Source organism: Clostridium sp. AF23-6LB, from assembly GCF_003461085.1.
Classification (GTDB): Bacteria; Bacillota; Clostridia; order Lachnospirales; family Lachnospiraceae; genus Coprococcus; species Coprococcus ammoniilyticus.
This window is the reverse complement of the sequence record NZ_QTWK01000002.1, coordinates 1,300-116,642: the sequence shown is the minus strand read 5'-3', so window position 1 is coordinate 116,642 and position 115,343 is coordinate 1,300. Positions and strand designations below refer to the sequence as shown.

Sequence of the window (115,343 nt, the reverse complement as noted above, 5' to 3'; positions counted from 1 at the left end):
GAAAACGCGGATGCCGCCGGTTTTCAAAATAGTCGAAAGGTTTATTTTGAAGCACATGAAGATAGTATTTTATATAAAACAGGTGTTGAAAATGGCGATGCAGCAGGTCTATCTGCCGATGCTCTACAAACGGTATGCCGGAAAGCCGGTCGAAAAGGGGCTGGTAATTTTTGCCGATGCACATCATGAGGATCTACCTTTTTCCATGAGAAAAATGTATGAAACACTGCAGGGAGATCCAGAGTATAAGAATGAAACGTGGGTCACTGATTTTGGAAAGATGGGATATGGCAGCCTGTTAAAATGGTTGAAGCAGTTTATGAAACGGTATGCGGCCGCCGAATATGTGTTTATCTGTGATAATTTCCTTCCGGTTTCTGCCTGCACAAAACGTCCGGAGACGAAGGTTGTGCAGCTCTGGCATTCCGGAGGACTGCTTAAGAAAAGCGGATATGATACGACGGAGGATATTCCGAAGATGTATAAAGGCGGTTCGGTTTACAAAAACTATGATCTGCTGACCGTCAGTGCACTATGCTGTGTGCCGGTATTTACAAAGACGATGCGGCTTGCACCGGGTGTTGTACAGGCAACCGGGATCAGCCGTTCAGACTGTTATTATGATGAAGCGTGGAATCAGGCAAACTGTGAGGAATTCTACCGGAAATATCCAGATGCAAAAGGGAAAAAAGTCATCCTGTGGGCTCCGACATTTCGTGGAAATGCAGCTATGCCGACGCTCTGTGGAATGGAAGAAATACAGAGAGCCATGAAAGAAACCTCAGACCGGTATTACTGGGTGATCAAGCTGCATCCGCATCTGGAAGAAAAGGGAATGAAGTCGAACTGCGATCTGCCATCCGAGAAAATATTTGCAGTTGCAGATCTGCTGATCACGGATTATTCGTCGGTATTATTTGACTATATGGTATATGAGAAGCCGTTTTTATTCTTTGCACCGGATTTTGATTCCTTTGACCATGCCAGAGGATTCTATGTTCCATATGATTCTTTCCCATGCCAGATCGTATCCGATGGAACGAAGCTGGTGGCTGCGATAGACCGGGAATTCACACAGAATCGGACAGATGAGATCCGGGAATGCCTGAAATACCATATGCAAATGTGTGATGGACAGGCAACGGAGCGGATTTTGGAGGTTGTGAAAAACCTATAGTTGAATTTTTTGTGAATACGTTATAATATTAATATATCTATGCAGAATGGGATAAGTATATACAGGAACATTCTGTGAGGGGATTGCCAGACGGCAGTCCGGTTTCATGAAAATAATTAGAGAAAAAAGGAGAAAACAGTAGATGAATATAGCAATTATTTTTGCAGGTGGAAGCGGAGTAAGAATGGGAGCAGGTGTCCCAAAACAGTTTCTTGAGATCAATGGAAAGCCAATTCTGATCCATACATTACAGTTATTCCAGTATCATGATCAGATCGATGCGATCTATATTTCTGTTCTGAAGGATTATATTCCTTATGTAGAGGATCTTGCAAATGAATATCACCTTACAAAGGTAAAGCATGTATTAGCAGGTGGAGCAACTTCACAGGATTCTATTTACAACGCACTTAAGATGGCAGAGTCAGAGTGTCCGGAGGATTCTATCGTGCTGATCCATGATGGCGTTCGTCCATATGTATCTTATGATGTTATTGCAAACAATATTGCAACCGTTAAGAAATATGGAAATGCGATCACATCAACAGCCTGCTATGAAACGATTATGATCAGTGAGGATGGTATCGAGATCGATTCCGTGCCACCAAGAAAGGATACTTATTCTGCACAGGCTCCACAGTCCTTCTATCTGAAGGATATCATTGCAGCACATGATGTTGTCCGCGCTACACCAACCGGTTATGAAGGAATGGTAGATGCATGTACGATCATCAGAAGCCAGAATATCGTTGCACATATCGTAGAAGGCAACAGAGGAAATATCAAGGTAACAACACCGGAGGATGTATACATGTTCCGTGCGTTATTGCAGTATAAGGAAAATGAGCAGGCATTTGGTCTTGGAATTACAAACAAGATTGATACCAGAATGAGTCAGTATAAGAAAGACAATGAGAAATAGATCATAGACTCACATACAAATATGAATAAAGACAGGGCATTTTTCAGGATGCCCGGAAAGGATTATCTCCATGAATGATAACAGACATACAGACACCAGACATGAAATATATTTACAGATGCCGCTTTATGTGATCGCATTATTTGTACTTTGTGATATCTGGATGCTGACGGTCAGTGTTGTTGCAGGAATTGTAGGGATCATATTTACTGCAGTGTACTCGGTTGTGGTGATAGTCCTTTATATTTCTTCCAGAGTGTCCAGTGAAGCCGCATATGCAAATCGTGCAATGGAAAATGGGCGGGTTCAGAAAGATCTGATCCGTGAGTTCCCGATTCCATATGCGATACTGGATAAGACAGGCAGGCTCGCATGGGTGAATGATGAATTTGCTCATATTACGAACACCAGCAAGCGGAAGCTGATGCGTCTGACTGCGATGCAGGTATTTGAGGGACTGCCCCATGAGATGATACCGGGTGAGTGTGATGAGCCGGTACATGCGGATATTGAATACGATGGAAAAGAGTACAGGGTTGAGATTAAGAATATCCGGGTAAATCCGGATGGACCGGTAGACAGTGTCCAGGAACAGGAGACCTCAGAACATGAGGAGGAAATGGAGAATCTGCCGGTTACAGAGGACCAGCCACAGGAGAAGAAAACGATCAAACGGAAAAAACATACAGGAGTTACAAACTTCACCGCTATGTATCTGTTTGATATGACAGAACGGAATAAACTGGCAAAAGAGAATGAAGAGCAGAAGCTGGTGACCGGTCTGATCTACATTGATAATTACGATGAGATATTTGATGACCTGGAAGAGGTAAGACATTCTCTGCTGGTTGCTCTCGTCGATCGAAAGATCAATAAATATATGGCAAACGTAGATGCCATTGTACGTTCCTTTGAGAAGGACAAGTACATGTTTGTCATGCCGAAAAAATATCTTCCACAGCTTCAGGAGAATAAGTTTGCGCTGCTGGATGAAGTAAAAGCAATCAATATCGGAAATGATCTTCCATTGACGCTTTCAATCAGTCTGGGCACGGAATATAAGAGCTTTATAGAAGATTTTGAAGCTGCCCGTTCTGCAATGGAACTTGCACTTGGACGAGGTGGTGATCAGGTTGTATTAAAGTCGAATGACAAGATCACTTATTACGGCGGACGTAGTCAGGGTACTGAGAAATCAACCAGAGTAAAAGCCCGTGTTAAGACCCTGGCATTCAAGGAATTACTGGAAACAAAAGAAAAAGTTATCATTATGGCGCACAAGAATCCCGATATGGATGCATTTGGATCGGCGATCGGTGTATACCGGATGGTAAATTCCATGAATAAGGAGGCACATATCGTAATCAATGAAGTGTCCTCTGCCATCAGTCCGATCTATGGTAATTTTACTGCCAACAGTATGTATGGGGATGATATGATCATCAACAATGAGCAGGCGATCGAGATGATCAATGCTGATACCATGCTGGTTGTTGTGGATGTCAATAATCCAAGTCTGACGGAATGTGAGGAGCTGATCTCCTATGCAAAGACGGTAGTTGTATTCGACCATCACAGACAGACCAAGGATGTCATTGCTAATGCAACCCTTTCTTATGTAGAACCATTCGCATCATCTGCATGTGAAATGATCGCAGAGATGTTGCAGTACATGGATGAAAAAATTAAGCTGCGTCCGTCCGAGGCGGATGCTATGTATGCCGGGATCCTGATCGATACGGATAATTTCCTGACAAAGACAGGCGTGCGTACCTTTGAAGCGGCCGCATATTTAAGAAGAAGCGGTGCGGATGTTATGCGTGTCCGTAAGATGTTCCGGAGTGATATTGATTCTTACAGACAGAAGGCAGATGGTGTCAGAAATGCCGAGATGGTTCTCGGAATGTTTGCGGTATCTGTATTTGAACCGAAAGAAGGTCCGGAGTCACCGATCGTATTGACAGCGAAGGTGGCAAACGAGATGTTAAATATAGCAGGCGTGCGTGCCTCCTTTGTCATTGCACAGCTTGGAGATGATGTTAAGATATCAGCCCGGTCGATCGATGATGTAAATGTACAGATCATCATGGAACGTATGGGTGGCGGTGGCCATGCGAATATTGCAGCCGCACAGTTTACGAATACAACAAAGGAAGAAGTAAAGGAACAGCTTGTCAATTTACTTGAGGAGATGTACAAGGAAGGAGATATTTAATATGAAGGTTATCTTACTGGAAGATGTAAAGAGTCTCGGAAAAAAAGGAGAGCTGGTAAATGTCAGTGACGGTCATGCCAGAAATTATATCATCCCGAGAAAGCTGGGACTTGAGGCAACACCTAAGAACCTGAATGATTATAAGTTAAAGAAAGCGCATGAAGAAAAGGTTGCAGCAGAGAATCTTGCAGCAGCAAAGGCGCTGGCAGCAGAGCTTGAAAAGGCATCTGTAGCCGTCGGTATCAAGGTAGGAGAAGGCGGAAGGGCATTTGGTTCTGTATCCTCCAAGGAGATCTCAGATGCGATCAAGAGCCAGTTGCATTATGATATTGATAAAAAGAAAATCGTGCTGAAGGATGCGATCAAAGCAATGGGAACATTTACTGTTAAGATCAAGCTGCATCCACAGGTACAGGCAGAGCTAACAGTAAAGGTAGAAGAGGCTGACTAATGGAAGACGCATTTATCAGGAAGAAACAACCATATAACCTGGATGCAGAACAGTCAGTTATCGGTTCTATGATCATGGATCGTGATGCGATCGTAGACGTATCGGATATACTTACGAAGGAAGACTTTTACAGTGCACAGAATGCGATTCTGTATGAGAACATGATCGAGCTGTTCAAGGAAGGAATGGCGGTCGATCTGATCACGTTGAATAACCGGCTCCGGGAGAAGAATATTCCGGAAGATGTGGCGGGTATGAGTTATATTGCAGATATCATAGCCGCAGTGCCAACCTCGGCAAATGCCAAGTATTATGCGAAGATCGTAGCAGATAAAGCGGTGCTTCGCCGTATGATCAAGATGTGTGAGGATGTTGAAAAGGACTGTTATCTGGATACGGATGACGTGGATGGTCTGCTTGAGACAGCAGAGAGTGGGATCTACAAGATCGTACAGCAGAGAAACGGTGCAAATGATTTTGCGTCGATCGATTCGATCGTATTAGATGTTATCGATCAGATCGAGGCAGCATCCAGACAGAACACCAGAGTTACCGGTGTGCCGACCGGGTTTATCGATCTGGATAATATGCTGACAGGTCTGCATGGATCGGAACTGATCCTAGTAGCGGCTCGTCCTGCTATGGGTAAAACTGCATTTGTCTTAAATATCGCACATCATGTAGCTGTAAAGAAGCGTATTCCGGTTGCAATATTCAGTTTGGAAATGTCGAAGGAACAGTTGGTAACACGTATGATCGCGCTGGATTCACTTGTTAATTCACAGAAGATCCAGACGGGACAGCTTGTAGATGATGAATGGGATAAGATCATGGAGAGTACAGAGGTTATTGCTGATGCTCCGATCTTTGTTGATGATAATTCTGCGATCACGGTAGCCGACCTGCGTTCCAAATGCAGAAAATTAAAACAGAACAACGACCTGGGTCTTATCATCATCGACTATTTGCAGTTGATGAGCACGAACAAGCATGTAGAGTCCAGACAGCAGTTTATTTCTGATACATCGCGAGCATTAAAGGTGCTTGCAAGGGAACTGAATGTTCCGGTTATTACCCTGTCACAGTTGAACCGTGCAGTTGACTCCAGACCGGATCATAAGCCGGTGCTTGCCGATCTGCGTGAATCCGGTGCAATCGAGCAGGATGCCGATGTTGTTATGTTCATCTATCGTGATGATTATTACAATCCGGATACCGAGAAAAAAGGTATCGCTGAGATCATCATCGCAAAACAGAGAAAAGGTGCGACAGGTTCCGTTGATCTTGTATGGATGCAGGATTACACGAAGTTTGCAAATAAAGAGCACCCGCAGATGTAACGGATCAGAAAAAAGATATTAATACGGAATGTATAAATATAAATCGAGAAAGAAAGTCCGAATAAATCGGAAGATCAGAGGAGAAAATTAAAATGGTAGTAGAACCAAGAGTAAAGGATTATATCTGTACCACCGCTCATCCGGTTGGTTGTGCAGAAAATGTAAAGAATCAGATCAAGTATGTAAAGGCACAGCCAAAGGTTGAGGGACCAAAGAAGGTACTTGTGATCGGAGCATCGACCGGATATGGACTCGCTTCCAGAATCGCAGTTGCATTTGGCTATGATGCAGATACACTTGGTGTTATGTTCGAGAAGGAATCCAATGGAAGAAGAACAGCGACTGCAGGCTTCTATAATACAAGAGCATTTGAAGAAGAAGCAAAGAAGGATGGGCTGTATGCAAAATCCATCAACGGAGATGCATTCTCACTGGAGATCAAACAACAGGTAATTGATACGATCAAGGCAGATCTTGGAACTGTCGATATGGTTATTTACAGCCTTGCAGCACCAAGACGTGTAACGCCGGATGGACATAAGTATTCTTCTGTACTTAAGACTGTAGGTGAGGAGTATTCCAATAAGACTTTAGTTCTGAAGGACAATACAGTAACAATGGCACATATCCCGGCAGCAACCGAGGAAGAAATCGAGAACACCATCAAGGTTATGGGTGGTGAGGACTGGATCGACTGGATGCAGGCATTATCAGATGCAGGTGTTCTGGCAGAGCATGTGACAACTGTTGCATATTCTTATATCGGACCAAAGATCACATTCCCAATCTATGCGGAAGGTTCGATCGGTATGGCAAAGAAGGATCTGTACAGATCAAGTGATATCATCAATGAGAAGTTTGCAAATGTTACATCTTATATTGCAATCAACAAGGCACTTGTAACACAGTCCAGTGCAGCAATTCCTGTTGTTCCGTTATACATCACGCTGTTATATAAGCAGATGAAGGCAAAGGGTGTTCATGAGGGCTGTATCGAGCAGATGGCAAGACTTTTCCTTGATAAGATGGCTGGAGAAGCAGAGACAGACGAGAATGGATTTATTCGTATGGATGACTGGGAAATGGCAGATGACATTCAGGAAGCAGTTGCAAAGAACTGGGATGCGGTTACCAGCGAAAATGTAAAAGAGCTTGCAGATATCGATGGATACTGGGATGAGTTCTACAATATGTTCGGATTTAAGATCGATGGTGTAGATTACAGTGCAGATGTAGATATTATGTAAGGAAACAATTGTGACAACAGACGGGTTCATCGGAAGGTGGATCCGTTTTTTACTTTATTCACAAAATATGTTTTGTAAAAAAGCGTTCCGGTCAGGTGTGAAAATCACAAGGGTTTGGGCAAGGGTTTGGTTTTTATGTCTGAAAGGTTTGCTATACAAAAACAGGAATAAATAATATAATCTATAAGCGTCAGGGTTATGGGGGTATGTATGAAACAAATGAATAACGAGATAATTTATCCACGATCGGAAGAAGAAGTGTTGCTGATTTTAGCGACAGCAAAAAAAGAAGGCCATCTGCTAGAGATTATTTTTGATGAGTTTGTGAAGAAACCATTTTCCATGCCGGTACTTTGGGGGTGCCGGGCATATTTCTACGGGCTGAAAAAAGAAGAGCTGTCAGCACATCCGGTTCTGTTTACTCATCTTGCATTGCTATCTGCTATGGATGGGGACTTGAGTCAGGCAAAAGCATATGTACAGTTTATGGGGAAGACACCGCGGCTGGTGAAAATGGATACATATGATATGATGGATATTTGTCGTATCAAAACAGAACTTGTCATGCCATATATAAGTGATGCAATGTTTTTTCGGATCGTAAACTTTCTAATTGAAGAAGAACTGGTGCCTGTGATGGGTCTTACGCTTTCAGCATGCAGACCAAGTATACTGAATGGTTTTCGCGACTTTACAAGATATGGCAAATATCTGAAAAAAAGCAAGGACGAGATAACAGAAGCCGCATGCCGATTATATGGTGGAAGTGTTGGACAGAAAGTGTATGAGATCATGCTGGCAGAGTGGTATTATCAGAACAATAATTGTTTTGAGGCACTGATTCTTGTGACCGGAACGATTCCGTTGATCGAGCAGGAGAAGGATATGCGTTGTCTGTTTGTGGCACTTGCACTTCAGATGAAGATCCTTTTGGTAAATGGACAGACAAAAGCTGCACGTCCTTTGGTGGAAAAGATTCGGAAACGGATACAGATTACGGGGTGGGATGAATTAACTTCAAGTCTGAATGCGATCGAATGTCTTGGTGCCTGTTATGATGGGCGACTACAGGATGTAGAGCGTTGGTTAGATGATATAGCACCGGATGAGAATAAGGGCATCTTCATGATGGATATGTATGCATGGATGGTTAAGGTGCGATGTTATATACAGACAGGCAAATATATGGCTGCCTATGTATTGACACACCAGCTTATTGCATTGTTGATTCCGGGCAGACGTTATATGGATTTGTGTGAATGCTATATGTTGTCAGCTATCATATATTATAAGATGAAGAATATGGAAGGCATGTGTGAGGAGCTTTCCAAGGCCATTGTGCTTGCAAAAAGGTGCGGTTATATCAGACTGCTTGCGGACACAGGCAATTGTATGGTACAAATGCTGGTAATTTATCAGAAAGAATATGAAGAAGATTCCTTCATAAGTGAGATTAAGGAACTTGCATATTCGGTCGGTACTTATTTCCCTGATTATTTAAAATCTCCATATGAATATTATGAACCTCTGACTCAGATGGAAGAAAAAGTCTTTCGTTTGATGGCACAGGGCTTAAGTAATGATGATATTGCACGACAACTGGGCAAAAAGACGGGAACTGTGAAGTTCCATAGCTGTAATATCTTTCGTAAGCTGCAGGTTCCGACGCGTCAGGAGGCAGTCGAACGCGGTCGGGAGATTGGTCTGTTATAAAACAGACGCTTTAATATATAAGAGCATTTGGCTCTTTTATATAGAAAAATAAAAAGGAGGAAATAAGATTGAAACAGAAAATTAAATTTGTGAAGCGTTTCATGTCAGTGGTAGTGGCTGCAGTTATGGTGTTTGCAACGGTTGCAGGTATCGGTAACTTTTTTCCGAATATAAAGTCGGAAGCGGCGACACGTCAGACGCTGTATATCTGTGATATTAAATCCGGTGGATTTAGTGCCAATTATGCAGGATATACAAGACTGTCTAGTGATGGAAATGCGGGAAATGTAAACAGGGGATGTGGTAAAGGTTCAGATGAATACATCTGGGTAAAGACGACCACAGATCCGGCACAGGCATATACAAGGATATGGTCTGTATGGCAGAATAATTCAGGTACTTCAAGCAGTCTTGACGGATATAGCGTTGAGAGAAAGACGGGTGACCTGAATGATGGTGTAGGTTCAAAATCCGGTTATATCTACATCTATGCAACAAAGGACAGGAATGCTGGAGATCCAATCTCATCACTTGGTATCTGGAATGACACTGATAAAAAGCTGCAGTATGCCGGAGGAAATTCAGGAAGCAGTCTTAAAAGCCAGAATGCAGAGAGGGTCGAGAATGTTGACAGCAACTGGAACAAGATTGATGGAGATCTCAATAAAAATGCCGGAGGTGCATATATTTATCTTTATTGTAAGAGAGCACCTTATGTGATTCCGAATGATATAAGGATTACTTTTGATGGTGAATATCATAGAGGATATGTAGAGTCAAAGACATCCGGTGTATCGATCTCATATGATAATACCGGTATGTATCAGGTAGGAAGTAATACTACAAAATATGCGGTGTCAAAATCCGGTATGGAGACAGCGTATGGTACATTTACAAATACGATCACTGATCCATATGGCTATGACAAATATACGAAGCTGGAGGAAGGACTCTGGCTTGGAGTAAAGAGCACAGCGGAAACAGCAACAAAAGATGACTATTCTTATTCGGAGACGGATGGACTTACGATCAAATCTGATAAGGAGATGATCCTGTTCGGAACAAAATCCGGTAAGGTTATGAAGGGTCAGATCAAGGCAGCAGGGGATATTGATGTGAATCTTGCGATCCGTAGTCTGACGATCACACGGAATACTCAGGGGGCAGCGATCACAGTAAATCCGGCAGAGGGTAAGACCGTGACGATCACTGCTTACGGAACAAACAATCTGACATCATCGGGAGCTTATGCAGCGATCCAGAAGAATGGAAGCGGTAAGCTGGTACTGACTTCTACGACGAAAGGTACTATAAATGCAACTGCCGGTAACAATGCGACATATGGAGCAGCCGGTATCGGTGGTGGTACAGACAAAACCTTAAAGGTTGTTTCAAATATTGAGATAAATGGAAATGTAATTATAAAAGCAAGGGGATCACAGCCATCAAATGAAAGCTATGCAGCATATGGAGCAGCCGGTATCGGTTCTCAGTACAATATGCCGGTTGATGGCATCCGGATCTCAGAAAATGCAGACGTAACAGCAATTGGTGCAAACGGAGCAGCCGGTATCGGTTCCGGTGCAAATGCTGATGCTGCCAATATCGAGATTGCAGGCGGAATCGTAAATGCAACAGCGGGAAGTGGAACGATCGGTTCTAAAAATATTGGCGGAGCCGGTATTGGTTCCGGTGCTTACATAAATGATGAAGCAAAGCTTGCTTCCGGTATTACCATTTCAGGAGGAACTGTAATAGCGACCGGTGGAGACGGCGGAGCCGGTATCGGTTCCGGATCTGATGTAGAAGCAACAGAGATTAAGGTAACAGGCGGTGTTGTAAAAAAAGCAACAGGCGGCACAGATGCAGCTGGTGTTGGCTCGGGAGCAAATGCAAAGGTATCATATATTATGATATCAGGTGGAACTGTAACAGCAGTTGGTGGAGCAAATGGAGCCGGTATCGGTTCCGGTCTGGCAGGTGCAGTCTCCGATATTTACATTTCAGGAAATGTAGCTGTAACGGTAACAGCAGGAACAGACGGAGCCGGTATCGGTTCCGGTAAGAATGCATCCGTTGATAATATCAATATTTATTTAGAGTATGCAGGAAATCTGACTGTCGATGGTACAGAAAACGGAGCCGGTATTGGTTCCGGAGCAACAGATACTGTATCAGAGGCAACAAATATTAATATTTCAAATACAGGTTTTATTAGTATCAGAGCAAGAGGAAATGGAGCCGGTATCGGAGCCGGTCTGAATTCAGAGACAAGGGATATTAATATTATCGGCGAGGTCGTTGAGACAAAAGGAAAGCTTATAGTTATTGCTGCAAATGGTCCGGCAATTGGTGCTTATGCAGGAGATGTTAAGAACGTAAATGTCTTAACAGATGCAACAGTCAACCTTAGTGCTGAAAATGGTATTGCAGTAGGAGCACTGAATGGCTCATCTGCTTCTGATATTACAATTATCGGTGATAATATCTGTGGAGCAAAGGCAGAGGATGTTCCTGTTCTGGGAACTGTTTCTAATTCTGTTCTGTTCGTAGGAAAGACATATGAGGTTTATGGAACAGCAACCATTCGCAAGAGTACACATATTAAAGCAGGAACAACATTAGAATTACCGTCATCATCCAAGTTGATCATTCCTAAGGACGTTGAACTTGTAGTTGATCCACAGCATGATGATGTACTTCCGGGTGCACTTGTCTGGGCAGCTGACAGTGATGCACAGTTGATCATCAATGGTACTTTAACAGTTAAGGGAACAATGGCGATGGATTCCGAATATGGTATCATTGTATTGAATGGTTCTCTTAATCTGGAAGAAAATGCTAATATTTATGGTAAGTTCTTTATGAATGGTAAATATACCGGAAATGGTGTTATCACAAAGGGAAAGAATCAGACTCCGGAGGAAGGGGAGATTGCAGTATACCTTGAACTGGATATTGATGATGGTGTAACCTACAATGCAAAGGGAAATCTTGCAGAGAACCAGTTGATCATTGATGAGTCCAGCCTGGAGGATACTACTACCGGTACATATGCAATTAATAACATTGTTGCACATGACGGATTCCAGATCACAGATATCCTGTTGGATGGCAAGTCCATTATAAATGACAGCAGTTATGTTACAAAGAATCAGGAAACAGGAGAGTACAATGTAGTATTATCGGTATCTGAATATCGTGGTGAGACGATAAAATTTGCAGTTAAAGCAAAATCAACCGTAGAATCGATCAGCATCGAACGTTTCCCAAATAAGACAGCATTTGCCAAAGGGGCAGAGTTTGATCTGAATGGTCTGAAGGTAGTAAAGACATATAAGAATAAGAAGACTGCACCGGTTGATATTGATAAAGAGCTGAAGGTTACAGGCTATGATATGAACAGCGTTTCTGCACAGACGGTAACACTTCAGTATATTGCAGATGACAGATACAGTGATGATATTACAGCATCCTATGAGATAACTGTATTTGATTTTGCAGGCTTAAATCAGGCAAAGACCACACTTACTGCGGGCGGCGAATCATTTGTTGCTACAGATGTAGATAATGAGGAGCATGTTGTTAAGTTTGCATTAGGTAAGAATGTCGGTGATATCTCAGCACTGAAGGATAAGATCCGTCTTCAGGTACAGGGATTTACCAATACAGTTGGTCAGATCGATTTTGTATCAAGTGAGGTAGTCGGACAGAATGCGGTTGAGGCAACATATGTAGCAGATATATATGTAGATAAAGCAAAAACAGTAGTGATCCAGTATACAATAGTGATCACACAGCCAACCTTATACTATGATCTTGCAGAGGCAGCAGTAGCAGTAAATGGCGAATATACCTATGATGGAACGCAGCAGACACCGGATAAGGAAAATATCGAAGTTACAATCAATGGCGCAGTTGTTCCGGACGATCAGTATACGGTAGAGTATGGTGAGAATGTGAATGCCGGTACCGGTAGACTTACGATCAAGGGTGATGGTATTCATACTACAAACAGTAAGGAAGCAACATTTACAATTGCAAAAGCGAAGCTTACGGATATCGATGCACTTGTAAGATCAAATGAATTTACAGTTCAGAATGATGTAAAGCATGAGCTTCAGATAGAATTTGGCGAGATCGAAGGCCTTGCAGCAGATGAATATACTGTATCTTATAAGAAGATATCCGATCAGTCAAATATCGTGGCAAATGTATCAAACGGAGTTATCACGACTGCTTATGATACATCCTATTCAAAGGCAGGAACAGCAGAAATCGCTGTTAATGTAACAATTAAGGATAGTGCAGTAAACTACTATGCAGATTCTGAATTATCACATTCCATAAATGTTACATTAACAAAGTATGTAAAGGGAACCAGTATTACGATCACTTCCGATTCTGATGATTTTGCGTGGGATGCATCAGCCGGTGAATATAAGGTGACGCTTTATAAGGGCGAGAAGATCTGGATCGATGCCAAACTTAACGATGGATCAACAGATGTTATTGATTATAAGGTTGCAGAAGGCGACGAAGAGATAGCTGCTTGTGATGGAATTACCATTTCTGCGTTAGGCAAGGGATCGGCCATTATCACTGCAAGTACAGGTAAGGGTGCTACAACAAAGAGGATTGCAGTAACGGTTCTTCCAACTACCAGACTTGAATTAACCGGTACGGAGACTTATGAGAAGGTATTTGGCGATAGCGCATTTACACTGGATGTGGCTTTGAAGGATGCAGCGCTTGAATCCAAGCTCTCTGCATTACGGTATGTTTCGGCTGATCCGGAGGTTGCTGCTGTAGATGAGACTGGTAAAGTTACTATAACGGGATGCGGTGAGACTACAATTACAGTAACATCCTATACAGAAGAAAGAGCATATACATCTGACGAATATGTAGTAATAATCAAGGTTAAAGCACCACATACGAAACATATCAAAGATAATGGAACAAGAGTTGAGCCAACCTGTGAGAAGAATGGTTCGATCACCTATAGATGCACCGAGTGTAATGAGGTTATGGCCACCGAAGAGCTGAAGGCAACCGGACATACATGGGATAAAGGAAAGGTTACAACACAGCCAACTACAAAGACAGAGGGTGTAAAGACATATACCTGCAGTGTCTGCAAAAAGACAAGAACAGAGCCAATCGCAAAACTTCAGGAACCGACACCGGTGAAGCCAACACCGGAAAAACCAATAGTAAAACCGCTCAAGAAGGGGGATGTGGTTTCTGATGACAGTAAAGCTGCAAAGGTTCAGGTTATAAGCACATCCAAGAAAACAGTTGCATATAAAGCACCTGTAAATAAAAAGGCTAAGACTGTCAGCATTCCGGCAACCGTGAAGATCAGAGGTAAGAAATACAAAGTAACACAGATCTCAGAGGGTGCTTTCAAGAATAATAAGAAGGTAACAAAGGTTACAATCGGAAGCAATGTTAGTAAGATTTCCAAGAATGCTTTCAATGGAGCAATAAAACTTAAAACCGTTACTATGGGACAGAACGTAACGGAGATCGGAGCATATGCATTTAAGGGCTGCAAAGTTCTTACCGGTATTACGCTTCCGGCGAAGACAACGAAGATCGGAGATCAGGCATTTAGCGGATGTAAGAAGCTGAAGACAATTACAATTAAGTCTTCAAAGATTACATCAAAGAAGCTTTCTAAAAATGCATTTAAGGGCATCACAAAGGTTACTACGATTAAAGTACCAAAGAAGAAGGTTTCCTCTTATCAGAAGCTGTTTAAGAGCAAAGGCTTATCTTCCAAGGTCAAGGTAACAAAATAAAAAATATATAATAACAAGAGTGGGGGCGCCGTTTGTGGTAGGAATATCACAGACGGCGTTTTCGTTTTATCTGGACAGTATGAGTCAAGGTGAAAAAAATTTTTAAAAAAATTTGAAAACTTTAAAACCTTTTTCCATTTGCCCCTGTCTTATATAGTAGAAGGCAGGAAAATATAATATTTCTCTTGCATCTGTAAATATTTGTTGTAATAAAAAAATGAAAAGGAGAAGAAAAATGATGAAAAACAAGAGTTTATGGAAAGGGTTAATTGTAATGCTGGCAGCAGCATTCGTAATGTTAGTGATGCCAGTGCAGAAGGCATTTGCAGCAGGAACAACAGAGGGACCAAAACTGAAATGGGGCAGTTCGTATAGTGGCAGTACAGAGACCAGTAAATGTTATAAATATGCATTTTCTTTGAAACAATCCGGAAATGTCACCTTTGTATTTCAGGTATCGGATGCTGGATATGCATTTACCAGTATGGGTAAAATAACAGTTTTGGACGAAACAGGAAAAGAAGTATACAAGATTTATAATGTGGGAGATTGTAGTTTATCGCTGGATTTGCTGGCAGGTAATTATACATTAAGAATAGGCATGGAAGGTGGTATGGATGGTTGTAATTTTACATTTACACCATCATTTAAGCCATCTAAGGAAACGAAGTCCGAGCATGCAATGGCAAAGAATAATGAGATGGGAACAGCAACCTCTTATAAGATTGGTAAATCTGTAAAAGGACAGTTAGCGTTGAATGATGATATAGATATTTATAAGATGAGAGTAACAAAAAGTCAGTATCTGAATCTGACGGTATCTAGTAAGCTCCGTGAACTGAACATTAATTTGGTAAACACAAGTGGCAGTCGGAATGTTAGTATATCAGATATTGAAGCGGGACTTCATAAATACAGAGTATTTTTACCAAAGGGTACATATTATGTCAAGTTCAGAGGTGGTGTAAATTACGCAACGGACTATCATTATACAGGTAAGTATTCCTTTAGAACTTCTGTAACTGCAATACCAAAGCCAACTATTACTAAAACAAAACCGGATAATAAGTATAAGACGATGTATATACGGTGTAAGAAAAATTCATTGGCAAATGGCTATCAGTTCCAGATTGCAAGAGACAAAAAGTTTAAAAAGGGCAAAAAGACAAAGCAGGATGAATATACAGGAATGTATATGGTTGATTTGAAAAAAGGAACATATTATGTTCGTGTTCGTTCTTATGTGAAAATTGATAATTATGGTAGTACTCCGGATGAATATTATTATTCTTCTTGGAGTAAGGTTAAGACTGTTAAGATTAAATAATAATAAATACAACCCTACATAAATAAGTACAAAAACTGACATATGGATCATCATATTTTCGGAAGAAAAGATACCTGATCCTCATGTCAGTTTTTTGTTGCCTTTATTTTCTTCATCTTGCTATCCCCTGTGAACTACGTTACAATGAAATCTGGAGAGACGGTGAGACGTGGTAGAAAAGGAAGTGAGTATTATGTGTAATTTAAGTCAGGGTATCAAGGAAGAAAGTGAAGCTAAAGGTGAAGAGAAGGCAAGAACAGAGATTGTACTGAATATGCATAAGAAAGGCTATTCTTTGGATCAGATTGTTGAGATAACAAATCTGGATGTTAGTGCAGTAAAGGCTATAATAGGCTAAACAGAAAAAACGGATCTGACATATTTCTATTAAAAGTATACAAAAATGAAAAAACAGGCGTGTGGGAGGCTACAAATGATTTGCAAAACATGTGGGAATGATCTGCAGGGAAATGAATATAACTGTCCGTTCTGTGGGGCGGCAGTTGATTATACAGAGGCGGTGGAGCAGGCAAAAGCCGGAAGGGAAGAAGGCTTTTCCTATCTGTATGAGATGACATATCGGAATAAGCTGTATATTGCGATGAAATATATGAAGAATGAGGATGAAGCAATGGATGTTCTCCATGATTCCTATGTGAAAGCATTTGAGCGGCTTTCCGGTCTTCAGGATGCAAATTCATTTCCGGGATGGCTCAGTACCATTGTTGCAAATACCGCAAGGAATACATTGAGAGATCGCCATACAGTGAATTTTTCGGATATACAGAGAGAAGATCAGGATGGGGAGGCATTTGAATATTCGATTGCAGATGAGAACATGACAGCCCAGCCTGAGATGGCATGTACAACGAAAGAAACGCAGGAAATGGTACAGGAGCTGATCGGATCATTGTCTGATGAACAGAGAATGTGTGTGCTGATGTTTCATATTGAAGGATACAGCATAAAAGATATTGCGACAGTTCTTGGATGTTCAGAGAATACAGTAAAGTCCAGATTGAATTATGGACGTAAGAATATCAAGGCAAAGGCCGAGGAGCTTCAGAAGAAGGGCTACAAGCTGTACAGCTACACACCTATGGCACTTCTTACCTATCTGCTCATGGCAGAACGAGGAACTATGCTGGTAGCAGGAACCTTCGACAAGCTGGCGGGTGTTGGAAGTGTAGTCGGTGCCGGACTGATCCATGGTGGAGCAGCAGGTGCGTTATCTGCTGCCGGAAGTGCCGGAGCGACCGGGGCTGCCGGATCGGCAGTTGGAACAGGTGCAGCGGCGGGAGGAAAGACTGCGGCAGTCACAGCCGCAAAACAGACCTTTTTAAAGACAGTAGCCGGTAAGATCACGATGGCGGTAGCCGGAGTGGCAGTAGCAGGCGGAGCAGCCGGAGTAGCAATCTACAATCATAATAAGAATACCTGGCAGGATGCGTATACAGAAATAATAAAAGAATACAGACAGGAAATTGAGAATTATAGCTGGCAGACTTCACAAGTGAGGGAGAATGAACCGACGTTGGTAGGAGAATCCAGAGCGATTACTGTTGCTGATATTATGGGAGATGATACTCCTGAACTGATCTTTGCGGCACAGGATGAATCAGATCCGAATAAAGCTGATCTTCATATATATACATATATAGATAATGAAGCAATACAGGTCTATAGTGGAGAACTTGATACAAGGTCAGATGAGAATCGGGACAAATGGGGATCAGAAGGAACACCATATGTATTAGTTTGCACTAGAGAAGTTTCAGAAAATGGATGCCGGTTGTACATACTTTGCAGCGATGGACAGAGTGATGATACAGAGATTGGTGTCATAGATAAGATGATAGAATTCGATGTGGCTACTTCTCGTGGAGATAGCTTACAACCGATTGTCTGGACCTGTCATGCAGAACAGGTGGGGGATGAAGAAACAGCATTGCTTGCAGAACGGGACGGTATATCTGTGGCCTGGGAGGAATATCAGACAAAACGCGACGAAATATATCAAGAAGTGGATAGTGAGGTTCTGAAGAACATGGCGGCGACAGCTCCTTATGGCATATATGATCAGTTGGCAGATATTAACAGAGATTCGTCAGGAAATATAACGGCAGATCGAAATTTAGGAGGAGTAAGTGACGGATGTGAAATGTCCTATGCAGGTGCATTGAAATATTTTAAAGAGAGCAAATAATAAAAAATTATTAGCGTGCCTTTGGCTGTTTATGAGGATCAGTCAAAGGCATTTTATTTTATAAGAGAAAGTTCATTCTATAAAAAAACTCTCCGACTGAAAATACCGAATCTCTCCGATTGTATTTCCAAAAACTCTCCGATTATACTTAAAAAATGGTGTCTGAAAAAATTTTTAAAAAATATCAAAAAATATAAAACTTTTTTGCAACCTCTGTGTCATATAGGTGAAACGATACAGAGGTTGCATTTTTTATGGATGAATTTCCGGATAAAAAATGCTCCTCAGATAAAGAAAAGGAGAATAAAAAATGAAGAAAATGAAAAGAATCGAAATCGCACAGTACATCGCATTGGGAGCAACCTGTTTAACCGTTTTAGGATTTGTCCTTTCCGGTATTTTTGGTGGCAGGATCCCGATGTCTATGATGGGGTATGGAGTTATGGCAGGCATTGTTTCCTACTTCTTCGGAGGGTTTGGAACTGCGGTGAGAATGGCAGGCAAGATAGCAAAATGGGGCTGGCTCATCGTACCATTTCCATATGACATCGTTACAGGTATGGTATCCTTCTTCATCTCGATCATGGTCTTTATCGGATTGCCGATCATTCCGATCCGTAAGGCATACAAAGAGCAGATGATGGATGCTGAAACAGTTGAATAAAAAGAAGGTAGAAAGAGAGGATAGATTATTATGAGTAGAAAAATGAAACAGATCATGTTAGCAGTAATTTTAATGGTGATGATGTGTGCAGTAAGTCCTGCACGAAAGGTATCCGCAGAGGTGTTAAACAGTCCACAGCAGATCGTATGGGGTCAGAGTTACAGTGGTGAGTTGGAAGATGCACAGAATACATATGAGTATACATTTACGATGAAGAAATCCGGTACATTTTCTCTTGCGATTGTGATGGAGGGAATTGGAAAGACACATACCGGGCTTAATTATATAAAAGTCAGTGATATGTATGATAATGAGATCTATACAGCATCAGTCAAAGAAGGAAAAGGCAGCTATAAGGCAGAATTATTAGCAGGTGATTACAAATTATCTCTGTGTGCAGGATTCTATACAGGCTGCAAATTCACATTTACGGCATCTTATAAGGCATCCGGCGAGACACGTTCCGAGGCATGGCTGTCACAGAACGATGAGAAAACGATGGCATTTACCTATAAGGCAGGTACGACCTATAAAGGACAGTTTGCATTTAACGAGACAACAGATATCTATAAGATGAAGATGACAAAGAACCGGTACTTGAACATTCAGATCAACAGCAAGATCAAGGAAATGAATGTTGTGATCGAGAATACAAATGGCGACATTCACTATATTCAGACGGGTGTTACACCGGGAACCAGAAAATACACATTTTTCCTGCCAAAGGGAACCTACTACATCACGATGACCAAAGGCTGGCCATATAGTGTTGATCCAAATTATGCCGGAATGTATACATTTAAGACGACATTTACAGATGTTCCGAAGACCACTGTAAACAAGGTAAAGAATCTTTCATCCGGAAAGTTAAAGGTAACATGGAAGTGCAAGAGCAAGGCGACCGGATATCAGATCCAGATCGCAACGGATAAGAAATTCAAAAAGAATAAGAAAGTATATGATGCGCCATTTAAGAATTACAATAACTGTACATTCTGGGATCTGAAAAAGGGCAAGACTTATTATGTCCGTGTCCGTTCTTATGTAAAGGCAGGTTCCCGCGAGAAGAAATGTTACTCTGCATGGAGCAAATATAAGACTGTAAAGATAAAGAAATAGAATATAATGTTATCCTGATTTTGTGGTATGCTATAATAAAGCAAAAAATATCCAAAAACTTAAAACTTTTAACCCACCTGATCTGTCCAATAAACAGGAGGTGAGATATATGGATGTGTGGAAGGCAGTGTGCGCGTTTGTTGCATTGTTAAGAAAAGAACGAAAGGAGCTGCCGGATGATCCGGAACGCAAGAAAGAATTATTTGACCGGATCGAGCATGACAGGCAGTCCAGATAAATAAAGGTATAAAGAAAATATATAAATTACAGAAATAAGATAAAAAGCAGGAGGAGCAGGATAACATGAAGTGCAGAACATGTGGAAATGATTTACAGGGGAATGAATACAACTGTCCGTTTTGCGGAAGCTGTGTGGATTATACACAGGCAGTGGAGCAGGCGAAGGCAGGACGGGAAGAAGGCTTTACATTCTTATATGAGAACACATACAGGAATAAGCTATACATTGCAATGAAATATATGAAGAATGAACAGGATGCGATGGATGTCCTGCAGGATGCATATATAAAGGCATTTGCCAGATTAGATAGTTTGCAGGATGCAAATGCATTTCCGGGATGGATGAGTACGATCGTAGCACATACAGCGCTTAACGCACTTCAGAAGAAGCAGGCAGTTCTGTTTTCTGATCTGCAGAATGAAAATGATGAAGGGGATGTCTTCGAATACAATCTGGAAGATGAGAATATGAGCACACAGCCGGAAATGGCATGTACGGTACAGGAAACACAGGATATGGTGCATGAGCTGATCGATTCCTTGTCGGATGAACAGAGGGTCTGTGTGCTGATGTTCCATCTGGAGGGCTACAGCATCAGGGATATCGCGACCATATTGGGTTGTTCGGAGAATACCGTAAAGTCCAGGTTGAATTATGGACGTAAGAATATCAAGGCAAAGGCAGAGGAGCTTCAGAAGAAGGGCTACAAGCTTTACAGCTACACACCGATGTGTCTTCTTGTATATCTGCTTATGGCAGAACGTGGAAATATGATCGTTACGCATGTATTTGAGCAGATGGCAGGTCTTGGTGGAAATGTTGCAGCCGGCATCATTCATGGTGGTGCTATGCAGATGGCAGGCAATGTTACAGGCGGGGCTGCCCAGATAGCAGGAGGAACCGCCGGACAGATGACCGGAGGAGCATCCCAGATAGCAGGAGGAACTGCTGGACAAGTAGCCGGAGGAACAGCACAGACAGGAGCTGCCGGATCGGCTGCGGGGGCAGTAGAAGGTGGAAAGGCGGTTGCAGCTACAGTTGGCAAAACGGCATTTATCAAAACCGTAACAGGAAAGATCGTGATCGCGGTTGCTTCCGTTGCGTTGGTAGGAGGTGCGGTCGGAGCAGGATTTGCATATAAGTACTCCCAGGATAAGAAGAAAGATCAGAATGCGACAACAGAAGCCGCTTCGGAAGCAAATGATGATACTGTTACAACAGAAGTGACAGCGGAGACAGAGGCAACCACAGAGGTTACTACAGAAACTTCAACGGAGATAACTACAGAGGCAGCTATCGATGAAAGTCTTTATAAAGCAGCATACAAAGAGGTACTTGAATCCTATAAGACACAGATCGACAATTATTACTGGCAGTATGAGTATGATTATTCGACAAAGACAGCCAAGGAAGAACAGACTCCAATCACGTTTGCCGATGTGACAGGTGATGGTGTGCCGGAGATGATCCTGGTAAGATCAGAACAGAACGAAGCTTCAATTGCACAGATGGATATTTATAGCTTTGACGGAACAAAAGCAAAGAGAATCTTTGGAACGGATATGGAAGAATATGGTGGCTGGGATATAAATGCCGCTTCCGGAACCAGTTATTATCTGTTTACGACTAAGAAGGGAACCTTATATGCATATAGTGGGTTCGGAGATGAGAGTTATACAGACAGTTATATCAAATTCACGGTAGATGATTCCGGCATGCTTCAGAAGTCAACAACCTGGACAAGAAGGAAAGGTCCGAATGACGATTATTCAGCAACTGTTGTCACATGTCAAAAGAATGGTTCTGAGATCACAGAGGATAAGTATAATGCTCAGGTAGAGAAGCTGCAGAAGAATTTTGATACGTTATTAATGTACAATGGACAGGGCAAGGATAAAGCCAAGGAGGTTCTTGGTACGCTGGATGATACCGCTATGACTTATGATGAGGCTATGGAATATCTGGGAACGATCACACAAAAAGAAACAGATAAGGCGGACAAAAATCAGAGGGCTTCTAAAGACGGAAAAGAGATATCTGCCGGAAATGCAGGAGAAGTAAAGATGACATTACCGGAGGATCTCCCGGAAAGCTTTCTTATGTCAAGCGGAGTTGGTGCATGGGGCTCCAGTATGGATATCAAACCGGATGGAACCTTTACAGCTTCGTATCACGACAGTAATTATAGTGGCAGGGGAGTTTCCAGTGGATCCGGATCCTTTAAGAATATTACGCAGGTTGACAAATATACATATACCATGGAGCTGGATACTCTGAACTATGATGATGAGCTTGGCAAAGAAACAACAGATGACAATGGCTATACAACTACCTTCACAGAGCTGTATGGAATTGCCGGTGGTACTACCTTTACGGTGTATCTTCCGGGTGCACCGACAGCAGATATGCCGGATGGAATGAAGAACTGGCTGGGCTTTCATTATTACAATGTCCCGATACCGGATGCCCTTGACTGCTATGCCATTTATAATGTAGATAAGGAAAATGGATATTTCAGCACAGGGTTACAGTAAATAGATAAACCTTACTCTCTCCAGCGTTTCAAGAAAGGCGATAACACGTTTTAACATATCAGGAGCTTCTTCGGGGAACTGTTCTTCCATGATGGATACCAGATTGAATACCGTGTTGTCGCCATTTATATGAACCCATAAGGTACTGCCATATCGGTCAAGCCTGATATGGCTTTTCTTTGGTTTGTGAAAATATTTCTGGGCGATCTTGTGATAAAAACCGGTATGCGGCATCTCGATCACAATAATTCCATCGGGCGACTGTTCCCATGTATAATTCAGATTGATGCAGGGGATTTTGTCCATATAGTTTGCAGTATGGGAAAGAAAACCGGATTTTGATCTTTTTATAAAAAATTGCGAGAGGGTATCTTTACGATTATGGTTCTGTTTTGCAATGACATTTTGTATATTATATTTTTGCATGAGAAAATAAATCCTTTCCGGGTGAAGATATTAAAGTGTGTTATTGGATGATTGTTTATCCTTCGTTTTATGGATCATGTAGATCATACTGAAAAGCAGGGCAAGGAAGAACAGGCAGCCGCCCCATTTTCCAAGATGGAATCCCATAAGTCCCAGATTGATCCGATCACTTACGCCGAATACGGCAAGGACGGCAAGCAGGATTCCAACCAGCCCTTCACCTGCGATCATACCGGAGGAGAAAAGGATACCGTTATTACGGACGGTTTCGCGGGAACCCTCATCGGCCAAGCGGCGTTTCTCCACGAAAAGGCGGATCAGACCACCGATCATGATCGGAACTGTCAGGTAAATCGGAAGATACAGTCCGATGGCAAATGGCAGAACCGGGATACCTAAGATCTCGACAACGACAGCAATGCAAATGCCGACAATAACAAGTCCCCATGGAAGATTGCCATTCATAACACCTTCAACGACCATTTTCATAAGGGTTGCCTGCGGAGCAGGAAGCTCGGTAGAACCATATCCCCATGCTGCATTCAACAGATAGAGAACACCGCCGATCGCAAGACCGGATGCGATCGATCCGATCAGTTCGCCGATCTGTTGCAGATATGGTGTTGCACCGACGATATACCCCGTTTTCAGATCCTGCGAGGTGTCTCCTGCCATGGCTGCAATTATGCAGATAACAGTACCGATGCAGATGGCAGATGTCATACCCCGGTATCCTGCTATGCCGGCTTGCTTTAACAGGATCGTTGCAAATAGCAGGGTTGCGATCGCCATACCGGACACGGGGTTATTCGATGAGCCGACGACACCGACCATTCTTGCAGATACGGTTGCAAAGAAAAATCCGAAAATAATGATCAGAATGGATGTGACCGGATTGATCGGAATATTTGGAAAAGCACTCAGGCCAAATGCTACGATCAGGATACCGCCGATTGCATAAGGAAGCGGAATGTCTTTGGATGTTCGCGAATTTCCATCTGTATGTCCAAAGCCTTTCAGGGCTTTGGCAAATGTGGATGCGATCAGCGGAAATGATTTTAGCAGGCTGAAGATACCACCGGCTGCCACCGCGCCTGCGCCGATATACCGCACATAATTTCCCCATAACTGATCGACTGACAGTTCGCGGATCGGAACGGAAGCGGGGAACAGGATGTTGTCACCTCCAATAAGAACGAGCAAAGGCATGATAACAAACCATCCAAGCACAGCACCGCTTAACAGATATGAAGCAACTTTTGCACCACAAATATAGCCGACACCGACCAGCGCAGGGAGGACATCCATACCGAAGCCCGATCCTTTATAAGAGGAAATCGTCCATGTGATCTCACTTGGAAACAAATGCAGACCATCAGCGATAAATTTATAGACAGCAGAGATGCCAAGCCCGGAAAATACCTGCATGGATTTGTGACCGCCGGTTTCTCCGGCGAGCAGTACTTCAGCGCAGGCAGTTCCTTCCGGAAATGGAAGTGTACCATGTTCTTCTACGATCAGAGCGGTACGAAGTGGGATCATAAACAACACACCGATCAGTCCGCCACAGATGGCGACAAATGCAATCATCAGAAAAGATGGAGGTTTTATATCGGGATTTTCATCTGCCCACATGAACAGGGTCGGCAGCGTAAAGATAGCTCCGGCAGCCAGAGATTCTCCGGCAGAGCCGATCGTCTGAACCATATTATTTTCAAGAATTGAATCGCGGCGCATGATCATGCGCACAATACCCATAGAAAGAACGGCAGCAGGAATCGAAGCGGATACAGTCATGCCGACTCTTAAGCCAAGATATGCATTTGCACCACCAAACACAATTGCCAGAATGATCCCAAGGATCACAGATGTCGGCGTAAGCTCCGGCATCACCCGGTCTGCCGGAATATATGGTTTAAATTGTTTCATATACAACCCTCAAATCATAGTTTTATGCCACTAGTATGTACAGAGTCTGGCAGAAACATACACAGAAAATCTGAAAAAAGAGCTTCATCAGATATGTCAAGACATGGAAGCTGAAATAATAAAATAGAAGGAAACAGGTAGGATGTGTTTAAAGAATAACGCCTGCTGGTTGTACCTAAGGAATATCGTATATTCCATGGATACAGCCAGCAGGCGTTTTTACTTTATGTGTTATTGTTATAAAATAGTTTATTTATTGAGGGCGGCAAGCTGTGCTTTTAAAGCTGCGATCTCAGAAAGCATTGCGTTCTTCTCAGAAAGAACAGCCGCAATTTCAGCGTCTTTTTCGGATAGAGCGGCATCTTTTTCAGACAGAGCCGCTACCGCTTCATCTCGTTCCTTTTGTAGTTCATCGATCATATAGTGAACTGTATTCTCATCTAACATTCGAAGTGCTTCTGAAAACATGGTGATTACCTCCTCCGGATCATACATATATTCAGACATATCCTTACAGATAGCTTCCATCCATGGATAGTCAGATACCAGTGCAGCAAGGTCATCAACCGACTGGGCAGTCAGTAATGACAGCCATGCATTAAGTTCATTGATATCTTTAGCATACTTACTTTCACAGAAAACGTCAAGGGCAACCACATAGAATTCCTGTAAAAGCTTCAGTTCGATTCCGGTATCAAAAACAGTTTTTCCATGATGCAGATAAATATCAGCTGACTGTGTCTCTTTGCATTCATTAGGACTGTTTTCAAACATCACGATCGTGTAAACCGTTTTCAGATTCTTGTAGATGAAGGAACTGCCTTTCAGGCTTTTCACTCTTGTATACTGACGCAACATGAGATCGGAGGAGTAGCAGGACATACGTTCTCCCGGGAAAGCGTATGGGATCTTCTGGATCTCGACATTTGCGATCGAGCCATCTTCTAACTGGACAAGGATATCCAGAAGCAGGAGTGAGGTGGATGGCAGCATGCTGTCTTCGTTCGACAGGATGCACTGAACTGTTACCTTTGTGCCGATGATACTGCTGATCAGACTGGATAATCGCTCCGGATAGATGTCCGGGTTGAACAGCTTCTTGAAAAATGGATCATAAGTTAAAGGCAGAGTTTTTGTACCCTCCATAAATCCAAGAAAGCGGTTCTTCCATTCGGGGGACATGTTCTGATAAGCAAAGAAGCTTCGCGGATGCTTCCGAAGTTCTGCAAGACACTCCTGTTCCGTGCGGGCAGGAAAAAGCTGGTGGATGTTTATTGGAGAACCATTGGCTGGCTGACTGGCATGGTTGTAGTTGGTAACTTTTTCGTTTGATACCGGTTGCTTGTTAAGGTGATTATTGTTGTTTTGGTTATACATAAGTTTCATTCCTCGTTATTTTCCGGCGCCTGTTTTGTCGACAAAGGGAGCATAGCATAAAAATAACAAGAAAAATTGTAAATGTAATAAATGGTATGTCTGGATGTAACAAATAGCACTTTGAGGATAGATTCAGCTAATTATTTTTGATAAATTTCTATGCATGTATTGACGCCTGTTTTTTTTTTTATAATGTTTATGCCGTTTTTTCAGCATGGTTATATCATGCTCAAAAGGGAAAATAGCGGAACAAGAGTTTGAAGAAAATCAATGTGAGGTGAGGGGAAAAAGAAGACGTAAGCAGGCAGTAGAAAAGATACGATAGAGATTGGAAAGAAAAGGAAGGATGAAGGCATATGGAAATGATAAGACAAAAGATAAAAAGCCTGATTTATGCAGGTATAGGTCTGGTACTTTGTGTATTGCTGTGCGGTGGAATGAGTATGACTGCACAGGCGGAAGAAAGGACAGATGATGGTTTCTACTATGAAGAAAACAAGGATGGCGGAATAACCATTACAGGATATACAGGCGATGAAACAGAGCTTGTGATTCCGGGAGAGATTGATGGTAAAGGAGTGACGAGCATAGGGGATAGTGCGTTTCGGGATTGCAGCAGCCTGACAAGTATCAAGATTCCAGCAGGAGTGACGAGCATAGGGGATTTTGCATTTGAGTATTGCTATGGTTTGACAAGTATAGAAATTCCAGCAGGAGTGACAAGCATAGGAGAATCTGCATTTGAGCATTGCAGCGGTCTGACAAGTATAGAAATTTCAGCAGGAGTGACGAGCATAGGGGAATCTGCATTTGAGGAATGCTATGGTTTGACAAGTATAGAAATTCCAGCAGGAGTGACGAGCATAGGGGAATCTGCATTTGAGGAATGCCATGGTTTGACAAGTATAGAAATTCCAGCAGGAGTGACGAGTATAGGGAATAGAGCATTTTATAATTGCAACGGTCTGACAAGTATAACAGTTGATAGTAAAAATAAGTATTATGATAGTAGAGATAATTGCAATGCAATTATTGAAACTGGCAGTAACACATTGATACGAGGATGTAAGTCTAGTAAAATCCCGGCGGGAGTGACGAGCATAGGGAATAGAGCATTTTATAATTGTAGCGGTCTGACAAGTATAGAAATTCCAGCAGGAGTGACAAGCATAGGGGTGAGTGCATTTGAGGAATGCGAAAGTTTGACGAGTATAGAAATTCCAGCGGGAGTAACGAGTATAGGGCATGACGCATTTGGTGCTTGCCTAGATCTGGTAATCGCATGTTATAAAGATTCATATGCCTACAACTATGCAATAGATAACAACATTCCAGTCAAGTTGCTTGAAGTGGAAACACCAGGCGATGCATCTGGAGATGATAAACCGACGCCAAATCCGACTACACCTTCGAACCCAAAGAATGATGATACGCAACAAAAACCAAAGGCAGTTCCGGCAAAAAAAGGAACAACGCTCACTGTTTCAAGTAAGAAGCTCAAAGTAAAGGTAACCTCATCTTCCAAGAAGAATCCAACAGTTACCGTAACGAAGATCACAGATAAGAAAGCGAAGAAGCTTACGATCCCGGCATCGGTAAAGGTGAAAGGAGTTACCTATAAGGTAACAGGAATCGCTGATAAAGCATTCAAGAACAACAAGAAGCTTACGACTGTAACTATCGGTAGCAACGTGAACAAGATTGGAAAAGAAGCATTCTCCGGTTGTTCTGCATTGAAGAAAGTAACGATCGGTAAGAACGTGACATCGATCGGCAACAAGGCATTTTATAAATGTACCAAGCTGGCATCTGTCACGATCCCGGCAAAGGTAACAACGATTGGTGACAGTGCATTTGCCGGATGTAAGAATCTGAAGAAGATTACAGTGACAGCAGGAAAGCTGCAGAAGATCAACAAGAATGCATTCAAGGGCATTAAAAAGAATGCGGCTATCACTGTAAAAGGCAAGAAGCAAGCCAAGACAGCTTTAAAGAAAAAGCTGAAAAAGAGCTCCATTGGATATGTAAAGACATGGAAGCTGAAATAATAAAATAGAAGAAAGACCCGCCTGCCACTAGCCATAGAGCTGGAAACAGGTAGGATGTGTTTAAAGAATAACGCCTGCTGGTTGTACCTAAGGAATATCGTATATTCCATGGATACAGCCAGCAGGCGTTTTTACTTTATGTGTTATTGTTATAAAATAGTTTATTTATTGAGGGCGGCAAGCTGTGCTTTTAAAGCCGCGATCTCAGAAATCATTGCGTTCTTCTCAGAAAGAACAGCCGCAATCTCGGCATCCTTTTCGGATATCAGAGAGTCTTTCTCGGATATTAGGGAGTCCTTTTCAGAGAGAGCCGCATCTTTTTCGGATATCAGGGAGTCCTTTTCAGACAGAGTCGCTACCGCTTCATCTCGTTCCTTTTGTAGTTCATCGATCATATAGTGAACCGTATTCTCATCTAACATTCGAAGTGCTTCTGAAAACATGGTGATCACCTCCTCCGGATCATACATATATTCAGACATATCCTTACAGATGGCTCCCATCCAGGGATAGTCAGATACCAGTGCAGCAAGGTCGTCAATCGACTGGGCAGTCAGTAATGACAGCCATGCATTAAGTTCATTGATATCTTTAGCATACTTACTTTCACGGAAAACGTCAAGGGCAACCACATAGAATTCCTGTAAAAGATTCAGTTTGATGCCGGTATCAAAAACAGTTTTCCCATGATGCAGATAAATGTCTGATACCTGTGTCTCTTTGCATTCATTAGGACTGTTTTCAAACATTACGATCGTGTAAACCGTTTTCAGATCCTTGTAGGTAAAGGCGTTTCTTTTCAGGCTTTTCACTCTTGTATACTGACGCAGCATGAGATCGGAGGAGTAGCAGGACATACGTTCACCCGGAAAAGCGTATGGAATCTTCTGGATCTCGACATTTGCGATCGAGCCATCTTCCAACTGGACAAGGATATCCAGAAGCAGGAGCGAGGTGGACGGCAGCATGCTGTCTTCATTTGACAGGATGCACTGAACTGTTACCTTTGTGCCGATGATACTGCTGATCAGACTGGATAATCGCTCCGGATAGATGTCCGGGTTGAACAGCTTCTTGAAAAATGGATCATAAGTTAAAGGCAGAGTTTTTGTACCCTCCATAAATCCAAGAAAGCGGTTCTTCCATTCTGGCGACATGTTCTGATATGCAAAGTAACTTCGCGGATGCTTGCGAAGTTCCGCGAGACATTCCTGCTCTGTGCGGGAAGGAAAGAGCTGGTGGATGTCTATTGGAGAACCATTGGCTGGCTGACTGGCATGGTTATGGTTGGTAATTTTTTCGTTTGATATCGGTTGATTGTTAAGGTGATGATTGTTGTTTTGGTTATACATAAGTTTCATTCCTCGTTATTTTCCGGCGCCTGTTTTGTCGACAGGAACAGCATAGCAGAAAAAAGAGGAAAAAGACTGCAAATGTAACAAATGGTATGTCTGGATGTAACTTTCGGTAATTTTTGCTGTTTATCCCCCCATAACCCAAGATTACATCAATGTTGTTGAGAGAAAAAAGGATCTATGCTACAATGGTGGCGTGAATTTTGAACGGACAGAAAGGCAACACTATGTATAAATACTATTTATTTGACCTGGACGGCACAATAAGCCAGTCCGAGCCGGGCATTCTCAACTGCATCCGCTATGCTCTGGATGCAGCCGGACTGCCGGAGCCATCAGAGAAAGTGTTAAAGACATTTATCGGACCATCGTTGTACGATTCCTTTACCTCCAAATGTCATGTTGACTACGATCAGGCACTCTGGCTGGTGGACAAATACAGAGAACGCTACAATGTGACAGGTCTGTATGAGACATCTATCTATGATGGCATTCCACAGACACTCAAGGATTTAAAAGAAAAAGGCGCGAAGATCGGAGTGGCGACCTCCAAACCGGCAGAACCAACGAAGAAGATACTGGCGAAATTCGATCTGGCACAGTACTTTGATGTTGTGGTAGGAAGCAATCCGGATGGAACCGGATCGGACAAGCAGGTGCTGATCGCAGAGTGCCTGAAGCGGTTGAAGGAAGCCGATGCGGAAGGTACGGATATGCCACAGGCAGACCGGGAAGAGGCAGTCATGATGGACGATTCCAAGCCAGAGGTTAAGACACAGATACATGAAAAGGATGCCGTGATGATCGGTGACCGGATGTTTGACATTGATGGCGGACATGCCTGCGGAATTGATACGGTCGGTGTTCTGTATGGATATGGAAATCGTGAGGAATTTGAAAAAGCCGGCGCGGAATATATCATCAGTCGCCCGGAAGAGCTCCTGACATTGTAAGGGAGATCAGACAGAGGCCCTTTTGATATTATAAGGAGACTTTTAATGGGTATTCATAAGGATATTAAGGGTATATAGAAGGCAAATGCAGGCATATACCATAAAAGGGGAGACGAAAACGTGAGAAAATTATTGACGCTTGAGGATATCCATGAGCGTGAGAAAACAATGGTGTTCATGTTTCATGATCTGTGTGAGAAGCATGGACTGCGGTATTATCTGTGCGGCGGCACGCTGCTTGGAGCAGTCAGACATCAGGATTTTATTCCGTGGGATGATGATATCGACATTCTGATGCCACGACCGGATTATGAGAGATTGCAGGAAGTGATCAAAGAGCAGCCATTTCTGCCGGAGCATAAGTTCCTGTCAGCAAGCCTTGGCAATCTGGATGAGCCATATACGAAGCTTGCGGATACGAGGACAAGACTGGACAAATATTATACGAAGGACAAATATGACATCTATTTATGGATGGATATTTTCCCGATGGATGGACTGCCGGATGATGATGCAGAGATTGAGAAAATCTATAAAAAAGCACTCTGGTACCGTAGGATCATACAGTATCTGAAGATGAAGACCGGCCGGGGTGGCAATCTGGTCAAGAAGATCGTGAAGCCGGTCTTAAAGCCATTTGCACATCTGATCTGGGGCAAGAAGCGGACCGTGAAGAAGCTGATACGGCTATGTACGCAGTATGATTTTGAATCGTGCAAATATGTAGGAGGCATTGCCTGTGGCTATGGTCCGCAGGAAAAGATGCCGAGAGAAGAATATGTGAAGCCTGTGAAGGTGACATTTGGCGGCAGAGAGCTGATCGCACCGGGTTGTACAGACTATTACCTGACATCCCTTTATGGCGACTATATGAAGCTTCCGCCAGAAGAAGACCGGAAAGCTCACATTATCAAAATGTATCAGGTAGAGTAAGCATATAGATATTTGTATAAGGAACAGAGTAAACGGTGGACAACATGAATAGTACAAGTGTTTTCCATATCAAGACGAAAATAAATAAAAATCATTCAGGAGGAAATAAAAATGAAAGATAAGATTTTAGAAGAGGACCTGTTGTATATTGCAAATGCAGGTGGAGATTATGAGAAATTATACGGCAAATCCATCCTGATCACAGGAGCAACCGGACTGGTTGGTTCACAGATCGTAAAGGCACTGCTTAAGATGAACGAAGTAAAGAATGCTGATATCACGATCTATGCATTTGTCAGAAATGCAGAAAAGGCAGACAAGATCTATGATGAATTTGCAAAGGATAAGCTGGTGTATGTGATCGGCGATGTTGGAGATCCGGTTACCGATGAGACTGTAATCCTGTCAAATGGCAAGAAGATCTCAGAAGTACAGATCAACTACATCATACATGCAGCAAGCCCTACAGCATCCAAGTTCTTTGTGGACTATCCGGTGGAGACGATCATGACTGCGGTAAATGGTACAAAGAATATGTTAGACCTTGGTAAGGAGAAGCAGTCCGAGGGTGTTGTATATATATCATCAATGGAAGCATTTGGTGCACCGGATCCTGAAAAGCCATATGTAAAAGAAGATGATCTGGGATACATTGATATCCACAATCCAAGAAGCTGTTATCCGGAGGGCAAACGTCTCTGCGAATGTATGTGTTCTTCTTACGCAAGTGAGTATAAGTTGCCGGTTCGTATTGCAAGACTGTCACAGACATTTGGCGCAGGTATCAGCTATGAAGAGAATCGTGTATTTGCACAGTTCGCAAAGGCTGCTATGAATAAGACGGATATTGTTCTGCACACAGCCGGAAAATCCGTTGGTAATTACTGCTACACCAGAGATGCCGTTATGGGTATTCTGCTCCTTCTTGTAAAGGGAAATGATGGTGAAGCCTATACCGTAGCGCATCCGGAAGCACATATCACGATCGGAGATATGGCAAAGATGGTTGCAGAGAAACTGGCAAATAATGAGATCAAGGTTGTATTTGACATACCGGAAAGCGCCATGACATTTGGCTATGCACCGGATGTAAATATGCGCTTGAATTCAGATAAACTTCAGGCACTTGGCTGGAAGCCGGTGATCGGTCTGGAGGAAATGTATACCCGCATGATGAAGAGCATGGAGTATACAAGATAAAGATTGGAAGAAATAAGCAGAAACTGCTGCTGCAGGGGACGATCTGTTCTATGGTAGCAGCAGTTATTTGCATTACAGGAAAGTCTGGGATAAAGAAAACAGGAGGACGTGGCAGTTGGTAAACAGGATCGTAGTCGGAGCGGACAGCTTCAGTATACATGGAAAATTTGATGAGCAGGGGATGTTCCTTTTGATGGAAGAGGGCGATATCCTTTCAGATGAGGATTTTGCGCGTATCGTGACCTTTGTTGATGACCACAGGAACGGAGATATCTTTCTGTTGCCGAAGAAATACGGACCGAGCAGGAACAGCAAGAAGGGAATCATGTATGCACCGTTTTCCGCATATCGCGAGAAAGGAAAGCATGCGCCTTGGCTTGCACAGAAGCTGGACAGAGATCAGGAATTTCATGGTGTCTATGAGCAGCTTATAAATGGGGTGATCTCTACGGAGATTTTAAGATTCCTGCACGGATTTACACCATTCGGTATGGTGTTTAAGGGAAGCCTGTTAAATCAGTTAATGGAGATCGCAGATGCCGGAATACAGGGTAGTTCTGCCGGAATACAGAATGCCGGACAGGATGCAAATGTGACATTCGGAAGCCCTGCGCATACATTGGAGGACGTTCTGGTAAAGGGATCATTTCCGGTATTAAAATGGCTGCTTGCGGTTCAGGCAAGAGCCTGTCTGGATGAGAAACTCTATTATATCGATGGTGTTGGCTATACTTTGAAAAACAGCTTTGAAGGGGATAAGACCTTTTTTGAAGGAATCTATGACCGGGCATGGTATAAGGATACCGTTGATCAGCTGATCGAATGGTTAAAGGAAATGTCCATCCATCAGGAAACCCTGCAGATGCTTGTTATGCAGCATGCACTGTTCATTGTAAAATATATGATCCAGGCAAATCTCGATAACCTGAACAAGCATTTATTTGAAGAGACCGACGGCGAGGCTTTTTTGTGGAGGCTTGGGGAAGTGCTCTCTTATATAGATGATTCGATCATTTGTGAGAATCAGGGATACCATGTGGATATGAAGAATGAAGACTGCCTGGTATGGGTATTGCTGATCTTAAAGTATAAGGACACCGGTCTGGAATTTGATTTTACAGATGGCTGCTACAGCTATAATGATATCCAGATTGGAGAGCTTACGAAGCCGACGGCGGACATTCAGTTTATGGACAATAAAGATATGGAGGATCACACAGAGCTTACGATCGAAGGACGGTTATCGCCTATTCTTTTGATGAATGGAGCAGAGTTTGGTGTTCTGGTCGGTGACCGCTTCTATCCGGCAGAATATAATGAGCGGTATGCACATACAAAAGCATTTGGCATGTCGATCTTCAAGCTTCGGGCATTTACGATCCGGGTGGAGCTTCCATATGGACAGGAAACAGAACTGGCTTATGTAACAAGAGTCCGGGCGGATGTCTTTGAAAATGGTGAAACGATGGGAATGTCGGTAGAGGATCTTCCGGTCACTCTGGAATTCGATTCTCATTTCAGCCGTTTGTGTGACCGTTTCCGTCACAGCTATTGGAAGATCAATAAGAAGCTGTATATGTATAAGACAGAAGCCAATATCATGAAGGTTGATCCGGTAAAGCATGGGAAGATCGCAGGCAGAGAACTGACGTTATGGCGGGATATGTTTGCAACCGGACAGAAGAAGGTTATTAAGTTTATCATTGTCCGGGCGTTCTTAAAGGCAAAGCCGGTTTTAAAGCATCGTCCGATCTGGCTCTTTTTTGATAAGATATATAAGGCGGGGGACTCCGCAGAATACATGTACAAATATGCAAGAAGCAAGAAGGATGGCATCAAATGCTATTATCTGGCAGATGGGGCATCGGAAGATTATGCACGTCTGGAACGCGAAGGTATGAAGCCGGTCAAACGGAGAAGCATCAAGCACCGGTATGCATTTTTGTATGCGGATATGGTGATCGTGTCAAACTCTACCGTCTACGCATTTAATGATTTCGGTACGATCAATTCGGCACTGATCCGTGATCTGATGAACTTCCATGTAGCCTGTGTCCAGCATGGTATGTCTATCCAGAAGATCGCAGTTGCGCAGAACCGGTTGAGAGATAATACACGGTTGTATTTCTGTGCATCCAAATATGAGATTGAAAATCTGTCGAAGCCGATCTACGGCTATGAGGGTTATGATGCATTGAAGCTGACCGGAGTACCGCGTTATGATGGACTTATAAATGAAGATAAACGGCAGATCCTGTTATCCCCGACCTGGCGGATGCAGGCAGCAGTTCCGGTTACAAAGAATGAGGGTGTGAGCCGTGACTACAATCCACTTTTTAAGGAGACAACCTATTATCAGGTATATAACAGCCTTATTAATGATGAGCGTCTGATCGCTGCGGCACAGAAATATAATTATAAGATCGTCTATGTACTGCATCCGATCGTCAGCCCGCAGATCGATGATTTTGATAAGAATCCTTCGGTAGAGATCATTCCGGCGGTTGCCGTTCATGGACATTCCGGTGTCAATTATGAGAAGGTGTTCCGGGAATCCAGTCTGATGGTTTCGGATTTCTCCGGTGTTCAGTTCGATTTCGCTTATATGCGTAAGCCGGTGGTCTACCTGCACCATCACGATATACCGAAGCATTATGAGGAAGGAACCTTCCACTATGATACGATGGGATTTGGCGAGATCTGCGAGGACAACGACGAATTGATCGATGTTCTGATCTCTTATATGCAGAATAACTGCGAGATGAAACCGGAGTACCGCAGACGTGCCGATGATTTCTTCCGGTTTGACGACCATGACAACTGTGAACGGATCTATGATGTCATGATCGACTACCAGAAGACAAAGATTCATTAAGATATAGCTTTTTCTATAGCATCAACTATGATCTCCAGGGTTTTTAACCGGGCATATTTTTTATCGACTGATTCGATGATGTGCCATGGAGCATAGGTGGTGCTTGTTTTTTGCAGCATTTCATTGACGGCTGTTTCGTATTGATCCCATTTTTCACGGTTTCGCCAGTCCTCATCTGTGATCTTCCATTGTTTTTCCGGTGTATTCTGACGCAGCGTGAATCGTTCAAGCTGGGTGTCTTTATCAATCTGTATCCAGAATTTGATGATCACAGCACCCCAGTCATACAGTTCTTTTTCAAATTCGTTGATTTCGTTGTAAGCACGTTTCCAGTCATTTTCACTGCAAAATCCTTCGATCCGTTCTACCATGACTCTGCCATACCATGTTCGGTCGAAGATAGCTACATGACCGGAGCGTGGAAGCCTGGTGAAGAAACGCCAGAGAAAATGTCGGGATTTTTCATACGGAAGAGGACTTGCAATCGGAAATACTTCGTAACCGCGAGGATCTAATGCTTCCGTTACACGCTTGATATTGCCGCCTTTTCCGGCAGCATCCCAACCTTCGTATGCAATGATGACAGGAATCTTTTTGTGGTAAATGCTGTTGTGCAGCTCTCGAAGTTTTCCCTGTAATTCTTTCAGACGTATGGAATATTCTTCATCAGATATCGTCTTGTCCTGTAAAGAGATATCTGACAGCTTCGGCATGTCCATAAGAGGGAATACATTCTGCGGGATCGGAACTGCCAGTGAATGATTCTGTAGGGCAACATCGATTCCCTCGGTCAGGATTTCCAGAACCTGAAGCTCCGCCCATTTCTTGGAGCAGCCATCGATGATATACCATGGCGCGCGGGAAGAATCGGTAGCATCTAAGAATTTGTCAAAGATGTCCATGTATTTGTCATAATGTTTGTTCTGTGCTAGGTCAGTATCGGTCACTCTCCATTTGGTTGCAGGATCATCGGCAAGCGTCCGGATTCGTTTCTTCTGTTCTTTTTTCGAGATGTTCAGGAAGAATTTGACAACCAGATAGCCGTTATCGGTCAGCTGTCGTTCAAATCTCCGAACATTGGCAATTCGAAGCTCGTAGTCTTTTTTTGACAATTCTTTGTGTGCGTATTCACGCGTAAGCTGATCCATCCAGCCGGAATCCATAAAGACAAAATTGCCGGCTTCCGGTATCTCTTTTACAAATCGCCAAAGAAATGGTTTCCGCCTGTCCTCTTCTCTGACCTTTTCCAGCGATGCAACCCGGTAAAAACGTGGATCGATATTGTTGATGATCCGTCCGACCAGACTGCCTTTGCCGGAAGTACCCCAGCCTTCTACCAGAACGATGACCGGAAGCTTGTGTTCCCGGACAGCCAGCGTCTGCGCCGCCAGCTTTTTCTGCAAAGCCTTTAACCGTGTATTCATTTCCTCGTCCGATGGCTTTTCCTTCATAATTCGATTATTCAACATACATAACACCCCCTGTGTAATAATGAAATTAATTTTTTATATTGCGTGAATTATGCGTTGGGATATCTTAACTTACCAATACAGGGGCATTTGAGGTCGCCGGTCCTTAGATGGCGCATTAGCGGCATCTTAGTACCGTTGCAGACCTAACTGAGACCTTACCGAGGTTTATCCGAGGTTAGTTCGAAGTTACACAGCGGGAAAACGAGCGGAAGCGTCCCCTGATTGGTAATGTTAAAGGTATCCCATGCATATCAATGTATAATATAAAAAATTAATTTCATTATTTTCCGGTTATATCATAAAGTCAATGGACAAAATGTTTAAATTATCTAAAGGACACGCATATAAAAAAATTTTTTAATGTGTTAACAAATTCTATTGTCATGCCGACCGTTATATTGTAGAATATACATGAGGTTAGGGTTGGATTCTTGTAGAATTTATTTTGTGCTGAATTTTGAAATAATATTGAATGAAAGCATTCTTTTTTTTTCAGAAAGAATGCACATAGGAATGATACAGGAGGGACACAGACTATGACATCAGGTGAAGAATTATTAGAATTAAGAAAGTCTACAGGAATGAACAGACGCGAATTTGCTGAGTATTTCGAGATACCGTATAGAACTGTACAGGACTGGGAACTTGGAAATAGAAGAATGCCATACTATCTTCTTCGTCTTATGGTTTACAAAGTAGACAAAGAAAATCTTGCAAAGCAGGATTGATTCAGGTAATTATTTTTTAAACAGATGATGGGCGAATAGGTATTGAAAAATCACGGGCATGTTATGTGTCCGTGATTTTTTAAGAAAAACAGAAAATAAAGCACACAAAACAGGGAGTAGAAACAGTGGCAAAGCAGTACGTGATGATCAATGACATAATCGAAGAACATAATGCGAGAATGTATAACTTAAGAAAATACTACCCGTTTTTTGTGTTATCGGAAACTGCATTTACACAGTACAGGGATGGACGATATAACAGTCTGGATATGGGATATATCACCATGGCGGTACTGCGTTTTTTTATTGAGGAAAACAACTTCAACGAGAGGGACATCACATATCCCCAGTGTGAAGCATTTATAAAAGAGCTACTGATCCGTGATTTCGATATTGAGATCGAGGACGAGGATATGGCAGACCTGATCTTATATATATTTGACAAGATCAGAAATGATGGAAAAGCATTTGAATTTACATTTTACGATCCGGGTAAGAAGCAGAAGAAGACCGGGCGTGTCAGACTGATCGACAGCCGAATCACGGATGGAAAAGTGCTCTATTACATAACTGCGGATGGGATAGAATTCTATCTTGATACCAAGGAGATCAAGGACGAGAGCAAGATCAATGTAGAACAGGTTTTGCTTGAGAAGATGATCACCGGAGAGAATTTCAAGGGAGGTATCGAGGTTGTCAAGCGGATCAACAGCGAAGTGAACCGGCTTGTAAGAGAAAAAGACGATATCGTAGATCTGCTTTCTTACGATGTATTTGCTGGGGCAGAAGCTTATGAGAAATATATGAAGACGGTTGGCAAATGGTTTTCCGAGGAACAGAAATTATTTGCGAAGAACAAGGCACTGGTCGATAAGGCAGTTGCGAAAGCGAACTTTGACCATCTGACAAAAGGTTCTACGTTGTTGGATGAGATCAGTCAGTTGGAGCTGGAATTGAAGAAGACCATATTAAAGCATGGAAATCTGATCAACAGCACCATGGAATTACAGAATATATCGGACAACATTATTCAGAAGGCGAAGTTAAAGCGTCTGCGTCCGGTATTTGATTTTGAAAAGGAATTACAGAAGATGATCAGGGAGGATCGGCCGGATAAGATGGGCATGATTCTTGCTCCTTTATTTGCACCGGCGATCACGAAGTCGTTCTCGATGACATCGATCGACAATCTTCTTACGCTCAAATCAGAGGATGAGGCGAAGATGGTGACAGCAAAGAAAGAAGATGTAAATGCGAACTTCCGTTACGAGGACGAGATTGAAGAAGAACGCTCCGGCAGAAACTATGGCAAGTTATTCTTTGAACTGATGGATGTGCTTGCCCGCTGGAAGAAGCTCAGCCTGAAAGAATTCAACGGATTCCTAGAGATACGATTTGGAAAAGAAATCTATGAGAATGCCGATTATTACGCATTCCTTACCCATCTGGCACAGAAGAAGGAATATGATATCAGCCGGATATTAAAGAAGCAGGATACCATGCTTGAAAAGCTGGTAGTTGACAGTATTCGGGAATATCAGAAGGTGCGGGACAGCATCGGAGAGCAGCAGATACCACAGGCTACAGCCGACAGCATTTCAACTGTAAGCGTACCGGATATTTATTCGGAAGATGCTTATGCTCCGGATATCTCATTTGAGCCATACAAAGATATGCGCTTCACGCTGACCTTTGACAGCACTGAGGAGATCCCGGTTGGAGCAGATATGTATGTTACGAACATAATATTTGAATTGCAATAAAAATACATGTGAGGAAAAAAGATGGACAGCAGAAATTTGGATAAGGCGATTGAGATCTACGCCAGACTGATACAGGGCGAAACGATCGCGAAAGCAAGCAGAGAAAACAGTGCTCTGTACGAAGATTATTATGGAAATGCAGAGGTCTACGAGATTGTAGGCAATCTGTTAAAGAAACTGAATCTGAGTATTTACGAATACAACGAAGCACTTTATATCACTCCGGGTGAAGGCAACCGGGTATTTGGTTATACAAATGACGATATGAAGCGCATACTTGGACTGCGGCTGAATAAAGAATTGTTCCTGTGCTATTTCCTCATGTATGTGATCCTGCTGTATTTTTATAAAGATTCCGGAAGCTATCAGTTCCGTGAATTTATCAAGCCGGAAAAGGTGATCGAAGAGGCGGACAAATATCTGGCAGATGTGACGAAGCGGTTGTCTGTATTTTCCGCAGAGGATGTCGGGGCAGAGAGCTTTAAAGCGGTTGGGCTGCTGTGGGATGAGCTTCCGGCAGTCAGTCATGCAGTCTATGACGGAGAAAAGACGAAGGCGTCAAAGGCATCCAAATCCGGTTATGTGAAGCTGACATTTAACTTTATGGTCAGCCAGAAATTATTTGTCGAGAACGAAGAACGCTACTATCCGACCGATCGGTTCAAGGCGTTATGTGAGAATTATTTTGAAGAATACAGGGGACGTCTGTATCAGCTGCTTGGAGGTGAAGAGGATGCCGTGCATTAACCGAATACGAGTAAATAATGTAAAATACAACTTTGGTACACAGCAGTACGATGATTTTTCGATGCGTATGTATGGCAAGAACACGCTTTATGACCTTGCAAACGGTGGAGGAAAGAGTGTGCTGATGCTTCTTCTGCTTCAGAATCTGATACCGAATTGTACGTTAGATGATAAGCAGCCGATCGAGAAATTATTCCGGAATGGTGGCGGCAATACGACTATTCATTCCCTGATCGAATGGAAATTAGACGACGCGGATATCAAGGATGGATACCGCTACATGACGACCGGCTTCTGTGCCAGGAAAGCAAAGGAATCCGATGAGGGAGCATCACAGGACGGACAGACGGCGGCGATCGAGTATTTCAATTACTGCATTTTCTATCGGGATTATAATAAGAACGATATCATTAATCTTCCATTGTCAAATGGTAATGAAAGAATTACATACAGTGGTCTAAAATCCTACATTAAGGAGCTTGGACATAAGGATATGAGCCTTGAAGTGCGCTTATTTGAGCGGAAAGGGGAGTACCAGCGGTTCATCAGCGAATATGGTCTGCATGAGAGCCACTGGGAGATCATCCGTGGAATCAATAAGACAGAGGGTCATGTCCGTACTTATTTTGAGACGAATTATAAGACGACCAGAAAAGTAGTAGAAGATCTGCTGATCGAGGAGATCATAGAGAAAGCATTTCTGACCCGTACCGGTAGGGATGGGGATGAGAGCACGATGGCAGAAACGCTGCTTGATATTAAGGATAAATTGAACGTGCTGGCACAGAAGAAACGGGATATCGCGAACTTCGATCATCAGATCGAGCTGATCAATGTCCTGCAGGCAAAGGTCAATTCCTGTATTAACCAGTACGAGGCACACGAAGATATCACAAGGCAGCTTGCGGATATCTATGTGACGGGAAAAGAACTGACATCGAGAGAAAATGAACATCTGGAAGAACTGCTTGTGGCAAAACAGACTGCATTTGAACAGAAGGAAAGCCAGAAGAAGCGGTTGGAGAATCTGAAGATCACCAGAGATGGTTTCCGTCTGCAGGAGCTCCGGGATAAGTCAGAACAGTTAAATGCAAATCTTGCTGAAAATGAACGACAGGTATCGGCATTAAAGCAGGATATGAATATGAAAGAAAGTATCAATGATTATCTGGGTTATCTGGAAGACAGAAAACAGTTATCCGAGAATCAGAAGATCATCGATCATATCTTACAGAATACCGGGGCAGACCGTGAGAAAATGACGGTCTATGCCTATAACAGAAAGCTTCGGGATGATGCGCGTTTGAAAGAGCTTCTTCTGGCAAAGGAAGAGGTCGAACAGTCGCATGAGTATGCAGTGAAAGAGGCTGATTACTGCATGAAATGTATCAAAGAGGGCGAGATCGATCTGGCTGTATCCGGGGATAATCGGAAAGCGGCTTCGGACAAATTACAGTCCTTAAATAACAAGATATCCGAGCTGACCTCACAGGTTGCCCTGCTTGTTGTGTCGGATGCGGCAAACGTGATCGAAGCATCCGAAGAAAAGGCAGCAGAATTTGAGGCATCCTTACAGGCACTTGCAGAGAGCATACGGGAAGATCAGGAGCAGGTATTTGAAGACCGTTACCGGTTGTCACTTGCGGAAAACAGTCTGGAAACACTGGAAAAAGAATATGAGACAAGCCATCTGGATGCAGAGGAATATCGTCAGGCAGCTAAGAAGTTAGAAAGCATTATGGCGGTATATAGTGTAGAGAAAGCAGAAGAAATCATAGATGCGATCAATGCAAGAATCACAGGAACGCTGACCGAGACGGTCATCAGAAAACAGGAGATTGACCGACAGCTTGCAAGACGCAAATATCTGGAATCCGGACGTTTATTCGGACCGAGTGCAGGAGCATCGGCAGTTATTGATTATATCGTGACCAGACATGGACATATGGCGATGCACGGAGCTGATTATCTGGCAGCACTTAAGCCGGAGCAGCGGACGGAGATCTTGAAGAAAAACAGGGCACTTCCGTATGGAGTAGTCGTGAAGAATTTCGCTGATATTGCAGAGGATATCAATCTGGATTCGATTCAGACAGACAATGAAATGGTTTTGATCTACGATATGGATGACCTGTCTGAAAAGGCAGTTACCATAAACGAAAATGCCGTTATGGTCTGCAGAAAAGGAGAATATTTTACAGATGATGAGATTCTGAAATCGTTAAAGGAAGAACTGACGATCCAGATCCGTGGCCTTGAGGATGAGATATCCATGATCGATGAGAAGCTTGCGACCTACCGGGAAGATCTGGCATTTGTCAGTCATCTGGCAGATGAGAGGCACCTGGATGCGGCGGATATCGAACGAAAGCTGAATCAGGATCTGTTAAATAAAAAGGATGAGATTCGTGAGCTTCAGGATCGCATAGCAGAACGGACAAGCCGGATCGCGCATCAGAAAGAAGATGAGGCATCCGTAAAAGAAAAGCTGCATGAGCTGGAGGAAGACAAATCAATCCTGCTTCGTATTAAGGAGCTTTCTGATCTGGCAGTTGAGGAAGAAGCCCGTTATACGGAGAATGTTCAGAAAGAACAGCGGATCACAGGACAGATCGAGGAGCTGAAGCGGGATGCAGTCAGATGGAATACAACTGTGAGCGAGACGGAGGCACGGATGCTTGCGATCGCAAACAGTATTCAGGATATACAGGATAAATGGCAGAATTACTTCAAACCTTATTACCTGGAGGATGGCAAAGTGGATGTGTCACTGGATCCAAAGCAGAAGATTCAGGTGGCACTTGGACAGGAAACGGAAGATGTATCCAGACGGGATATCGAGATCCTTACGATCTCTGATGAAGTGCTGGAGACAGAATTTATGGCGATGTATGCAGTAGCAAATAAAAATGCACCGGATGTAGAGGATAAGAAGAAGTTGGTTCAGGCATTGTCACAGTCAATGGATCGTATCCTGCATACGATTGAGAAGCGTGGCGTGAAACTTTCGGATCTGGAAGCACAGACACAGTTATTTGCCACATCTGAACAGCAGTTACAGGCACTTTCTGATGAATTGATGCGTCTGGAACTGGTATCAGCATCCATGGCGGAAGAACTGAAGAATGTATCAAAGGCTTCCGGCAGATTGGAAGGAAATATCGAATATGCGGTTGCCAGTCTGAAAAAGACTTATGGTGAAGATGCATATGCAGAAGAACAGATTTCTCTAAGTGAAGCAGAGCAGGCGATCGCACAGGGCGATCAGATCCTTGCTGAGCTGGAACAGAGTTATAAGAAGACAGCAGAGGAATATGAGACCTGTAACAAAGAGCAGGGCTATATGATCGAGCTTTATAAAGATGTAAAACGTATCGTAGATACAAATGACATCAATGTAGAAAATGGTAAGCTGTTAGAAGCTGGGAAAGAGGAGTTGCGACAGGCATTTGAGACCAGTTTGTTACGATATGACAGAAGCCGCAAGAATCTGGAAAAGACAAGAAATGAACTGATGCGGTTCAAGGGACAGACAGCGGAAGCACTCAGTGAAATGGGTGTATTCGAGATGGCAGAAACGATCCGCAGAGATGTCATCATACCTGAAAACTACTATGATGCAAAGGCGTTACTTGAAAGCCTGTTACAGATCATTTCCTATATCGATCTGGAAAAGGAAAGAGTGGAAAAAGGAATCGAAGATATGGTTGCGATCAAGGAGAATTTTTGCAGTCAGTGTTTACAGCGTTGTATGGATGTAAAGACCGAGCTTGAGAAGCTTCCAAAATTATCGAAGATCACCGTTGGAGAAGAAGTCATCCGTATGGTTGATCTGACGATCCCATATGTGAAAGAAGAATTCCTTGCACAGCGTATGTCTGATTATATTGACGATATCGTAAAGGGCGCAGATGCCTATGAGGATGAGAGGAAGCGTGTCCGTTATATCCGTGACTGTCTTGCATTGAAGCGGTTATTTGGCGTAATGGTCACAGACATGAATGCGATCAAGCTGAAACTATATAAGAGAGAGCGTATCAAGGAGCAGAGCCGGTATCTTCGTTATGAAGAAGCGGTTGGTAGTACCGGACAGTCACAGGGTATCTACATTCAGTTCCTGGTTGCGATCATCAATTATATTGCAGGTATGTATTCTTATGGCGCGGAGGGTGAGATCTCTACAAAGACGATCTTTATTGATAACCCATTTGGCGCGGCAAAGGATGTATATATCTGGGAGCCGATCTTTGCCATGCTTGCAGCTAATCATGTGCAGTTGATCGTTCCTGCCCGTGGCGCAACTCCGGCGATCACCGGCAAATTTGATGTGAACTACGTTCTTGGTCAGCAGATGGTCGGTAACCGCCAGCAGACGGTTGTTGTCGATTACACCAGCAAGACCTCGCAGGAGGAACTGGAATATCAGGACATCACCTACCAGCAGGCAACCTTTGACTTTATATAAGGTGTTATACCGTACAAACAAATGCCGAACATACCATTTGTTACGCAAAACACTTGCGTTCGATTCTCACGCAGCGGTACTAAACTCACTGCTTAAGCAGTGAGTTTAGTACCGGCGTTCGAATAGGTTTGCTACACAAAGGTATGTTCGGCATTTGTTCTGATATGATTGTCAAACAGATCTATAACCCCAAAAGCAGGTATAGAACCAAAATGTTAGAATTGTTTTACAATAGCCCCATGCATATTATAGTCTGTAAGCTTTTTCTGCATTTACGCAAAACACTTGCGTTCGAATAGGTTTACTGGTGGTAGTAGCTCAAGAAATCAGCAATTCTTCCCATAGCGGTTTTAAGCTGCACGATATTTGGCAGATATACGATACGGAAATGATCCGGGTCTGTACAGTTGAAGCCGGTACCACAGGTGATCAGGATCTTCTTCTCACGGAGAAGATCAAGGGCAAACTTCTCATCATCCTTGATATGGAACTTCTCCTGATCCAGTTTCGGGAATATGTAGAAAGAAGCTTTTGGTTTCACAACGGATACACCGGGAATGTCACAGAGGGCATTGTAGATATATTCACGCTGTTCGTAGATTCGTCCGCCCGGAAGCAGGAGTTCATCGGCACTCTGATAACCGCCCAGAGAAGTCTGAACGATACTCTGTGCAGGAACATTTGAACAAAGACGCATTGAAGACAGAAGATTCAGACCTTCGATATAGCCTTTTACATGATCCTTTCTGCCGCATAGACACATCCAGCCGATACGGTAACCGGCTACACGATGGGATTTGGACAGACCGTTGAAGCTGATCGTGAACACATCCGGTGCCAGAGATGCGAGTGCAACATGCTTTCTGCCATCCATAACCAGTCTGTCGTAGATTTCATCTGCAAACAGGATCAGGTCGAATTCTCTTGCAAGATCAACAATCTGTTCCAGAATCTCCTTTGGATATAAGGCACCTGTTGGGTTATTTGGATTGATCACGACGATACCCTTTGTATTTGGAGTGATCTTACTTCTCATATCATCGATATCCGGATACCAGTCACTCTGTTCATCACAAATATAGTGAACAGCAGTACCGCCTGCCAGTGTGACAGAAGCTGTCCATAATGGGTAATCAGGAGAAGGAACCAGAATCTCATCTCCATTATTTAAAAGTCCCTGCATAGACATGGTGATCAGTTCACTTACACCATTTCCGGTATAGATATCGTCAATTCCGACATTTGGAATATGCTTTAACTGGCAATACTGCATGATAGCCTTTCTTGCGGAGAATAAGCCCTTGGAATCGGAATATCCTTCGGTGTCTCTCAGATTGTAAGACATGTCTTTGATGACTTCATCCGGTGCGTGAAAACCAAATGGTGCAGGGTTTCCGATATTCAGTTTCAGAACATCAATGCCCGCTGCCTGCATGCGGTTTGCTTCGTCCATAACAGGACCTCTTATGTCATAACAAACGTTATCGAGTTTCGTTGATTTTTCGTATGTTCTCATGCGATATACCTCTCTTTATAAGAATTTATCCGGCTCCCAAAACCGGAAGTTAAGCAACCTTAAGAATCCATTCTTGTACAGGAAACTGTTGTTATGGGAATTTGCCGGACTTTATAAGATGACAATAAAAAAGCCCAAGCAAATAAATTTTGCTTAGGGCGAACTTATTATTTTTATAGTCCGTGTTACCACCTAACTTCAGGAAAAACTTCCTGCACTCTGTACGGCCAGATCTCTTAACCGCTGTTCCTGTAACGTGGAACCTTCCGTTGACTGCTAATCTAAAACCTATTTCGCAATCACAGCTCGGGGACTGCTTCCTTAAGATGTTCTACAGGCTCACACCAGCCGCCTGCTCTCTGAAGTAACACTTGCTTAAGTACTCCTTCCTGTCATAGCCTTTGATTTTTCTAAAAGTCTAGCACTGCACAGGGGAAAAGTCAACTTAAATTTTGTCAAGAATTATCATTAGCAAAATGAAAACCAGCTACAATAAAATCTCAAGAATAGTGTAGCTGGTTCTTCTGTTGATTATGATCGTATATCAAAGAATCAGATAAGAAAAGAATCAGAATAATAAAATGCATAGGTTGCAATGTAACTGTTAATAGGTTTTTACCTTACATTTATAGAGCTTGTGTCCGGCGATCGCATAGATATAAGCAGTACCTTTTTTCTTTGCTTTTACCACACCCTTAGAGGAAACGGTTGCAACTTTTTTATTGCTGGATACCCAGATCACACGTTTTTTGTTGTTTTTTAATTTTAAGGTAGTTTTTTTATTGACCTTTAATGAGAGGACGGACTTGCTCATTTTTGGTGCAGGCTTTGCCGGTGATACGAGCTGGATATCAACCTTGGCAGCGAGCAGTTTATCATCATAATAAGAAGAGTCTCCTTCGATATAGAAATAGATTTTTTCACCCTTTTTCAGATTATAATTTTTAAATAATACATATTCGGTTGGATGTATAGTATTGAAATATCCGGAAGCTTCTATTTCGGCAAGATCTTCGTCTAGTATGTGGAAGGAGCTATATGCTTCACCATTATTTGTAATATAAAATTGATATTTTCCGGCTTCCGGAGCAGTAAAGCAGCCCAGCAAAGTATCTTCACTCGTATAATAGTTGTTATAGGTTAACTGATTCTTACCTATCGTCAGTGCCTTTGATTTTGTCATAATAGTTGGTTCTTTTGCATAGCTGGTTGCCGGGAGCGCAGCGACGCCTAGTATAGCGATCAGGAAGACTGCTATGAGTTTTTTCATGATTCCTGTTTTTTTCATTATGTTCTCTCCTTTTTTCAGATTCTGACTACTTTTCGTTATCTGATGTTTGATCTTATCTTATGATAGCAAAATCAAAAATAAAATGCAATACAAAATGTAATGCAATAAGCAATGCTTATTTAGCTCGATTTTTGCAATATTATTATATGAGGAGGGTTGATAATATGGCATTTCAGTTAAAAACAAATCGAAAAGAAACGGAGAACAAGACAATCCGCTTTCCGGTTCAGTTGATCGAGCAGATCGATCAGGTGATTGGGAATCAGGATGTTACTTTTTCCAGTTTCGTGATTCAGGCATGTGAATATGCATTGGAAAATATGGACGTAGACGCAGGACAAAAGAAATAAATATAGGTATAAATTATATGAAATATCAGGTTTGTAATTGGATTCATATTACATAGCCATATAATTATGAGTACATAAAAGTATGGTACAAAACATGAATTGTATAAATAACATATACAATTAGCTCTACAACTAAATATATACTTGCAAAAAGACAAAATAAATGTAATAAAATGATTAAATTGTCAAAAAATAATGTTGACAAAATGGGTATTATCACATATAATAAAGATACATTAAAGAACGGTCATCAAACAGATGCCACCTGGATAAACAGATCGAGGTCCGGTACACGGAAACTGGTCAAAAGTAAAAGGTGTTTTCCAGAAGTTCAAGGAAGGAGGAGATTCCGTTGGATACAATTGAAGAACAGTTTTATCGTAGCAGCATACATGATTGGGAAGTTGTTTCCACACGGGATGCCTTATCGATATAACTTGAAACAAGTCCCCACACAGATGCCGGTTCGGCATAGATTGAAGTATCGGGACGTAGGTATTAGATTACCGGTTATGTTCTGCTAGGATTGTTCAAAACACAAGATATAGGTAGTGTTTCAAGGGCATTAGGCTATATCACATAGACGCTTAGAAGTTGTTGGAAGGATTGGTACAACATAGTATCTGTTCAGGCAGTGACTGTTACAGATGCCACTTGTTTAGATTCGTTATAAGCAGGAGTTTATATAATATGTACCATTGCGGTATAACATTTCACATCTTTTGAAATATTGTACCATACATCTAAAATTTGAATGATGCAGTTGCATCGGGAGCATACATAATTGCTCATCCTTCAGTAGAATTTATTTATAGATTTTATATAAAATGGCGTTTTATATGGCGGGTGTGGAAACCTCGAATATTTACAGAATACTTCGACAATAATCTAAAATTAAATACATACAAAGACCCAGGTGCTTATGCATCTGGGTTTTTGTATGTATTTAAATTGATCCGGTTTCAAATATTTTAAAACTTTTAGTTCACATGATCTGTCATATAAATAGCGGCAGAAAATTTGTAAGTGGATTTTGCAAAATAAACAGTGTAGCCGCTTGCGTTTGTTTTTGCAAACGACTATATTAAATATTAGAGAAAGCGAAAGCTGAAAGACCTGCATAAGGACATTTTATTACAAAGAAGAGGAGACGAGAAAATGGCTACAAATGAAAACAATAATGTTCAGGAAACGACCGGACAGACCCAGAACACGGCAACAGCGACACAGACGCAGCCGAATACAGCTGCAGCACAGAATGTGTATGGAGCACAGCAGGGCTATACATATGGAGCATATGATACGAATGCACAGAATAATGCATACTATCAGCAGAATGCCTATTATAACAATGCACAGGCAAATCCATATAATACAAATTATTATACGCAGATGTCACAGCAGACGACATCGTCGGAGAACAATTATTACAATAGTCAGGTATCCGGAGATGTATTTGACGAGGTATTCGTTGAAAAAGGTGAAACGCCGGTTGCAACATTAAGCAATGGCATGGTTCTGAATCTGATTTCGGGTGAGGGGTTAAAAAATGAGCAGGCAGTACTTACAGATAAACGATTATATTACAATCACCGGGAAGGACTGATCAACCGGATATCTACAAGAGAGATTGTAGATGCAGCAGATATTACCGGTACAAAGATAACAGATAACAAGCCATATTCCATTCTGATCGTTGCGATACTGATTCTGATCGGTTCGATCATAGGAGCTTCATCAGCCGATGATGGCAGTATATTGGCAAGTGGTATCATTGTTGCAATTATATTCCTGATCACATTCCTTGTTTTGATCAAGAAATGGCTAGTGATCGAATATGCAGGTGGACGCATCAGACTTAGCGTAAAAAAATATGGTATGAATAACATTATTGCATTTCAGAAAGCTATCTACAGAGTAAAAACGGAAGTTAAGCAGCATTAATTAAAAAGGAGACAGTCAACCCATAGCAGGTGGGGTGACTGTCTCCTTTTTTTTCATACCGTCTGATCGGATGGAACAAAGATTGGAAAATCCGGGATATTATAAGAGAATACAGCCGTAATTATGATAAGGACGATCAGGAATATATAGCCGATGGCATATATCCATTTGGGGATCCGATGAAGTGGCAGCAGATGTATGGCACTTAAGAACTGCCCGGCAAGAATACCGATTCCATAGGCGGTCAAGTCGATCGCCATGCTGGTACGATCGAAGCCGCCGGATAAGACATAGTAGATGCTTACAATGATAAGATTGGCGATACAGATACCGGTTGAGATCATCAGGATAACTTTATGAATAGAAGGCTGATCGGGAATGTAGTGCAGTGCATAAAGAATCAACATGACGATCAGAGTCGGAAACAGGGTAAGCTTCAGATGCTCCCAGATACTTTCATTGATCGGAGCACACCAGGCAATGAGGCTGTTTTTTCCAAGAATATCATAAAGAAAATGCCAGATACTTCCGAGAATGACAATACAGATCGAAGAAAAGATACCCCAGATAAAAAAGTTATATTTGCCGGAATGATACATAAGAATGATTCTCCTTGTAAGATTTTCATAAAGCGCAGAAGCAGTTTTGTATTTAAAAATAGAATTATATTTTTACCATAATAATTAGCAGGATTCATTGATGCAGACTGCTTGTTTGTGCTATTATATCTATATATTATATTCCGTATAAACAGAATATATGCATGAACAGAAGCATGCAGAAATGCGGGCAGTCAAGCAGTCTGGCATAAGAAAATAATGAGAGATTAAAAGGAGAATGTATACAAATGGATTACAATAGCCTGAGCTTAAAGATGCATGAAGAAAATAAAGGAAAGGTTGAGGTCATTTCAAAGGTAAAGATCAAGGACAGAGATGATCTAAGTACAGCATATACACCGGGTGTTGCAGAGCCATGCAGAAAGATCCGTGACAATAAGGCTGATGTATATAAATATACATGTAAGGGCAATATGGTAGCGGTTGTTTCCGATGGAACTGCAGTTCTCGGACTTGGCGATATCGGACCGGAGGCTGCGATTCCTGTTATGGAAGGAAAAGCTATCCTGTTTAAGGAATTTGGCGGAGTAGATGCATTCCCTATTTGTCTTGATACAAAGGACGTAGATGAGATCGTAGAAACCGTAAAACGAATCGCTCCTGTATTTGGCGGTATCAATCTGGAGGATATATCAGCACCAAGATGTTTTGAGATTGAGAGAAGATTGAAGGAAGAACTGGACATCCCTGTATTCCATGATGACCAGCATGGAACAGCTATCGTTGTATCTGCAGGTCTGATCAATGCACTGAGGTTGGTAGGTAAAGACTTTGATAAGGCAAATGTTGTAATCAATGGTGCAGGCTCAGCCGGTATCTCTATCTGTAAGCTGCTTCTTCAGCTTGGCATCGGAAATGTAGTTCTGGTTGACAAGCAGGGTGCACTCTGTCCGGGTCAGGACTGGATGAATCCGGCACAGGCAGATATGGCAGAGATCACAAATAAAGACAGACAGACCGGAAATCTTGCAGAGATCATGAAGGGGAAGGATGTATTTATTGGAGTATCAGCACCGAATATCGTAACGGCAGAGATGGTAGCATCCATGGCAGCCGATCCTATCGTATTTGCTATGGCGAATCCGACACCGGAGATCATGCCCGAGGAAGCAAAGAAGGGTGGCGTTCGTGTTATGGCGACTGGACGTTCTGACTATCCAAATCAGATCAACAATGTTCTGGTTTTCCCTGGTATCTTCCGTGGCGCACTGGATGCAAAGGCTACAGGAATTACAGAGGAAATGAAGATGGCAGCAGCAAAAGCAATCGCATCAATTGTAACCGATGAAGAATTAAATGAAGAATATATTATTCCGGGTGCATTTGATGACAGAGTAGCAAAGGTGGTTGCCAAGGCAGTTGCGGATGAAGCACATAAGCTTGGTATAACAAAATAATAAAGGCTTGCAGAAATGTCCACTGGCAGAAATGTCGTGGTAATTCTTATAAGGTAAGCAGGTTTTGACAGAAAGGAGACCTAATATGACAGATGATTTTGTGACACTTACGATTGAGAAACAGAAGAATATTGCACTGATCGCACATGACAGCAAAAAGGCTGAGATGATCGAGTGGTGTAATGATAATAAGGACATACTGAAAAATCATTTTCTCTGCGGAACCGGAACAACAGCCCGGATGATCGCAGATAAGACAGGACTGCCGGTGCGAGGTTACAACAGCGGACCATTAGGCGGTGATCAGCAGATCGGTGCCAAGATCGTAGAGGGCAGAATCGACATGGTGATCTTCTTTTCGGATCCTCTGACAGCACAACCACATGATCCGGATGTAAAAGCGCTGCTTCGTATCGCGCAGGTGTATGATATTCCAATTGCAAATAACAAGTCGACTGCAGATTTTATGATCAATTCCAAATACATGGATCAGGAATACGATCATAAGGTGATCAATTTCAAGAAGAATATCAGACAACGTGCAGAAAGTCTGTAAACGGTATATCTTATAAATTTACAGGAAAGACAAACATATAAAAATAAAAACAGTGCCTGGTTTTAATACTGTCAGATTCACGGTGGATTCGTGGAAATGGTTGTATCGGTCAGGCACTGTTTTTGTATGCAGAAAAAAATGAAAAGAAAAAACGCTCTGCGCAAAAAACAATTTAGAAATTCTACTGTTGGTTAGAAAATGCTTCGTTGGTTTGTTCTATAAAAAGACAAATTTTGACAGAATACAAAAGAGAAGGTTGAAGCATATTAATCCGGAAAGCAATATGGAGAGAGATTAGTGAAGATTAACAGAACGTTTCTAGGACAACGGTTGAAAGAAGCAAGAAAGAAAAAAGGTCTTACCCAGCAACAGTTGGGAGAATTGACTGAACTCAGTGATAAATATATCAGCAGGATCGAAACAGGTAAGGCAGATATGTCACTGGATTGTTTTGTTGCATTGATCAATACGTTGGAGATATCTGCTGATTATGTTCTTCAGGACAGTTTGTATATGGATTATGAAATTGGGGATGACGAGAAGAAAAAACATATCTCATATCAGAGATTTGGGGCTGAGAAAACAGAACAGTTGTTATATATGCTTGATAAACTTACAGCAATGATGAAATAAGTACAAATTATATTATGGGGGGGAATATTATGATTCGGATTGCGGTTTGTGATGATGAGCAGCATGTTCTGGACGAGATCAGTCAGATGACAGCAACGTATATGAGAAACTGTAATTTCAATTTTCAGATTGATACATTTTGCAGTGGCGAGGAGCTGCTGATGGAGATCGACCAGAGCGGGATGTATCAGATCGTATTTCTGGATATTGAGCTGACGGAGATGAATGGGATCCGGGTGGCAGTACAGCTTCGGAAACAGTATCCATCTATGCTTCTTGTATTTGTGTCCGGGTACAGTGAATATTATCGGGCGGCCTTTGATGTCCAGCCATTTCAGTTTTTAGATAAACCGGTAAATGAACAGACCTTTCTTCCTTTGCTTGACAGAATTATATGTCATGTCAGAAACAATATGGAAATTCTTCCATTCTATTATAATCGCACGTATTACGCTATTAACATTGGAGATATTATTTATCTGGAGAGTAACCGCCGGGTGATCACGGCTGTTTGTGTCTCCGGAATATTTGAATTTTATGATAAACTTGAGAATCTGGAAAAATATCTGGAGGAGCACCAGCAGCATTTTGTCCGGATCCACAAATCCTATCTGGTCAATACCAGTCATATCAGGGAGCTTCGATACTCAGAAGTTATCATGAGTAATGGGATGGAGCTTGCCATCAGCAGAGACAATAAGAAATATGTCCGGGAATATTATATGGACTGGATCGGGGGAGCAGGCATTTGAGTTCTATTCTGTCGCTGGCATCTAATCTTTTTTATATCTGGACAATCCGGTTATTTGGAAGTTCTGGTTGTATATCCGGAAAATGCAGGAAAATAGCCGGGAAATCTCAATATCCATGGAAACAGGCGGCTGTTACAGGCATTTATCTGGCAGTGTTTATGATCGCTGCGGAAAAGCTTGTTTATCGTTATTTTATTATGGTTGGAAGCCATGCTGATGTTGGAAAAGAAACTTTTATAAGGCTTCAGATATCTGCTGTATCTATTTCAAGAATTATCCTTTTAGTATTTATAAAATTGAATATTCTGGCGTGGAGAATGCTGTGGAGAAGTCATCATGCAAATGTTGGTGCACCCGATATGGATGAGACTTGTCCGGATCCACTACTGGTCTTGCAGTATAAGGTGACGTTTGGAGATTTTGTGGAGGTATTTTGTGTTCCGGTAATAACTTTGGCATTGTTTACACATTTTCGGACGGCATGTGGAGAAAAACATTTTCCGACCATTGTACTGCTTCTGTATGCGGTCAATATATTATCCAGTAACCTGTATCGTCAGGAAAGAAATGGACAGATACGGGAAGTGAATGTCCGGACGATGCGTGCGGAAGCAGAACAGTATAAGGCATATAGTTTTTCTCTGGGAAAGGTCTGGCAGGAATTTCGGAAATTTCGTCATGACCTGAAGAAGCAATATATGCTGGAATGTGTGTATCTGGAAAATGGTCAATATGAGCTGCTGCATCAGGAATATGAAAAGGCACTGGCAGTTGTGGTGGCAAAGGAGGTGATTTCCGGGCATGTTCTGATCGATGCAATTTTGTCCTATAAAAAGCGGGAAGCATCCGAACGGGGAATTGAGATCACGACATGGATATCAGTGCCGATCGATCTTGCGATCAATGACCATCATTTGAATATGCTGCTTGGAAATATACTGGACAATGCCGTAAAATATACGATTCGTGGGGGAAAAATAGGGATCAAGATTTTATATGACAGGAGCAATCTTATGATCGTATGCAGGAATACGATCAAGGAAATGACGGCAAACAGCATACAGATCAGCGGACCAGTCGGTGGGGCAGAAAAGCAAATACCCGGATTGCGTAACGGGCAGGCGGAGCGGAATCCGCATGGTCTGGGGCTTCAGATCGTGCAGGAAGTAGTGGCATTTTATAATGGAACATTTGAAATAAAAAAGAGTGAATTCGAGTATGTAGTGCGTGCTTTTTTGGAATTGCAATACCAAAAGTTACATTGAGACATGCTATTTATTACATCAACGGTTTTTCGCAGGTGATTTTTTGTATAGTGATGTTACGGGATATATGAAGGGATTCCGATAAACAAAAATGGAAGGAGGGTAGTGACAACATAAAAAAATAAACCAGAAAAATTTATAAGATGTCAAAAATGGTGCAGGTCTGGAAGCGCAGCATATCGGGAGATTCGCTTAGCTGCTTCAGGTCTGCACTGTTTGTATGTATTGATTCAGACATAACGTTCAAATGTCAGGTAGATCCTGCCTTTCCGGGTTTCATGTCCACAGCCTTTATAGATGAATTTGCCATATCCGCGGATGGACAGAGTATCCTCCGGTTTCAGGTTATAGCTGTTATTTTCAAGAATGCGATTGTTTAAAAATACTTTTTTTTCACGGAACAGGGCGACAGTCTGGCTTCTGGAGAGCTTCGTGATAGAAGCAATGGCAGCATCGATCCGTTCTGAGGCAGCAATGCACTGAAATTCTTCCAGTGTTGGTACAATATCCGGCAGGTCATCATCCGGGCAGATGATACAGCGGACATTGGTATGTTTGATGCGGGTAAGATTATCAGTGATGTAATCTGCGATCGAAGATACACAGAACACATAAGCGGTATTTCGTTTTCCGCTTCTGGAGGATTCTTTCATAACAATATCACCGGTCATTTCACGTTCAATACCAAGGTTCATCAGAGAACCCAGAACGTCGCGGTGAGTCAGCTCGTCTGAAAATTTGTCCAGTAATGGTGTGATCTGAAGTATGGTGATCGGAAATGGAAGTTCATATCCGGTCATATCCTCTGATCCAAAGCGGATCATAACACGGTCACATCCTTCCCGGCCACCGAAAATCTGATATGGTACATGGTTGATGTCCGGCAGGATAGAATAGAAAATATCCAGATCGGATGCAGACAGAAAATTCGTAAAGGTATAGATATTCTTCTGATAGGCTTTATTTGCAAGATCCTTGAATCGTCCCTGTAATAATGCATCTGTATTCATGTGGTTTTCCTCCTGCGCGGCTGTGTTGTGTTCTTTCAATCTATGTAGAATGATAGGATTATTGGAACAATTTGTAAAGGGGGGAAAGAAATCTTAACTTTTTTGAAATATTCTTGACAAAATCTATACAAACGTATATATTGTGTAAAGCGTCTGGCGCGATAGAAGAGGATTCCGAATACGGGGTCAGTAAGATTGTGACAGACGTTATATATTTGCATAGTATTTTTTTCGAAAGATGAGGAGTTCAGTTTTGAGCTCCTTTTTCTTTATATCTGACGGAGAAATTAGGTATTGTTGCATTCCGGATTTTATTTTTTAAGAAGAAAATATAAACGCTTCGCGATATAAAAAAGTATCCTGAACAAAAAATGGCATTTTTCACAATATTTTCAAATTTTTGCTGCTGTAAAAAATCGTAAAATGTCGAAAAGTATCGCACGCAAATCAAATTTTATTTGATTGAATTTGGCTGTTTGAGTAAAGAAATAGTAAATTTGACAAAATGAGACAGGCAAAATCCGTCAAAATATTCATAAAGCTATCATATATAGTAAAATTTGTGCAAAAAGAACCATAAAACCCGGAAAACTTTATTTATTATGCAATATTTACAAATTTGAATGAATTTGTTATCATAGCACCATAAGAGATGGACAGGAAATAAAAACGAACATCTTGAAAGAAGTTACTACAGTGTAGTAAGTTAAAAAAGACAATTACTTAACATTTGAATAGATATGATGGAGGATTCCCAATGCACGAATTCGTATAATCCCTATATTACGATGTAATGTACCCCATAACCCCCAAACCCCCCCAAACCCCCCCTTTTTGGAATCCTCCATGACCTCTCCTTTAAGAATGAGCCTCAGTATTAATTACTGGGGCTCAAGCCCTTTCTATACACAATTTTAATTTCTCCCGGATTTTTATTTATGATTTAATTGATACATGCAGAAGGAATGGTATAAACCGATCGCTGGATGTCGATACTCTTTTATAAAGAAAGGAAGCCGGAATGGCTTATATACATGGCGGTTTCTTTTTGTATGAAAAGAGGAATGGGATATGTTATTTAATAGAAGAAACAGGACTGCAGACCAGGTATATCCGGGGATGCGCCAAAGCCGGAAGCATGGTGTGGATAAGAAGCGTCATTTGGGTAAACAGAAGGGCGTGGATGCGGTTCAGGCAGAGCTGATGGAGCATTATCAAGATTATATGGAAGAATTTGCGGATGAGCTGTCGGCGTTTGGGGTTGTGCAGGAGATGGAGAAGGACCGGGAGATGCTGGAGGATGAGCAGTAGTTTGCCTGATTCGCATATACTCCTGCACAAACTCGCCTCCGGCTCAAATATGCGCCCGCATATGCTGGCAAGCTGTATTTTATAACGAAAATCTCACTGATATTCATTACAGGGGATGTTCAACTAGATAATGCATCTGTGAAAAATATGCGTACAAAGGCAATTCGAATATCTACAAAATCAAAAACTATTTGCTTAAAATAGTGTGAATTTCTGTTGGGTGGCTGTCGTTCAAGCACTAAAAGCAAGAGCGCCAGCCACTTTAAATTTTTTACAAATTCAAATGTAACAAATACTATTATTGAACATTCGCATTATACAGTTCCTTAAAATAAGAATCTGTATGTAATAGTTCTTCAAAAGTCCCTTGTCCGACAATCTTCCCTTCTCTAAAGAGAATAATTCTGTCAAAACCGGCAATGGAATTTAATCTATGTGCAATCGCAATGACCGTTTTATCTTTCATTTTTTGCATAACCGATTTCATTACAATCTCTTCTGTTAAATTATCCATTGCAGATGTTGCTTCATCCAAAATGACAAGTTCAGGGTTTTCAAACCACAAGCGGGCGAAGGCAAGTCTTTGTTTTTCTCCACCTGATAAGCAGGTTCCTTTCTCACCAATTTCAGTATCTAAGCCTTCCGCAAGATTCTCAACCAAATGAGATAGTTGCACTTCACTCAATGCGTCCAGCATTTGTTCTTTTGACACGTTCTTTTCAAATACCAGATTTTCTTTTATTGTTCCATCAAAAACGGGAACATCCTGCGATATATAGCTGACTTTGTCATACAAATTATTAAGGCAAATTCCACTTAACTCCATATCACCTAAGCAGATTTCTCCCTGATTGTATTTTAGTAATCCCAGTAATATCTTAATCACAGTGGATTTTCCAGAGCCACTTTCTCCTACAAAAGCTATTTTTTGTCCCCTTTTTATGAATAGACTCAAATCATCAATAATTTTCCGTTCTTCATATTGGAACGATAAGTTTTTTATCACTATATCACCAATGTCCGTATTAATTGCGTTACCATTTCTTAATTGATTATCATCTTTTAAATCTAAAAATTCTTCAAATCTCTTATAGGATGCCTTGTCCAATTTATATTGAACATAAAGTACATTAAAAATAGCGATCGGCGTGTAAGCATTTTCAATCAGCGCAATGAGTGCAACTATAGAACCCACTGTAAGATTTTTTGTTTTCCATGCGTAAAATAAAATACCAATATCTAACATTGCCACAAGTAGCGCAAATATTGTAAAAAATGCTTCATGAATCATATTCATTTTTACTTTTGATGATACAATATTCTCTTTGGCACTACGAGTTTTCTTTATTTCACTCGGAAACTGTTTGCTCATACGGAATACCAACATTTCCATAAAGCCCCTGACCAGAAAATGATTGAATAGCTCCTCACTGTTCAAAATCTTTTCTTTTATTTTGTATAGAAACTTTAGTAGAATATTGGTTATTATAAAAATAAGCATATAGCCTACAAACAAAATGTAAGTAATTATTTTATCAATCTTCCAAATAAAATATACACTAAAAACAATGGTAGGAAGTAAATCACGAATCAAACGTAACCAGAAATTGAATACTACATTTCTGCCTGCGGATGAGCCATTCTCGATCCTTTGAACAAGTTTTCCAGTACCTATTTTCTGATATTCCGTATAATCGATTGTACTTATTTTTCTAAGCGACAAAAGCTTAAAATCCAGATAAATACCATACTCCAATTTCTTTTCTGGATAATTATCCAGATAATTCATACAATAATTTACCAGCAAAATAAGACCGTAGGTTATAACTCCTGCAAATGTAAGTGTTCCAGTCGCCAATCCGTCAATAACCTTCTGAAAATAGTCCGTCTTGTAATTAGCCATAAATGCATTAAATATACCTAGTCCAATGTAAGCTAATACCCATATTCTGTTATTCTTTAGAATTTCTTTTATATAGCGCATAACTGTACTCCTTTATATATTGTAGTTCAATCATTTGGACAGTACAGTTAACGACTGCTAGCAAGTTTATTTTCACCTCAGCACAATCTGCCAACAGTTTACATCAACTGTACTGAGTAATTATCTCGGATATATTTCATATCGTTCTCACCTCTTTCAAATAAAGTATTTCCGTTAATCTTATCATATCAAGTCCCAATATTCTAGCGCCATTTCTATAATTTGTTACCAGATTTTCTTTCCCTTATTTTCCCTTATGAGAGTTCGTAAATAAGGGGAGAACGATATAACACGATACAAAATGTAATGAAAAGGACACTTAATAGTATAGTTATAGTTTGGGTGTGATTTTAAGGCTTGCTTAATTTGAAAATACATGTATAATTATCATATAGAAATACTAGGAAATAAAAGCGATGAAACAGGAATGACTGGAGAAAGAGATAATAAGCAGCGAGATAAACTGAGACAGAGTGAGAAGTTTTTATAGCATAGGATAAAGTTACAAAGGAGACGAAGATATGGCAAAGTTGATTACACCGGAGATTTTTCAAAAGAATACAGCAGAAGATTATTTGAAAGCGGCGATCGATACGGCGGAATGGATCGATACGTTGGCGATTAAGACGGAATATGGAAGAATCTGGCAGGCGTTGCCGGAAGGACAGGATGGATATCGGGAGGATGTTCCGTTATTTACGCCGAAGAGTATGTATGACGGTTCGGCAGGTATTGGTATTTTCTTTATCCGGCTGTATGAAGCAACCGGAGACACACGCTGGCTGACTGAGGCGGAGGAAGCAGCGGCGCATATCATTGCAACGAAGGTTGGCGTGGAATGGTATCAGACGACGCTTCATTCAGAGGTAAAGGGTATTATTCCGGTTCCGGGCTGGGCGGCAGGCCCTTACAATGGCCCGGTTGGTGAGGCGTATTTCCTTGAAGACCTGTATCAGGTGACAGGAAAACAGGCGTATCGGGATTATGTATTATATGTTGCGGATGTCCTGCTTGAAGCAACAGTAACTGATAAGAGAGGACTGCATTGGAGTGATCAGGAGGATATCACCGCAGATGGCGGATTTATCGTATTCTTAGATATCCTTTACCGTAAGACCGGTATAAAGAAATATCTGGAGCTGGCAAAGGAAGGACTTACATATGCAATGAATATCGCAGTTGGAGATGAAACCGGACGATTGATTCCATATCAGGATCATCCGGTAACAGGTCCGACGTATGACAAATATTATCTCAGTACATGTCATGGCCCGGTTGGAAGTACGCTGGCATTTCGTGAACTGTATGAGATTACCGGAGAGGAGATCTACCGGAACTGGACGATCGAATTATCGCGCGGTATCGTCCGTGCCGGTGCGCCGGAGAAACATTCCTGGGGCTTCTGGAACTGCCAGTGCCAGTGCTGTGGAACAGCAGGTATTCTGGAGCATTTTGCTGCCATGTATGAATATACCGGAGAGAAAGAGTTCTATGATTATATGATCCGTACGGCTGATGTGATGCTTTCCGATTCGGATCACCGGACACCGGGACTTCGTACCTGGTATGACAGTTGGTGGAGAACGATCCCGACCAGAGTTGTGAGCTATCCGGGACTGTATGTTGGTGTGGCAGGTTGTGCATCCTCGCTACTTCGTACCTATGCGGCGCTGACAGGTAAGAAGCTGACCAACCTGTACGAATATCATTTCTTTGAGAAGTTTTAAGCGGAGCCTTATATAAAAATGTAGATCATGCTTCTAAGGCTACAGTGATTTCGGTAATGTAGTCTTGCGGGTCTTCGGCAGTGAAGCTATCTATAACATTGTGTTCCAGATATTCAGAGGAAGTATGGATGTTGTGCTCATGTTTAAAGGTCATCAGGCGGTCGTAAGTATCGCCGATCGTATCCCAGTGACCGGTGTGGTAGGCGGTGAGATATTTTCCTGCAGGCAAGGTATGGACAGGAAGCCCGTAAGGCTTGTTATCTAACAACAGGGCGACATTATCATAGACAGCGTACTTATCTGATTCGATATGGGAAGCATGCTGGAAATATGCCATATCATAATCATTTTTAAAAGTAGAACCGACCGTTAGCAGAAGATTGATCAGGTCATCGGTTTTTCGATACAGTTCAGCATCTGTAGCGGTCGGTGCTTCTGCATAGAGATAGTATCGTTCCGGGAAGTCAGCAATAAAGATGGCTGTCGGATCGATCTGCATAGCGAAATGGATCTTGCTCTTTTGCTGCGAGATCCATTTTTCCATGGAGCGTAATTTGGCAATCTCCGTATTGATCTGATGTTCACGTTCTTCTAATATATGGAGCATCTTTGCCGGATCACGGTTGGCAAGCTGCTGTTTGATCTCTTTTAACGGCATACCGAGGTCTTTTAATAAAAGGATGGTGTCAAGGATCTCGGTCTGATAGATCGAATAATAGCGGTAACCATTTGGCTGGGTGAGCTCCGGCTGAAATAAACCAATCTCATCATAATGAAACAGGGTTTCTTTTGTTATTCGCATGATCCTGGCGAACTCGCCGGTCGTCATATATATCTTTTTATTCATTTGAATTTCCTTTCATTTTCAAAATTACACTTGACTATAGGGTTACCCTATAGTATATGCTTGGCTTTGTCAATTAGAAAAGTGTTATAAAACGGAGAGGACTTGTTAAAATGGGTAAATCATTAAATCGTCGCATTACGCCATGGTCGCTGCTGAGCTTTGCAGCACCGTCAATCATCATGATGGTATTTATGTCGTTGTATACCATCGTGGATGGTATCTTTGTATCCCGATTTGTCGGAAGTAATGCATTATCATCGTTAAATATCGTATATCCCGTAGTAAATGTGGCGATCGCCATTGCCATGATGCTGGCATCGGGTGGAAATGCGATCATTAGCAAATATCTTGGAGAGGGAAATAAAAAGAGAGCATGTGAGAGCCTGACTCAGTTTGTCACGGTATGTATTCTGGTCAGCCTTGTGATCGTGGTGATCAGTCAGGTGTTCCTGACAGAGATATCCAGACTGCTGGGTTCTAATGAAGTGCTTTTGACAGACTGTAAAAGTTATCTGGGAATGGTGAGCTTATTCATTCCTGCCTGTATGTTGCAAACGTTGTTTCAGATGTATCTGGTCACAGCGGGACGGCCAACGATGGGCTTGCTGCTTATGATCGGTGCAGGTATTGTAAATGCTGTTCTTGATTACGTATTGATCGTGATCTGTGATATGGGAGTTGCAGGTGCGGCACTTGCAACAGGAATCGGTCAGTGCATTCCCGCGATTGCCGGACTTGTATTTTTCATGTTCTCCAAAGGTGAGCTTCGGTTTACCGGATTCAAGCTTTCCTTGCGGGAGCTTGGACATGCCTGCTATAACGGTTCTTCAGAGATGGTATCAGAGCTTTCAAATTCTGTTGTAACGGTATTGTTCAATCTTGTTCTGATGCGTCTTGCAGGAGAAGCCGGAGTTGCGGCTATCTCGATCCTGCTGTATGGACAGTTCTTATTCAATGCATTTTATCTGGGATTTACAATCGGGATCAGTCCGATCGTTGGGTTCCAGTATGGTGCAAAGGATAAGAAGAAGCTTCGGAGTATTTATAAGATTGCATTCCTTTTTGTGGCGGTATCGGCGATTATTCTGACGGTTATCGCAGAGGCGCTTGCGACCTGGATCATTACGGTGTTCACACATGATCCGGCAACATTTGAACTGGCAGAGATCGGATTCAAGATCTTTGCGATCAATTTCCTGTTCAGTGGATTAAATATCACATCCTCCGGTTTCTTCACAGCCCTTTCAAATGGTAAGGTGTCGGCGATCATTTCATTCAGCCGGACATTTATCTTTACGGTGTTAAGCCTTCTGATCCTACCGCATTTTCTTAAGATCTATGGAGCATGGCTGGCTGTACCGATCGCAGAAGCGGTGACGCTTCTTGTGACTGTGCCGTTTCATAAGGTGTATTTTATTGGCAAGGGGGAGAAGAATTATCTGCGGGGGTAAGTAATAGTGATAAAATTTTATAAGGATAATAAAGAAATACAGTAAAGAGAAAAGCAGGGCGGTTTCGGTAGATAGAAATCAGTCCTGCTTTTGTAGTAATTCGATATAAATTTGTAGATAGCGATTCAAGCGATCTATTTCAGTTGGTGTTCCAGTGTAAAGTATATTTGATATTTCTGGTGGCAGTTTTGACAGCGTACTGTCTTCAGATTTTCCGAATACAATATAATCCAGACTACAATCATACAGATGACAAAATTCAATTAAATTTTTTAAGGAAAGACTGGATTTCCCACATTCGGTATGGGATATGTGCTTAGGACTTACACCAAGCTGGTCAGCTAGAGTTTCCTGAGTAATATTATGGGACTTTCGTATTTCGGCGATTCTTTTTCCTATTGCTATTAAAACATTACTTTCCATACGTGTTCTAGACCTCCTAGATATAGTTTATGTGTAAATCTATGCATTTATAACACTTTAAAAGGTTTAGTAATATTTTAAAATGGTACTTAAAAGGTTTGATTTGAGGGAGAAATGTGATATAATGTGTAAAATCCAAGAAGCAAAAGCTAACACATAAGGATTATAAAAATATATCTTGATAAATGAGACGTAAGGAGGAATTCATATGAAATGCGAATGTGGAAGAGAATATGAGGGCAGCTTTTGTCCTTCATGTGGAAAGCCAGCATCCCAACAATTATCGACGAGTCAGGGAACAACAAATCAAACGACAGAGGGATCAAATACACAAAATCAACAACAGGTATCGAGTAATCAATACGCAACTCAACAGACCGTAGGATATCAGCAGACAGGTTCTGAAATGAAAATGAATCAGGTAGCATATAATCAGAATTATTATACGAGTCAGGGAATATCGAATCAGAATGCTTATAATGGAACATATAATCAGGGATATTATAATAATTCGGGAGCCGTAAACCAGAATTATTATAATGGAACATATAATACTGGGGCATATCCAAGACAAGAAGGAGGAGCCGCAAAAGGATTTTCAATAACAGCCATGGTATGCGGAATTGTTGCTTTATGCTGTTCTTGTTGTTTTTATTATATTTCATTTCCTACGGCAATTGTAGCCGTTGTTTTTGCATATTTATCTATAAAGAAACAGGCAGCGGCTGGAGCAAATCGAGGAATGGCAATAGCCGGAATGGTGTGTGGAATTGTTGCTTTAATACCAGCAATGATCGTATTGTTATGTGGAGCAAGTTTGCTTGATGAAATCTAATAAGTTTAAACAGATATATGGTTTGTTTTTTAAAAGAAGTGTGGCATTATGGATATTTATATTTTTGTTAATGGGGGTACTTGGCATAAAAGTCTTTCACATATCCTTAATAGATTTGATTCCGGCGCATTGTATTTTATACGAGAAGTATGGATTATATTGTACCGGGTGTGGGGGAACAAGGGCTGCAGTAGCATTAATGAATGGACATTTCGTTAAAAGCTTTATATATCACCCTGCTATGATATATTCGGTGCTCTTGCTTATGTTATTTGTATGTTCTGATATTATCAATAATGTATTTAAGACTAAAAAAAAGAAATTACAATTGAGTCCTGGCTGCTTTTACATAATGGTTGGAATCATAATTGGACAATGTCTTATAAAAAATATTCTTTTAATTTTCTTTAATTACAAAATAATATGATACACTTTCAAGGAGACAATATATGAAATGTTGGAATTGTGGATGCGAAGTTAATGATAATTTTTGCTCAAATTGTGGAAAAGCAGTTGGACAGCAGCCAGTAATGGACAACAATTGGGTGAAACAGAATACCTATAGTAGCCCGAATGCATATGGGTATTCATCTACATATAATCAAAATTACATTACGGATACGACGGGAGATAACTATAATCAAACTCCTGAAGAGGAATTGAATCCATTAGTAGGATTTCAAGGGAAATGTTTTTGGGTTGTTACTATTCTGGGAGTTATATTTGCTATTATCTTTTTTTCTAATGGAGATATATTGAGCGGAATTTGTTTAGTAGGTGGAGCATTTACCTTATGTCCACTGGTATTGAATCGGTTACCTAAGAAAAGACAACGTGCTATGGGTTTTGTAACCATTGTTCTTATAGGTGGAGGGTTGTTTTTTACGGGTGATATGGATTGGATAATAGAATTATTAATATGGTAGTTGAAGGAGGAGAGATTGATATATGAAATGTATATGTGGACATGATTTTGATGGGAATTTTTGCCCTTATTGCGGTAGATCCGCAGGCAATATGCAGAATCAAACAAATAATATATCCAATATTAATTTGAACAATTCAAGTGACTCGGAGGAAAAAGAAAGCGGATCAAAGATATTGAGGGAAGCCTATCATGAATCAAAGATGGCACGTTTGAAATGGATGTTTATTGGAATGTTTCTTGTTGCCATTATAGCTTTTCCAATGGGACATACCATATCGGGTATTACATTTGCGATAGCGGGAATATTGGCAATGCCCTGGTTGATAAAAAAGGCAGGATCAAAGAAAGTTCTGTTGATTATCGGCAGTGCCATATTGGTGTTGCTTGGTATTTTTACCTGGTACTGGGATGATGCTTTGAGGGAAGAGGGCTGTATTGAATATATTAAGACATATCCGATGGCGACCGCAGATTATACGATAGAGGACTTTTTTGGATTTGCTTATAGTGAGGATGAACTGGATTGGTCGTATGAGAAAGTTGATGATAAAGAATATGTAACAGTCAGTTTTACAGAACCGGATGGTGTGGATGAATCTGTAATATTTGGTTTTAATAGTGATGGCTATCCGGTATTACATGATGTAATTTATGATGGCAAATCAAATGAAAGTCTTTTTGAGGATTACAATAGCCGTTTGTTTGGTGAGAGTGGGACAAAACAGGATAAAACAGAGGAAAGCGTGGTTACGACAGAGCAGCAGACTGTAAATACAACGGAGGCGGCGGAAGAAAAGAGTGAGAAGGCAGATGTATCTTCCGATGTGTATTATCTAATGGAGACTATAGATCAGGATCCATACTGGAGCGTTCAGGTAAAAAATGCGCGTGTCCGGGCAAGAAATGATGGTCAAGGTTTGGAAGTCCATTGCACGGTTTATGTCTATAATAAGGATGAAATGACATCTGGATTTGTATCATCCAATATATTTAGTGATGTTGACAATGATGGAGTAGCCTGCAAAAGAATCTGGTCAGATTGGGAATCTGGCAATTTGGCGGGAAATACAGGAGCTAATGTGGAGGTAGTTTTTGATTTTCCTGCAAATGCAAATGAAGATACCAGTCGCATCAGCATGACAGTGTGTGGAAAATATAAATTATGTCTGGCAACCCGGCCGGGATCAGATGTAACACAGGATGAATCCGTAAGTTATAACGAGAATGATCTGTATTGGTATACAAATTATAGTGCTATATATACACAAGTAGGAAATGGTTCCAATCTGCAGGTTATTAATATGAGTGATCGTTATTTGCAGTTAATGTATAGTGGCTATACATTGTCATGGTCGTTTGAATTAATACCGGATTATATTAATGAAAATGGGGTATTTATTTATTATTCAGATGGTGCAATGCTGACATATAATCCTCAATATGAAAGAATTTATCTGGCTATATCTGACCGGGATTTGTTTAATGAATATGGAGGAATATACGATAAAAGTGAGTATGAGTATACACCATAGATAAATGAATAGAAGAAAGGGAAGGTGAAAAATATGTTTTGCAGTAATTGTGGAAAAGAATTACAGGATGGATGGGCGGTATGTCCAAATTGCGGACAACCTGTAGAACAGGCCTCACCGGAGCAAATATCCGGATCTGGTCAGTCTCAGAATATAGAATACAATACTCAGACTTTTGATTATATTCAGCCTGATTTGCAAAATGACCATAATGATAGAGAGAGCAAGAAGGGAACAGAAACAACTTCATTGACAGGATACCAGAAGTTTCGTTTTTGGAGTGCGACGGTATGTGGCATCATAGTTGCTGTAGTGTTTTTTATTATGGGACAGTATCTGGCTGGAGCAGTTATGATGTTGGCTGCTGTATTATTTTGCCCTCTGATCTTAGGAAAATTTGGCGGATGGAAACGGGCGATATTTATATGCTTCGCTATCCTGGCAGCAGGTTTATCTGCAGAGATCTACTATGCTTCGAATGGGAAAAAGGATGAAGCTTCCGATAAAGTCACTACAAAACAAAGTGAGGTTTCCGAAGATCAGACAGAAATGATAACAGATGCATCAGAGGATTTGTCAACAGATACATCAACAGATGCTCAGGTTACGGAGAAAAATAGTTCAGAGAATACAAGTGAGGCACAGACTGCATACAGTGCAGATATGGTTATTGATTCCGATATGTCAGCACAGGTAGAAACTGTAAATTATACAGGTGTATATTATTTGCCTTACATAAATTATGACGGTGCAGCATGTGACGAAGTAAATAAAAGAATCGAGAAGCTTGCACAGAAATACATAGAAAATACAGATGAATATGGATCGGGTTGTATGGGAATCAGTTATAAATGGACTCTGTATGGCAATATATTATCGTTGATCATACCGCTTCAATTTGATGCAGATATGGTTGAGTATAATGTGTATGTTCTGGATCTGAAAAACGATAAGCTGCTTACGAAGAAGGATCTGCTTGCAGAACTGAATATAGATGAAGCAGATTATGAACAGGATGCACAGGATGCCATGGATGCCTGCTTTTATTCATTGTATGGAAGCTTTAAAGATACAGATGACTATTATGATGTCGTTTACAATGAAACAATAGCGTCTGAAAATGTTGCAGAGGCACTTCCATATATTGATGAAAATGGAACCCTGGGAGCTGTTGCAAAGATTTATTCTATGGCAGGAGCAAATTATTATTACCATATGGTTACGGTATTGGCGTTGGATGGAGCCTGTGAATATAGCGGAGAAAGTGATAATTATAATTCTAAGGTGCTCGCCAATACAGATAACCAGTCAGGCTCACAGGAAACAGGGGATACTTCAGATTCCGAGTATATGCTTCCGAATAGTGATTCTGAATACATATCAGATAGTGACCTGGATGGGCTGACACCGGATGAATGCCGTCTCGCCCTTAACGAAATATATGCCCGCCATGGAAGAAAATTTAATGATCCGGATTATCAGGCATATTTCAATTCCAAGAGCTGGTACAATGGAACGATTGATCCGGATGATTTCGATGATACAGCAATGTTTAATCAGTATGAGCTTGCAAACAGGGATTATATCATCGATTATGAGAAACGGATGGGGTATCGTTAGAAATATGTGATCGAATAAAATCAATCAGCTCATGATTTATACGTTCATTTTTTTCTTCGTCTTCCATGTATTCTGGAAGTGGTAGATCCGGTTGGCATTCACCGCAGATATCGATGCCGCATACGGTTTCATGGCTTAAGATGATGCCAAGCAGATGTTCCAACATATCAAGTGTCATGTCGCCCTGATTCCAGTTGGTTTCTGTGAAACGGGTAGAGAGAACATCTTTATCAATAGAAATATAAAATGGGACACCTGAGAGGATGTTTGCTGATTTCTTTCGGGCAGTCTCATTTTTTAGTTCTTCAGCAGAAAAGGTCAGAAGACGGTCTTTGCGTACTGCATCAATCTGGAAAATGTCGGCTGCTTCCGGTCCGATCAGAATTAACTGTTTCAGATTTGGATTCTGGTCCAGAACAAGTCCCGCCCAGTCACCACAGCTCATCATTCCGTCAACGAGTGGTCGCTGCATATCTGTATGGTGGTCGAATACTACGAGCGAGAACGGTCGTTTGATCTGGTCGGTTGTTATCTTTGTTACATAATGAAAATTCCCGGAGTCAATAAAATGGATACCTTTGATTCCATATGGCATGATTCGTTTCCGGATCTCGGCAGCGGCTTCATCTGAACAATACAGGTCGCAGCCTTCAATGTCAGAGCAGTCGATCCAGTGAAACCGTGGGTTATCCTTCATATCTTCATCGCAGTATACATGCGTAAAATCCAGGATGTAGTTGTTTGGTTTGTTGTTCATTATCAAAACTTCTTTCTTCAATGCATTCCGCAAAATCAGCATCCTTGCGAGCAAATAATTTTGCGTTCATTATATCATGGTTCAAAAATAATGTACAAATCTTGTATAAACGGACAAAAAATATAAAAATAACCTTGTATAAACGGACAAAAATGCAAAAATAACCTTGTATAAACGGACAAAGATATGGCATAATATATATGAAAATATGAAAGAAGGTGTAGAATGAGAAGAAAAATAAAAAATGATATTTTGAATTTTTTGAATCAGGATGCCAAAAAGAAGGCTTTGCTTGTTACTGGAGCTAGACAGATCGGTAAAACATATATAATTAGAGAATGTATAAAGGAAACCACAGCTTCTTTTGTTGAAATCAATTTTATTGAGAATAAAGAGGCAAAAAAATTATTTTCGGATTTTAAAAATACACGCGATTTTTTGCTCAGATTATCGGCATTTGCAGAAGGTGAATTAATAAAAGGTGAAACGATTATTTTTTTGGATGAGGTACAGGAGTGTAAGGAGATAGTTACGGCAATAAAATTTTTGGTTGAAGAAGGAAATTATAAATATGTATTAAGTGGTTCTCTTCTTGGTGTTGAATTAAAGGATATTCGATCAATTCCTGTCGGATATTTGCAGGTTATAGAAATGTATCCTATGGATTTTGAAGAGTTCTGTATGGCAAACAATGTGAGCCAACGGATATTGGACTCATTAAAGGATTGCTTTATAAACAAAAAAGTCGTAGATGAAGTTATACATGAAAAAATGTTGGAATTATTTCGCTTATATTTGATCGTTGGCGGAATGCCAGAGGTGGTTAAGCAATATATTGATACAAATAATATTCAGAATGTTATTGATTTGCAAAGCCAGATTATAATGCAATATAAAAAAGATATTGCTAAGTATGATCCGGAAAGCAAATTATATTTGGAAGACATATTTGATCTGATTCCAAGTGAATTGAACAATAAGAATAAACGATTTATTATGAAAAATCTTAATGAAAATTTTAAGCTTTCCAGATATGAGAATAGTTTTATATGGCTGAAGGATGCAGGGGTTGCGCTTCCGGTATTTTGTGTATCGGAACCCATGTTACCGTTGCTTATATCCAAATCGACTAATTTATTTAAGTTGTTTCTTGCAGATGTAGGACTTCTTACAGCCATGTATGCAAATGGAATTCAAAAGAAAATGTTGATGAATGAGCTCAATATAAATTATGGTGCAATATATGAAAATGTTGTTGCACAGGAGTTGAAATGTCATGGATTTAATTTGTTTTATTATAACAATAATCGATCTGGAGAATTAGATTTTATTATCGAATATGAAAATTGCGTATTGCCTATTGAGATAAAATCAGGAAAAGATTATGAAAGACATGCGGCTCTTAATAATTGCATGAAAAATCCTAGATATAATATTCATGAGGCGTTTGTTTTCTGTAATGGTAATGTAAATAAAAAAGACAATATTATATATTATCCTATTTATATGGTAACATTTTTGAATAAGGAAAAAAAACTGGGAGATATGATATATAAGCTTGATCTAAGCGCATTAATAGAATAAAAATAATTCTATGTTCATTCCATCAGATAGACATAGACAAAAATTCCTCTGCATACATTGTAAAAATGAGATTTGTAGGGGAATTTTTTTGAGAGATTATATTGAGGAAAGAGCAGAAGAAATTGGACAATATATCGTGGAAAGCGGAGCAACGGTCCGGCAGACAGCAAAGAAATTCGGAGTAAGCAAAAGCACGGTACATAAGGATGTAACCGAACGTCTGGTAAAGATCAATCCATTTCTGGCGGCAAGGATTCGCGTGGTTCTGGATGTAAATAAAGCGGAGCGGCACATCCGGGGAGGAATGGCGACGAAGGAAAAATATCTGCATGAGCGGGAAGAACAAGAGGGACAATGAATAAAAATATTTGTATAGATTGGTATAAGGCGAAAAGATATGGAGTCAGAAAATGACATGAGATGATGATGCAGAGAGGCAATTTGGAAAAGATTGCTTCTCTTTTTTAGTTTACTTGTGTTATCAGATGAGATTGGTTAAAATAAAAAATAGATATAACAAGGAGAATGTACGAGAATAAGGGGTAAAAGATAGTTAACGGAGGCGATTACAATGAGACAGAAGTTATGGAGAAAGAAAAAGTTTGTGGTAATGGCAGCGGCATTTGCATGTATTGCAGCTTTGTCCGCGTGTGGGAAAAAAGATACCGATTATAATGTGGATGTAGGTAATGGAGATGGCGGAAGCGTTCAGAGTAAATATAGTATTCCGGAATCGTGTGATACCACATTTGACGCAGGATCGACCGGGCTTAAAGAGATCCGGTTGACAGATTCGGATATTACTGTGCCGAATACCGGTGCAATGTATGTAGCTCCGGTAAAGATGAAAGAGATCGATCCGGAATATCGAAAAAATCTGGTAGAAAAGTTATTTGACACAGATAAGGGTGTCTATGTCTATTATGATATGGAGAATATGGACAAGCTGTCAAAGGAGGATATTCAGGAATATATCGATCTGTACGAGCAGCAGAAAAAGGCAGATCCGTCACATGCCGCGAATTATGATTCGGATATTGACCGTATGAACCGTTTGCTGCAAACGACTTCAAAGCAGAGAGAAAATGCGGGAGACTATTCCGCGGATGAATATATGGGTACAGTTGGTGATCTGGAATACAGAATCAGTTTTCCTCAGGAAGGGGAAAATGATACGCTTTTCCGGATAAAGGAGGATCTTCTGCAGTATCGTCCGATGGAAGGTGCGACCGGTGTATTCACATCCAGCCTGGAAGAATACAATACCGGCTTGGGTGATGAATATGGAGAGTTGGAATCGGATATTAATGAATGTTCACTATCGGTAGATGAGGCAAGGCAGATTGCTGAAGAATTTCTGTCAAAGATTGGCGGATCGGATGCGATTTTACAGAGTGAATCGGATCTGTGCTGGTTATATCGGAATGATGGTGAATCCGATCAGGAGCTTCCGGTTGTTGTCGATGGATATTCCTTTGAATATATAAGATCTGTCGAGGATCAGCCTGTGTCAGATGTAGCGGTCTGGACCGCAGATAATCTTCGTCAGGCAAATGGATTTGTGAATGTCCCAATCGAGAAATATACGATTCAGGTAGATGCAAATGGTGTAATTGAAGCTCTCTGGAACAGTTATCTGGAAGCGGATGGCAGCCCACAGGCGGTGGAACTGTTATCCTTTGATGAGATGCTTAAGAAAGCAAATGAGTCTATAGCAGCATATTACACCAAATATCCGACAGCATATAAGCAGATTGCATTTAACGATATTACGTTGTCTTACTATCTGAAACAGAAGGAAGATGGAAGCGGATTTGAATATGTTCCGGCATGGATTCTTGCAGAATACGAAGATCCTGCAGATCATGAGCTCCCGGAGCAGGTCGTAATTCTGGATGCCAGAGATGGCTCTGCCCTCGACCTGATGAAGCTTGCCGAAGCAGTCGGCGGCATTTCCAGCGCAACCGAATAGAAAGCACAGCTTGTTTGTTACAGGACAGACTACGATACACGGTGGACATTCGGCTTGCCACCCTAGTTGACGGTGGAGGTCGGCGTGATGCTCTGGCTGGTACCTCCGGCTGTCAGGGTGTAGGTGCTGCCAACTTCAAGCTCCGGGCAACTGACGATGACAGAATTGTAGGACTTTGAAGTTTCATGTGACAGGAGTACATTTCCATCGGCATCGGTCAAAACAACAGTGGTTGTTCCATTTGTATTTGATGAAAGCGTTAGCATGTAGGAACACTGGGTAGAATCCGAGCTGAAGCTCTGCGCCATGCCGGAGTATCCGGTTGACAGGAAGTAACCATCTGTAATGGTTGCGGAGATGCCGTAGTCCAGTGCACTGTCGCCATTGCTCTCCGGTCCTTCGACATATACAGTTCCACCATTCATGTAGAAATAACCATTGCTGTTGATGCCATCTCCATCGGCGTTGATCGTAACAGTGCCGCCATTGATCGTGAGGACACAGGATTCGTCGGCATCCATGTCAAAGCCTCCTATGCTGCTCGGTGCATTCCCTGGCATCTGTTTGTTGTCAGGGAACTGTGTATTTTTGGAGCTTGCAGCATTGTCAGAGGAATTTGAAGTCTGGGTTTCTGAGGTGACGGCATTTGCATTCATAGTCACAACACTGTTGTTGGTTGAATTATCATATGGATCGGATTTGTTATCCTTACTATTCACACCTTTCATTTCTTATTTGATTTGCCCCGATTTATGTGGCTGTATACCACTGATCGATTCTGGTGCAAACAAGTTGCGCTTTCTATTCGGTGTATATGCCTAATTTGCTCATGCTCCTGTGCTACGAAAATGCAGCCCAATAATTGCTTATTGTAAAAAAGTTTCTATCTATAAAATAACAGCTATAACTTAAATCAACTTAAAAATATAGCCAAAGTATACCGCACCTGCTTTTATATCGCAAATTAAAAAGACTCGTAGTTTGGGATATTCCGGCTGCTGGCGCAGCGACCGGAATATCCATGTTTGCCAATCTTTTTAATTGCGATATAGGGGCAGGTGGGGTATAATCAAGAGTGAGTTGCCAGAGGTTTTTCTGGCTGAGAAACAGAAAAGGGGTTATCCTATGAGATTTATTCATATAGCGGACGTCCATCTGGGCGCCGTTCCTGATAAAGATAAAAGCTGGAGCAAAGAGCGGGCAGACGAGATCGAATCAACATTTGACCGCCTTTTGGCTGTGGCAGAAGAACGCAAAGTAGACCTGCTGCTGATCGCGGGAGATCTGTTCCATGCACAGCCATCCCTGCAGGATCTGAAGAGTCTGGATTATAAGCTGTCGAAGCTCACAAATACAAGAACGATCATGATCGCGGGAAATCATGATTATATCAGTAAAGGATCACCGGCAGAGAGTTATGAATTTACATCGAACACAGTGCTGATGCCGGCAGACACATTCAGTAATGCATATCTGGACGATATCAATGTCTGTGTGACAGGATTCAGTTTTGGACAGGTGGAATATACAGAAGATGTCTATGCGGATATCATGCCGCAGATGGAGGATGTGGTCAATATTCTGCTGGCACATGGTGGAGATGAGAAGCATATTCCGATCAATTTTCGGCAAATGGCAGAGGCGGGATTTGACTACTGCGCGTTGGGACACATCCACAAACCAAAGCATATCGTGAAGAATAAGATGGCATATCCGGGTTCGTTAGAGCCGCTTGACCGGACAGAGACCGGCAGACATGGATTTATCTATGGACAGATTAAGGATGGCGAGACAAAGATACGTTGGGAGCCATTTAACTGTCGAAGTTATATTAATCTGGGGCTTGCTGTGAAACCGGAATATAGCGAAGCAAAGATTCTGGATGTTCTTGCGAAGCAGATGGAGAATATGGGGACACAGAATATTTACCGTATTATTCTGTCCGGACATATGGCAAATGGATTGAAACCGGATTTTTCAGGTCTGATGAGAAACTACCGTATCTATGAGATCGTGGATAATACATTGTGTGAGTACGATCTGGACAAGCTTCATCTGGATAATGAAGATAATCTGCTTGGAAAGTTTATTGAACGATTCGCGGATGCAGAGGACGAGATCAGCAAACATGCATTAAAGTATGGGGTAGAAGCAATACTTGCAACTGGAGATAAGTGATCATGTATATAAATAAGCTGTTATTAAAGGAATTTGGAAAATTTAATAATAAAGAGATCCGGCTGAAAAAGGGCTTGAATCTGATCTACGGTGCAAATGAATCCGGTAAGACAACGGTGAAAGAATTTATTGTTGGCATGCTGTATGGAATCGATAAGACCAGAGGGATCGGAGCAAGGCTGGATAATTATGAGCTTCGCAAACCGGTAAACGGCGGTGGTTATTCCGGAAAGGCATACGCTGTAACAGATGACAAAAGCTATCTTCTGGAGCGGAATTTCCTTCGTACAAATAAAAATGCAACGCTGACAGAGATTGAAACAGGAAAAGAAGTACAGCTTAAGAATCCGAATTCTTATAAAGGCATCCTGTTTGATGTAGATAAAAGCACCTATACGAATACCCTTTGTATCGGAGAACATGGTGCTGCACCGGGGAAGGAACTGGCAGAGGATCTTGGCAATTATGTGGTAAATCTGACCACAACCCGGAATGCCGATATTGATAAGACAGAAGCGGTCCGGTATCTGAAAAATGAACGCCGGAATTTTGAAAATAAAAAGCTGGCAGCAGAGATTGATCAGTTAAATGAACAGATGGATGCGCTTGGAGATGTAGACGGAGATCTGGAAGCAATCCGGGAAGAACGCCGGGAAGAGCTGGATGCTTATAATATGGAGATCGCGCGGTTGAAACGGGAGGCAAGACAGCTTGTAAACGAGAAGGATGCAGCAATTCCGGATGAAGACGAAGACCGTACCAGAAGTCATATCTTCCTTGATGTGGAAGCGCTGGATGATGATGAGGAGTTCCGTCCGAAGACACAGAAAAAGCTGACTGACAATATATTTATTATAATGCTGACTGGTATTCTGGTTGTTGCCGCAGTTATGCTGGCGGTTCACTTGCTGAATTTCCAGAAAGCAATCCAGCAGTTATTTACAATCTGTACGATCGCATTTGTGGCTGTTACGATCATTGACGGATTATTCCGGAAGGGCTTCTTTGATGGAGCGGATGCAGTACCGGATGAGGCAGAATTCGACCAGATGATCTATGAACTTGGACGTGCTACAGAATCCAGAACAGTCCGGATCGAGATCGACCGGAATTTTCAGGAAGCACATGATGCAAAATTAGAGCTGTTGAAGTTCAAAGAGCATGATGCCGTAGCAAAGCGGGATTCCTATTATGAATTAAAGGGCAAACGGGATGAGCTTCAGAAACGGTTTGAGGTGATGGAGAAGGAACAGAAGGCGATCGACCTTGCGATCCAGACTATCAATGATATATCGGTGGATATTTATAATGATTTCGGTGGCCGTTTAAATGAGAATATTTCGGAGATCGTCAGTATCATTACAGATGGCAAATATAACGATGTGAAACTGGATGAGAATATGCATATTTCGGTATTTGACGACGATCATTATATGCCGATCGAGTTCCTAAGCAGCGGAACGATTGAACAGATCTATCTGGCTGTCCGGCTGTGCATCGCAGGGCTTCTCTGCAAAGACCGTATGCCGATCATTGTAGACGATATCTTTACAGCCTATGATGAACACCGTCTGAAAAATGCACTCTACTGTATGAGCCGCATTGATACCGATCAGGTCATAATCTTTACTTCAAACAATGCCATTGGAGATATGCTGGATGATCTCTCTATGGAATATAATTATGTAGAGTTGTAAATTGATTGTAAATTAAAAATTAAAAATCCCTGTCCACTTCCAGTTCTATTGCAGGTAGGGATTGAAACATCAGTGCAACGCGTTTCAATCCCTACCTACGATAGAGCTGGATGCAGGCGGGGTTTTTTAGTTATACTTAATTACATCTCATAGTTATCAGAGATGGTATGTTTTTCTTTGTACTCAGCGATACGTGCGTTGATCCGCTCAGCAGGATCTAACAGCTCGCTGATAGAAGCATCATGATTTAAGTGGTCGATGATCAGAGCGATGTACTTGCTCATATCGGCTGATTCGTACCAATCCTTCTTGAACAGGTCAGGCATCTGGTAGGTCAGGTTGGTTGTGATGACCTTTTCGATCAGACCTTCTTCGTGGCACTTATCGAATACTTCAAGACCCTTTGTGAAGAGACCGAAGGTAGCGATACAGTAAACACGTTTTGCTTTTCTCTGCTTTAACTGTCTTGCAACATCGATCATGCTTTCACCGGAAGCAATCATATCATCGATGATGATAACATCCTTGCCCTCAACAGAATCACCAAGGAATTCATGAGCAACGATCGGATTTCTTCCATCAACAACGCGTGAATAGTCACGACGCTTGTAGAACATTCCGACATCGACACCTAACAGGTTCGCAAAGTAGATTGCTCTGTGCATAGCACCCTCATCCGGAGAAATGACCATCATATGGTTGTTGTCAATTTCAAGATCCGGTGTGGTACGGAGCAGGGTCTTGATGAACTGGTAGGTTGGACGTACATTCTCAAATCCGCTCTTAGGGATGGCATTTACGACACGAGGATCGTGTGCGTCAAATGTCACAATATTGTCAACACCATAAGACTTTAATTCCTGAAGCATAACGGCACAGTCAAGAGATTCTCTGGAAGAACGCTTGTGCTGGCGGCTTTCATAAAGGAATGGCATAATTACTGTGATCTTTTTTGGTTTATCAGTCATAGCGGCGATCAGTCGTTTCAAATCTGCATAATGGTCATCCGGAGACATACGCTGTGGCTGGCCTGCCATTGTATAAGTACAGCTATAGTTCCCGACATCAACCATAATATAGATATCTTTACCACGAACGGATTCATTCAGAATACCCTTTGCCTCACCGGAGCCGAAACGTGGACAATCGGCACTGATCAGGTAAGTATCAGCTTCATATCCGTGGAAAACAATGTTGTCTTTGTGTACATTGTCTCTGTTAGCTCTCCATTTTACGAGATAATGATCAACCTTTTCACCAAGGCCTGTACAACTTTTGTGAGCGACAATTCCGAGACTGCCCACGGGTATGGTTTCTAATTTGCTATCGTCTGGCATGATAAATATCCTCCATAATCTTATAGTGTAATGATTCGATACCTTATATTGTTAGTATCATTGATAGTATATATGCAAATGCAGAAGACTGCAATGCCATCAGTTAGAAGTTTTATTCTGGATCCGGTCTTTTCGTTTGGTGTAGCGGATATTTGTTCCATATAATGGAAATACCTTAAAGTCACCAATGATACGGGACATGATACGTTCCGTATACCGGTCAGAAAGCTCCCGCATACTCAGATTGGTTGAGATCAGAGTAGCAAGGGATCGGTTGTTGCGCATGTTTATGATCTCAAACAACTGGGAATTGACGAAGGTATTCGGAACCTCGGTGCCGAGATCGTCGATGATCAGCAGTTCACAGTTATAGATATAATCATATAACATCATCTTTTCTTTTTCACGCACATTACCCATTATAATGCCTGATAAAATATTTTCAAATAAATTTATTGAAGTCAGATAAAGAACTGTGTGTCCTTTGTCTAACAAAGCCTTTGCAATACAGTTGGACAGGAAGGTTTTTCCAAGCCCTGTTTCTCCATAGAGGAGAATGCCGGAGTGGGATTCGTCAAAATGCTCGACATATTCCTTACATGCTGCTAAAGTATTCGAGGCATTCTCGTATGGCGTATGCTTATGCGTGCCATCGTTTTCCCGGCTGTAGTAGTTCAGGGAAAAAGTAGAGAAATTCTCTCTCTCCAGGATTTCGCGGATCGTGGACTGGTTATACAGCTCGTCGATCACCTTCTGTGTCATACATTTGCAGGGACGGTTTCCCTGATAACCGGTGTCGTGACAGAGCGGACATTCATAGATCGGTTCCAGATAATCTTCCGGATATCCGTGTTCTTTTAAAAGCGCTTTTTTATGAGCTGCCAACTCACGGTTATTCCGGTTGATATCTTCCATATTAACAGGCAGTTTCCGTATTCTGTTTCTTGCTGCCTGAATAGAAGAGGAAGCGATTTCCTGATCGATCTTTTTTATCTCAGGAATCTTTTCATATATTTCAGCTTTTCTATTGTCTGCCAGAATTTCATTTTCAAGACGCTTCCGTTGAAAGCCTGACAATATACTATCATAATCTATATTTTTCATAATTACACATAATCCTTATTTAGTGAGAATTTATCTCATCTAGGAACAACTGCTCCATTTCATCAAGCTCAGCCGACATGTCTTTTTGCTGGAATGAATTGAAAGCATTCGGTTTAGCATTGTACTGACTTGATTTTTGTGATGTATTTCGTTTTTTTGCTTCGTGATATTCTGTGCTTGCCTTGGCAATATCATCGACTGTTTTGACACCCTGTTGCTGCCATTTTTTCAGGATACCGTTGATATAGGCAAATGTTACATCGTGAGGATGCTGTGCAATTCCACGGTTGCAGGCTTCAATGATGACCGGCAGTTCAAAGCCCATTTCCTTATTCCAGGAATCCATCCATGCGACTTCTCCTGTGGTTGGAGCTTTCCGGTTGATACCAAGTGCCTTAAAGACTGCACGGTACAATGGGTTGCCATTTTCAGCAGCTTCCTTTGCTTCCTCCAGTGTGTGGATGCCGGCCTGATACCAGTTTTTGGCAATGCCCTCTGCATAACGGAGATCCGGTTTCTCAATGCTGACACAGTATTCGATCAGATATTCCATGATCTCGGTGGAGAAGCCTAACTGATCGTGAATATAGATCAGGATCTCGATATCATTCACCGATAATTCTTTTCTGAAATAGGTTTCTGCTTCAAATATCACGTCGGCAAATGCATCATCTTCCTTTGCCTTTGCTGCAAGGGCGGCAGAGTAAGGCTGTTTCTCCGGAAATACAGACGCCGGTTTCTGAACCGGTTCCGGTCCTGATATGGTATTCTTGGTATGTACCGGTTTGCTTGCTGCTGGAACAGCAGGCTTCTTTTTCTTTTCCGGAAACTTTAATAAAGAGATGCTGTCGAGCGACAGGGAGGTGTCTGCCTCTTCCTTTGTTTTTTCATGCAGAGGAAGAAGGGTAATACCTGTAAGCTGGCCGGATGCATCGTAATCCAGACGTAATACGTCCTCGCTGATCCAGTACCGGATCGCACGGCAGATATCCTTCTCTGTGAGGTTGAAATGATCTGCAATATCAGCTACCGAGATCGGTGCTTTTGAGGACAACAGTCGGATAAGATATAGATAGACCTTGACAAATTCGCCATTTGCTTCGGTCATATAATAATCAATAAAATGATTCGATACCAGGGAAAATGTTTCCTTTGCTTCTGTTGAAATTGTGATGTAACTCATGGTAACTTTTCCCGCCTTTCATAACTTTTGGATGTCTCCAAACCTTCTCTGGTCAAGAAGTGCTCACATTATAGCATGTGTTTTTTAAATTGCAAATAGAACAAATAGTCGGTTGGAAAAATGGACAGGGATGTTGATTTTGTGGATAATGTGGAGAAGTTTTGGATAAAAAAATTATTTGTTACTAACACATCGGGAACAGGTGCTAAAACAGGGCATTTGTGAAAAAAAGAAAGTAAATTTTATGTAAACAAATGAAAAGAGCTGTATGAGGAAAACTCCTTCACACAGCTCTGTGGATAATGTGGATAATTATTTTTTTATCAGCTCATTTCCGATAGAATCGACATTTCCGGCACCCATAGTTATCAACAAATCATTTTTTTTGCAATTTTTCAATAAATAATTTTCGATGTCCATAAAGGATGGCAGATAGAACGCATCGGTTCCATAAGAAGCAATCTTTTCGGCGAGCTGCTTTGAGGATACCAGACCTGTGTCTTTCTCTCTGGCCGCATAGATATCAGCAACGATAACATGGTCACAGACACTTAAGACCTTTGCAAAGTCATCGAAAAGGGCATATGTTCTGCTGTAGGTATGAGGCTGGAATACACACCATAATTCATGGTAGTCTGTATTCTTTGCAGCGGCGAGGGTTGCAGCAATCTCAGTTGGATGATGTGCATAGTCATCCATGACCTTTACATTGTCGAGGATCGTTCCTTTATATTCGAATCTCCGCTCTGCACCCTTACAATGCAGCAGACCTGCTTTGATCGCATCGATTTCGATGTCAAGCTCTGTTGCGGCAGCAATAGCAGATAAGGAATTGTATACGTTATGCTTTCCAAATACATGAAGTGTGATGTCGGTGATCTCTTTTCCGTCGATCACAAGGGTATAAGTTGGACGGCCAAATTCATCAAAGCGGATATTTGCAGCGCTGTAATGGTTCTTTGGATCTTCACCGAAAGTAATAACCTGGCACTTCAGATCTCTTGTTACGGTATCAAAATACTGCATATCACCATTTACAATGACTTTTCCGTTTTCAGGAGTCTTTGTTGCAAATGTGTGGAATGACTCCGCGATCTCTTCAATGCCGCTGAAGAAATCCAGATGATCCGCATCAACATTTAAGATAATGCTGATGTATGGTTTGAATGCGTGGAAGCTGTTTGTATACTCGCAGGCTTCTGTTACAAAGTAATCAGAAGAACCTACACGGATATTTCCACCGATATCATCGATGATTCCGCCAACGGAAATTGTCGGGTCAACGTCGGCCTCTAACATAATATAAGAAAGCATGGCAGTTGTGGTTGTCTTACCATGTGTACCACTGACTGCGATGGAGTATTTATAATTCTCCATGATCTGACCTAAGAGCTGTGCTCTTGTCAGCATAGGGATATTTTTGGATTTTGCAGCCTGAAATTCTTCATTATCCGGATGGATGGCTGCTGTATATACGACAAGGTCGATCTGATCTGTAATATTGCTTGCAGTTTGTCCAATATTGATCAGAGCACCCATGTCAGAAAGTTTATCCGTCATATCGGATGCTTTCATATCGGAACCGGTGACTTTAAAACCTTCTTTGATAAGAATTTCGGCAAGTCCGCTCATGCTGATACCACCGATTCCCATAAAATGTACATTTATTGGATGATTAAAATCAATTTTATACATGATGTTTCGCCTTCCTGAAAAGAATATTTGTGAGTATTATAGCATAGATAAAAAAGGAGTGGATTAATTTTTCATAAAAATTGAAAAGTTCAGAATTTAGTGTGCGATGCGGACAAAATGAAAACGAAAAATAGAAAATTATACGGTATCATGTCAAATATAGGCAGATTTCCGTGATTATTAACAGAAATTTGTCGTTTTTTTTGACATGGAAAACATAAATAGTTCACATATTGTTCATGAAATGTTCACATATATACTGTAACATACAATACGAAAGCTTTTCATATATTTGAATCCTTTCCCCCCTCATTTGGAGCCACCATTTTGGTGGCTCTTTTCTTTTTTAAATGTAACAAAAGGTGCTTTCGTATATCCGTGCCGTGGTCTGGCGGTGTTATAAATATCTCACTGCGGTTTCTGTTCACTGCACATGTCTGATTCGTAAATGCTCCTGTGCTAACTCGTCCTTCGGACTCAGACAAGCACCCGCATTTACTGACAATGCGCAGTTCACGACGAAATCCTCGCAATGATATTTTATAACACCGCCAGACCATGGCGCGGATATACGGAAGCACCTTTTGCTCATTATATCGCATGAAATGTCTTGTTATGGAGATGATATAGGTATGTTTGGAGATTTTTTTCGATATTGGGATGAGCTGCCGGAGCAAGGTGGTTTTTCGTTATTTGGATGGATTCATATAGGCTGGCTGGTTGGAATTATATTTGTATGTATAGTGACCGGTTATTATTATAGAAAGGCAGATGCTGCTGTTCAGGACAGAATCCTGAAAATACTGACGGGGATATGTCTGTGTCTGGAATTAGGTAAGGATTTTTATTTGATATGGATCGGGGAGATGGGGATATCATATCTTCCGTTTGAGATGTGCGGACTGGCGATTTTTGTGGAACTGGGATTTGCATTTTTCCACCGGGAATTTCTAGGAGAAATTATGTGCGTGATCAGTATGCCCGGTGCAATGGCAGCATTGTTATTTCCGGACTGGACCAGATATCCGTTATTTAATTACATGCACATCAATTCTTTTCTGATACATGGACTTTTAGTGCTCATTCCGGTGCTTGTTCTGACATCCGGCAGATACAAACCTTCTATAAAAAGGATCTGGCAGATCTTTTTGTTCTTGTTTACAGTTGTTCCCTCTGTCTATGTTATAAACAGGATCTGGGGCTGCAACTTTATGTTCCTCTGTTATCCGTCCAATGGTTCTCCATTTCTGTCTGTTTATCTGCGGCATGGCTATGTTCCATATCTGATCACGTATGCCGTTACAGTTATTCTTTGTATTTTGGTTATATATGGAATACTGGACAAAATCGCTTCCTTTTGTGGTAAAAATGTGGTATACATTAATAGGAAGAATTAGTTGAGAAAAAAAGTCATAATAATAGAAAATATGCGCAGAAAGAACTGCGTATACGGAAGATAGAATACGGAGAATGAGAAAAAATGATAACAAACGATGCGACGCTTTTAAAAGTAAAACATGAAGTATTGTATGAAGTTGCCAAGCTTGCGTATGCCGGACGATTGGAGGAAGAAAGAGACAGTCTTCCTTATAAGATGGTTCCGGGACCGCAGCCGGCATTTCGATGTTGTATCTACCGGGAACGAGAGGTTATCAGACAGAGGATCCGGCTTGCGGAAGGTAAAGCACCGGGTGCTGAAGATGACGGAAATATTGTACAGGTCATTAATTCCGCCTGTGAAGGATGTCCGATCTCCCGATATGTAGTAACAGATAACTGTCAGAAGTGTATGGGTAAAGCCTGTCAGGCAGCCTGCCGGTTTGGAGCGATCAGCATGGGGCGGGATAAGTCCTATATTGATCCATCTAAATGTAAAGAGTGTGGGCAGTGTGCAAAAGCCTGTCCTTATAATGCGATCGCAGATCTGGTACGACCTTGCATGAAGAGCTGCCCTGTGGATGCGATCTCGGTGGCCGATAATGGTACCGGTATTGCCGTGATCAATCAGGACAAATGCATACAGTGTGGTTCCTGTGTCCATAAATGCCCGTTTGGCGCGATCGGTTCTAAGACATTTATCGTGGATATCATTAAGAAGATGCGTTCAGATATTAAGGTGTTTGCTATGCTTGCACCTGCAACGATCGGCCAATTTGGTGCAGATATTACGATGGCAAGCTGGAGAACCGCTTTAAAGAAGATTGGTTTTTATGATGTTGTAGATGTATCACTTGGAGCGGACATGACTGCCATGAATGAGGCGAAGGAATGGATCGAAGCCAAGGAGAAGGGGGAGAAGAAGACAACCTCCTGCTGTCCGGCATTTAAGAACTATATTGAGAAGCATTTTCCGACATTAAAGGATGCGATCTCAGAGACAGTATCACCGATGTGTGCAGCATCCCGTTATATAAAGGAAAAATTTCCGGGTGCAGTTACTGTATTCATTGGACCGTGTATCGCGAAGAAAGCGGAATCCATGTCAGGAGAGAAGGATACTGCAGATTATGCACTGACTTATGGTGAGATCCGTGCGATGCTTCGTGCAAAGGGTGTAAAGCTGGAGCCGGAAGAAGATACGGATGATCAGGGCAGTATCTATGGTAAGAAATTTGCAAATGCAGGTGGTGTAACCGCAGCAGTTCTTGAAAGTATGAAAGAACTTGGCTGTACCGGTGATGTATCTGTATGCAAATGCAGTGGCATAACCGAATGCAAGAAGGCATTGACGCTGATGAAGGTCGGAAGACTTCCAGAAGACTTCATCGAAGGTATGGTATGTGAAGGTGGCTGTGTCGGCGGTCCATCGAGACACCGGGATCCAAATCTTGCAATGCGTGACAGAAATGCAGCACTTGCAAAATCATCGGATATATTGATCAAGGACAATCTGGACAAACAGAATGCAGAAACGGTTGATATGATCCGTTAGATATAAGAAGGTAATTGTAATATCGGATGTGGGGACTTCTGATATTACAGGGAAAAGCAGAAACTATTAACAACAAAAGAAAATAAAGAAGAAAGTAAGAAAATTAAATGTCGCCAGACGAAACATAAAATAAGCCCGGCGGCATTTTTTTCGATGGAGGTTACACGCATGGTAGCACAGATTTTGGCACTTGCCATTTTTGTAGTTATGTTCGGATTGATCATATCTGAAAAATTTGAGCGTCATGTTATCACATTGGTATGTGGACTGGCAACACTTGTTCTGGTATTTGGTGTAGCAATGCACAGCATGGATGCGATACTTGAAACATTAAATATCAGAAACATTTTTACACTTTCGTTCTGGTATGAGGCAGGAGCCTCATCCGAGAGTACGGGTGGTATCAACTGGGCCACGATTATCTTTCTTGCGGGAATGATGGTTATGGTAGAAGGTATGGCAAAGGCGGGTTTCTTTCGCTGGCTATGTATGACGATCGCGAAAGCCGTTCGGTATAGGGTCATTCCGATATTTATTACATTCATGATCATGTCATTTGTCCTTGCTATGTTCATTGACAGTATCACGGTTATCCTGTTCTTAGCAGCAGTTACGGTGGAACTGGCGCAGCTTCTGGACTTTAATCCGATTCCGCTGATCCTGTCTGAGATCTTCTGTGCAAATCTGGGTGGATCGGCAACAATGTGTGGTGATCCTCCAAATATCATTGTCGGAACATCCCTTCGGTATTCGTTCTCCGATTTTATTACAAATACCGGCCTGATGGCGGTACTTTCACTGGTGGTTATTATTTTTTACTTTTATTTTTGTTTCAGGAAAGAACTCACTGCATCTTCGGCGTCACAGACTTCGGAGAAAGATCATCCATCACCGGTATCTGCGATCACGGATAAACGGGCATTTGCCATTAGCTGTGTGATCTTTTTATGTGCGGTTGCCTTACTTATCACACATGCACAGACCGGACTGACAGTTGCATTTATCGGTCTGTTTATAGCAATACTGGTTCTTCTGACATCAGGAAAGAATATCGGACATATTTTAAAAAATGTAGATTATAAAACGATCCTTTTCTTTATTGGTCTGTTTGTTGTAGTCGGTGGTCTGGAGCAGACCGGTATTCTGGAACTGGCAGCCGGATTTATCGGGAAGGTAAGCCATGGAAATGCCAAGGTAATGATAGCCATTATTATCTGGGTATCCGCGATCGCAAGTGCATTTGTAGATAATATTCCATTTGCCGCAACCATGATCCCGGTTATCAAGACTCTGGCAGCATCGACAGGTGTGGATCTCTCGGTTCTTGCATGGACACTGGCAATGGGTACAGATATCGGTGGAAGTGCGACTCCGATCGGGGCATCGGCAAATGTTGTCGGAATGTCGATCGCGGCAAAAGAAGGTCATCCGATCTCTTGGGGCAAATATTGTAAGGTATCGGCTCCGGCATCCGTTATCGTTATTCTGATCTCAATGGTCTGCATTTATCTGCGATATTTCTAAATTATAATAAAGGTGGAATATAACTGCAACCAGCTAATTATATATTGACATTACCAAAGATTTCGTAATGAGATGCATAGTGCCAGTAAATACGAGTGCCTGTTTGAGTCCGAAGGACGAGTTGGCACAGGAGTATTTACGAATCAGGCATATGCAGCGAATAGAAATCGACGTAAGTCAATATATAATTAGCTGGTTGTAGTTATAATTCCCCCGTTTTTTGTAAAAATGAACTGCAAAAAACTGTTGACAGATAAGTGAAATATGGTACTATAGGTAAAGTAGTTTTCAAAACTACGTTTGAAGTTAACGAAAAACCCAGAATAAAGTCTGGAAAAACCGAGAACGAAGTTGCAAAAACGTGAAAAAAGGAAACACATTTTTCATTATATAGATCATTATTTTACGGAGGAACAGACAGTATGATAACAGAGTTAAAACCGGAAGAAGGAATTGCCGGAAAGTTTGTCAAGACAGCATTTGATGAGAATGGTGTATTAAGCAAGATTGAATTTACAAATGATGAGACCTTTAATTTTGCATTTGATGTAGTGGATGCATTAGCAGAAAAGACACCGGATAAGACAGCATTGATCTATGTGTCCAGAGATAAGGAAGAAAAGAAGTTTACATTTAAAGAGATCAAAGAGTATTCCAATATGGCAGCAAATTATTATAAGAGCCTTGGTATCAAGAAGGGCGACAGAGTGCTGCTGGTATTAAAGCGTCATTATCAGTTCTGGTTTACGATCCTTGCACTTCACAAGATTGGAGCTGTAGCAATTCCTGCAACCAATATCTTAAAGGTAGAAGATTACAGATACAGAATTGAAGCTGCAAATGTAAAGGCTGTTGTATGTACAGCTGATGACAAGATTCCGGATGCAATGGCAGCCATCGATCCGGATGATAAGGTGATCAAGGTTATCGTAAATGGTGAGAGAGAGCATTTCCATCCATTTGATAAAGATATCCTTTCATTCAGCAAAGAATTTGCACGTCCGACAGGTGAAGATACAGTCTATGCACATGATACCATGATCATCATGTTCACATCAGGAACAACCAAGCATCCAAAGATGGTTGCACATAATCATCTGTATGCACTTGGACATTATATTACAGCAAGATATTGGCATAACGTAAAGACGGATGGTATTCATTTTACAGTATCCGATACTGGCTGGGGTAAGGCTCTCTGGGGCAAGCTCTATGGTCAGTGGTTATGCGAGACCTGTATCTTCGTTTATGATTTTGATGTATTCAGTGCAGACAATATCATGAAGCTTGTAGAACAGTACAAGATCACAACCTTCTGTGCGCCACCGACCCTTTACAGAATCCTTGTTAAGATGGATCTGAGCAAATACGACCTTTCCGCACTGACTTACTGCACAACTGCAGGAGAAGCTCTGAATCCGGAAGTATTCTATAAATTCAAAGAGATGACAGGATTTACGATCTTTGAAGGCTTTGGTCAGACAGAGACTACACTTGCGATCGGAAATCTGAAAAATACAACACCGAGACCGGGTTCCATGGGTAAGGCAAGCCCACTCTATGATGTTCACATTATGAGACCGGACGGAACACTTGCTGATGTAGATGAGACCGGTGAGATCGTTATTAAGATTGCAGATGGCGAACCATATGGTCTGTTCTCTACTTATAATAATGATGAGAAAATGACAAAAGAAGTTAAGCACGACGGTTATTACCACATGGGTGATACCGCATATATGGACAAGGATGGATATTTCTGGTTCGTAGGCCGTGTGGATGATATCATCAAGGTTGCCGGATACCGTGTTGGACCTTTTGAGATTGAAAATGAGATTATGAAGATCCCATATGTTCTGGAATGTGCAGTTACAGCTATACCGGATGGAACCAGAGGACAGGCGATCAAGGCAACGATCGTTCTGACAGAAGGAACGGTTGGCGATGATAACCTGAAGAAAGAGCTGAAGCGTTATTTCAAGGAGAACATGGCGAGCTACAAACGTCCTCGTGTGATCGAATTTGTCGATGAGATGCCAAAGACGATCAGTGGTAAGGTAAGACGTGTAGAGATCAAAGAGAAAGACTGGAAATAAGTCCGGACGATTATCTGCTGGGATAGATTACAGGCAGATGAAATGACATAGCCTGTGAGAAGCAGGCAGGAAATGGAGATGTTCATAAAATGATAGATATGGAAATTAAGCCATATGAGCGTATGGTTTATTACTATGAAACTGACAGAATGGGAATTGTTCATCATTCTAACTATATCAGATGGTTTGAGGAAGCGAGACTGGACTGGATGAAGCAGATTGGATGGGATTACAAGACCATCGAGGACGACAATATCATTATTCCGGTATTGTCGGTATCTGCGGAATACAAAACCATGTCCAGATATGGAGACAACATTGTGATCTATGTAAAGCTTGCAGAGTACACAGGCATCCGTATTGGATTTTCCTATGAAGTACATGACAAGAAGACTGGAGAGCTTCGGTGCGTCGGCACATCCTGTCATTGTCTGCTGGATGAGAACAATAAGCCGGTGTTCATGCGGAAACGTTATCCGGAGAAGGATGCGTTCTTCAAGGAGCTCATGAAGCAGCAGGCTGAAGAATAATATTATAAAAAACGCCCACACCGTGATCAGATCATTTCTTTATGCAGAACACTTTCGTTCTGTGTCTCACGTAGCGGTACTAAATTCACCGCAGAGCGGTTCATCAAGGACCGACGGGAGACAAGGTCTGCCAAAAGAAATATCTGATCACAGCGTGGGCGTTTTTTATAGCTACATTTGTTTGTGTCTCACGTAACGCAAGTGCTCTGCATAAAGAAATGATCCGGACATGGTGAGAGTTTTATAGAATTGCCAAGTTTCCCTGCCAGATCCTCGCTGTTGACACATTGTTTTATAATTGCTAGTATAGGCTTGATATAGGGGATTTCCATGCGGAATCAGGTATTATGTATGAGCTTGTTAGGAAAACTTGTTAAGAAAGATTATGAAGATCATGGCTGCAGGGCATGATGTATTTTGAAATGATATGAGGTTAGAATGAGAAAGATAAAAGAAAACAGAGAGAAAATGTATAGATCGCGTTGGACGAAAATTGTTAGTTATATGTTGGTAATGGTGATGGCTGTTTCCTTGTTTGGACAGGTTGCTGTGAATGGAGCATTTGACGGAACTGGCAAACAGGCAGGCACAGGTGTGATCGCGGGGCTTAGCCAGGTAGAGGCAGCTTCGGATACTTCTATTGATTATAAGGCGGCTTTGAAGGAAACGTCTGTTGCAATCGAGAAAAAACTGACAACCTATAAGGTGGAAGTGGCAGATGAAACAGGCGGAACTTCCGTCGTAGACTGGTATGGTCCTGCAAATGCTTCAATCGGTGGCGAGTGGGCTGTGATCGGAGAAAGCCGTTATGGACGGAAGAATGTATTGTGGTATCGTGCCTATTATGAGAATCTGGTACGGGTATTACAGGCAGCCGGAGAAGCACAGGCATCTGCTGATGGAACAACTACAGGCGGAAGTGCAAAGACTGTGCCATTGAAGCTCGACAGCAGAAAGGGAACGGAAAATTCCAGAGCCATTCTTGCACTGACTGCTATGGGGATAGATGCGTCAAACGTAGAAGGGTATGATCTGACAGCAGCTTTGTCGGATATGACATATGTAAAAAAACAGGGCTTAAATGGACCAATCTGGGCGTTGATTGCGCTGGATTCCGGTAATTATGAGATACCGCAGATCACATCGGGTAAAACAACAGCCCAGGTATCCAGAGAAAAATTGTTATCTTATATATTAAGCAGTGAGCTTACAGATGGTGGATTTAATCTGACGAAAAGTGATTCACAGGGGGCAGATCCGGATGTGACAGCAATGGCATTGCAGGCATTTGCACCATATTATACCGGACGGATAACTGTTGGAACAGAACTTCAGAAGCAGATCAGGGAAGCAGTGGACCGGAACATACAAGTTCTCTCAGATATGCAGAAAACCTCCGGAGCATACAGTTCATATGGAAGTGAGAATGCAGAAAGCACGGCACAGGTGCTGGTGGCTTTATCCAGTCTTGGAATTGATGGAAGAACGGACAGTCGTTTTGTAAAAAATGGAAAGTCTGTGCTGGATGGTCTGTTGTATTTTTATATATCATCAACCGGAATGTTTAAACATGTAGACACGGAAAAATCCGGCAATCAGATGGCGACCGAGCAGTCGTTTTACGCATTGGTAGCGTATCAGAGGTTCCAGAATAAAAAGGCAACCTTGTATGATATGACAGATGCGGATAAAGCATGTGTTATGGATCTGACAGATTGCAGCGTAACCATTTCAAAGACCGCATACATATATACCGGAAAGACGATCAGACCTGCAGTGACTGTTACCTGTAAAAAGCTGGATGGAACAACGATCACTTTAAAAAAAGACACAGATTATACAGTCACATATAAGAATAATAAAATGCCGGGCAAGGCAACGGTCGTAGTAAAAGGTAAGGGTGATTATACTGGAAGCGTAAGCAGAACGATCACGATCGCACCGACGGCAACGGTGATTTCTTCGGTGACAAATACAGAAACCGGAATCCGGCTGAAATGGAAAAAGACGACAGACGCAGAGAAATATATCATATATCGTAAAGCGAAAAATGGCTCCTGGAAGAAATATAAGTCGGTAAAGGCGGCAAATGGATGTTCCTTTACAGATACTAAAGTTACAAATGGAAGCAAATACGCATATAAGATACGGGCGTATGCGGATGGTGTATATGGAGCATACAGTTCCATACACACAATATACCGAGTAAAACAGCCAGCCCTGAAAGTAAAAAAGACAGGAAAAGGCAGACTGAAGTGTTCCTGGAAGAAGAACACGAAGGCGAACAGTTACCAGATCATGTATGGAACGAAGGCGTCCATGCAGGGGGCAAAGACGATCGCGATAAAAAAAGCCGGAACCGTGAAAAAGACTATAGCCGGATTAAAAGCCGGAAAGAAATACTATGTACGGATCCGGAGCTGTAAAACGGTGAATAAAAGGAAGTATTACAGCAGTTGGAGCAAGACCGTAAATATCCGGGCGTGATCGGGATCGTAGAAGCTGACTAAACATGCAGATACCCGGAGAACAGAAACTACAGGTACAATAAATACCGTATGACAGAAAGCAGCAGCATATGAAGTTCATTAAAAAAAATTTAAAAAAAATAATTGGTATTCTGGCGGTGGTGCTGATCCTTACCATGGCATTCTGGTATGGTGGAAATGCACCGGGTTCCAGAGGCTTTTCCGGATTTGGAAAGCAGCATACGGAATCCCGGAATTCGACCGAACTGGCAGAAACTGAAACCGGTCAGGAGGAAACCGGAAGGTCATCGATGACGGAATCGGAAACAACAGACGGTCAGGACGCTGATAGTCAGGACACGGATCGTACAGATGAGACATCAGAAGGAGTGGCAACAGAAGATGGACAGGATCCATATGGCCCGGATGGACAAGGCTCCTCAGGGACGACAGAGGTTCTGACCGAACAGCCAACGACGGAACAAACGACTGAAACAAAAGAACCGAAAACAACGGAACAGCCAACGACGGAAGAAGAACCGGGGCAGAATACGACAGAAGCTCCAACGACGGAACGGCCGGCGCATCAGAAACCGGAGAAGCCTGCAACAACGGAAGAACCGGAAACGACAGAGCAGAAGCAGACCGAGGAGCAGACATATACCTGCACGATATCGATTAACTGCGATAATATTCTGAAAAACTGGAATATGTTAGATAAGAGTAAGCAGTCCTGTGTACCTGCCGATGGCTGGATACTGAAGGAAGTCGAGGTAGAATTTAAAAAGGGACAGACCGTATTTGATGTATTAAAGGATATTACGAAAAAAAAGAGTATACAGCTTGAATATTCCTTTACTGCATTATACGGAAGCTACTACATTGAGGGAATTCATAATCTGTATGAATTTGACTGCGGAGAATTATCCGGTTGGGAGTATTGTGTCAATGGGAAGTTCCCGGCATTTGGATGCTCAAAATATGTATTGAAAGATGGAGATAAGATTGAATGGAAATACACCTGTGACCTTGGAGCAGATGTAGGAAATCCATATTTTGAATAACAGACAGGAGAAACAGGTGAAGAAGATCAGAAGGGATGCATTTGCAGACAGTCATCCAATCGTGAATTTGATATATTTTATATTTGTCATCGGATTTGCAATGATGTCGCTTCATCCGGTTAGTTTAGGGATCGCTTTTTTGGGAGCGGTCTCATATTCTATCTGCCTGAATGGCAGACGGGCACTATATCAGAATCTGCGCTATATGCTGCCGGTTGTGATATTGACGGCACTCATTAATCCGGTATTCAGTCATCAGGGGGTGACGATCCTGCGGTATCTGCCGTCCGGCAATCCGCTGACGCTCGAATCTATTCTGTATGGTATAGCGGCTGCTGTAATGCTGGTGACAGTACTGTGCTGGTTCTCATCCTTCAATAGGATCATGACTTCTGATAAAATGATCTATCTGTTTGGGCGGCTGGCACCGTATCTGTCGATCGTTCTGTCTATGACGTTGAAGTTCCTGCCGGAATTTACCGCAAGGATCCGACAGGTATATCAGGCACAGAAAGCGGCAGGCTGTGTGATGTCTGGGAAATATTTTAAACGGCTTCGAACCGGTATGCGGGTGATCTCTTCGGCAGCAACCTGGGCGTTAGAACGGGCGGTCATAACAGGTGACAGTATGAAGAGCCGGGGATATGGGTTAAAAGGCAGGACAGCATATTCGTTATTTCATTTTAGAAAAAGTGATGGCTGCTGTCTGGTCGTGATTCTGGCAGCGGGAAGCTTTGTTGCGGCAGGAATGATCCGGGGCGTGATCGATTGGCAGTATTATCCGGATATAACAGGAAATGGATCAGACGGAATGGGAACTGCGGTATTTGCAGGCTATCTGTTATTAGTAAGCCTGCCATGTGTGATGCATTTGTATCAGGCAATCCGGGAAAGGAAGAAAAGATGAAATTATATGAGATCGATAATCTGACATTTGCATATCCGGATATTGCATCGGAGAGGGATGATGTTTATCTGAAGCCGGTATTAAAGGATATCGGCCTTTCCATAGAAAAGGGCAGCTTTGTCATTGTCGCAGGTGGTTCCGGAAGTGGGAAGACGACATTGCTCAGACAGTTGAAATCCGTTTTGACACCTCGTGGAAAACGGGAAGGAACTGTCTGTTTTCAGGGGAAAAAACTTGGAGACATAGATGATCGTGTACAGACGGAGCAGATCGGATTTGTTGTACAGGATGTAGATGCACAGCTTGTAACGGATAAGGTATGGCATGAGCTTGCATTTGGGCTGGAAAGTCTTGGATATGATAATGCCTTTATTCAGAAGCGGGTAGCGGAAATGTGCTCATTCTTTGGTCTGGATGGGATTTTTCACAAAAAGGTAAATGAATTGTCCGGCGGACAGAAGCAGTTGGTAAACCTGGCATCAGTCATGGCAATGGCGCCGGAGGTGGTGATCTTAGATGAGCCGGCAAGCCAGTTAGATCCAATGGCAGCGAGGGAATTTTTTCAGTGCCTGTATCGTATTAACCGGGAACTTGGAACTACAGTGATCCTGACAGAACACAGACTGGAGGAAATCTGGCCGATGTGCAGCCAGTTCATTCTGATGGAAGATGGCAGAGTGATCTATGATGGAAGCATTGCAGATGGCGTGGTGCTGTTGGCACAGAATGCACCGGCAATCGAGATCCCTGCGGCATGCAGGATAGCATTTGGATTGTCAGGTTATGGAGTTACAGACTGTCCGGTTACAGTTGCAGAGGGCAGAGAATGGCTGCGGCAGTATGATGAGAAACATGAACAGATGGCAGCAGGGGGACAGTCAGAGCAGGCGGATACGCAGGGAAAAAATCAGACAGCGGAGAACGTGATCGATATTAAGGATGTATTTTTTCATTATCCATCCATGGAGAAAGAGGTATTGTCCGGACTTACCTTGTCGGTAAAGCGGCAGGAGATCCTTGCCATAAATGGTACAAATGGATGCGGAAAGTCAACATTGTTATCCCTGATCGCAGGGAACTACCGGCCGGACAGAGGCAGGATCCGGCGGGAGAAGCAACTCCGGATCGGATATCTTCCGCAGGATCCCAAGCTGTTATTTACTGCAAATACAGTTGGAGAAGAACTGGGACTGATCCGCAGACATGGGACGTTTGAGGTGGCGGAGCAGGAGATTTCGAAGGAGACAATATGGAACAGTATTCATTTCTGCCGGCTGGAATCTGTACTGACGCAGCATCCATATGATCTGTCAGGGGGAGAACAGCAGAGACTTGGACTTGCAAAGGTACTGCTTGCTGCTCCGGATGTGATACTGATGGATGAACCGACAAAGGGCATGGATGCAGCATTTAAAAAGCGGTTTTCGCATATGATGAAGAAGCTTAAAGCTTCCGGACATACGATCGTGATGGTAAGTCATGATATTGAATTCTGTGCAGAAACGGCTGACAGGATCTGTCTGATCTTTGATGGCAGAGTGGCAACGGTTGCGGGAACAAACGATTATTTTTCAGGAAATGAATTCTATACGACTGCGGCAGCCAGAATAGCAAAAGGAACAATTCGGGACGCTGTAACGGTTGAGGATATTCTGCATGCATATGGTAAAACCGGTGCTTGGGATCAACCGGATGACGATATAGATGACGGAATTGTATGGACAGATACTGGGAACAGGAAGGAAAATGACGAAGCAAAGCAGGAAGAAGACCGGATAGGAAGCGGCACTCAAAGCGAGATATCAATACAGGAGAAAAAACCGGAAAAAATGTCATTTGTCCGAAAACTGGGACTTCTACTTACAACGGTTATCATGGCGTTCTGTTTTTATAAGACAATGACACAGGCGGATCTGACCCGGCTGATTGAGGATGGAACGGTGACCGGAGAAGGTATACAATATCTGATCTTGTATGGTATATTTATATTGGCAACGGTCATATATATTCTGTTGCTGCGTCCGGTCGGAAGAAACAGGGATCAGGATATTGACCTGCGCAGAAGGAACCGGATCAGCAGAAAAAAATTGATCATAACGGTTCTTTGTATTGCAGCAGTGGCAGGAACGATCTGGTTTGGCAAGACGGTTCTGTCAGACCGGAAGTATTATTTTATTTCCCTTCTGGTTCTGATCGAAATGATGATACCGTTTCTCACAGCCTTTGAGACAAAGGCACTGGGAGCACGGGATATTGTAACGGTGGCAGTTCTGTGCGCGCTTGCTACAGTCGGAAGAACAGCATTTTTTATGATACCGAATTTTAATCCGGTTATGGCGATCGTGATCATCAGCGGGGTAGCATTTGGATGTGAGACCGGATTTGTGACCGGAGCGGTGACGATGCTGGTATCGAATATGGTATTTGGACAGGGACCGTGGACACCATGGCAGATGTTTTCACTTGGCCTGGTTGGTTTTGCGGCGGGGCTTGTATTTAATAACAGCCGGGTCAGAAGTCAGAATGTGACGAAACTTGGCCTGTGTATCTTTGGCGGCCTGTGCTGTATTCTGATCTATGGCGGTATCATGAATCCGGCGTCTGTGATCATGTGGCAGCCGGCAGTGAACCTTAAGATGATCGTGGCAGCGTATGTAACCGGCTTTCCGTTTGATGTGGTACAGGGATTTGCGACGGTTCTGTTTCTGTGGATCATGGCCCGGCCATTTTTGCTGAAACTGGACCGGATCAAGATAAAATATGGAGTATTGTGTGAGGTAAAACAGCATGCTTAGAAATTGTAGTCTGGAAGAGATATCGGATGGTCGTTTATACGATCAGACGGATATGGTAAAAGCATATTGCAATGAATGTAAAGGGTGTCATGCCTGCTGTGAGGGAATGGGAAATTCCATCATCTTAGATCCGCTGGATGTGAGCAGACTGACAAAGGAGACAGGGAAGAGTTTTGAAGCTCTGCTTGCCGATACGATAGAGTTAAATGTTGTAGATGGGTTGATCCTTCCAAATATCAAGATGGTAAATGGAACATGTACTTTTTTAAATGCAGAAGGCAGATGTGGGATCCATGCGGCAAGGCCGGGATTCTGCAGACTGTTTCCGCTTGGCAGATATTATGAGGATGGCGGATTTAAATACTTTCTTCAGATCCATGAATGTGATCGGGCAGGCAAGGTGAAGGTCAAGGTATCGAAATGGATCGATACACCGGATCTGCCGAGATATACAGAGTACATTAATGAGTGGCATGATTTTCAGAAGCAGGTGCAGGAGACATTTGCACGGATCCGTATGCAGGACGGGGCAGAAGAAAGTAAGGATGCACGGATCAAGCAGATGTGTATGTATATTCTGAATATCATGTATGTTGCGAGATATGAGGAGAACCGGGATTTTTATGAGCAGTTTGAGATGCGATTGGAGCATCTGAAGGAACTGCTTGAGTCAGGAATCTAGCAGACAGATCCTGATCGGGAACGGTATAAATGCGGATAAGAGGCGGGGAGTGTGAACGATGGTAAAAAGAGCATATAAAAGACTGGCATTTTATATAAGTATATTTGTGATCCTTATGGCAGGCGTGATCCTGATCTTCTGTGCAAGAGAGATCCGGGAGACAACGGAGCAGGTGGATGATGAGATGAACAATAATATAGATTATGCCGCTATGTCCTGTCAGAACTGCCTGTCGGATGCGATCGATATTCTGACAGTGAATTATTTCACAGTGCAGTATATGCATGAGTCGGGATATAGTATGGATGAGTTCCGTACATATTTTACCGAACAGACCGATTATCTGAAAAATGAAGAAAGTATGCAGTATCTGGGGATTTATGGATATATTGACGGAGAACTGATGCTGAGTACTGCATGGGAGCAGCCAGAGGGATATCGGATCGAGGATCGTTCCTGGTATCAGGAGATGAAGCAGAATGGTACAGAACTTACGATCACGACACCATATCTGGATATGAAGACGAACCGGCAGGTGGTATCCGTCGGACGTATGTTTCGGGACGGTTCGAACCTGATTGGTGTGGATGTTGATCTGGAGGTGCTGTCAGATCTTCTGAAAGAGTTGGATGCAGGAACGGGTGAGGTCTATATTGTAGATCAGACCGGAAGTATTATTGCAGGCGGAGAGTCTGCATATATGGGAAAGACACTGGACAGCATGTATCACAGAACGGACGCATATGAGACTTATGTTTCAGATATTGATAAGGAACTTGCGTTGGAGACAGAAGGTACGGTCAGTTATAAGACAGATAATGCATGGATATCTGTGAAGCCAATCCTTGATAACTGGTATGTGGTTGCGATCGTGGATAAGAATGAAGTCAGCAAACTGGCAGCAAAAAATGCAATTCCTTCTGCGGTGACACTGATTGTTGTACTGCTGGTATTCTTCATGCTTTATATGAACTTGTTTGTCCGTGTATACCGGACGGGAAAAAAGGGCAGAGCTTCGATTGGGATTGAACGGTATGAGTCCGGTTCTGTTCTGCAGGATAACAGGCGTGTAAAACAGGTTGTATTCTATGTATATATTTTATTGGCTACATATTTTGTCATGATGTTTTACAGGTTTCAGAAGGCTCCGGTGTTCATTGTTGTGACATTGACCACAATGTTGGTCAGCTTTCTTGTGACTTTTATCAGAAAGACTACGGTAAAGATACATGGATTATGTATGTCGGGCTGCCTGTTTGCAATCGTTGCGATGTATGGACTGGTACCGGGTGAACATAACCGCCTGACTGATATGTTTCTTGCGGCAGCCGTTGTTGTGTCATTGTACCAGAAGATGGAACTGAATATATTTATGCTGATCAGTACCATCGTTTATTATTTGTATATGGTTCTTGCCGGCCGCTATATATCACAGGCAGATCCACTCGATGTCAGCGAGACGGTTATGGATCTGCTTATCATATTGATTGGAAGTCTGATGCTTCTTGTGGTGATCGCATGGAACAAGCAGCTTCAGGTTCGTTTGAAACAGAAGGCAGAAGAAGCAGAGGCTGCGGCGAACAGCAAGTCCGCATTTCTTGCAAACATCTCACATGAGATCAGGACTCCGTTAAATGCGATCCTGGGTATGAATGAGCTGGTGCTCCGGGAGAGCAGACAGCCGCATATCAAGGAATACGCCATGTATATCAAGAATTCCGGTAAATCGTTGCTTACGATCATCAGTGATATTCTGGATCTGTCCAAGATTGAAGCCGGAAAGGTATATCTGGTGAATGAGAACTATTCGCTGAGCAGCCTTGTGGAGGATGTTGAACGATCCATCCAGAAGCGTATTATGGAAAAAGGGCTGGAACTTAAGATCTATGTAGAACCGGAGCTACATGAGAATTTGAAGGGTGACGAGGTGCGTATCAAACAGATTATTATGAACCTTTTAACAAATGCAGTAAAATATACAGAAAAGGGTGAAGTTCGTCTCTATATCACAGGAACTGTTATGGATAATAAACAGAACCTGACGATTGAAGTTTCCGATACTGGCATTGGTATGCGGAGTGAGGATATGGATAAGCTGTTTACAAATTTTGAACGACTGGATCTGAAGCGGAACCGCTCAGTTGAAGGTACAGGACTGGGACTTCCGATCACCAAGAATCTGCTGGTTGCAATGGGTGGAGATATTACAGTCAGCAGTGTATATGGTGAAGGTTCCACATTTACGGCAACGGTTGGACAGGAGATCGTAAATGAAGAACAGATCGGGGATTACAGAAAGAAATATAAAGAACAGCTTCATCAAGAGGTCTGTTATCAGGAGTCCTTCCATGCAGAGGATGCCCGGATCCTGGTTGTAGATGATAATGAGGTTAATCTGAAGGTCGTGGTTGGACTTGCAAAGAATACAAAACTTCAGATCGATACGGCACTTAGTGCGGCAGAAGGACTGGAACTGATCCGCCAGCATACCTATCAGCTTCTGCTGATCGATCATATGATGCCGGAAATGGATGGAATCGAGATGCTCCAGCATGTGAAGACCATGGATGGCGGCATTTATAAAGATATACCGGCAGTTGCGATTACGGCAAATGCATTATCAGGAGCAAAGCAAACGTATCTGGATGCTGGCTTCTGCGGTTATCTGTCGAAGCCGATCAATCCGGAACGCTTTGAACAGATCATTAAAGATAATCTTCCACAGGAATATGTAACGGAATGTGGAGACGGGAATGGAGATACTGTCACAGGAGGACAGGAAACAGACGGCACACCGGATCTACAGCAGGCAGAAGAATGGAGCATACCGGGAATTGATATCGCGAAAGCCTTATCCTATATTGGCGGAAGCAGAGAGCTGTATATCAGTCTGCTGCAGACTTATCTGGATGGAAGTGAAGAACGGATCCAGAAGCTTGAAGAATGTAAGAACAAAGAAGACATTTTTAATTATGATATAACGATCCACGGCCTGAAGGGAATATCCGCAAGCATTGGTGCAGATTCTATGGCGGCAGCCGCTGCAGGGCTGGAAGAAGCATGTAAGGATCCACAGACGGCATTGGCGTACATTCAGATGAATCATGACCAGGCAGTAAGCCAGTACCGGGAGCTTCTGGAGCAGATAAAAAAATGGCTTGCGAATATAGAAACAGATGGTAAAATAGAAAAAGAAGCGGTCACAAATATAACGGAGATGCTTACGATCATCAGTGAATTAAAAACTGCTGTTTTTGAGTATAAAGAGAAAGCTGCATGCACCTGTCTGGAACGATTGTACAAGATAGAGATACCGGAGTTAGCAGATGAAATGGGTGCAAAGTATTATGGAATACTCGATAAGCTGTATCAGTATGTTTCAGATTATGATATGGATAAAGCTTATGAACTGGCAGAAAAACTGGAAACGGATATTAGGAGGATACTTAAGTGAAACGAACAGTATTGGTTATAGATGATGATAAGATGATACTTGATATGATCCAGGGAATCCTGGAGGACAAATTTGAAGTATCAGCCGTGAATGATGGACAGAAGGCGTTCCGTGTCCTTGAACGGATTCATCCGGATGTCATCCTGTTGGATCTGAAGATGCCGGGTATGGATGGATATGATGTGATATCCAGACTGAAGGTGAATCAGGAATATAAGAGTATTCCGGTTATTTTCCTGACGGCAGTTACAGATGAGTATTCAGAGACAAAATGCTTTGAAGCAGGAGCGGAAGACTACATCTGTAAACCATTTACAGCGAATGCATTAACAGCGCGGCTCGAACGTGTCTTAAATATTCATGAGTGTGTAAGGATATAAGAAACAATGGGAAAAGAGACAAAGACAAATGCGATGCGGATTCTCGATCGTATGAAGATTCCGTATACGCTCAATCAATATAACTGTGAAGAATTTATCGATGGTGTGCATGTTGCAGATATGCTTGGACAGAGCTACGACGAGAGCTTCAAGACGATCGTTACGGTCGGAAAGAGTCAGGGATATTATGTATTTGCACTTCCAATCGACAAAGAGATCGACCTGAAAAAAGCAGCTAAGGTTGTCGGTGAGAAAAACCTTGAGCTACTTCCTGTAAAAGATATCAATAAAGTTACCGGGTATATCCGTGGCGGCTGTACACCGATCGGCATGAAGAAAGCATATCCGACCGTGATCCATGAAAGTGCGGAAACACTTCCTCAGATGATCGTATCCGGTGGACGCCTTGGCGAACAGATCATGTTAAAGCCGGATGATTTAGTTCGCGCGGTGAACGGACGGTATGCGGATATTATATCGGCTAAGTGATTTTTGACATTAGAAGATTATAGATAAAGTCGTAATAAAACAAATGGGGAGAGAATTAAATGGAGAGGAAGGACTGGATTGATCAGTTGAGAGGCTTTGCCTTTTTTATTGTTGTTTTGTGTCATGCAAGTGTGCTCGGAGTGATATCACATGTTGGAGCGGCATTTCATATGCCGTTGTTTTTTATGATATCAGGATTATTATTTTATCCGGAAAAAGTGTTGGAAAGAAGTTTGATTTCGCAGGTTGGACATAAGTTTCAAAGTATTATTATTCCATATTTTTGGGTTGTATTTTCGTTATTTCCAATATGGGTATTAAATTATCGGGTTTTGCGAAAGGGAAAAGCAAATTATTGGCATACATTAATAGGAAATCTTGTATCGCAGGATAAAATTTATCCTGCGACTGTAAATCCGGTTTGGTTTCTTGGAGCATTATTTTTTGCATATTTATATATTCTGATTATAGTAAAAATAACAGGAAGACAACGATGGCTTCGGTTACTTATGGCATTTGGCATCATGGCTCTGGGATTTTATTTTTCAGATAAGCAGTTGCCATACCATGTTAATACAGGAATGGTCGGAGCAGGTTATATTTATACTGGTTATTTGGTTCGCAGATATATACTGGAAAAGAATGTATTGAGAAATTATAAGAACCTTGTAATAGTTATACTTACAACAATTGGATTTGTTAGTGCATTCAGCAATAAGACTGTGTTCATGGTATATGGACAATATTATTCAATACCATTATTTGTGACATCATCATTAACATTTAGTATTGCCCTGATCTTGTTATTCAGCGAGTTCTCAAAGGATAAAGTTCTTGCTTTTATGGGAAGAAATACATTATTTGCGCTGGGAGCACATATAGCTTTAATTCGAATATGTCAAGCAATATGGGCAGATAAATTATCAAGTTCGTTTATCAAAATGTTCATGGTGTTTGGTGTAGAAGCTTTGCTTCTGGGAATTGCATATGTGATGAATCGGTGGTGGCCATATATGAATGGCAAGTATACAGCGAATACTAATTCAAAGAAAGCTTTTATTTTTCGAATGATTATGGTTTGCTGGTGCATGATCGTGCCGGTATGGATGAGTGTTGTACGATGGCTGACAGATGAAAAGGGCAGAAGTTTTATTTTTACAGTTTTATTTACAATTTTAATAGGGGGATTATTTACAATCATCACTTCTAAATATGTAAAGTGGATATATCTTGAAAAGAAACAGGTATAAAAAAGAGGCTTCCTAACGATAATTCGAACAGGAAGCCTTTATGTTTAATGAATAAAATGTTCAATCCATTTTGTTAATTGGTTTACAATTAATGCTAATACAATAGATATGGCAACCATAATCAGCTCATTTCGACCATAACAGGTAGGGTGACCGTAATCGCGCATAACACCTCGTACAGTAACATGTGCCAGATACAATTCCAGAGAATATTTGCCGAACCATTCAAAGAACTTCTTTATCCAATTATGTATTTTTTCAAAATGTTTCAGCTTGCTGAATAAAATTGCAATTAAAATACATGCACTGATATTGAGAAAAGCAGCAGAATATCGTGCGAATATGATCTTGCTTCCTTTTCGAAACTGAATTGCAAATAACGATAAGAGCATTAATCCATAAGTCCCGCCGGATATAGACCTTTTTTCATATGAGTATTTGCCGATAAAACAGCCTAAACAGAAAAAGGGAATACGTAATAAGGCCAGATTGGTATTATCAAACAACTCTTTATTGGATAAGCGGATTACAAATGTGATCATGGTAAAAAAAGTAAATAAATTAATTATACGCATTTGCTCAGATTCTTCATCTGGTGCCTTATCTATTGCGCGGAAAATGAATGGAAAGATAAGATAACAAAAGCAAATTAATAAAATATACCAGAACCATGACATCCCTCGGGTGAAAAATGAATAAAAGGACAAATCAGAGAAAAAAGCTTTTACCCCAGTCTTATCAAATAAAAAATCATTCCAGCAGAGCGCAGGGATGGCAATTAAAAAATAAGGAATAAGAATCCGTGTGAATCTCCGCTTATAAAACTGGGAAATATCCGGATGCTTTTTCATTGCGTAGTACAAACCAAAACCGGATAAGAAAAGAAAACCGTCTACACTTGAACTGGTGATATAGTTACGGAAAAATTCTACCCATCCGTTTTTGTGGACGTGATAGATGCCACAGTCCTCCACATAATGAAAGATTATAATACATATAATAGAAATTCCCATCAAAACCCCACGATAATCTGAGATTACATCCCATGTTGGTCTTTTCCTTGTCTTTACAGTATTCATTTTAAACTCCTTTTTCAATATATATTACTGGTTCAATGTGCAAAAACAATCATACCGCAAAAAGTAAAGCTTGTACATATGCCAATATTAACAAATCGGATAAAACAATGAAATGTCGCGGATGCTATCTTAATAAATATAACATGGGCTTGCCTGAACTTATGTTATGTTCTATAATAAACCTAATTATGTTTATTAATACAAGAGGAGTCAGGATCAATGCATTTAGGTGTATTAAAAAAGTTTTTAAATAAAAAAATAGATGGAAAAGAAATCAATACAGAGGCTGCAGGGAAAGCTGATATTACAGAGAAAGTAATACTGGAAGATCAGGAGATAGATATTGAACAGAAAAAAGAACTGATCGAACAGGCAAAGCAGGAAAAACTGGATCAGATCCGGGCAATGGAAGATGAGATAAATGCAGAGGAAACCGCTCATGTTCATGAGATCTGTGCAGGAAAAGAAAAGGACAAGGTATGGGCGTTCTGTGCCGGGCAGTACAGTAATGATTTTCGGGGGAATCCAAAATATCTGTTTTTGTATATCAATAATTATAGAAAAGATATTGTTCCATACTGGCTGTGTGATGATGTAGAACTGATCGAGATGATCCGTGGTATGGGCTTTCATGCATATCGCATGGGAACACCTCAGGCAGAAACGATCATCAGCTATACCGGCGTACTGGTTTCTGAGCAGGTAAAGGCATTTATTCCGGATGGACTGGAACAAGCAAAGTATCTGAATCTCTGGCACGGTGTTGGCGGTGTAAAGGTTGTAGAGCGTAAGATCAAAGAAGGACGTTTACTGCCGGAGCTTGCAAAGAAATATATTGCAAGAAATGAATATTATCGTACCTATGAATTATATCTGGCACCATCTGCATTTATTGAGAATATAGCAAAGGCGGAGCTTGGATTAACGGAGAAGCAGATTGTAAGAGCCGGATATCCAAGATGCCTGTATCAAGCGAATTATAAGAAGATTGAAACATATGATCATGATCTGATCGGACAGAAGGGGCTTCCGGAGGATACCAAGATTGTTGCATATACACCAACGTATCGGAATAATCCGGATGGTGAGCTGTTCTCCAAGGCAATTCCGGATATTGACCGTATCATAGAGGTATGTGAGAAAGAGCATCTGTTGATGATATTTAAGATGCATCCGCTGCTTGAAAAGGAACAGGGATTCCTCTGGGCAAAGCAGAGATATGCAGATTGTAAATGGCTTTTGTTCTGGGATAACACCAATGATTTCTATGAGATCTTAGATAAGATCGATCTGTGTATCATGGATTATTCCTCTATATTTACAGATTTTATTGCGGCAGGCTGCAAGCATTTCCTGCGGTATGCGTTTGACTTTGACAATGACGATCTGGATTTCCCGATGGATTATGATGAGGTTACACCGGGCCGAAAATGTAAGAATTTTGATGAATTGGTTCAGGCACTTTCGGAATATGAGAAAGACGATATCAGCGATAGTCTGGATCGGATCAGTAAGCTGTACTGGGAGTATTCTACTTCAGACAGTATGGATAAGATCATTGACAGCACGATCGCATTTGTACCGGAGAAGGTAGAGCTTCCAACTCTGTATAGCTTTGATATCTTTGATACGCTGTTTTCCAGAAAGGTACTCGATCCGGTTGGCATCTTCTACTATGTACAGGAAAAAATGCAGGAGGATGGAGGGTTCCCAAGAGCGCTTGTTCTGAATTATCCATCGATCCGTAAAACATCAGAAGCCAATGTAAGAGAATATTATAATAAATCAATTGCACTTCGTGAATCAGAAAAGGTTGAGATTCAGTTTGATGAGATCTTTGCCCGTATGGCATCCGTATATAATCTGACAGATGAGCAGGTACAGAAGCTAAAGGCTTGGGAGCTGGAATGTGAATATGACAATGTAGTCCCGTTGCCGGAGCAGATCGATATGATTAAGAAATATCTGGCACAGAAAGATACGGTTATTCTGGTCAGTGATATGTATCTGCCGAAGAATGTGATCCTTGAGATGCTCCGCAGAGCGGAGCCGATGTTAACAGAACTGCCACTGTATCTGTCCTGTGAATATGGAGTTCAGAAGGTATCACAGCAGTTATTCTTTGAAGTATTTGCAAGTTTTGAACCATATTATGATTTTAAGAAGTGGGTTCATTATGGTGATAATCCGATTGCCGATCACAATCCGCCAAGAAAGATTGGAATCGAAGTAAGACAGGTTGCAAAACCGGAATTTTCCGATATTCAGACACAGTTGGTAGAACAGCTTGGAACGTATGATTCCTATCTGGTGGCTGCACTTCAGACCAGAATGGCTGCAAAGGCAGTATATACAAGAGATGAATTTGTATCCACATTTGTGACGATCTGCATGGTTCCATATGTAGACTGGGCGCTTCGGGATGCGATCAGAAGAGGATATCAGACGTTATATTTCATTTCCCGTGACGGACATCCATTAAAACGGATCGCAGATGCGATCATTGAGGCGCGGGGACTTAACGTAAAGACAAAATACATCTATGCATCCAGAAGAACATGGAGAATCCCTTCTTTTATCCATGAGGTTGACCGTGAATTCTGGGAGCCATATGGCAGTTTTGGAAATATCACTTCTAAGGACAAGCTGTTAAAAGCAATGGATCTGACAGACCGTCAGTTCCGTAAGTTTTTCCCGGCGGTTGTTTTGGATGGAGTTAATTTTACAGATAAGAAAGTATTAAATGGTCTGATCGACATATTTAAAAAGTCCGAAAGCTATAATCAGTATCTGATGAAAAAGGGAGCAGAAGAACGTGTACTTGTCAGCAGATATCTGGAGCAGGAGATTGACCGGACAGAGAAATTTGCCTTTGTGGAATACTGGGGCAGAGGTTATACACAGGACTGCTTTGTCAGACTGTGGCATGATATTGTAGGGGAAGAAGTGGATGTGCCTTATTATTACAGCAGAACGGTACTTCCGACGATTGGTCATTCCGTACGGTATAATTTTACAACCAATAATACAGCACAGTTCTTTATGGAAGGTATCTTTGCAAATATGCCATATAAGAGTATTGAGAAATATCAGGTAGTAGATGGCAGGGTAGAGCCGATCATTGTTCCGGTTCCACACGATACGAGCCTGTTTGACTCCATGCAGAGACTTCTTCCGGAATTTGCATATCAGTATGCGAAGCTTCCACTTCATACACCGGAAGATACAGACCGGATGCTGTATGAATTTGCATTGAATTATTATAGAAATAATCTGGAAAATGAGGAATTTGCTGAGCAGATCGGTGGACTGGTAGATTCGATTTCCCTCTATGGTAAGAAGCGTGAATTTGCACCGCCATTTACCATGAAGATGTTAGACAGCTTTGCGTCGAAGGAGAAAACCCGTGGAATGGGAAGTGTTACGACGAGTATCACGATGTCTGTAACCCGTGCTTCGGAAGAAGTAAAAAGACGGTATTTTGAGATGTACCAGATCATGCCGGGTGATGGATATGCTTCCGGCAGACTGTTATCAGAAGGAGAACTGGAAGAGAACAGAAAATACAAAGAGAAATACGAAGAGATCAAGGAGCGTGCAGAGCGATTTGCCGAATTATATGACGAGGCATCGGATGTATACGGTATTGAGAACAAGATCGTATTTGTAACAAATGCGAAGAATTTTACATCCGGATATCTTGGCAAGATGGCAGAAATGATGAAAGCACATAAGGAATTTTCGGTTGTTTTGCTTCGTATGGGTAACACCAAAAAGACGGATGAAGAGATTGCAGCGATTGTTGCATCTGCAAGATACATTATTGTTCCGGCAGCGATCCACCTGTTCTGTCGGACATCCTTCAGAATGGGAACAGATATGATCATGCTTCGTGATAATGCATTTAACCTTTATAATCAGGGGTATGAGGTTCGCTATTTCCTCAAATGGAAGCAGAAATATTTTGATTATGTCCTGAATAATGATACGGATATCCTTCAGGTTCCATCGGAACATCAGAGAGCGGAATTTGATAAGCAGTTCTCGCCAAAGGAAATGGATCGGGAAGTTCTGTATGGAAACTGCAGTACGGATATGTATTTTGATAAGGACTTCATCAGTGAGGCAAAACAGAAGCTGCAGGATCTTTTCCCGGAGACAGCAGACAGAAAGGTTATCCTGTACATGCCAACGCTTCGTAGAGTGAATTCCAGCAGCATATGGGCGAGAATCTTCAATATGCAGGCATTAAGCAAACTGATCGGTGATAAGTACTGTGTGGTTGTCAGCCTGAATGCGATCCAGAGCAAGAATGGATTTAAGAATGAACTGGAAGTAGAAGGCTTCAGTAAATGTATTAACAAGAACAATGGTATGACGATCCGTGCCTTAATGGTAGCAAGTGATGTGATCGTAGGTGATTACAGAGATTCCTTCTTTGAGACAACGATTCTGCGTAAGCCGGCATATTCGACCGCCTATGATTATGAGAAGATCATCAAGGGGCTGAATATGTCCCTGCATGCAAATGCATTTGATCAGAACCTGTTCTGCCCGATCGTCAGAACCGAACAGGAGCTTGCGGATCAGTTGAAGCAGATCGATCACTATGATTATCAGAAGATGGATCAGTTCCGGGAGAAGATGTTTGCAAACTGCGACGGACATTCCATGGAGCGTGTGCGTGATTATCTGCTTGCACATTACAAGGATTACGATAATCTGGTTACAAAGGATGAGCAGAAAAAGAATAAAGAATTTTATGAGAAATATCAGGAGCTGAAGAAGGTTGCGGATGAATTTGCAGAGGCATATGAGCTGGTCGTTCCGGAAACGGATATTGTAGATCAGATCGTTCTGTTATCTGAAAGAGCACTCACAAATAATGATCCATTGTTCCAGTTGAAGGAATATCTGAAGGAACAGAAGATCTCCTGTAAGGTATTAATGCTGGATCAGAAAAAGACGGATCTTCTGCTATTAGCAAGGGAGCTTGCAACAGCAAGATATATTGTGACTTCAAAACCTGTTTCAATCCTGTGTCGCTGTGAACTTCGGGAGGAAACAGAGCAGATTATGTTGCCAGAGCTTGCATTTTCATTATATAAGAAAGAACTTCAGGCTGTTGATGAGATTAGGTGGAAGAGAAAGGGCGCGCATCTTGCTGCACAGAATCCGGTTTCGGTGCTTCAGATTCCGTCTGAAGGACAGGAAGATCTGTTCCGTAAGACCTATTCCGGAAATGGAAATGTTTATTGTGGACTGAAGGGAAGTTGCAATACGGATCAGTATTTTGACCAGAAGCTGATAGAGGAATCCAGAAATGCACTTATGAAGCTGATACCGGAGCTGAATGGACGTAAGATCATTCTGTATATGCCAAGCTGGAGAAAAGATAAAGAAACCAGAAAGACGGCGATGCTTTCTCTGAGCAAAATGCAGACAGCGCTTCAGGATAAGTACATGGTTGTGCTTCATTTTGATCAGGCAGGTCAGAAGGAAAAGAACCTGGAACAGTACGAGATCCCTGGTTTCTGCAAGGTGCTCGAAAAAGAGATTCCGGCACGAAGACTGCTGATGGCAGCCGATGTGATCGTAGGAGATTACAGTGCTTTATTCTTTGAGAGTGTGCTGCTTGGAAAACCGATGTATTCATCTGCATATGATTATGAGACATTCATAGAAAAAGACAGCATTCAGATAACAGCAGAAGAATTTGCAAATGAAATGTTCTGTCCGATCGTGAAGTCTGCAGAAGATCTGGTGAATGAGATCCGACAGATTGAATCATATGATTATCAGAAGCTGGAAGTATTTAGAAAAGATGTATTTGCTGACTGCGATGGTAATTCAGTCAGACGAGTTGCAGAATATCTGCAGCAACAGAGATAGAAAATGTGACAACAATACAGGAGCCGTTCCCGATTATGGGGAGCGGCTCTTTTTACTTTATAGGAAAGTTTGTCTTATAAAGTAAAAAACTCCAGAAATTTGTTATGCGAAGAGAGCGTTTCTTTACGGAATAAACGAAATATGGGATTCCTGTTTATATTTATAAAGAATTAAGATAAAAATATATTGAAATGAAGATCCGGTTGTGTATAATGTTAAGTATCTATATTCAGGTATAGCAGTTTCTTGCGCTCAAAATTAAAGAGGTGCGTATAATAATATATCTGAAGGAAGCAACAAAAGAGCAAAGAACAACAAAGAAAAAGAGAACAAGAACAACAAATGGAGGTAGAGAGAATGGGAAGGAAAAGCAAAAAAGTAGTTGCGCTTTTACTGGCATTGCTCATGGTCTTCTCAGTTTGTTCACCAGTCAGCGGTGGAACAGGTCTTGGAAGTACCAGTGCAAAAGCTGGAAACAGTGCACAGCCGGCGACAGCGTCAGATGCAGAGGAGAGCGAAAAGGGAATTACTCCTTTGGCAAATACGGATGGACTGACTCTCAGTGACTTTGAAATTACTGTGAATGGAACGGTAGTCAAAGATGATTCAAACGTGAAAAATGGAGACAGCGTTGGAATATCATTTAAATGGGCAATCGCTAACAATTCCGGTGTAAAGAATTTTGAAGTCGACCTGAAATCACAGGGAATTGAAATTAACGATTATGCAGAAACTGTTCTATATGATGAAAGTGGTAAAGATGTTGGTACCTGGTATATACAAGAGGGCAAATATTATATCACTTTAAGAGATGAGTTTCTGGAAGAAAGTGAGATCAATGGATGGGCGAACATCGATGGAACGGTTGATTTTTCATCGTCTGATCTGAATACAGAAGACAAAGGAAAGATTAAGATCGGAGATGCAAGCTTTACTGTTAATGTTGATCTGAATGAGGCCGAAAGCTATGCAGGCTCCAACAAGAGCAAGGGTGCTGTAACATGGAATCCGGATGGCTCTATCACACAGTCCTATGAAGTAACGGTCACGGCATATAATGGCAAGGTTACACTCGGGGATGCAACAGAGACGATGGGTTCTGCGCTTACGAATATATCAAATATACAGGTAAACGGAACCGGTTACACAAGCTGGTCAGATGCACAGGCAGCAATGTCAGGCATGGTTCTTGATTCGAAGGATGAATCAGCAAAAACAGCGAAGATCACCTATGATGTAACAGTCAGTGCAGCAGATGTAAAGCAGGCATTTGCGGAAGGTGATGTGAATATCTTCGACAATAAGTTCTCAGTAAAATATAAGACGAATAAGGACAATGACAAGGATACAGGCAGTGTTACAACAGGGCTTAATATCAGAAAACCATCGTTGTCCAAGAACGGAACCTGGAACACGGATGCATCCGGCAAGAAGACATCGATCACATGGACAGTTGAGCTTCAGTTGGGAGATCTGACAAAGGATCCAACCTTTGATATTAATAATGTAGCGATCAAGGATACATTAGGACAGTATCTTACAGCTTCCGGTCTTCCGGCAGGGGTAAGCCTTGCTGATCTGAAGCTTAGTGACTTTACAAAGAATGGTGATACATACAAATTCACATATACAACGGATGTAGCAGATACTGCCTTGGATTCTGCACTTCCGACAGTGCTTACAAATGATGTAGATGTAGATTTTGATGGAACGAAATATAAAAAGACCGGTACCATGCAGACAGATGGCAAGGGTATTCTGGATAAGGAATTTGTAAAAGCAAATGCAGATGGTACATTAACATGGAAGATATCAATCAATATACCTGCATCAGATACGATCACAGAAGTGTCATTAAATGAATCCGATAAATCAAATGGAAGCTGGCAGTCATTTGTGTCTAATGTGGATATTGAGGGAACAAATGTCATCAACAATGGTTCTCTGGTAGCCGGAAATGGAATTGTAGCTTCTGTCACGAAAGCAGATCAGTGGGGTATCCAGTTCCGATTTGATGATGCGTATATCGCATCAAAGAAGGGACAGGTTATAGAGGTTACAATTATTACCAAGCCGGAAAATCTTACAGATGGGGCAAATTTTATTAACCATGCAAATCTGACTTATAAGGATAAGAATGATACAAAGTTCTCTGCGGATGCAGAAGCAAATTATAAATATACAAATAGTCTGGATAAGACAGGAACGGTCAGCACAACAAAACTGAATACGATCGATTATTCGTTATCTATTAATTTATCTGAGATTTCCGATGATCTGAAGGTTGGCGATGTGATCACAGTTACTGATACGCTGCCTGATACGCTGCAGTTTAATGATGATGCTGAGCTGCAGCTGAAAAAATGGGCAAACCAGTGGTATTCACAGGCAGATGGCAGTGCAGCAGCCATCACGGGAAGCATCAGCGGACATACGATCACATACTCGATCCCTGTTACACAGCAGATATTGGATGGTATAGCAGATGTAGCATCGAATACTTCATTTACCAAGTATGTGGCAGAGATTACATATTCTGCATCGGTAGCAGATGATATATTAACAGATTATGTTAAGAATGGTGCTACGATCAGTGTAACAAACAATGCAGAGGTTTCTTATAATGGAGAGACCAAAGGTAATGGTTCAACAACGAATACGTTAACACCTGGAGATACAGTTAAGAAGTCAGGTGTATATATTCTGGATCAGAAGAAGAACAATGGTGAATCTACAACAGTCAAAGATCAGGTTGTGGAATATACCGTATATGTCAATACAAATGCTGCAAAACTTGCAAATGGAAAGACAATCTATGCCGAAGATAAAATGGGCAGCGCATTGATCTTCCAGGTTGATTCTCTTCACATTTATGAATATACCGGTGAAGGAGATCCGGAAAAAGACAGTTCAAACTGGACGGATGTTACTTCCGGATGTGCTTATTCATATGACAGCAACAGCAGAACTGTAAAAATGGCTTTGCCGGATGGCAAAGCACTGAAGCTTGTATACAGAGCAGAAGTTAATCAGGTATTTGGTGGTTCGCTGAATGCTTCCAATGCTTCGAACAGTTTCAGCCTTACAGGTTATACAGGATCAAACGGATCAACAAATACAAGTATTTCAACAATTGTCCAGAAACCGAACGTATGGGCAGAATCTGTAACAGGTACGATCACATTGTATAAGTACTGGACAGATAGCAATAAGCAGATGCAGATGTTGAATGGCTCGACATTTGCCCTGTATGAATGTAAGAAAAATGCTGCAGGTGAGTGGACAAAGGATATTGGTCCTACACCTGTTATGACGAATATATCTTTAGGTGCTGATGGTACCAAGGAGATTAGCGGTCTTGCATATGATAAGGTATTTGCACTGTATGAAACAACTGCAGATGATAATTTTGAAGTAAATAAAGATCCATATTACTTTATGGTAAGTAAGAGTAACAGTGATGTGGTTGCTCCAAGCTGGGTAGATCAGCGATTTAACAGCGGTTATCTGTATTATGAGAATAAACCGGGCAGCTTTACAGTTAAGAAAACGGTTGATGGAGATACAGACTCACTGCAGGGTTATGAAGAATTTACATTTGACCTGACAGAAATAAACAAACCAAGTTTTGCCGCCGGAAAAGTAACGTATTCTACAAAATCAGGCGGAGTTGGAAAAACTGTAACTTCCAGTACAGTTACCGGTGTAGGAAGTTTTGGAGAGATTCAGTATGACACAGCTGATATCGGAAAAACTTTTTATTATGTAGTGTCTGAGCAGGAAGGTACTGTCCCTGGAATGACATATGACGCTTCCTTCTATATTATATCGTTGGAAGTAGATGCAAATGCAGCATCAGGTATCTATACCAAGAATGTGTCCGTTCAGAAATATGAATCGGATGGAACACCGGTTGCAGGTTCCTATTCAGCAGATGCGTTGGGATTTGATAATTCTACAGCACCAAAGAAGGGTGATCTGAAGCTTGAAAAGGTAGTAAGTGGTGCGTATACACCGGATGCAGGAACAACATATAAGATTTCTGTAAAGAATAAGACAACAAATAAATACTATGACAAAGACGGAAAAGAAAGTGCTGCTCAGGTATATATTGAAGTACCGGCCGATGGAAGCGTAACGATCAAGGATCTTCCGGTTGGAGATTATACAGTAGCCGAGAATGAAACGGATGCAGCAAAAGCTGGTTATGCATTAACAGTAACCGGAACGGGGGATGTTAAGGTAACTAAGGATACAACCACGACCGCAACCGTAACGAACACTTATACCCAGGATAAGGGAAGCTTAACCGTAGCCAAGAAAGTTGTAGGATATGACTTTGGAGCAGCAGGCAAGAACTTTACAATTTATGTAACAGATGCAAATGGAAAGTATGTCAAAGAGGATGGAAGCATAACAGCAACCAAGACAGGAATCAGCGTGCCGGCAAACGGAAGCGTAACGATCAATGACATACCGGTAGGAACCTATACAGTAGCCGAGAATGAAACGGATGCAGCAAAAGCTGGTTATGCATTAACAGTAACCGGAACGGGGGATGTTAAGGTAACTAAGGATACAACCACGACCGCAACCGTAACGAACACTTATACCCAGGATAAGGGAAGCTTAACCGTAGCCAAGAAAGTTGTAGGATATGACTTTGGAGCAGCAGGCAAGAACTTTACAATTTATGTAACAGATGCAAATGGAAAGTATGTCAAAGAGGATGGAAGCATAACAGCAACCAAGACAGGAATCAGCGTGCCGGCAAACGGAAGCGTAACGATCAATGACATACCGGTAGGAACCTATACAGTAGCCGAGAATGAAACGGATGCAGCAAAAGCTGGTTATGCATTAACAGTAACCGGAACGGGGGATGTTAAGGTAACTAAGGATACAACCACGACCGCAACCGTAACGAACACTTATACCCAGGATAAGGGAAGTTTAACCGTAGCCAAGGCAGTTGTAGGATATGACTTTGGAGCAGCAGGTAAGAACTTTACAATTTATGTAACAGATGCAAATGGAAAGTATGTCAAAGAGGATGGAAGCATAACAG

General features: G+C 41.8%; 79 protein-coding genes and 1 other annotated feature. Of the genes, 60 read left to right on the top strand and 19 right to left on the bottom strand.

Annotated features, from left to right (window positions below):
* Window positions 1-91: 91 nt before the first annotated feature.
* The 15 genes from DWY07_RS04975 to DWY07_RS04915 all read left to right on the top strand — a co-directional run bounded on the left by DWY07_RS04975 (window position 92) and on the right by DWY07_RS04915 (window position 22,963).
* Window positions 92-1,177, top strand: coding sequence for a CDP-glycerol glycerophosphotransferase family protein (locus DWY07_RS04975; protein WP_181983885.1), 1,086 nt, complete (start codon window positions 92-94; stop codon window positions 1,175-1,177).
* 142 nt (window positions 1,178-1,319) lie between these two features.
* Window positions 1,320-2,099 carry an IspD/TarI family cytidylyltransferase gene (locus DWY07_RS04970; protein WP_021944644.1) on the top strand — a complete coding sequence of 260 codons (780 nt, stop codon included), beginning with the start codon at window positions 1,320-1,322 and terminating at the stop codon, window positions 2,097-2,099.
* A 70-nt stretch (window positions 2,100-2,169) separates the two neighbouring features.
* Complete coding sequence (locus tag DWY07_RS04965; RefSeq protein WP_117822386.1) at window positions 2,170-4,314, top strand: DHH family phosphoesterase; 2,145 nt, start codon at window positions 2,170-2,172, stop codon at window positions 4,312-4,314.
* A 1-nt stretch (window position 4,315) separates the two neighbouring features.
* Window positions 4,316-4,765 (top strand): 50S ribosomal protein L9, encoded by a 450-nt coding sequence (gene rplI / locus DWY07_RS04960; RefSeq protein WP_021944646.1) that lies wholly within the window; start codon window positions 4,316-4,318, stop codon window positions 4,763-4,765.
* Complete coding sequence (gene dnaB, locus DWY07_RS04955) at window positions 4,765-6,105, top strand: replicative DNA helicase (RefSeq protein ID WP_021944647.1); 1,341 nt, start codon at window positions 4,765-4,767, stop codon at window positions 6,103-6,105. The genes rplI and dnaB overlap by 1 nt, the downstream gene beginning before the upstream one ends.
* Window positions 6,106-6,197: 92 nt before the next feature.
* Window positions 6,198-7,352, top strand: coding sequence for an enoyl-ACP reductase FabV (gene fabV / locus DWY07_RS04950; protein ID WP_117808051.1), 1,155 nt, complete (start codon window positions 6,198-6,200; stop codon window positions 7,350-7,352).
* 210 nt (window positions 7,353-7,562) lie between these two features.
* Entirely contained in the window at window positions 7,563-9,065 is a 1,503-nt protein-coding gene (locus tag DWY07_RS04945; protein ID WP_181983884.1) for a LuxR C-terminal-related transcriptional regulator, read from the top strand.
* 68 nt (window positions 9,066-9,133) lie between these two features.
* Entirely contained in the window at window positions 9,134-14,872 is a 5,739-nt protein-coding gene (locus DWY07_RS04940) for a leucine-rich repeat protein (RefSeq protein ID WP_117822384.1), read from the top strand.
* 235 nt (window positions 14,873-15,107) lie between these two features.
* Window positions 15,108-16,199, top strand: a complete 1,092-nt coding sequence (locus DWY07_RS04935) for a hypothetical protein (RefSeq protein ID WP_117822383.1) — start codon at window positions 15,108-15,110, stop codon at window positions 16,197-16,199.
* A gap of 193 nt (window positions 16,200-16,392) precedes the next feature.
* Window positions 16,393-16,557 carry a hypothetical protein gene (locus DWY07_RS13190; protein WP_156782874.1) on the top strand — a complete coding sequence of 55 codons (165 nt, stop codon included), beginning with the start codon at window positions 16,393-16,395 and terminating at the stop codon, window positions 16,555-16,557.
* A gap of 75 nt (window positions 16,558-16,632) precedes the next feature.
* Window positions 16,633-18,405: an RNA polymerase sigma factor gene (locus DWY07_RS04930; protein ID WP_181983883.1), complete on the top strand. Its 1,773-nt coding sequence runs from the start codon at window positions 16,633-16,635 to the stop codon at window positions 18,403-18,405.
* Between the two features lie 310 nt (window positions 18,406-18,715).
* On the top strand, window positions 18,716-19,069 hold the full coding sequence (locus tag DWY07_RS04925; protein ID WP_021944654.1) for a hypothetical protein: 354 nt from the start codon (window positions 18,716-18,718) through the stop codon (window positions 19,067-19,069).
* Between the two features lie 30 nt (window positions 19,070-19,099).
* Entirely contained in the window at window positions 19,100-20,188 is a 1,089-nt protein-coding gene (locus tag DWY07_RS04920) for a fibronectin type III domain-containing protein (RefSeq protein WP_117822381.1), read from the top strand.
* Window positions 20,189-20,297: 109 nt separating this feature from the next.
* Entirely contained in the window at window positions 20,298-20,426 is a 129-nt protein-coding gene (locus DWY07_RS13515; protein WP_264293245.1) for a hypothetical protein, read from the top strand.
* Between the two features lie 65 nt (window positions 20,427-20,491).
* Window positions 20,492-22,963 (top strand): sigma-70 family RNA polymerase sigma factor, encoded by a 2,472-nt coding sequence (locus DWY07_RS04915; RefSeq protein ID WP_117822380.1) that lies wholly within the window; start codon window positions 20,492-20,494, stop codon window positions 22,961-22,963.
* Here the strand turns inward: DWY07_RS04915 and DWY07_RS04910 are convergent.
* From DWY07_RS04910 to DWY07_RS04900, 3 genes are all read right to left on the bottom strand, one after another.
* Window positions 22,955-23,269: a PqqD family protein gene (locus DWY07_RS04910; protein WP_173784022.1), complete on the bottom strand. Its 315-nt coding sequence runs from the start codon at window positions 23,267-23,269 to the stop codon at window positions 22,955-22,957. The two genes, DWY07_RS04915 and DWY07_RS04910, sit on opposite strands and share 9 nt — an antisense overlap.
* Before the next feature lie 150 nt (window positions 23,270-23,419).
* A complete protein-coding gene (locus DWY07_RS04905; RefSeq protein WP_117822379.1) occupies window positions 23,420-25,318 on the bottom strand; it encodes an oligopeptide transporter, OPT family in 1,899 nt (632 codons plus the stop codon).
* Between the two features lie 249 nt (window positions 25,319-25,567).
* The gene (locus tag DWY07_RS04900; RefSeq protein WP_117822378.1) at window positions 25,568-26,695 is read right to left on the bottom strand and encodes a PD-(D/E)XK nuclease family transposase; all 1,128 of its coding nucleotides are present in this window, start codon (window positions 26,693-26,695) and stop codon (window positions 25,568-25,570) included.
* Window positions 26,696-27,051: 356 nt separating this feature from the next.
* On the opposite strand from DWY07_RS04900, the gene DWY07_RS04895 reads away from it, so the two are divergent.
* Window positions 27,052-28,743, top strand: a complete 1,692-nt coding sequence (locus DWY07_RS04895) for a leucine-rich repeat domain-containing protein (protein ID WP_117822377.1) — start codon at window positions 27,052-27,054, stop codon at window positions 28,741-28,743.
* Between the two features lie 161 nt (window positions 28,744-28,904).
* Here DWY07_RS04895 and DWY07_RS04890 read toward each other — a convergent pair whose 3' ends face one another.
* Complete coding sequence (locus DWY07_RS04890) at window positions 28,905-29,900, bottom strand: PD-(D/E)XK nuclease family transposase (RefSeq protein WP_117822376.1); 996 nt, start codon at window positions 29,898-29,900, stop codon at window positions 28,905-28,907.
* 401 nt (window positions 29,901-30,301) lie between these two features.
* On the opposite strand from DWY07_RS04890, the gene DWY07_RS04885 reads away from it, so the two are divergent.
* The 4 genes from DWY07_RS04885 (at window position 30,302) to DWY07_RS04870 (ending at window position 36,059) form a co-directional block, all read left to right on the top strand.
* Complete coding sequence (locus DWY07_RS04885; RefSeq protein ID WP_242997305.1) at window positions 30,302-31,051, top strand: HAD hydrolase-like protein; 750 nt, start codon at window positions 30,302-30,304, stop codon at window positions 31,049-31,051.
* A gap of 120 nt (window positions 31,052-31,171) precedes the next feature.
* Entirely contained in the window at window positions 31,172-31,984 is an 813-nt protein-coding gene (locus DWY07_RS04880; protein ID WP_117808071.1) for a LicD family protein, read from the top strand.
* Window positions 31,985-32,095: 111 nt separating this feature from the next.
* Entirely contained in the window at window positions 32,096-33,184 is a 1,089-nt protein-coding gene (locus tag DWY07_RS04875) for an NAD-dependent epimerase/dehydratase family protein (protein WP_117822375.1), read from the top strand.
* 115 nt (window positions 33,185-33,299) lie between these two features.
* Window positions 33,300-36,059, top strand: coding sequence for a CDP-glycerol glycerophosphotransferase family protein (locus tag DWY07_RS04870; RefSeq protein WP_117822374.1), 2,760 nt, complete (start codon window positions 33,300-33,302; stop codon window positions 36,057-36,059).
* Here the strand turns inward: DWY07_RS04870 and pap are convergent.
* Complete coding sequence (gene pap, locus DWY07_RS04865) at window positions 36,056-37,528, bottom strand: polyphosphate:AMP phosphotransferase (protein WP_117822373.1); 1,473 nt, start codon at window positions 37,526-37,528, stop codon at window positions 36,056-36,058. The two genes, DWY07_RS04870 and pap, sit on opposite strands and share 4 nt — an antisense overlap.
* A gap of 539 nt (window positions 37,529-38,067) precedes the next feature.
* On the opposite strand from pap, the gene DWY07_RS04860 reads away from it, so the two are divergent.
* The 4 genes from DWY07_RS04860 (at window position 38,068) to DWY07_RS04845 (ending at window position 45,234) form a co-directional block, all read left to right on the top strand.
* Window positions 38,068-38,259 carry a transcriptional regulator gene (locus tag DWY07_RS04860; RefSeq protein WP_008402480.1) on the top strand — a complete coding sequence of 64 codons (192 nt, stop codon included), beginning with the start codon at window positions 38,068-38,070 and terminating at the stop codon, window positions 38,257-38,259.
* A gap of 125 nt (window positions 38,260-38,384) precedes the next feature.
* Window positions 38,385-40,022: a hypothetical protein gene (locus DWY07_RS04855; protein WP_117822372.1), complete on the top strand. Its 1,638-nt coding sequence runs from the start codon at window positions 38,385-38,387 to the stop codon at window positions 40,020-40,022.
* A gap of 21 nt (window positions 40,023-40,043) precedes the next feature.
* Window positions 40,044-40,769 carry a DUF6063 family protein gene (locus tag DWY07_RS04850; RefSeq protein ID WP_008402483.1) on the top strand — a complete coding sequence of 242 codons (726 nt, stop codon included), beginning with the start codon at window positions 40,044-40,046 and terminating at the stop codon, window positions 40,767-40,769.
* Complete coding sequence (locus tag DWY07_RS04845; RefSeq protein ID WP_117822371.1) at window positions 40,756-45,234, top strand: hypothetical protein; 4,479 nt, start codon at window positions 40,756-40,758, stop codon at window positions 45,232-45,234. Before DWY07_RS04850 ends, DWY07_RS04845 begins: the two co-directional genes overlap by 14 nt.
* A 301-nt stretch (window positions 45,235-45,535) precedes the next feature.
* Here DWY07_RS04845 and DWY07_RS04840 read toward each other — a convergent pair whose 3' ends face one another.
* Together DWY07_RS04840 and DWY07_RS13290 are read right to left on the bottom strand one after the other, a co-directional pair.
* The gene (locus tag DWY07_RS04840; protein ID WP_021944668.1) at window positions 45,536-46,750 is read right to left on the bottom strand and encodes an aminotransferase class I/II-fold pyridoxal phosphate-dependent enzyme; all 1,215 of its coding nucleotides are present in this window, start codon (window positions 46,748-46,750) and stop codon (window positions 45,536-45,538) included.
* Between the two features lie 151 nt (window positions 46,751-46,901).
* Window positions 46,902-47,155: a binding site (T-box leader), on the bottom strand.
* Window positions 47,156-47,354: 199 nt separating this feature from the next.
* Window positions 47,355-48,038 (bottom strand): Ig-like domain-containing protein, encoded by a 684-nt coding sequence (locus DWY07_RS13290; RefSeq protein WP_201815394.1) that lies wholly within the window; start codon window positions 48,036-48,038, stop codon window positions 47,355-47,357.
* A gap of 167 nt (window positions 48,039-48,205) precedes the next feature.
* Between DWY07_RS13290 and DWY07_RS04830 the strand changes: the two genes are divergently transcribed.
* The gene (locus tag DWY07_RS04830; RefSeq protein WP_117822370.1) at window positions 48,206-48,391 is read left to right on the top strand and encodes a YlcI/YnfO family protein; all 186 of its coding nucleotides are present in this window, start codon (window positions 48,206-48,208) and stop codon (window positions 48,389-48,391) included.
* A gap of 1,158 nt (window positions 48,392-49,549) precedes the next feature.
* On the top strand, window positions 49,550-50,335 hold the full coding sequence (locus DWY07_RS04825; protein ID WP_117822369.1) for a hypothetical protein: 786 nt from the start codon (window positions 49,550-49,552) through the stop codon (window positions 50,333-50,335).
* 53 nt (window positions 50,336-50,388) lie between these two features.
* Here DWY07_RS04825 and DWY07_RS04820 read toward each other — a convergent pair whose 3' ends face one another.
* Window positions 50,389-50,934 carry a DUF6512 family protein gene (locus DWY07_RS04820; protein WP_117808078.1) on the bottom strand — a complete coding sequence of 182 codons (546 nt, stop codon included), beginning with the start codon at window positions 50,932-50,934 and terminating at the stop codon, window positions 50,389-50,391.
* Between the two features lie 248 nt (window positions 50,935-51,182).
* Here DWY07_RS04820 and DWY07_RS04815 point away from each other — a divergent pair, with 248 nt between their 5' ends.
* The 5 genes from DWY07_RS04815 (at window position 51,183) to DWY07_RS04795 (ending at window position 55,558) form a co-directional block, all read left to right on the top strand.
* The gene (locus DWY07_RS04815) at window positions 51,183-52,352 is read left to right on the top strand and encodes an NADP-dependent malic enzyme (protein WP_117808079.1); all 1,170 of its coding nucleotides are present in this window, start codon (window positions 51,183-51,185) and stop codon (window positions 52,350-52,352) included.
* 85 nt (window positions 52,353-52,437) lie between these two features.
* Window positions 52,438-52,908, top strand: coding sequence for a methylglyoxal synthase (locus DWY07_RS04810; RefSeq protein WP_021944671.1), 471 nt, complete (start codon window positions 52,438-52,440; stop codon window positions 52,906-52,908).
* 297 nt (window positions 52,909-53,205) lie between these two features.
* Complete coding sequence (locus DWY07_RS04805; RefSeq protein WP_021944672.1) at window positions 53,206-53,541, top strand: helix-turn-helix transcriptional regulator; 336 nt, start codon at window positions 53,206-53,208, stop codon at window positions 53,539-53,541.
* A gap of 29 nt (window positions 53,542-53,570) precedes the next feature.
* Window positions 53,571-54,293 (top strand): LytTR family DNA-binding domain-containing protein, encoded by a 723-nt coding sequence (locus tag DWY07_RS04800; protein WP_173784027.1) that lies wholly within the window; start codon window positions 53,571-53,573, stop codon window positions 54,291-54,293.
* Window positions 54,290-55,558, top strand: a complete 1,269-nt coding sequence (locus DWY07_RS04795; protein ID WP_117822368.1) for a GHKL domain-containing protein — start codon at window positions 54,290-54,292, stop codon at window positions 55,556-55,558. The genes DWY07_RS04800 and DWY07_RS04795 overlap by 4 nt, the downstream gene beginning before the upstream one ends.
* 230 nt (window positions 55,559-55,788) lie before the next feature.
* On the opposite strand, the gene DWY07_RS04790 is transcribed toward DWY07_RS04795, so the two are convergent.
* A complete protein-coding gene (locus DWY07_RS04790; protein WP_021944675.1) occupies window positions 55,789-56,568 on the bottom strand; it encodes a YlmH/Sll1252 family protein in 780 nt (259 codons plus the stop codon).
* Between the two features lie 1,071 nt (window positions 56,569-57,639).
* Here DWY07_RS04790 and DWY07_RS04785 point away from each other — a divergent pair.
* On the top strand, window positions 57,640-57,879 hold the full coding sequence (locus tag DWY07_RS04785; protein ID WP_021944676.1) for a hypothetical protein: 240 nt from the start codon (window positions 57,640-57,642) through the stop codon (window positions 57,877-57,879).
* Window positions 57,880-58,177: 298 nt separating this feature from the next.
* On the opposite strand, the gene DWY07_RS04780 is transcribed toward DWY07_RS04785, so the two are convergent.
* Entirely contained in the window at window positions 58,178-59,863 is a 1,686-nt protein-coding gene (locus tag DWY07_RS04780) for an ABC transporter ATP-binding protein (protein WP_117822367.1), read from the bottom strand.
* A gap of 521 nt (window positions 59,864-60,384) precedes the next feature.
* On the opposite strand from DWY07_RS04780, the gene DWY07_RS04775 reads away from it, so the two are divergent.
* Complete coding sequence (locus tag DWY07_RS04775; protein ID WP_117822366.1) at window positions 60,385-61,590, top strand: lanthionine synthetase LanC family protein; 1,206 nt, start codon at window positions 60,385-60,387, stop codon at window positions 61,588-61,590.
* A gap of 25 nt (window positions 61,591-61,615) precedes the next feature.
* Here DWY07_RS04775 and DWY07_RS04770 read toward each other — a convergent pair whose 3' ends face one another.
* Entirely contained in the window at window positions 61,616-62,437 is an 822-nt protein-coding gene (locus tag DWY07_RS04770; protein WP_117808086.1) for a MerR family transcriptional regulator, read from the bottom strand.
* A 110-nt stretch (window positions 62,438-62,547) separates the two neighbouring features.
* Between DWY07_RS04770 and DWY07_RS04765 the strand changes: the two genes are divergently transcribed.
* Window positions 62,548-63,888 carry an MATE family efflux transporter gene (locus DWY07_RS04765; protein ID WP_117822365.1) on the top strand — a complete coding sequence of 447 codons (1,341 nt, stop codon included), beginning with the start codon at window positions 62,548-62,550 and terminating at the stop codon, window positions 63,886-63,888.
* A 78-nt stretch (window positions 63,889-63,966) separates the two neighbouring features.
* On the opposite strand, the gene DWY07_RS04760 is transcribed toward DWY07_RS04765, so the two are convergent.
* Window positions 63,967-64,311: a helix-turn-helix transcriptional regulator gene (locus tag DWY07_RS04760; protein WP_117822364.1), complete on the bottom strand. Its 345-nt coding sequence runs from the start codon at window positions 64,309-64,311 to the stop codon at window positions 63,967-63,969.
* 208 nt (window positions 64,312-64,519) lie between these two features.
* Here DWY07_RS04760 and DWY07_RS04755 point away from each other — a divergent pair, with 208 nt between their 5' ends.
* From DWY07_RS04755 to DWY07_RS04735, 5 genes are read left to right on the top strand one after another with little or no spacing between them, the layout of a single operon-like run.
* Entirely contained in the window at window positions 64,520-65,146 is a 627-nt protein-coding gene (locus tag DWY07_RS04755; RefSeq protein WP_117822363.1) for a DUF4190 domain-containing protein, read from the top strand.
* Window positions 65,136-65,573, top strand: coding sequence for a DUF2752 domain-containing protein (locus DWY07_RS13575; protein ID WP_117822362.1), 438 nt, complete (start codon window positions 65,136-65,138; stop codon window positions 65,571-65,573). Before DWY07_RS04755 ends, DWY07_RS13575 begins: the two co-directional genes overlap by 11 nt.
* 22 nt (window positions 65,574-65,595) lie before the next feature.
* Entirely contained in the window at window positions 65,596-66,072 is a 477-nt protein-coding gene (locus DWY07_RS04745; RefSeq protein WP_117822361.1) for a zinc ribbon domain-containing protein, read from the top strand.
* Window positions 66,073-66,094: 22 nt separating this feature from the next.
* Window positions 66,095-67,606, top strand: a complete 1,512-nt coding sequence (locus DWY07_RS04740; protein WP_117822360.1) for a hypothetical protein — start codon at window positions 66,095-66,097, stop codon at window positions 67,604-67,606.
* 33 nt (window positions 67,607-67,639) lie between these two features.
* Window positions 67,640-69,226 carry a YARHG domain-containing protein gene (locus tag DWY07_RS04735; protein ID WP_117822359.1) on the top strand — a complete coding sequence of 529 codons (1,587 nt, stop codon included), beginning with the start codon at window positions 67,640-67,642 and terminating at the stop codon, window positions 69,224-69,226.
* Here the strand turns inward: DWY07_RS04735 and DWY07_RS04730 are convergent.
* The gene (locus DWY07_RS04730) at window positions 69,192-69,983 is read right to left on the bottom strand and encodes an arginase family protein (RefSeq protein WP_242997304.1); all 792 of its coding nucleotides are present in this window, start codon (window positions 69,981-69,983) and stop codon (window positions 69,192-69,194) included. The two genes, DWY07_RS04735 and DWY07_RS04730, sit on opposite strands and share 35 nt — an antisense overlap.
* Window positions 69,984-70,208: 225 nt before the next feature.
* On the opposite strand from DWY07_RS04730, the gene DWY07_RS04720 reads away from it, so the two are divergent.
* The 3 genes from DWY07_RS04720 (at window position 70,209) to DWY07_RS04710 (ending at window position 73,539) form a co-directional block, all read left to right on the top strand.
* Window positions 70,209-71,567, top strand: coding sequence for an AAA family ATPase (locus DWY07_RS04720; RefSeq protein WP_117822356.1), 1,359 nt, complete (start codon window positions 70,209-70,211; stop codon window positions 71,565-71,567).
* An 88-nt stretch (window positions 71,568-71,655) separates the two neighbouring features.
* The gene (gene spoIIID, locus DWY07_RS04715; RefSeq protein WP_117784465.1) at window positions 71,656-71,925 is read left to right on the top strand and encodes a sporulation transcriptional regulator SpoIIID; all 270 of its coding nucleotides are present in this window, start codon (window positions 71,656-71,658) and stop codon (window positions 71,923-71,925) included.
* Between the two features lie 213 nt (window positions 71,926-72,138).
* Complete coding sequence (locus tag DWY07_RS04710; protein WP_117822355.1) at window positions 72,139-73,539, top strand: DUF6034 family protein; 1,401 nt, start codon at window positions 72,139-72,141, stop codon at window positions 73,537-73,539.
* A 62-nt stretch (window positions 73,540-73,601) separates the two neighbouring features.
* Here DWY07_RS04710 and DWY07_RS04705 read toward each other — a convergent pair whose 3' ends face one another.
* On the bottom strand, window positions 73,602-74,258 hold the full coding sequence (locus DWY07_RS04705) for a hypothetical protein (RefSeq protein WP_147340241.1): 657 nt from the start codon (window positions 74,256-74,258) through the stop codon (window positions 73,602-73,604).
* Window positions 74,259-74,664: 406 nt separating this feature from the next.
* Between DWY07_RS04705 and DWY07_RS04700 the strand changes: the two genes are divergently transcribed.
* Both DWY07_RS04700 and DWY07_RS04695 read left to right on the top strand, forming a co-directional pair.
* The gene (locus DWY07_RS04700) at window positions 74,665-75,717 is read left to right on the top strand and encodes a DNA repair exonuclease (protein WP_226801102.1); all 1,053 of its coding nucleotides are present in this window, start codon (window positions 74,665-74,667) and stop codon (window positions 75,715-75,717) included.
* Window positions 75,718-75,719: 2 nt separating this feature from the next.
* Window positions 75,720-77,414 (top strand): AAA family ATPase, encoded by a 1,695-nt coding sequence (locus DWY07_RS04695; RefSeq protein WP_117822352.1) that lies wholly within the window; start codon window positions 75,720-75,722, stop codon window positions 77,412-77,414.
* A gap of 140 nt (window positions 77,415-77,554) precedes the next feature.
* Here the strand turns inward: DWY07_RS04695 and DWY07_RS04690 are convergent, their stop codons facing one another.
* From DWY07_RS04690 to murC, 4 genes are all read right to left on the bottom strand, one after another.
* Window positions 77,555-78,754, bottom strand: coding sequence for a ribose-phosphate pyrophosphokinase (locus DWY07_RS04690; RefSeq protein ID WP_347465299.1), 1,200 nt, complete (start codon window positions 78,752-78,754; stop codon window positions 77,555-77,557).
* 96 nt (window positions 78,755-78,850) lie between these two features.
* Window positions 78,851-79,855 carry an ATP-binding protein gene (locus DWY07_RS04685; protein ID WP_117822351.1) on the bottom strand — a complete coding sequence of 335 codons (1,005 nt, stop codon included), beginning with the start codon at window positions 79,853-79,855 and terminating at the stop codon, window positions 78,851-78,853.
* 19 nt (window positions 79,856-79,874) lie between these two features.
* Window positions 79,875-81,038: a DnaD domain protein gene (locus DWY07_RS04680; protein WP_021944688.1), complete on the bottom strand. Its 1,164-nt coding sequence runs from the start codon at window positions 81,036-81,038 to the stop codon at window positions 79,875-79,877.
* Window positions 81,039-81,350: 312 nt separating this feature from the next.
* On the bottom strand, window positions 81,351-82,733 hold the full coding sequence (murC, locus tag DWY07_RS04675) for a UDP-N-acetylmuramate--L-alanine ligase (RefSeq protein WP_117822350.1): 1,383 nt from the start codon (window positions 82,731-82,733) through the stop codon (window positions 81,351-81,353).
* Window positions 82,734-83,365: 632 nt separating this feature from the next.
* Between murC and DWY07_RS04665 the strand changes: the two genes are divergently transcribed.
* The 14 genes from DWY07_RS04665 to DWY07_RS04600 all read left to right on the top strand — a co-directional run bounded on the left by DWY07_RS04665 (window position 83,366) and on the right by DWY07_RS04600 (window position 103,304).
* Window positions 83,366-84,130: a YwaF family protein gene (locus DWY07_RS04665; protein WP_181983882.1), complete on the top strand. Its 765-nt coding sequence runs from the start codon at window positions 83,366-83,368 to the stop codon at window positions 84,128-84,130.
* Between the two features lie 83 nt (window positions 84,131-84,213).
* A complete protein-coding gene (locus DWY07_RS04660; protein WP_021944691.1) occupies window positions 84,214-85,665 on the top strand; it encodes a 4Fe-4S dicluster domain-containing protein in 1,452 nt (483 codons plus the stop codon).
* 168 nt (window positions 85,666-85,833) lie between these two features.
* A complete protein-coding gene (locus DWY07_RS04655) occupies window positions 85,834-87,189 on the top strand; it encodes an ArsB/NhaD family transporter (RefSeq protein WP_201815396.1) in 1,356 nt (451 codons plus the stop codon).
* Window positions 87,190-87,611: 422 nt separating this feature from the next.
* Window positions 87,612-89,285, top strand: a complete 1,674-nt coding sequence (locus DWY07_RS04650) for an AMP-binding protein (RefSeq protein ID WP_117784457.1) — start codon at window positions 87,612-87,614, stop codon at window positions 89,283-89,285.
* Window positions 89,286-89,374: 89 nt separating this feature from the next.
* Window positions 89,375-89,815, top strand: a complete 441-nt coding sequence (locus DWY07_RS04645; protein WP_117808115.1) for a thioesterase family protein — start codon at window positions 89,375-89,377, stop codon at window positions 89,813-89,815.
* A 438-nt stretch (window positions 89,816-90,253) separates the two neighbouring features.
* The gene (locus DWY07_RS04640) at window positions 90,254-92,302 is read left to right on the top strand and encodes a hypothetical protein (protein WP_117822347.1); all 2,049 of its coding nucleotides are present in this window, start codon (window positions 90,254-90,256) and stop codon (window positions 92,300-92,302) included.
* 91 nt (window positions 92,303-92,393) lie between these two features.
* Complete coding sequence (locus DWY07_RS04635) at window positions 92,394-93,347, top strand: DUF4430 domain-containing protein (protein ID WP_117822346.1); 954 nt, start codon at window positions 92,394-92,396, stop codon at window positions 93,345-93,347.
* Window positions 93,340-94,254 (top strand): energy-coupling factor transporter transmembrane component T, encoded by a 915-nt coding sequence (locus DWY07_RS04630; RefSeq protein WP_179960572.1) that lies wholly within the window; start codon window positions 93,340-93,342, stop codon window positions 94,252-94,254. The genes DWY07_RS04635 and DWY07_RS04630 overlap by 8 nt, the downstream gene beginning before the upstream one ends.
* Complete coding sequence (locus DWY07_RS13365) at window positions 94,251-97,049, top strand: ECF transporter S component (protein WP_147340239.1); 2,799 nt, start codon at window positions 94,251-94,253, stop codon at window positions 97,047-97,049. Before DWY07_RS04630 ends, DWY07_RS13365 begins: the two co-directional genes overlap by 4 nt.
* The gene (locus DWY07_RS04620) at window positions 97,042-97,731 is read left to right on the top strand and encodes a YkgJ family cysteine cluster protein (protein ID WP_117808119.1); all 690 of its coding nucleotides are present in this window, start codon (window positions 97,042-97,044) and stop codon (window positions 97,729-97,731) included. The genes DWY07_RS13365 and DWY07_RS04620 overlap by 8 nt, the downstream gene beginning before the upstream one ends.
* A 58-nt stretch (window positions 97,732-97,789) precedes the next feature.
* Window positions 97,790-101,185, top strand: coding sequence for an ATP-binding protein (locus DWY07_RS04615; protein ID WP_117822344.1), 3,396 nt, complete (start codon window positions 97,790-97,792; stop codon window positions 101,183-101,185).
* Window positions 101,182-101,565 carry a response regulator gene (locus DWY07_RS04610; RefSeq protein WP_117822343.1) on the top strand — a complete coding sequence of 128 codons (384 nt, stop codon included), beginning with the start codon at window positions 101,182-101,184 and terminating at the stop codon, window positions 101,563-101,565. Before DWY07_RS04615 ends, DWY07_RS04610 begins: the two co-directional genes overlap by 4 nt.
* A 6-nt stretch (window positions 101,566-101,571) precedes the next feature.
* Window positions 101,572-102,054 (top strand): Cys-tRNA(Pro) deacylase, encoded by a 483-nt coding sequence (ybaK, locus tag DWY07_RS04605; RefSeq protein WP_117808122.1) that lies wholly within the window; start codon window positions 101,572-101,574, stop codon window positions 102,052-102,054.
* A gap of 59 nt (window positions 102,055-102,113) precedes the next feature.
* Entirely contained in the window at window positions 102,114-103,304 is a 1,191-nt protein-coding gene (locus tag DWY07_RS04600; protein WP_117808123.1) for an acyltransferase, read from the top strand.
* Between the two features lie 44 nt (window positions 103,305-103,348).
* Here DWY07_RS04600 and DWY07_RS04595 read toward each other — a convergent pair whose 3' ends face one another.
* A complete protein-coding gene (locus DWY07_RS04595) occupies window positions 103,349-104,383 on the bottom strand; it encodes an acyltransferase (RefSeq protein ID WP_117822342.1) in 1,035 nt (344 codons plus the stop codon).
* Between the two features lie 219 nt (window positions 104,384-104,602).
* Between DWY07_RS04595 and DWY07_RS04590 the strand changes: the two genes are divergently transcribed.
* Entirely contained in the window at window positions 104,603-110,275 is a 5,673-nt protein-coding gene (locus DWY07_RS04590; RefSeq protein ID WP_117822341.1) for a CDP-glycerol glycerophosphotransferase family protein, read from the top strand.
* Between the two features lie 357 nt (window positions 110,276-110,632).
* The coding region (locus DWY07_RS04585) for a DUF5979 domain-containing protein (RefSeq protein WP_207660233.1) at window positions 110,633-115,343 on the top strand (4,711 nt) is incomplete at its 3' end.

What these genes read in the sequence shown, in the direction of transcription:
- DWY07_RS04730 (WP_242997304.1), bottom strand. Translation starts at nt 69,983, where the DNA reads ATGAACAACAAACCAAACAACTACATCCTGGATTTTACGCATGTATAC.
- DWY07_RS04590 (WP_117822341.1), top strand. Translation starts at nt 104,603, where the DNA reads ATGCATTTAGGTGTATTAAAAAAGTTTTTAAATAAAAAAATAGATGGA.
- DWY07_RS04740 (WP_117822360.1), top strand. Translation starts at nt 66,095, where the DNA reads ATGAAATGTATATGTGGACATGATTTTGATGGGAATTTTTGCCCTTAT.
- DWY07_RS13190 (WP_156782874.1), top strand. Translation starts at nt 16,393, where the DNA reads ATGTGTAATTTAAGTCAGGGTATCAAGGAAGAAAGTGAAGCTAAAGGT.
- ybaK (WP_117808122.1), top strand. Translation starts at nt 101,572, where the DNA reads ATGGGAAAAGAGACAAAGACAAATGCGATGCGGATTCTCGATCGTATG.
- DWY07_RS04695 (WP_117822352.1), top strand. Translation starts at nt 75,720, where the DNA reads ATGTATATAAATAAGCTGTTATTAAAGGAATTTGGAAAATTTAATAAT.
- DWY07_RS04755 (WP_117822363.1), top strand. Translation starts at nt 64,520, where the DNA reads ATGAAATGCGAATGTGGAAGAGAATATGAGGGCAGCTTTTGTCCTTCA.
- DWY07_RS13290 (WP_201815394.1), bottom strand. Translation starts at nt 48,038, where the DNA reads ATGAAAAAAACAGGAATCATGAAAAAACTCATAGCAGTCTTCCTGATC.
- DWY07_RS04860 (WP_008402480.1), top strand. Translation starts at nt 38,068, where the DNA reads ATGACATCAGGTGAAGAATTATTAGAATTAAGAAAGTCTACAGGAATG.
- DWY07_RS04975 (WP_181983885.1), top strand. Translation starts at nt 92, where the DNA reads ATGGCGATGCAGCAGGTCTATCTGCCGATGCTCTACAAACGGTATGCC.
- DWY07_RS04930 (WP_181983883.1), top strand. Translation starts at nt 16,633, where the DNA reads ATGATTTGCAAAACATGTGGGAATGATCTGCAGGGAAATGAATATAAC.
- DWY07_RS04645 (WP_117808115.1), top strand. Translation starts at nt 89,375, where the DNA reads ATGATAGATATGGAAATTAAGCCATATGAGCGTATGGTTTATTACTAT.
- DWY07_RS04935 (WP_117822383.1), top strand. Translation starts at nt 15,108, where the DNA reads ATGATGAAAAACAAGAGTTTATGGAAAGGGTTAATTGTAATGCTGGCA.
- DWY07_RS04745 (WP_117822361.1), top strand. Translation starts at nt 65,596, where the DNA reads ATGAAATGTTGGAATTGTGGATGCGAAGTTAATGATAATTTTTGCTCA.
- DWY07_RS04945 (WP_181983884.1), top strand. Translation starts at nt 7,563, where the DNA reads ATGAAACAAATGAATAACGAGATAATTTATCCACGATCGGAAGAAGAA.
- DWY07_RS04815 (WP_117808079.1), top strand. Translation starts at nt 51,183, where the DNA reads ATGGATTACAATAGCCTGAGCTTAAAGATGCATGAAGAAAATAAAGGA.
- DWY07_RS04615 (WP_117822344.1), top strand. Translation starts at nt 97,790, where the DNA reads ATGGTAAAAAGAGCATATAAAAGACTGGCATTTTATATAAGTATATTT.
- DWY07_RS04720 (WP_117822356.1), top strand. Translation starts at nt 70,209, where the DNA reads ATGAGAAGAAAAATAAAAAATGATATTTTGAATTTTTTGAATCAGGAT.
- murC (WP_117822350.1), bottom strand. Translation starts at nt 82,733, where the DNA reads ATGTATAAAATTGATTTTAATCATCCAATAAATGTACATTTTATGGGA.
- DWY07_RS04660 (WP_021944691.1), top strand. Translation starts at nt 84,214, where the DNA reads ATGATAACAAACGATGCGACGCTTTTAAAAGTAAAACATGAAGTATTG.
- DWY07_RS04820 (WP_117808078.1), bottom strand. Translation starts at nt 50,934, where the DNA reads ATGTATCATTCCGGCAAATATAACTTTTTTATCTGGGGTATCTTTTCT.
- DWY07_RS04840 (WP_021944668.1), bottom strand. Translation starts at nt 46,750, where the DNA reads ATGAGAACATACGAAAAATCAACGAAACTCGATAACGTTTGTTATGAC.
- DWY07_RS04785 (WP_021944676.1), top strand. Translation starts at nt 57,640, where the DNA reads ATGTTATTTAATAGAAGAAACAGGACTGCAGACCAGGTATATCCGGGG.
- DWY07_RS13515 (WP_264293245.1), top strand. Translation starts at nt 20,298, where the DNA reads ATGGATGTGTGGAAGGCAGTGTGCGCGTTTGTTGCATTGTTAAGAAAA.
- DWY07_RS04760 (WP_117822364.1), bottom strand. Translation starts at nt 64,311, where the DNA reads ATGGAAAGTAATGTTTTAATAGCAATAGGAAAAAGAATCGCCGAAATA.
- DWY07_RS04970 (WP_021944644.1), top strand. Translation starts at nt 1,320, where the DNA reads ATGAATATAGCAATTATTTTTGCAGGTGGAAGCGGAGTAAGAATGGGA.
- DWY07_RS04920 (WP_117822381.1), top strand. Translation starts at nt 19,100, where the DNA reads ATGAGTAGAAAAATGAAACAGATCATGTTAGCAGTAATTTTAATGGTG.
- DWY07_RS04685 (WP_117822351.1), bottom strand. Translation starts at nt 79,855, where the DNA reads ATGAAAAATATAGATTATGATAGTATATTGTCAGGCTTTCAACGGAAG.
- DWY07_RS04655 (WP_201815396.1), top strand. Translation starts at nt 85,834, where the DNA reads ATGGTAGCACAGATTTTGGCACTTGCCATTTTTGTAGTTATGTTCGGA.
- DWY07_RS04825 (WP_117822369.1), top strand. Translation starts at nt 49,550, where the DNA reads ATGGCTACAAATGAAAACAATAATGTTCAGGAAACGACCGGACAGACC.
- DWY07_RS04895 (WP_117822377.1), top strand. Translation starts at nt 27,052, where the DNA reads ATGGAAATGATAAGACAAAAGATAAAAAGCCTGATTTATGCAGGTATA.
- DWY07_RS04905 (WP_117822379.1), bottom strand. Translation starts at nt 25,318, where the DNA reads ATGAAACAATTTAAACCATATATTCCGGCAGACCGGGTGATGCCGGAG.
- pap (WP_117822373.1), bottom strand. Translation starts at nt 37,528, where the DNA reads ATGTTGAATAATCGAATTATGAAGGAAAAGCCATCGGACGAGGAAATG.
- DWY07_RS04790 (WP_021944675.1), bottom strand. Translation starts at nt 56,568, where the DNA reads ATGAATACAGATGCATTATTACAGGGACGATTCAAGGATCTTGCAAAT.
- fabV (WP_117808051.1), top strand. Translation starts at nt 6,198, where the DNA reads ATGGTAGTAGAACCAAGAGTAAAGGATTATATCTGTACCACCGCTCAT.
- DWY07_RS04875 (WP_117822375.1), top strand. Translation starts at nt 32,096, where the DNA reads ATGAAAGATAAGATTTTAGAAGAGGACCTGTTGTATATTGCAAATGCA.
- DWY07_RS04680 (WP_021944688.1), bottom strand. Translation starts at nt 81,038, where the DNA reads ATGAGTTACATCACAATTTCAACAGAAGCAAAGGAAACATTTTCCCTG.
- DWY07_RS04925 (WP_021944654.1), top strand. Translation starts at nt 18,716, where the DNA reads ATGAAGAAAATGAAAAGAATCGAAATCGCACAGTACATCGCATTGGGA.
- DWY07_RS04910 (WP_173784022.1), bottom strand. Translation starts at nt 23,269, where the DNA reads ATGGACAAAATCCCCTGCATCAATCTGAATTATACATGGGAACAGTCG.
- DWY07_RS04595 (WP_117822342.1), bottom strand. Translation starts at nt 104,383, where the DNA reads ATGAATACTGTAAAGACAAGGAAAAGACCAACATGGGATGTAATCTCA.
- dnaB (WP_021944647.1), top strand. Translation starts at nt 4,765, where the DNA reads ATGGAAGACGCATTTATCAGGAAGAAACAACCATATAACCTGGATGCA.
- DWY07_RS04735 (WP_117822359.1), top strand. Translation starts at nt 67,640, where the DNA reads ATGTTTTGCAGTAATTGTGGAAAAGAATTACAGGATGGATGGGCGGTA.
- DWY07_RS04810 (WP_021944671.1), top strand. Translation starts at nt 52,438, where the DNA reads ATGACAGATGATTTTGTGACACTTACGATTGAGAAACAGAAGAATATT.
- DWY07_RS04775 (WP_117822366.1), top strand. Translation starts at nt 60,385, where the DNA reads ATGGCAAAGTTGATTACACCGGAGATTTTTCAAAAGAATACAGCAGAA.
- DWY07_RS04710 (WP_117822355.1), top strand. Translation starts at nt 72,139, where the DNA reads ATGAGACAGAAGTTATGGAGAAAGAAAAAGTTTGTGGTAATGGCAGCG.
- rplI (WP_021944646.1), top strand. Translation starts at nt 4,316, where the DNA reads ATGAAGGTTATCTTACTGGAAGATGTAAAGAGTCTCGGAAAAAAAGGA.
- DWY07_RS04665 (WP_181983882.1), top strand. Translation starts at nt 83,366, where the DNA reads ATGTTTGGAGATTTTTTTCGATATTGGGATGAGCTGCCGGAGCAAGGT.
- DWY07_RS04800 (WP_173784027.1), top strand. Translation starts at nt 53,571, where the DNA reads ATGATTCGGATTGCGGTTTGTGATGATGAGCAGCATGTTCTGGACGAG.
- DWY07_RS04890 (WP_117822376.1), bottom strand. Translation starts at nt 29,900, where the DNA reads ATGTCGCCAGAATGGAAGAACCGCTTTCTTGGATTTATGGAGGGTACA.
- DWY07_RS13365 (WP_147340239.1), top strand. Translation starts at nt 94,251, where the DNA reads ATGAAATTATATGAGATCGATAATCTGACATTTGCATATCCGGATATT.
- DWY07_RS04620 (WP_117808119.1), top strand. Translation starts at nt 97,042, where the DNA reads ATGCTTAGAAATTGTAGTCTGGAAGAGATATCGGATGGTCGTTTATAC.
- DWY07_RS04965 (WP_117822386.1), top strand. Translation starts at nt 2,170, where the DNA reads ATGAATGATAACAGACATACAGACACCAGACATGAAATATATTTACAG.
- DWY07_RS04700 (WP_226801102.1), top strand. Translation starts at nt 74,665, where the DNA reads ATGAGATTTATTCATATAGCGGACGTCCATCTGGGCGCCGTTCCTGAT.
- DWY07_RS04900 (WP_117822378.1), bottom strand. Translation starts at nt 26,695, where the DNA reads ATGTATAACCAAAACAACAATAATCACCTTAACAAGCAACCGGTATCA.
- DWY07_RS04850 (WP_008402483.1), top strand. Translation starts at nt 40,044, where the DNA reads ATGGACAGCAGAAATTTGGATAAGGCGATTGAGATCTACGCCAGACTG.
- DWY07_RS13575 (WP_117822362.1), top strand. Translation starts at nt 65,136, where the DNA reads ATGAAATCTAATAAGTTTAAACAGATATATGGTTTGTTTTTTAAAAGA.
- DWY07_RS04640 (WP_117822347.1), top strand. Translation starts at nt 90,254, where the DNA reads ATGAGAAAGATAAAAGAAAACAGAGAGAAAATGTATAGATCGCGTTGG.
- DWY07_RS04830 (WP_117822370.1), top strand. Translation starts at nt 48,206, where the DNA reads ATGGCATTTCAGTTAAAAACAAATCGAAAAGAAACGGAGAACAAGACA.
- DWY07_RS04650 (WP_117784457.1), top strand. Translation starts at nt 87,612, where the DNA reads ATGATAACAGAGTTAAAACCGGAAGAAGGAATTGCCGGAAAGTTTGTC.
- DWY07_RS04915 (WP_117822380.1), top strand. Translation starts at nt 20,492, where the DNA reads ATGAAGTGCAGAACATGTGGAAATGATTTACAGGGGAATGAATACAAC.
- DWY07_RS04780 (WP_117822367.1), bottom strand. Translation starts at nt 59,863, where the DNA reads ATGCGCTATATAAAAGAAATTCTAAAGAATAACAGAATATGGGTATTA.
- DWY07_RS04845 (WP_117822371.1), top strand. Translation starts at nt 40,756, where the DNA reads ATGCCGTGCATTAACCGAATACGAGTAAATAATGTAAAATACAACTTT.
- DWY07_RS04600 (WP_117808123.1), top strand. Translation starts at nt 102,114, where the DNA reads ATGGAGAGGAAGGACTGGATTGATCAGTTGAGAGGCTTTGCCTTTTTT.
- DWY07_RS04765 (WP_117822365.1), top strand. Translation starts at nt 62,548, where the DNA reads ATGGGTAAATCATTAAATCGTCGCATTACGCCATGGTCGCTGCTGAGC.
- DWY07_RS04635 (WP_117822346.1), top strand. Translation starts at nt 92,394, where the DNA reads ATGAAGTTCATTAAAAAAAATTTAAAAAAAATAATTGGTATTCTGGCG.
- DWY07_RS04770 (WP_117808086.1), bottom strand. Translation starts at nt 62,437, where the DNA reads ATGAATAAAAAGATATATATGACGACCGGCGAGTTCGCCAGGATCATG.